At 38.6% G+C, this 86,197-nt stretch carries 82 protein-coding genes and 1 pseudogene (1 of these 83 running past the window's edge); 47 read left to right on the top strand and 36 right to left on the bottom strand.

Annotated features, from left to right (window positions below):
* The 5 genes from G6Q48_RS15865 to G6Q48_RS15845 form a co-directional block, all read left to right on the top strand.
* The coding region (locus G6Q48_RS15865) for an IS4 family transposase (protein ID WP_166267501.1) at positions 1-773 on the top strand (773 nt) is incomplete at its 5' end.
* Positions 748-1,203, top strand: a complete 456-nt coding sequence (locus tag G6Q48_RS15860; RefSeq protein ID WP_166267499.1) for a fimbrial protein — start codon at positions 748-750, stop codon at positions 1,201-1,203. The genes G6Q48_RS15865 and G6Q48_RS15860, both read left to right, overlap by 26 nt.
* A gap of 109 nt (positions 1,204-1,312) precedes the next feature.
* Positions 1,313-2,014 carry a fimbrial biogenesis chaperone gene (locus G6Q48_RS15855; RefSeq protein ID WP_102140365.1) on the top strand — a complete coding sequence of 234 codons (702 nt, stop codon included), beginning with the start codon at positions 1,313-1,315 and terminating at the stop codon, positions 2,012-2,014.
* A gap of 9 nt (positions 2,015-2,023) precedes the next feature.
* The gene (locus tag G6Q48_RS15850; RefSeq protein ID WP_166267497.1) at positions 2,024-4,504 is read left to right on the top strand and encodes a fimbria/pilus outer membrane usher protein; all 2,481 of its coding nucleotides are present in this window, start codon (positions 2,024-2,026) and stop codon (positions 4,502-4,504) included.
* Positions 4,495-5,526, top strand: coding sequence for a fimbrial protein (locus tag G6Q48_RS15845; protein WP_102140366.1), 1,032 nt, complete (start codon positions 4,495-4,497; stop codon positions 5,524-5,526). The genes G6Q48_RS15850 and G6Q48_RS15845 overlap by 10 nt, the downstream gene beginning before the upstream one ends.
* A gap of 101 nt (positions 5,527-5,627) precedes the next feature.
* Here G6Q48_RS15845 and G6Q48_RS15840 read toward each other — a convergent pair whose 3' ends face one another.
* Complete coding sequence (locus tag G6Q48_RS15840; protein WP_102140367.1) at positions 5,628-5,930, bottom strand: helix-turn-helix domain-containing protein; 303 nt, start codon at positions 5,928-5,930, stop codon at positions 5,628-5,630.
* 487 nt (positions 5,931-6,417) lie between these two features.
* Entirely contained in the window at positions 6,418-7,008 is a 591-nt protein-coding gene (locus tag G6Q48_RS15835; RefSeq protein ID WP_166267495.1) for a DJ-1/PfpI family protein, read from the bottom strand.
* Between the two features lie 199 nt (positions 7,009-7,207).
* Between G6Q48_RS15835 and grxB the strand changes: the two are divergent.
* Positions 7,208-7,845 (top strand): annotated as a pseudogene (gene grxB / locus G6Q48_RS15830) (glutaredoxin 2).
* A 70-nt stretch (positions 7,846-7,915) separates the two neighbouring features.
* On the opposite strand, the gene G6Q48_RS15825 reads toward grxB, so the two are convergent.
* Positions 7,916-8,353, bottom strand: a complete 438-nt coding sequence (locus G6Q48_RS15825; protein ID WP_102140370.1) for an META domain-containing protein — start codon at positions 8,351-8,353, stop codon at positions 7,916-7,918.
* Between the two features lie 14 nt (positions 8,354-8,367).
* On the bottom strand, positions 8,368-9,366 hold the full coding sequence (locus G6Q48_RS15820; RefSeq protein WP_166267510.1) for a 2-hydroxyacid dehydrogenase: 999 nt from the start codon (positions 9,364-9,366) through the stop codon (positions 8,368-8,370).
* Between the two features lie 234 nt (positions 9,367-9,600).
* On the opposite strand from G6Q48_RS15820, the gene G6Q48_RS15815 reads away from it, so the two are divergent.
* Genes G6Q48_RS15815 through G6Q48_RS15805 form a run of 3 tightly spaced genes read left to right on the top strand, consistent with a single transcriptional unit; the run spans position 9,601 to position 12,748 of the window.
* On the top strand, positions 9,601-12,198 hold the full coding sequence (locus G6Q48_RS15815; protein WP_239979183.1) for a YdbH family protein: 2,598 nt from the start codon (positions 9,601-9,603) through the stop codon (positions 12,196-12,198).
* A gap of 11 nt (positions 12,199-12,209) precedes the next feature.
* Positions 12,210-12,422, top strand: coding sequence for a YnbE family lipoprotein (locus G6Q48_RS15810; RefSeq protein WP_102140371.1), 213 nt, complete (start codon positions 12,210-12,212; stop codon positions 12,420-12,422).
* Complete coding sequence (locus tag G6Q48_RS15805; RefSeq protein WP_125894796.1) at positions 12,419-12,748, top strand: YdbL family protein; 330 nt, start codon at positions 12,419-12,421, stop codon at positions 12,746-12,748. The genes G6Q48_RS15810 and G6Q48_RS15805 overlap by 4 nt, the downstream gene beginning before the upstream one ends.
* A gap of 80 nt (positions 12,749-12,828) precedes the next feature.
* On the opposite strand, the gene G6Q48_RS15800 is transcribed toward G6Q48_RS15805, so the two are convergent.
* On the bottom strand, positions 12,829-13,428 hold the full coding sequence (locus G6Q48_RS15800; protein ID WP_166267493.1) for an FMN-dependent NADH-azoreductase: 600 nt from the start codon (positions 13,426-13,428) through the stop codon (positions 12,829-12,831).
* Positions 13,429-13,642: 214 nt separating this feature from the next.
* Between G6Q48_RS15800 and hrpA the strand changes: the two genes are divergently transcribed.
* Positions 13,643-17,542 (top strand): ATP-dependent RNA helicase HrpA, encoded by a 3,900-nt coding sequence (gene hrpA, locus G6Q48_RS15795; protein WP_166267491.1) that lies wholly within the window; start codon positions 13,643-13,645, stop codon positions 17,540-17,542.
* Between the two features lie 304 nt (positions 17,543-17,846).
* Here the strand turns inward: hrpA and G6Q48_RS15790 are convergent, their stop codons facing one another.
* Together G6Q48_RS15790 and ydgH are read right to left on the bottom strand one after the other, a co-directional pair.
* On the bottom strand, positions 17,847-19,187 hold the full coding sequence (locus tag G6Q48_RS15790; protein ID WP_432652923.1) for a basic amino acid/polyamine antiporter: 1,341 nt from the start codon (positions 19,185-19,187) through the stop codon (positions 17,847-17,849).
* Positions 19,188-19,539: 352 nt separating this feature from the next.
* The gene (ydgH, locus tag G6Q48_RS15785) at positions 19,540-20,490 is read right to left on the bottom strand and encodes a DUF1471 family protein YdgH (protein ID WP_102140376.1); all 951 of its coding nucleotides are present in this window, start codon (positions 20,488-20,490) and stop codon (positions 19,540-19,542) included.
* A gap of 385 nt (positions 20,491-20,875) precedes the next feature.
* Here ydgH and pntA point away from each other — a divergent pair, with 385 nt between their 5' ends.
* Both pntA and pntB read left to right on the top strand, forming a co-directional pair.
* Positions 20,876-22,405: a Re/Si-specific NAD(P)(+) transhydrogenase subunit alpha gene (pntA, locus tag G6Q48_RS15780; RefSeq protein ID WP_102140377.1), complete on the top strand. Its 1,530-nt coding sequence runs from the start codon at positions 20,876-20,878 to the stop codon at positions 22,403-22,405.
* A 13-nt stretch (positions 22,406-22,418) separates the two neighbouring features.
* Entirely contained in the window at positions 22,419-23,807 is a 1,389-nt protein-coding gene (gene pntB / locus G6Q48_RS15775) for a Re/Si-specific NAD(P)(+) transhydrogenase subunit beta (protein WP_102140391.1), read from the top strand.
* A gap of 93 nt (positions 23,808-23,900) precedes the next feature.
* Here the strand turns inward: pntB and uspE are convergent, their stop codons facing one another.
* Complete coding sequence (gene uspE, locus G6Q48_RS15770) at positions 23,901-24,848, bottom strand: universal stress protein UspE (protein WP_102140378.1); 948 nt, start codon at positions 24,846-24,848, stop codon at positions 23,901-23,903.
* 125 nt (positions 24,849-24,973) lie between these two features.
* Complete coding sequence (locus G6Q48_RS15765; RefSeq protein WP_068443675.1) at positions 24,974-25,729, bottom strand: FNR family transcription factor; 756 nt, start codon at positions 25,727-25,729, stop codon at positions 24,974-24,976.
* Between the two features lie 364 nt (positions 25,730-26,093).
* Here G6Q48_RS15765 and G6Q48_RS15760 point away from each other — a divergent pair, with 364 nt between their 5' ends.
* The 5 genes from G6Q48_RS15760 (at position 26,094) to G6Q48_RS15740 (ending at position 31,701) form a co-directional block, all read left to right on the top strand.
* A complete protein-coding gene (locus G6Q48_RS15760; protein WP_166267487.1) occupies positions 26,094-27,104 on the top strand; it encodes a zinc-binding dehydrogenase in 1,011 nt (336 codons plus the stop codon).
* Between the two features lie 404 nt (positions 27,105-27,508).
* Positions 27,509-29,449 (top strand): pyridoxal phosphate-dependent decarboxylase family protein, encoded by a 1,941-nt coding sequence (locus G6Q48_RS15755; protein WP_166267508.1) that lies wholly within the window; start codon positions 27,509-27,511, stop codon positions 29,447-29,449.
* 20 nt (positions 29,450-29,469) lie between these two features.
* Positions 29,470-30,678 carry a tyrosine transporter TyrP gene (gene tyrP, locus G6Q48_RS15750; RefSeq protein ID WP_102140380.1) on the top strand — a complete coding sequence of 403 codons (1,209 nt, stop codon included), beginning with the start codon at positions 29,470-29,472 and terminating at the stop codon, positions 30,676-30,678.
* 275 nt (positions 30,679-30,953) lie between these two features.
* The gene (locus G6Q48_RS15745; RefSeq protein WP_125894386.1) at positions 30,954-31,496 is read left to right on the top strand and encodes a PadR family transcriptional regulator; all 543 of its coding nucleotides are present in this window, start codon (positions 30,954-30,956) and stop codon (positions 31,494-31,496) included.
* A 1-nt stretch (position 31,497) separates the two neighbouring features.
* Positions 31,498-31,701, top strand: coding sequence for a DEAD/DEAH box helicase (locus tag G6Q48_RS15740; protein ID WP_102140382.1), 204 nt, complete (start codon positions 31,498-31,500; stop codon positions 31,699-31,701).
* A 223-nt stretch (positions 31,702-31,924) separates the two neighbouring features.
* On the opposite strand, the gene G6Q48_RS15735 is transcribed toward G6Q48_RS15740, so the two are convergent.
* Positions 31,925-33,670: an ABC-F family ATP-binding cassette domain-containing protein gene (locus G6Q48_RS15735; protein ID WP_166267485.1), complete on the bottom strand. Its 1,746-nt coding sequence runs from the start codon at positions 33,668-33,670 to the stop codon at positions 31,925-31,927.
* Between the two features lie 412 nt (positions 33,671-34,082).
* Between G6Q48_RS15735 and G6Q48_RS15730 the strand changes: the two genes are divergently transcribed.
* The 9 genes from G6Q48_RS15730 to yajD all read left to right on the top strand — a co-directional run bounded on the left by G6Q48_RS15730 (position 34,083) and on the right by yajD (position 45,383).
* On the top strand, positions 34,083-34,559 hold the full coding sequence (locus G6Q48_RS15730) for a GNAT family N-acetyltransferase (RefSeq protein ID WP_102140384.1): 477 nt from the start codon (positions 34,083-34,085) through the stop codon (positions 34,557-34,559).
* A gap of 366 nt (positions 34,560-34,925) precedes the next feature.
* The gene (locus tag G6Q48_RS15725) at positions 34,926-35,996 is read left to right on the top strand and encodes an HlyD family secretion protein (protein ID WP_166267483.1); all 1,071 of its coding nucleotides are present in this window, start codon (positions 34,926-34,928) and stop codon (positions 35,994-35,996) included.
* Complete coding sequence (rbbA, locus tag G6Q48_RS15720) at positions 35,993-38,749, top strand: ribosome-associated ATPase/putative transporter RbbA (RefSeq protein ID WP_166267481.1); 2,757 nt, start codon at positions 35,993-35,995, stop codon at positions 38,747-38,749. Before G6Q48_RS15725 ends, rbbA begins: the two co-directional genes overlap by 4 nt.
* Positions 38,750-38,754: 5 nt before the next feature.
* A complete protein-coding gene (locus G6Q48_RS15715; protein WP_168222884.1) occupies positions 38,755-39,879 on the top strand; it encodes an ABC transporter permease in 1,125 nt (374 codons plus the stop codon).
* A gap of 188 nt (positions 39,880-40,067) precedes the next feature.
* Positions 40,068-40,631: an alkyl hydroperoxide reductase subunit C gene (gene ahpC, locus G6Q48_RS15710; protein ID WP_166267479.1), complete on the top strand. Its 564-nt coding sequence runs from the start codon at positions 40,068-40,070 to the stop codon at positions 40,629-40,631.
* A 117-nt stretch (positions 40,632-40,748) separates the two neighbouring features.
* A complete protein-coding gene (gene ahpF / locus G6Q48_RS15705) occupies positions 40,749-42,323 on the top strand; it encodes an alkyl hydroperoxide reductase subunit F (protein ID WP_166267477.1) in 1,575 nt (524 codons plus the stop codon).
* A gap of 501 nt (positions 42,324-42,824) precedes the next feature.
* On the top strand, positions 42,825-43,802 hold the full coding sequence (locus G6Q48_RS15700; protein ID WP_166267475.1) for a DUF1852 domain-containing protein: 978 nt from the start codon (positions 42,825-42,827) through the stop codon (positions 43,800-43,802).
* A 29-nt stretch (positions 43,803-43,831) separates the two neighbouring features.
* Positions 43,832-44,863 carry a methionine synthase gene (locus G6Q48_RS15695; protein ID WP_102140677.1) on the top strand — a complete coding sequence of 344 codons (1,032 nt, stop codon included), beginning with the start codon at positions 43,832-43,834 and terminating at the stop codon, positions 44,861-44,863.
* A gap of 172 nt (positions 44,864-45,035) precedes the next feature.
* Complete coding sequence (yajD, locus tag G6Q48_RS15690) at positions 45,036-45,383, top strand: HNH nuclease YajD (protein ID WP_102140678.1); 348 nt, start codon at positions 45,036-45,038, stop codon at positions 45,381-45,383.
* A gap of 82 nt (positions 45,384-45,465) precedes the next feature.
* Here yajD and G6Q48_RS15685 read toward each other — a convergent pair whose 3' ends face one another.
* Positions 45,466-46,047, bottom strand: coding sequence for a YebB family permuted papain-like enzyme (locus G6Q48_RS15685; protein WP_166267473.1), 582 nt, complete (start codon positions 46,045-46,047; stop codon positions 45,466-45,468).
* Between the two features lie 93 nt (positions 46,048-46,140).
* Positions 46,141-47,628: a MocR-like pyridoxine biosynthesis transcription factor PdxR gene (gene pdxR, locus G6Q48_RS15680; protein WP_166267471.1), complete on the bottom strand. Its 1,488-nt coding sequence runs from the start codon at positions 47,626-47,628 to the stop codon at positions 46,141-46,143.
* Positions 47,629-47,731: 103 nt separating this feature from the next.
* Here pdxR and G6Q48_RS15675 point away from each other — a divergent pair, with 103 nt between their 5' ends.
* Entirely contained in the window at positions 47,732-48,190 is a 459-nt protein-coding gene (locus G6Q48_RS15675; RefSeq protein ID WP_166267469.1) for a GNAT family N-acetyltransferase, read from the top strand.
* 98 nt (positions 48,191-48,288) lie between these two features.
* Here the strand turns inward: G6Q48_RS15675 and G6Q48_RS15670 are convergent, their stop codons facing one another.
* The 4 genes from G6Q48_RS15670 to G6Q48_RS15655 form a co-directional block, all read right to left on the bottom strand.
* Entirely contained in the window at positions 48,289-48,837 is a 549-nt protein-coding gene (locus tag G6Q48_RS15670; protein WP_102140356.1) for an NADAR family protein, read from the bottom strand.
* A 99-nt stretch (positions 48,838-48,936) separates the two neighbouring features.
* Positions 48,937-49,659 (bottom strand): amino acid ABC transporter ATP-binding protein, encoded by a 723-nt coding sequence (locus G6Q48_RS15665; RefSeq protein ID WP_102140355.1) that lies wholly within the window; start codon positions 49,657-49,659, stop codon positions 48,937-48,939.
* On the bottom strand, positions 49,646-50,410 hold the full coding sequence (locus tag G6Q48_RS15660; protein WP_102140354.1) for an amino acid ABC transporter permease: 765 nt from the start codon (positions 50,408-50,410) through the stop codon (positions 49,646-49,648). Before G6Q48_RS15660 ends, G6Q48_RS15665 begins: the two co-directional genes overlap by 14 nt.
* 65 nt (positions 50,411-50,475) lie before the next feature.
* Positions 50,476-51,243, bottom strand: a complete 768-nt coding sequence (locus G6Q48_RS15655; RefSeq protein WP_102140353.1) for a basic amino acid ABC transporter substrate-binding protein — start codon at positions 51,241-51,243, stop codon at positions 50,476-50,478.
* Between the two features lie 286 nt (positions 51,244-51,529).
* Here G6Q48_RS15655 and G6Q48_RS15650 point away from each other — a divergent pair, with 286 nt between their 5' ends.
* From G6Q48_RS15650 to G6Q48_RS15625, 6 genes are all read left to right on the top strand, one after another.
* Positions 51,530-52,438 carry an AEC family transporter gene (locus G6Q48_RS15650; protein WP_166267467.1) on the top strand — a complete coding sequence of 303 codons (909 nt, stop codon included), beginning with the start codon at positions 51,530-51,532 and terminating at the stop codon, positions 52,436-52,438.
* Positions 52,439-52,563: 125 nt separating this feature from the next.
* Complete coding sequence (locus tag G6Q48_RS15645; RefSeq protein ID WP_407072557.1) at positions 52,564-54,024, top strand: AMP nucleosidase; 1,461 nt, start codon at positions 52,564-52,566, stop codon at positions 54,022-54,024.
* Entirely contained in the window at positions 54,005-54,568 is a 564-nt protein-coding gene (locus tag G6Q48_RS15640) for a GNAT family N-acetyltransferase (RefSeq protein ID WP_102140350.1), read from the top strand. The genes G6Q48_RS15645 and G6Q48_RS15640 overlap by 20 nt, the downstream gene beginning before the upstream one ends.
* Positions 54,569-54,598: 30 nt before the next feature.
* Positions 54,599-55,021, top strand: a complete 423-nt coding sequence (locus G6Q48_RS15635) for a helix-turn-helix domain-containing protein (RefSeq protein ID WP_102140349.1) — start codon at positions 54,599-54,601, stop codon at positions 55,019-55,021.
* Between the two features lie 104 nt (positions 55,022-55,125).
* Complete coding sequence (gene accA / locus G6Q48_RS15630; protein ID WP_166267463.1) at positions 55,126-56,085, top strand: acetyl-CoA carboxylase carboxyl transferase subunit alpha; 960 nt, start codon at positions 55,126-55,128, stop codon at positions 56,083-56,085.
* 41 nt (positions 56,086-56,126) lie between these two features.
* Positions 56,127-57,017, top strand: coding sequence for a LysR family transcriptional regulator (locus G6Q48_RS15625; RefSeq protein ID WP_102140347.1), 891 nt, complete (start codon positions 56,127-56,129; stop codon positions 57,015-57,017).
* Here G6Q48_RS15625 and G6Q48_RS15620 read toward each other — a convergent pair whose 3' ends face one another.
* The 5 genes from G6Q48_RS15620 to G6Q48_RS15600 form a co-directional block, all read right to left on the bottom strand.
* Complete coding sequence (locus tag G6Q48_RS15620; RefSeq protein ID WP_166267461.1) at positions 57,018-57,476, bottom strand: RES family NAD+ phosphorylase; 459 nt, start codon at positions 57,474-57,476, stop codon at positions 57,018-57,020.
* Entirely contained in the window at positions 57,473-57,934 is a 462-nt protein-coding gene (gene parS, locus G6Q48_RS15615; RefSeq protein WP_166267459.1) for a type II RES/Xre toxin-antitoxin system antitoxin, read from the bottom strand. The genes G6Q48_RS15620 and parS overlap by 4 nt, the downstream gene beginning before the upstream one ends.
* A gap of 86 nt (positions 57,935-58,020) precedes the next feature.
* Positions 58,021-58,488 (bottom strand): DUF1456 family protein, encoded by a 468-nt coding sequence (locus tag G6Q48_RS15610; protein WP_102140344.1) that lies wholly within the window; start codon positions 58,486-58,488, stop codon positions 58,021-58,023.
* 187 nt (positions 58,489-58,675) lie between these two features.
* On the bottom strand, positions 58,676-58,990 hold the full coding sequence (locus G6Q48_RS15605) for an AzlD domain-containing protein (protein ID WP_102140343.1): 315 nt from the start codon (positions 58,988-58,990) through the stop codon (positions 58,676-58,678).
* Complete coding sequence (locus G6Q48_RS15600; RefSeq protein WP_102140342.1) at positions 58,987-59,688, bottom strand: AzlC family ABC transporter permease; 702 nt, start codon at positions 59,686-59,688, stop codon at positions 58,987-58,989. Before G6Q48_RS15600 ends, G6Q48_RS15605 begins: the two co-directional genes overlap by 4 nt.
* A gap of 474 nt (positions 59,689-60,162) precedes the next feature.
* Here G6Q48_RS15600 and leuE point away from each other — a divergent pair, with 474 nt between their 5' ends.
* From leuE to G6Q48_RS15580, 4 genes are all read left to right on the top strand, one after another.
* Positions 60,163-60,804 carry a leucine efflux protein LeuE gene (gene leuE / locus G6Q48_RS15595; protein WP_102140341.1) on the top strand — a complete coding sequence of 214 codons (642 nt, stop codon included), beginning with the start codon at positions 60,163-60,165 and terminating at the stop codon, positions 60,802-60,804.
* A 260-nt stretch (positions 60,805-61,064) separates the two neighbouring features.
* Entirely contained in the window at positions 61,065-61,331 is a 267-nt protein-coding gene (locus G6Q48_RS15590) for a GntR family transcriptional regulator (RefSeq protein ID WP_166267457.1), read from the top strand.
* Positions 61,332-61,363: 32 nt separating this feature from the next.
* Complete coding sequence (locus G6Q48_RS15585) at positions 61,364-61,753, top strand: cytidine deaminase (RefSeq protein WP_166267455.1); 390 nt, start codon at positions 61,364-61,366, stop codon at positions 61,751-61,753.
* Positions 61,754-61,809: 56 nt separating this feature from the next.
* A complete protein-coding gene (locus G6Q48_RS15580) occupies positions 61,810-62,283 on the top strand; it encodes an NUDIX hydrolase (RefSeq protein WP_166267453.1) in 474 nt (157 codons plus the stop codon).
* A gap of 23 nt (positions 62,284-62,306) precedes the next feature.
* On the opposite strand, the gene G6Q48_RS15575 is transcribed toward G6Q48_RS15580, so the two are convergent.
* Positions 62,307-62,921 (bottom strand): LysE family translocator, encoded by a 615-nt coding sequence (locus tag G6Q48_RS15575; RefSeq protein WP_102140337.1) that lies wholly within the window; start codon positions 62,919-62,921, stop codon positions 62,307-62,309.
* 149 nt (positions 62,922-63,070) lie between these two features.
* Here G6Q48_RS15575 and G6Q48_RS15570 point away from each other — a divergent pair, with 149 nt between their 5' ends.
* Both G6Q48_RS15570 and ddlA read left to right on the top strand, forming a co-directional pair.
* The gene (locus tag G6Q48_RS15570) at positions 63,071-63,955 is read left to right on the top strand and encodes a LysR substrate-binding domain-containing protein (protein ID WP_166267451.1); all 885 of its coding nucleotides are present in this window, start codon (positions 63,071-63,073) and stop codon (positions 63,953-63,955) included.
* Between the two features lie 133 nt (positions 63,956-64,088).
* Positions 64,089-65,192: a D-alanine--D-alanine ligase gene (gene ddlA / locus G6Q48_RS15565; protein ID WP_102140335.1), complete on the top strand. Its 1,104-nt coding sequence runs from the start codon at positions 64,089-64,091 to the stop codon at positions 65,190-65,192.
* A gap of 55 nt (positions 65,193-65,247) precedes the next feature.
* On the opposite strand, the gene G6Q48_RS15560 is transcribed toward ddlA, so the two are convergent.
* The 5 genes from G6Q48_RS15560 to hisN all read right to left on the bottom strand — a co-directional run bounded on the left by G6Q48_RS15560 (position 65,248) and on the right by hisN (position 69,969).
* Complete coding sequence (locus tag G6Q48_RS15560; RefSeq protein ID WP_166267449.1) at positions 65,248-65,796, bottom strand: adenylate kinase; 549 nt, start codon at positions 65,794-65,796, stop codon at positions 65,248-65,250.
* Positions 65,797-65,914: 118 nt separating this feature from the next.
* Positions 65,915-66,688, bottom strand: coding sequence for a GNAT family N-acetyltransferase (locus G6Q48_RS22845; RefSeq protein WP_102140333.1), 774 nt, complete (start codon positions 66,686-66,688; stop codon positions 65,915-65,917).
* A gap of 3 nt (positions 66,689-66,691) precedes the next feature.
* Positions 66,692-67,792: an NAD(P)/FAD-dependent oxidoreductase gene (locus G6Q48_RS22840; RefSeq protein ID WP_166267447.1), complete on the bottom strand. Its 1,101-nt coding sequence runs from the start codon at positions 67,790-67,792 to the stop codon at positions 66,692-66,694.
* Positions 67,793-67,981: 189 nt separating this feature from the next.
* Positions 67,982-69,142 carry an MFS transporter gene (locus G6Q48_RS15545; RefSeq protein WP_166267445.1) on the bottom strand — a complete coding sequence of 387 codons (1,161 nt, stop codon included), beginning with the start codon at positions 69,140-69,142 and terminating at the stop codon, positions 67,982-67,984.
* A gap of 26 nt (positions 69,143-69,168) precedes the next feature.
* On the bottom strand, positions 69,169-69,969 hold the full coding sequence (gene hisN / locus G6Q48_RS15540) for a histidinol-phosphatase (protein ID WP_166267443.1): 801 nt from the start codon (positions 69,967-69,969) through the stop codon (positions 69,169-69,171).
* Positions 69,970-70,058: 89 nt separating this feature from the next.
* Between hisN and G6Q48_RS15535 the strand changes: the two genes are divergently transcribed.
* Both G6Q48_RS15535 and G6Q48_RS15530 read left to right on the top strand, forming a co-directional pair.
* Positions 70,059-70,829 carry a DeoR/GlpR family DNA-binding transcription regulator gene (locus tag G6Q48_RS15535; protein WP_166267441.1) on the top strand — a complete coding sequence of 257 codons (771 nt, stop codon included), beginning with the start codon at positions 70,059-70,061 and terminating at the stop codon, positions 70,827-70,829.
* A gap of 110 nt (positions 70,830-70,939) precedes the next feature.
* Complete coding sequence (locus G6Q48_RS15530) at positions 70,940-71,863, top strand: alpha/beta hydrolase family protein (protein ID WP_166267439.1); 924 nt, start codon at positions 70,940-70,942, stop codon at positions 71,861-71,863.
* A gap of 86 nt (positions 71,864-71,949) precedes the next feature.
* Here the strand turns inward: G6Q48_RS15530 and G6Q48_RS15525 are convergent, their stop codons facing one another.
* Positions 71,950-72,732 (bottom strand): GNAT family N-acetyltransferase, encoded by a 783-nt coding sequence (locus G6Q48_RS15525; protein WP_166267437.1) that lies wholly within the window; start codon positions 72,730-72,732, stop codon positions 71,950-71,952.
* A 185-nt stretch (positions 72,733-72,917) separates the two neighbouring features.
* On the opposite strand from G6Q48_RS15525, the gene yqfB reads away from it, so the two are divergent.
* A complete protein-coding gene (gene yqfB, locus G6Q48_RS15520; RefSeq protein WP_166267435.1) occupies positions 72,918-73,247 on the top strand; it encodes a N(4)-acetylcytidine aminohydrolase in 330 nt (109 codons plus the stop codon).
* Here the strand turns inward: yqfB and G6Q48_RS15515 are convergent, their stop codons facing one another.
* Positions 73,248-74,114 (bottom strand): LysR family transcriptional regulator, encoded by an 867-nt coding sequence (locus G6Q48_RS15515; protein ID WP_102140325.1) that lies wholly within the window; start codon positions 74,112-74,114, stop codon positions 73,248-73,250.
* A gap of 96 nt (positions 74,115-74,210) precedes the next feature.
* On the opposite strand from G6Q48_RS15515, the gene G6Q48_RS15510 reads away from it, so the two are divergent.
* Entirely contained in the window at positions 74,211-75,116 is a 906-nt protein-coding gene (locus G6Q48_RS15510) for a DMT family transporter (RefSeq protein WP_242685826.1), read from the top strand.
* A gap of 35 nt (positions 75,117-75,151) precedes the next feature.
* On the opposite strand, the gene G6Q48_RS15505 is transcribed toward G6Q48_RS15510, so the two are convergent.
* From G6Q48_RS15505 to G6Q48_RS15485, 5 genes are all read right to left on the bottom strand, one after another.
* Complete coding sequence (locus G6Q48_RS15505) at positions 75,152-76,018, bottom strand: SDR family oxidoreductase (protein WP_102140324.1); 867 nt, start codon at positions 76,016-76,018, stop codon at positions 75,152-75,154.
* A 28-nt stretch (positions 76,019-76,046) separates the two neighbouring features.
* A complete protein-coding gene (locus tag G6Q48_RS15500; protein ID WP_166267433.1) occupies positions 76,047-76,568 on the bottom strand; it encodes a GNAT family N-acetyltransferase in 522 nt (173 codons plus the stop codon).
* 125 nt (positions 76,569-76,693) lie between these two features.
* Positions 76,694-77,683, bottom strand: a complete 990-nt coding sequence (locus G6Q48_RS15495) for a D-cysteine desulfhydrase (RefSeq protein ID WP_102140322.1) — start codon at positions 77,681-77,683, stop codon at positions 76,694-76,696.
* Between the two features lie 15 nt (positions 77,684-77,698).
* Positions 77,699-79,126 carry a Na+/H+ antiporter NhaC family protein gene (locus G6Q48_RS15490; RefSeq protein ID WP_102140321.1) on the bottom strand — a complete coding sequence of 476 codons (1,428 nt, stop codon included), beginning with the start codon at positions 79,124-79,126 and terminating at the stop codon, positions 77,699-77,701.
* A 175-nt stretch (positions 79,127-79,301) separates the two neighbouring features.
* Positions 79,302-79,844, bottom strand: coding sequence for a GNAT family N-acetyltransferase (locus tag G6Q48_RS15485; RefSeq protein WP_166267431.1), 543 nt, complete (start codon positions 79,842-79,844; stop codon positions 79,302-79,304).
* A 152-nt stretch (positions 79,845-79,996) separates the two neighbouring features.
* On the opposite strand from G6Q48_RS15485, the gene G6Q48_RS15480 reads away from it, so the two are divergent.
* Positions 79,997-80,851 carry a helix-turn-helix domain-containing protein gene (locus G6Q48_RS15480; RefSeq protein WP_102140319.1) on the top strand — a complete coding sequence of 285 codons (855 nt, stop codon included), beginning with the start codon at positions 79,997-79,999 and terminating at the stop codon, positions 80,849-80,851.
* Between the two features lie 2 nt (positions 80,852-80,853).
* Here G6Q48_RS15480 and G6Q48_RS15475 read toward each other — a convergent pair whose 3' ends face one another.
* Complete coding sequence (locus G6Q48_RS15475) at positions 80,854-81,753, bottom strand: LysR family transcriptional regulator (protein ID WP_207393045.1); 900 nt, start codon at positions 81,751-81,753, stop codon at positions 80,854-80,856.
* 117 nt (positions 81,754-81,870) lie between these two features.
* Here G6Q48_RS15475 and G6Q48_RS15470 point away from each other — a divergent pair, with 117 nt between their 5' ends.
* Both G6Q48_RS15470 and ada read left to right on the top strand, forming a co-directional pair.
* The gene (locus G6Q48_RS15470; protein ID WP_102140318.1) at positions 81,871-83,049 is read left to right on the top strand and encodes an MFS transporter; all 1,179 of its coding nucleotides are present in this window, start codon (positions 81,871-81,873) and stop codon (positions 83,047-83,049) included.
* 163 nt (positions 83,050-83,212) lie between these two features.
* Entirely contained in the window at positions 83,213-84,292 is a 1,080-nt protein-coding gene (ada, locus tag G6Q48_RS15465) for a bifunctional DNA-binding transcriptional regulator/O6-methylguanine-DNA methyltransferase Ada (protein WP_375373111.1), read from the top strand.
* A gap of 259 nt (positions 84,293-84,551) precedes the next feature.
* On the opposite strand, the gene G6Q48_RS15460 is transcribed toward ada, so the two are convergent.
* Positions 84,552-84,689, bottom strand: a complete 138-nt coding sequence (locus G6Q48_RS15460) for a hypothetical protein (RefSeq protein WP_166267429.1) — start codon at positions 84,687-84,689, stop codon at positions 84,552-84,554.
* Positions 84,690-84,841: 152 nt separating this feature from the next.
* Between G6Q48_RS15460 and G6Q48_RS15455 the strand changes: the two genes are divergently transcribed.
* A protein-coding gene (locus G6Q48_RS15455; RefSeq protein ID WP_231068302.1) for an aminotransferase-like domain-containing protein crosses the window boundary here: on the top strand, positions 84,842-86,197 show its 5' portion. Its footprint extends 54 nt past the window's final position; only the first 1,356 of its 1,410 coding nucleotides appear in the window; the start codon lies at positions 84,842-84,844; its stop codon lies off the right edge, out of view.

The raw sequence follows: 86,197 nt of genomic DNA, 5'->3' as shown, positions 1-86,197 counted from the left end.
TTGCGAGCATTCTACCGAGTAACACCATACCGCTCATTGTCAGTGATGCTGGCTTTAAAGTGCCATGGTATAAATCCGTTGAGAAGCTGGGTTGGTACTGGTTAAGTCGAGTAAGAGGAAAAGTACAATATGCAGACCTAGGAGCGGAAAACTGGAAACCTATCAGCAACTTACATGATATGTCATCTAGTCACTCAAAGACTTTAGGCTATAAGAGGCTGACTAAAAGCAATCCAATCTCATGCCAAATTCTATTGTATAAATCTCGCTCTAAAGGCCGAAAAAATCAGCGCTCGACACGGACTCATTGTCACCACCCGTCACCTAAAATCTACTCAGCGTCGGCAAAGGAGCCATGGATTCTAGCAACTAACTTACCTGTTGAAATTCGAACACCCAAACAACTTGTTAATATCTATTCGAAGCGAATGCAGATTGAAGAAACCTTCCGAGACTTGAAAAGTCATGCCTACGGACTAGGGTTACGCCATAGCCGAACGAGCAGCTCAGAGCGTTTTGATATCATGCTGCTAATCGCCCTGATGCTTCAACTAACATGTTGGCTTGCGGGCGTTCATGCTCAGAAACAAGGTTGGGACAAGCACTTCCAGGCTAACACAGTCAGAAATCGAAACGTACTCTCAACAGTTCGCTTAGGCATGGAAGTTTTGCGGCATTCTGGCTACACAATAACAAGGGAAGACTTACTCATGGCTGCAACCCTGCTTACTCAAAATCTATTCACACATGGTTACGTTTTGGGGAAATTATGAGGGGATCTCTCAGTACTTAGCACCAATTTCATTAGAAGAAGTTCAAGCAGGTGGTAAAGGTACATTATTAAAACCAAAAACATTTGCAATTGATGTGACTAACTGTTCAGCAACTTCAGCAGATGCTAAGACGATCGGTGTAGTGTGGACTGGCGGTAATTTATTAAGTGGTAGTGAAAAATCAGGTTATTTAGCAAATACTGATATTAATGGTGCAAAAAACATTCAATTCGTTCTATCTGCTGATGATGCGAAGAAATTCATCGTTCCAGGTGCTGCGGCCGGTGAACAACAGCCATCCATGCTAACAAGCAAAATTACTGATGGTTCGCGTTTCCAATATTACGTAGGTTACATCACTGACAAGCCAACAGAAGTTACTGCGGGTGAAGTAAAAAGCTACGCAACTTACGAAATCACTTACCAATAAGAATAGGTTGGTTGTTTTAAATTAGTGTTATTAACGTTGTAGTGAAACACTAATCGATATTATTGCAATAAGCGGTAGAACACTGCCGCTTTTATGTTTTGAGGTTTAAATGAAAGCTATCGTATTAGCATGTTGTTTTATCTTCAGTATTAATTCGTTTGCTAACAATATAATTGTTAATGGTACGAGGTTTATTTACCCTGGAGATGAGAAAGAGATCACAGTACAACTTTCAAATACGGCAGAACGTCCAGCGGTTGCTCAAGCTTGGCTTGATACAGGTAATGCATCAGAAACACCTGATACGATAAAAACCCCATTTCAAATTACCCCTCCTGTTTCTCGAGTAGAAGCAAAGGGTGGTCAAAATTTACGCATAAAGTTGATGGATAAAGGGCAAATTCCTCAAGATAGGGAAAGCTTATGGTGGCTCAATATTCTCGATATTCCGCCTACCGTAAAAGGCAAAGATGGAGAAATGCAGAATGTTTTACAACTAGCAATTCGCTCTCGTTTTAAGTTCTTTTACCGACCTGTTGGGCTAGGTAGCCGAGAATTAGCACCTGAACAGTTAGTTATCAAAACAAATGGTAAGAATATTGTTATTGAAAATCCAACACCTTTTTATATTACGGTTACAAAAATATCCACCGATGGGAAAGTAGGCCTCACAGATAAGACTGTTTTGATAGAACCCAAAAATCAGACATTAGTTGAATTAAAGCAGGCAATTAAGTCAGGTAGTAAGGTTGTTGTTAACAATATTAATGACTATGGTTCAGATGTTGCGGTGACTCTAACTGCAAAATAGGAATATATAATGAAACAGCGAGAGTTAAACAATAAATATAGCAATACACTCTCTGTAGTCTGCTTTATTACGTCATGGATTGTTCCCATATTCTATGCATCAGCGGAAGAAGAAACCTATGAATTCAACAGTGGCTTTATCATGGGAAGTAAAGACAATGTTGACTTAGATCGCTTTAATGCCACAGGGATTAGCCCAGGAAAGTATTCAGTTGATGTATACACGAATAATGATTGGAAAGGGCGTTACGAACTTAATTTTGAAGAACAAAAAAATAAACAATTAGGGGTTTGTTACACCCCAGAGTTACTTTCAAACTTAGGTATTGATACTGAAAAATTTAATTCATCAATTGATAAAAATAGTGACACTTGCCTGCCATTGGATGAGTGGAACAGTGACAAAGAAGTTAAAGATATATTTCATACGTCGACACTTCGTTTAGATATTTCTGTACCGCAAATATATGAACAAAAAATTTCTCGTGGTTATGTCTCTCCCCAATTTTGGGAAACAGGAATTCCTGCGTTAAATATTGGTTATATGGCTAATTACTATGATAGCCATATCAGTGGAAACCAAGGCTCAGACAGCTCTAGCGCTTATTTAGGCGTTAATGCTGGCTTGAGCTATGATGGTTGGCTACTGAAACATATAGGAAATTTGAGTTGGCAGCGCTCTGCGGGGTCGGACTGGAACAGTAATCAAACCTATCTTCAGCGACCCATTGCTGCATTAAAATCAAAAGCGACGGTTGGGCAGTTTTATACGGATGGTAACCTATTTGATAGTTTTGGCTTGAGAGGTGTAAAGCTAACAACTGATGACAATATGTATCCAGATGGGATGACAACTTATGCGCCCGAAATTCGAGGGATCGCTCAAAGTAATGCCTTAGTGACGATTCGGCAAAATGGCAATATTATTTATCAAACAACCGTGTCTCCTGGGCCATTTAGTTTGAATGATGTTTATCCATCCGGCTATGGTAATGATTTGAATGTTACAGTAAAAGAGGCTGATGGTAGTGAGACTAATTTTAGTGTGCCATATTCTTCGTTAGCACAATTATTACGTCCAGGGTTTACGCGTTACCAAATAGCGGGTGGTAAATCTGATTCTGAAAATTTAAGAAATCGTCCTTTTGTTATGCAAGCGACTCTTCAGCATGGGATTAATAATACATTTACTCTTTATGGTGGGGTCACTGCTTTTGATGATTACCAAGCTTATTTGTTAGGAAGCGGTATTAATACTGGGATTGGTGCGGTTGCAATTGATGTAACGCAATCTCGTATTGTATTTAATCATCGTACAGATTATGGGCAAAGTTATCGTTTTACATTTAATAAGTTATTCACTGAAACAGACACAAACCTTGTGTTAGCAGCATATCGATATTCTACGAAAGATTATTACAATATTAATAATGCACTTTATGCCATTGATAACGATAAACGTGGCGTTGTCGATACATTAGGGCGTGAAAAGAATGGTTTCAGTTACACTATTAACCAAAATTTACCTGAAGGTTATGGTGGAATTTATTTCATGGGGCGTATTTCAAGTTATTGGGATAAGTCAGGAACAGAAAAACAATATCAACTAAGTTACAACAATAGCATCAATCGCCTTTCATATGGTTTGTCATTTATGAGGGTGTATACACAAAATAGTCATGATAAAAAAGATGACAGGATCGGTGTGAACTTGAGTATTCCTCTTTATTGGGGAGAGAATCAGGTATCTACCTTAACGTCAAATACTACATTTAATAATGAAAAGTTCGGAAGTAGCCAAATAGGAACCAGTGGTACGTTTGACCGTGATAACAATTGGACATACGGTATCAATACTTCAGTTGCAAATGGTGGTGCGAAAAATATCGGTCTTAATACTAGTTACCGTACATCGTCAGCCAATACAAATGCGAATTACAGCCAAGGTGAAGGTTATCGCCAATATGGTGTAGGCGCAAATGGGTCATTAGTTTTGCACTCTGGTGGAATAACGCTAACGCCGAATAATGCAACCACAATTGCATTGATTGAGGCGAAAGGCGCAGAAGGTGCATCAGTGGTAGGGGCGATGGGGACGACAATTGATAGTCATGGTTACGCTATTGCGCCTTATGTAAGGGCTTATCGCACTAATAAAATCGAAATTGACCCGAAAGGCAGTTCCGAAGATATTATTTTTGAAAATATGTCATCACAAATAGTTCCTTATGAAGGTAGTGTTGTTAAGGTTAAATTTGGTACTAAGATTGAAAAAAATGTGATTTATAACGTTAAAAGGCCTAATAACAAACCTCTACCATTTGGCGCTAATGTGACAGACCAAAAAGGTGAGTCAATCGGTATTGTTGGGCAAGGTGGTATGGTGTTCATTAGCAGTGAAATTGCAACTAATGCCATTATTACGTGGGATAAAGGTCAATGTACATTCTCATTAGCTGCAGGAAATAGTAAGGAAGTTCTATGTCAATAAAAAATCAATGGTTTTGGTATATTGGGGTAGGGTTACTATTTACCGCAAATGGAGTATCTGCAAACAATTGGTGGACAGAACGTATCAATAGGAATAGTTGCGAAAGAACGAACCAGCCTGCATATAGAGTAGATATGAGGCTAGGAAAAATAGTTGTTGATCCTAACCTCCCGGTTGGTAGTGTAATTAAAACGCAAGATTATACAATGAATACCAATCAAACTTACCTCTGGTGCCGTGGAAAGGTGAATATTGAGGCTGAAGTCGTGATGCCTGACCTACGTGATATTGGTGGAAAAGTGTATCAAACGAATGTTGAAGGTATTGGTTTAAAATTCCACCGCTCATCGGGTCGGCAGCATTCTATGACTTACCCAAGTACTTTTCCTATAGATGTGGGATATTATACTACCCCAATGTCATTAAATGATTCTACTTTTACGTTAAGTATAATAAAAACGGCTAAATATACAGGAACCGGAACACTCGCAAGTGGTATCTATACTACTTATGGATATAAACCTAATAACAGTCCAATCTTAGTTAGTTATTTAGATGCAAATGCTATTACTATCGTTTCGCCATCCTGCCAAGTGACAAGTGGTGAAAATCAAAATGTAATGTTAGACCCTATAAAACGAGTTCAATTAACAGCGCGAGACCAACCTGCAGGTGAAAAAGATTTTACAATAAAATTGAAATGTAGTGGTGGTACTAGTTTTACAGGAAAAACTAATATTGATGTGACTTTTAGCGGAATTAAAGCAACGGGTACTCAAGTCAATGGTGTTTTAGCAAACCAAAGCACATATAGCCCAGCAAAAGGAATTGGTGTTCAAGTTATACAGCGAAAAGATAAAAGCCCAATCAATTTTGGCCGCCCATATCATGTAGCATCATTAAATAATAATGATACTAAAGATATCGATATAGAACTTACTGCTCGTTATTTTCAATATGAAGATAGAACTACACCGGGAGAGGTTTATGCTCAAATGCGCTTTGATATTACATATGATTAATTATTAAAAATATCTTATTCAATAATAAAGGTTGATTTCATATTTAGACTCAACCTTTATTCTGTCATTCAAAATGATAATACGTAATTATTATAGGAAAATCATTTTAAATCAACGATTATGCTTTCTGCAGTATACTGTCGCTCTTTATTTGATTGTTCAAATTCATCATTTTTTTCAATTTTTAGTCCGCTTGTATAACCTTGAAAAAACCATTCAATCGGGCAATTTAATGCTTCAGCGATATCAACTAAATGATTAATTGGAATTTTGTTAATACCATTTTCATAACGTGATATTTGTTGTTGGCTTAAATTTAATTTCTCAGCTAAATTAGCGCCTGATAGACCGAGTTCTTTTCTCCGGTTTTTTATTTTAATACCAATTATAGTATGAATGTCCATATGACATCCTCAATTTATAGGAAAGATTATTATTCAATGCACTTAATTTAAATTACGCTCGATAGTATATTAAAAAACAAATGAATTTAAAAGTTTTTATGAACATAATTATGATGAGAATCTCTATTTATAACTTGTTCATTTGCAGTATAATAACATTATTTATGATGTGGTTATTATAATTACATAAGTAAAAATATCTATATTTATTATTCCCCACGGTGAGGTCTTTAAATTTAATTTTTAATATCTTATTTCCGCCTCTCAATTTTGTTAAATTTTTGATTTAAAATCAGCTAGTTATAATTTCTATTATAACACTGGTGTTATAGTGGTAAAGTTAATGGATCGTTTTAAAATGTTAATTTTTTGTTTTGGCTGATTTAATCTAAATAATCGTTTTTTAAAAATAAAGGTACAGATCAATAATATTAATCATATACCAATTTAATTGATATTAAATACAATCTTAAATCATCTTAAATGATTACTTAGAGAATGGATCATGTTTAGCATTTTGATTCCATATGTATTCCATTTTAAGTGCGATATTACTTGCAATACTTTGGTCATAAAAATCGCAAATAATCTGTAATGACATATCAATACCTGCACTAATGCCTGATGAAGTATAAAACTTATTATCATGAACCCATCTAGCTTTCGGTTGCCATAACACTTGGTTATTAAGAGAAGTTACCCACTGATAAGATAGCTTATTTGTCGTAGCTTTAAAGCCATTTAAAAGAGACGTTTGAGCAAGAAGTGCGGAGCCAGTACAAACGGAAATGACAGTCTCTGCAAACTCGGCTTGTTTTTTTAGCCACTGAATATACTGATCATTTTTCGATAATGAGCGAGTACCTTGCCCTCCAGGTATCAAAATACATTGATAGCAAGGGGTCTGAATAGGTAAGGTATTAAGTGTAACTCCCTGAGAACTGCGCATGGGCTCTCCTGAAGGTGAGATAAATACAATTTGGCAATCTTTTAAGCTACCAAATACTTCAACAGGCCCCATGACATCAAGGGTTTCAAAATTATCAAAAAGGATAATTGCGATAGAGTTTAGCGACATATTTTTCTCAGATGTTGTCATTGTTGAGTATATTGTGCCACGTTATATATTTTATGATTGGGATTTTGTGCACTCTAATATACTTATATTACTTAGTGATAAACAAAATTTCATAAGCGTGATAAAGCATAAATATGGGCACTGAAGTATACTGTATAAAACCTATTGGGCTTTTAATACCAAACTAGCGAGGTTAACAATGAAATTATATATTTATGATCACTGCCCATTTTGTGTCAGAGCAAGAATGATTTTTGGTTTAAAAAAGTTAGCGGTAGAGCAAATTGTGTTATTCGATGATGACATCGAAACACCGACAAAAATGATTGGTCGGAAAATGTTGCCTATTCTACAAAAGATGATGGGAGTTATTTACCTGAAAGCTTAGATATTGTGCATTATGTAGATAGCATTAATGAACCTAAATATGCAGGAGGAAACATAACCCCTGAAATAGAGGCTTGGTCTAAAGCGGTTTCTGTTGTGGTATATAAGCTTGTGACACCACGTTTTACACAAACTGATTTCCCTGAAATTAGTACAGCAGAAGCCAGAGCTGCATATATCGCTAGAACATCAAAATCTTATGGTGATTTAAACGAGCTTAAAAAAGAAACGCATACGCTGCTAGTTGAATTAGAGCCCCAACTGTCGTTATTAGATGCGTGGCTAGAAACACGGGGGGAGGTCATTGATATTAATGATTTTATTATTTTTCCAACTTTACGTAGTTTGAGCATAGTTGAGCACTTAGCATTTAGCACAAACATTCGCAACTATATGGAACGAATTGCAAAATCTTCGAATATTAATTTGTTATTTGATAAGGCTAAATAGTCTATCTAGCTGCCAGTTTAGTGTTTTTTGGCAAACGTTTACCGCCTCTAAAAGAGGCGGGTTATATTCGTTAATTGACGTAGTCACGTAGTGTATATACTAACTTGTAATGGCCTTGAGTTAACACTAGTTTGTTGTTTTTCAATGAAATTATCGCACCTTCAGACAGTGCTCGATTTATCATTGAATCCCATTTGGATAAATCTTCATCAACGCATTCGAGTTCAGTCCTACTTAAATTTTTTACGGTAATTTTTGCGTTTTTGATATTGCCAAATCCGTTGAAATCATTACACATTGATGCAGAAACAAACATTTTTTCGCCAAAAGCAAGGAAAGGGGCGGTCTGTTTACTGTTAATCGTCTTACCATTTACTTCAGTTAAAATAAAACGGTGGTGCATCAATTTATTTTCAAGTGCTTGGTCATCATTACGCGCATTGACTTGATGAGTTTGGCATGCTGCTAGCAATAAACCCAAAATAGTAAGTGGAATTAGGCGTTTCATAATCCCAGATCCAACTATGCGTTAACAATATTAGGGCAAGTTTCCCCACAACTAATTTGACGGATATTATTTAGCGTAGTTTGACTGATACTTGTTAATGCTTCTTCTGTTAAAAACGCCTGATGCCCAGTAAATAACACATTATGACAAGAAGAAAGTCGACGAAAAACATCATCTTGTATTACGTCATTAGATTTATCTTCGAAGAATAAATCACGTTCATTTTCATATACATCCATACCTAATGCGCCAATTTTTTGTGATTTTAGTGCATTAATGGCGGCAACAGAATCGACTAACGCACCTCGACTTGTATTGATGATCATGACCCCATTTTTCATCTTCTTGAATGCATTTTCATCGAGTAGGTGATGATTTTCAGGTGTTAATGGGCAATGAAGAGAAATAATATCTGATTGTTCATATAGAGTATCTAAGTCAACATATTCAGCACCCAAATCTAAAACAGCTTGGTTTGGGTATGGGTCATGTGCGAGTAAACGCATTCCAAAGCCCTTTAAAATATGTAGTGTCGCTTGGCCAATTTTCCCGGTACCGATAATGCCAGCGGTGCGGTTATGCATATTAAAACCTGTTAATCCCTCGAGAGAGAAATTTGCATCTCGCGTGCGCTGGTACGCCCGGTGGATCCGGCGATTAAGGCATAGCATCATCCCAACTGCGTGTTCTGCAACGGCTTCAGGAGAATAAGCAGGGACTCGAACAACTTGGATACCTAATTCTTTAGCTGCTTGTAAATCAACATTGTTAAAGCCAGCACAACGTAAAGCTAAAATTCGAATATTGAGTGCGGCAAGTTCTTCTAAAACAGCACGATTAGCTTCGTCGTTAACGAAAATACAGATAGCGTCGGCACCAACAGCATTTTTCGCTGTCTGAACCGTCAATGGAAAATCAAAATATTCAATACTAAAATTAAATCCAGAATTTTGATTAACTTGTTCCATGTGCTTGCGGTCATACTGTTTGGTACTATAAGAAACAATTTTCATCATAAAGACTCCAATTTTTAGGAACCAATTAGAAAAGAGTAGGTAAAAAGGTGTACCTACAAAATATAAACTCAGAATAAGACAATTAAGTTTGTAAATCACCTATAAATTAAGAAAATAGGTATCTGTTTACGATTGAATGTGGTTTATCTTTGCTAGTATCGCGTTTAGTGAGACGATTTTGTTGAAATTTATCATTTGCGCTACAGAACAATTCAAACAAGGGACGTAGTAATGCAGTTAATGAAAAGAGCATTCAGAATATTACTCTGCTTTTTGGGTGGAAGCATTGCTCTCTTAATACTTTTATGGATAACGATATCCCATTGGGCTCCTGTTGTTGCATCATACTATCTTCCTAAGCCATTTAAACTGTCGTTTTCAGAACCAAGAATCAGTCATGGCCAATTGGGTATAGCAAATATCAGTATAACAGCAAATGATTGCACATTAGTTCAGTTGAATAGCACAAGGCTTTCAATCTTTCCCTTGCATGCTATTGTGGATGCCCTTGATGTTAAAACTGAATGTTTGAGTGCTCTTGAGCCAACGAATGAAACAGATAATGATCCGATTAATATTGCAGATATTATTGATAATATTCCTGTTTTTTCATTAGTCATAAATAATGCCAATATACAGCCATGGAGTGATTACCAAGGCAGTATCTGGTTACGTAAAAATCAGGTTACCCCTCTAGAATTTGATTTTAGCGGCGACAATTTAAGGTTGTCATCTTTAATAAACAGGGAACACCAATTAGTCATTCAAAATTTTTTAGCATTTCTACCAGAACAAAAGCAAACAATAGAATTATTTGGTGATGTGCAACTCCCCTTAATGGCAAATCAGCTTCCAGAAAAAGGCGAGCTGAATGCTTATTTTAAGTTAATCAACCCAGAAAAATTCTTACAAGCTAAATTCAGTTGGTTGAATGACCAAGGCGTCCTTAGTGTCATGGATACAGACACAAAGGAAGAATTGCTTTATTTACCATGGTTACTATCGCCTTCTAGAATACAAATAGCGCAAGGGAAGTGGCAATGGAAAGAAGCAGATATTCCTTTACAAGGCGGTATCAGCCTTCAAGTTGATAACTGGAATAATACATTAAGTGAAATGGTATTTTCTGGGCGTATTAATATGCTCACACAAGCAAAGAAAGGGAAAGCCAATATTGTCTTAGCGGTGCCATCTACCCAGATAAATTTACTCGATGCTGATATTAACTTTAGGTTACATGGCCAAGTTAAATATGATGATATGGTGCTGGATATTAATTTACCAGCCAAGGTTTCAGGCCAGTTAGCCACGCCAAAAGTTTCTTTTTTATCCAGTTCATTATTAAGAGCTTATGGCCGTCTCTCTGAAACACTGGTTCTTAACGAAGTTAGATTACCACTCGCGGGGACATCGTTAGGTGAAGATGGCATTTCAGGGCGTTTGCAAGCTATTCTAAAAATTAAAGAGCAATATTGGGGGGATTTTGATATTCATTTGGATGGTAAAGCTGATAAATTCAACTTGGATAAAGGAAAATGGTTTTGGAATTATTGGGGAAATGCCAACTTACCGTCATTATCGGCTAATTGGGATATTAAGGGTAATGGGAGTTGGCAGGACACTTTAATCACATTAAATAGCTTAAATACAGGGTTTGACCAAATACAATATGGGCTCTTATCGATGAGGGCTCCGCGTTTACAACTAAGTAAGCCATTAGTTTGGCAACGAGATCAGAATAAAGCCAATTTTAATGGACAATTACAGCTTACCAGTGAACGAATGCAATTTGGTACTGAAAGTTATCTACCAAAAATTACATTAGATGCGGATCTTAGTGGAAAATCTCCCGCTGAATTTCAACTTAAAGGTGATTTAAGCACTAAAGATGTCGGGCCAATCGTCATATTTGGGCGCTGGGACGGTGAAAGATTAAGAGGGGAAGCGCGTTGGCCTGAACAGTCAGTCACGGCTTTTCAAACATTAATTCCTGCTGATCTTGGAATTGAATTAAAACAAGGAAAATTATTTTCTCAAGCTGCATTCTCAATAACACCAGAAGATGGTTTTATTGCAGGAGGACACTGGCGTGTAGAAAATACTAGCCTTTGGTTAAAAGATGGTGAGTTATCAGGATTAGACTTTGTTTTACCATGGCGTTTAAAACAAAGTACTTGGACTTTAGGGGGGAAGGCGCCCGTTGAGTTACGTATTAAACAGCTCAATAATTTATTTGAATTGACGGATATTAAAGCCGATCTTTCTGGCTCATATCCACCAACGGAAAATATGCCGTTAAAACTGACTAATGTGGGCTTTAAAACCTTAGGGGGTGAGGTATCGATGGATTTACTGCGCTGGCCACAAACCCATGCCTCCTCGATAAAATTAAAACAGATTGAACTTAGTCAGTTATTTACCATATTAAAAGTGTCACAATTTGCTGTTTCAGGTAAAGTTAATGGTGAGTTACCTTTTTATTTAAATAATCCAGAGTGGATAGTTAAAGATGGGTGGTTAGAAAATAGTGGGCCATTAACGTTACGGTTAGATACTCAATTTGTTGATTCCATCCGAGAGGATAATATATCTGCGGGTTCCGCTATGGGGTGGCTACAATATTTGGAAATAAAACGCAGCCGTACAGACGTTAATGTTACAAACTTAGGGTTGTTAAATATGAAAACAATCCTTGAAGGGTATAACACGCAAGAAAAGAAAAAACGTGAAGTTCATTTGCATTATCAACATGAAGAAAATATCTTTCAATTATGGCGTAGTTTACGATTTGGTAGCTCTTTAGAAGAGTGGTTGGAAAAAAATTTATAATGAGCATAAGAATGAACGTGAAAATATTAAAATTTACTACAGCTATATCGATTGCGTTATTGTTATCAGCTTGCTTACGAGTTGAGGTCGCAACACCGGATAAGCCCATCAATATTAATATGAACGTAAAAATTGAACATGAAATCCAAATAAAAGCGGATAGGCAAGTAGAAGAATTATTAAAAGAAAATAGTGATTTGTTCGGAGAGGTAAATCCCAAATGAGTCGAATTATCAAAGTACTAGCGCTATGTTCATTATTGACTACTTTTCAGGCTGTAGCAATTACAGTGGATGAAGCCAAAGAAACAGGCCTATTGGGGGAAACATTGTCAGGGTATTTAGCTCCAATTAATACAAATAATCAGGAGGCCACCAAGCTAGCAGCGCAAATAAACCAAGAACGGGAAAAAAGATATAGCGAAATTGCTGCAAAAAATAACCTAAAAACTAATGACGTTGCAAGGATAGCAGGACAGAAGCTCGTAGAAAGGGCGAACTCTGGGGAATTTGTACGTGGAATTAATGGTCAATGGCTACAAAAGAAATAAAAAGCGCACTCAGAAAGTGCGCAAAATATAACAATGGTAGTTTTGGGTCTTAATAATATATTACTTAGAAAGTCTAGATCTTAAGCGATAATCGTATTGATATGGCTTTGTGCTTGTTGATGCGCTCGTTCGACTGACTCTTGGCCTAACGACGTGCCTTCAGCAAAAATAAACTCAACGTCGGTAATACCAATGAAATTTAGAAATAGTGTTAAATAAGGCACCATGGTGTCTGTTGGTGTGTCTTTGTAGATACCGCCTCGGCTCGTTAATATATAGGCGCGTTTGTCTTTTAATAAGCCGACAGAACCTTGTTCTGTATATTTAAACGTGTGGCCTGAGCGAGCGATAAAGTCGAAGTAATGTTTTAAGTGGGAAGAAATCGTAAAGTTATACATTGGGGCTGCAATAACAATTATATCGTGAGCTTTAATTTCCTCAATTAACGTATTTGACAGGTCCAAATGTGCTTGTTGTTGTTCTGTTTTCGTGTCACTTGGGCCAAAAGCTGCTAAAATTTCACCGTCAATCGCTGGAATTGGTTCTTTGACTAAATCTCGTACAGTTACTGTATCTGCTGAGTGTTTTTCCTGCCATTGTTGAATAAAGTAATCTGCCATTTTATTGCTTTGTGAATAGTCAGCCAGAATACTTGATTTCAATAGTAATACTTTACTCATGTGTTCCTCTATGTTTAGGTGAAATTTTATTGGTAATGATACGTGAGGTGTAACTGATTGATAGGAAAAAAATTAGATAGCCTTCTTCAAAAAAATTGATGGTATTTTCATGTGATAACAACAATTAAAAATAAAAACAAAATTTAGCCCTCACAAATTGCGAAGTGGATTGGCTAGCGTGCATTGAAATTTATTAAAGATAAGGATTTAACAGGTGAAATCCATACTGACAGCATTAACCGCTGATATTGGACAAACTTCATTACGTGACCAATGGTTACTGAAAAAAAGAGTGCAAGGTATTGCAAAGATCCAGAACGAAAAATCGCGCTCTGCGGTACTTGACGCTATTAAAATAGATATTGAGAAAGCCAAACAAAGAGTTGAACTTAAACGATTAAACTCACCTAAAATTGTGTATCCAGATAATTTACCGGTTAGCCAGAAAAAAGACGTTATTTTAGATGCCATTAAAAAGCATCAAGTTGTTATTATTGCAGGTGAAACTGGGTCAGGTAAAACAACGCAGATCCCAAAAATCTGCCTTGAACTTGGCAGAGGGGTTCTAGGGTTTATTGGGCATACACAACCAAGACGGTTAGCTGCACGCTCAGTCGCAACACGTCTTGCTCAAGAGCTTGAATGTGAATTAGGTTCAAATGTTGGTTATAAAGTCCGTTTTAGTGACCAAGTGAGTGAAACGACTCAAGTCAAATTGATGACTGATGGTATCTTGCTTGCAGAATTACAAAATGACAAATTGCTGTTGCAATATGACACTATTATTATCGATGAGGCTCACGAAAGAAGCCTTAATATCGACTTTATTTTAGGTTACTTACGTCAATTATTACCGAGACGTCCTGATTTAAAAGTGATTATTACATCGGCAACCATTGACCCTGAGCGTTTTTCGAAGCACTTTAGTCACGCTCCGATTGTTGAAGTATCTGGGCGAACTTATCCCGTTGAAGTTCGTTATCGCCCTATTATTGGAGAGCAAAACGATAGTGACCGTGACCAAATTGATGGGATCATAGATGCGGTAAATGAACTGTCGGTTGAAGGTAATGGCGATATATTGATTTTTATGAGTGGTGAGCGGGAGATCCGTGATACTGCTGATGCGTTATCAAAACTTTCTTTACGTCACACTGAAATTTTACCTCTTTTCGCAAGGCTCTCTAATAGTGAGCAAAATCGCATCTTCCATCCTCATGGGGGGCGGCGGATCATTCTTGCAACAAACGTAGCAGAAACATCATTAACTGTACCGGGTATCAAATATGTCATTGATACCGGTTATGCGCGAATTAGTCGTTATAGTTACCGAACAAAAGTGCAACGCCTTCCTGTTGAAGCTATCTCTCAGGCTTCAGCTAACCAACGTAAAGGGCGCTGTGGCCGTGTTTCTGATGGAATTTGTATTCGTTTATACTCAGAAGATGACTTTCTATCACGTCCAGAATTCACGGATCCTGAAATTTTACGGACGAATTTGGCATCAGTTATATTACAAATGACTTCTATTGGTCTTGGTGATATCTCTGCATTTCCATTTGTGGAGGCTCCAGATAAACGTAACATCCAAGATGGTGTGAAATTACTGGAAGAGCTAGGTGCAATTAAGTCCCACAAACAGGCGGATAAAGGCTATCAATTAACGGATACAGGTAGGCAACTAGCCCAGCTTCCTGTTGACCCAAGGCTCGCTCGGATGGTGATTGAAGCTCGTAAACATGGTGCAGTACGTGAAACAATGGTGATTGTTTCTGCATTATCAATTCAAGACCCGAGAGAGAGACCGTTAGAAAAACAGCAAGCTGCTGATGAAAAACATCGGCGTTTCCATGATAAACAATCAGACTTCTTAGCCTTTTTAAACCTTTGGGATTATTTAAAAGAACAACAAACGCAGCTTTCTAACGCCCAATTTAGAAAAATGTGTCGCCAAGATTTTCTAAATTACTTACGTATTCGAGAATGGCAAGATTTGTATACCCAATTGAGGCAAGTGGTGAAAGAACAAGGTTTTGCCATTAATAGCTCTGAGGCTGATTTTCGGAGTATTCACGTTTCGCTATTGGCTGGTTTGCTTTCACATATTGGCCAAAAAGACGCGGATAAACACGAGTTCACTGGGGCTAGGAATGCACGTTTTACTATTTTTCCAGGGTCGGGTCTATTTAAAAAACCACCCAAATGGGCAATGGTAGCGGAACTTGTTGAGACATCGAAATTATGGGGAAGAATTGCCGCATCCATCGATGTTGAGTGGGTTGAACCCTTAGCTGAACATTTAACTAAACATAGTTATAGTGAACCTCATTGGTCAAAATCTGAAGGTGCGGTAATGGCATCAGAAAAAGTGACGCTATATGGGCTACCTATTGTTGCATCAAGGCAGGTTAATTATGGGAATGTTGACCCATTACTGTGCCGTGAATTGTTTATTCGTCATGCATTAGTTGAAGGGGATTGGGCTACTCGTCACGCATTCTTTAAAGAAAATCTGAAGTTATTATCTGAAGTTGAAGATTTGGAGCATAAATCACGTCGGCGTGACATTTTAGTTGATGATGAAACATTATTTGCATTTTATGACCAACGGATCCCGAATGATGTGATTTCCTCCCGTCATTTTGATAATTGGTGGAAAACGGCATCTAAGCAACAATCTGACTTGTTAAGCTTTGAAAAGAGCATGCTGATTAAGGAGGACGCCAGTAATGTTTCGGCACTTGATTATCCTAACTATTGGCATCAAGGGGATTTAAAATTTCGGTTGAGTTACCAATTTGAACCTGGAACTGATGCTGATGGTGTGACGGTACATATACCTCTTGCTGTATTAAATCAGGTTCAGAATATTGGCTTTGATTGGCAAGTTCCTGGGCTGCGTCATGAGCTAATCGTTGCTTTAATTAAATCATTACCTAAACCAATTAGACGAAATTTTGTCCCTGCACCTAATTATGCTTCTGCATTTTTAGAGCGAGTGCCAGAGCCTGAAGGCAGTGTACTGGATAAACTTGAACGTGAATTACGCCGTATGACGGGGGTTACTGTTGAACGCGGATCATGGCAACTAGCGCAGCTTCCAGCCCATTTAAAAATGACGTATCGTGTTGTAGGCGACAAAAATAAAACCGTTGCTGAAGGGCAAAATCTTGATGAGCTAAAAAATAGCTTAAAAGAAAAAGTGCAAGAAACGTTATCTGAAGTTGTGGATGACGGTATTGAGCAACACGGGTTACATATTTGGAGTTTTGGCGAATTACCTCAACGTTATGAACAAAAAAGAGGCGGATATTCCGTTAAAGCTTATCCTGCATTAGTTGATGAGAGAAATAGCGTAGGTATCAAGGTATTTGAAACAGAGCTGGAACAACAGCAAGCAATGTGGGCCGGCGTGCGTCGATTGTTGCTGTTAAATATTCCATCGCCAATTAAATATTTGCATGAAAAACTACCAAACAAATCAAAATTAGGTTTGTATTTTAACCCTTATGGCAAGGTGTTAGAGTTAATTGATGACTGTATTGCTTGTGGTGTTGACCAATTAATTGCTAATTTTGGTGGTGCAGTTTGGAATGAAGTGCAGTTTGAAAAATTGAAAGAGTTTGCACGAGCAGAATTAAATGATGTGGTTGTTAATATTGCTAAGCAAGTTGAACAAATATTAACAGCGGTGTTTGCTATCAATAAACGTCTAAAAGGGCGGGTCGATTTTTCGATGGCAATAGCATTATCGGATATAAAAACACAAATGTCGAATCTCGTGTTTAAAGGCTTTGTGACCACTCATGGTTGGAAACGCTTGCCTGATATCCTTCGTTATTTAAATGGGGTAGAGCGGCGATTAGAAAAACTGGCTATTGATCCTAGCCGAGATCGTGCACAACTGAGTAAGGTAGAGCATGTTCAGAATATGTGGCAACAATGGTTAGCTAAATTATCTCCAGTTCAGCGAAATATGCCAGAAGTGCAAGAAATTCGTTGGATGATTGAAGAACTGCGTGTCAGCTTGTTTGCCCAACAATTGGGAACTCCGTACCCAATATCGGATAAGCGGATCATACAGACGATGGAGCACTTGTCTCAACAACTGTAAGAATGATTATTTTACTCGTTGACGCTTCACATATTATTTATGTGAAGCGCTTTTCCTTTTTTAGTCAGTTTAGGCTTTTTAGTTACAACATACAAATAGATTGTAAAAATATAAGCATCTGAGATCGTACAACAGTAATTTTCACTAGTATAAGGGAAGTGAAATGGTAATAGGGGATTAATACTAGAAGATTATTGAAGTATTGAAGTATTGAGATCTTGAGGTTTTGAGTGTGTGGAAAATAGGAAATTACAGTAAATAGGGCTTAAATTTACTCATCAAAATTAAGCCCTTTGGTACAAAGCTAAACAACTAAATAATAGAGTGCTGGAATAGCAGCGATAGCAATAGCATATGCCATGATTTTTTCAATCATCTTTAATGGTACTTGGTTGGTTTGTTGCTGACGAGCATAGAAAAATACCAAAATACCAGGGGCATACAAAACAACGGATAATAGTAAATTAATTAACCCTGAAGCATAAATCAGCCATAGACCATAAAGGCTAGCAATAGCCCCAACCACAAATAATGCTTTATTATGACGCTCAAAAGCCACTTTGACTAAAAATGCACCGACAAGGAAATAGGGGACTAAAATCATTTCGGAAGCTATAGTAAGTAATGTATTGTAATTACTTCCACTAAGCCAAATAAGAACCAAAGAGAGTTGCACAGCACCATTAGTGAGCCATAAAGAAGAGGATGGCGCATCATTTTTATTTAGTTTGTTGAATATTTTAGGAAATGATTGATACTGCGCGGCGATATAAGGCACTTCAGCGGCCATAATGGTCCAACTTAGATAAGCTCCACAAACAGAGATAATGAGGCCAGCTGCAATAATAATATCACCACTCGAACCAATTAAATCTATCATGAGAGGAGCCATGGATGGATTTTTTATTTCTGCAAGTTCAGCTCTAGGCATGATACCAAGAGAAAGTAAGGTAACGAGTATATAGATAATTAAGGCGGAACTGACAGCAAAAATTGTTGCTAAGCCAACATCACGGCGGTTTTTAGCTCTAGCTGAAACGACAACAGCCCCTTCAATACCAATAAATACCCACAGGGTAATCAACATAGTATCTTTGACTTGCTCCCAAACAGGAACGCCAAATTCGATACCACTGAAATCTGCATTGAAAATATCAAGTCTAAATGCCAAAAAAGCTAATACAATAAATAAGCCAAGGGGAACTAATTTTGCCATTGTAGCGAGTTTATTAATTCCAGCGGCTGTTTGTACTCCACGAAGCACTAAATAGTGAACAAACCAGAGAAGTATTGATTCTCCGATTAGGGCTTGCCATGTGTTCCCATCACCAAAAATGATGTTATCAGGGGTATCAGTAAAAAAACTGATTGCTGCGAATACGATAACAAGATAAGACACATTGGCAACTACCGCACATAGCCAATAACCCCACGCAGAGCAAAAACCAATTAATTCCCCAAAGCCGACTTTGGCGTAAGTAAATATCCCACCATCAAGGTCAGGTCGTATACGAGAAAGCAACAATAAGGCAAATGCTAAAAAAAGGATGCCCACACCAGTAATTGACCAGCCGATTATTAATGCGAGAGGGCTAGCCACTTCAGCCATATTTTGAGGGAGACTAAAAACACCGGCACCAACCATCGAGCTAAGAACTAGCGCCGTTAGAGCGGTAAGACTCAAAGTATTTTTCAAAGTAAATCCTGAACGTTCAGAAATCAAAAGTTAAAATGACGTTAAAATGCCATTACAATAATTAGTTTAACTAGAAGCCATAAAAAAAGTAGACAGAATGACTGCATGTTTTCAGTGTGTGGATTCTACGAACGAAATGAGAGATATGCAATGGTAATGTATGCATTTTTTAAGGTGTTTTATGCACTTTCTTAAAAGAATGAAGGTGGATAGTGTGTGAGATGTGATTTAACGGAAACGAAGTGAATAAAAACAAAAAAACCAGCCGAGAAGGCTGGTTTTAGTATCACAGAATATTGAACTATTTAAACAAGTCAGCACTGATGGTGACACTTCCACCATTAGATTGCCATTCTCTTGTAATATGGAAATATTTAGCCCCTTTTGCTTCCGCACGTTTTGCTATTTGGTAACGTACTTCAGGCGTATTGGTGTAATATCCAGAGAATGTTATAGAGTCAAATGGAACCATTTGAGCCGCGGCTGTTTTGTTGACTTCTTCGATAACATAACCACTTGGCAGGGTCACACTAGTACGACCCGGTTGACTGCTAGAGGTTTCAAAGAAGCGTCCGACTGCGGTTGTTGGTTCTTCAGAAGATGCAACACCAGGAATGCGAACTTTTTTAGCAGCTTCACCACCTTCAGCTAATAGAGCACGGCCAGCGTCTGAATCAGCAGGAACCACTGCGTCTTCATTCAGTACTTGTCGCTTCGGCGCATCTTTCTTATAGATATAAGCTGTCGCTAATGTGTTTCCACCATCATTCATTGCGATATTACGAACCACATAGAACGAAGCTGCATTTTTCTCAAGGGCTTTTTTTGCAATAGCCTCATACAGGTCTGGTTGAGAAGGGTAAAAACCACTTACCGTAACAGTATCAAAAGGTTCATATTCGGTTGCATCCGCTTTTGACATTTCCTCAACACCACCGAATACACGACGCTTCGGTGAATCAACTTCTGGTGCATCTTTTGCGTAGACGTCTGCAACAACACGCATGTTGCCACTATCACCTACATCATCAAGGCTTTGAATGTAAAAGGCATACGCCCCCATTTTATCAGCCCTACGGGAAACTGCATCAGATGCTTCATAAATAGCATTAAAGCGCCCGGTAACTGTTATACGCTCATAAGGTTTTAATTCAGTAGCCTGTTTTGGCGTCAATTCAACAGCCGCCTGAGTAGCAGTTATACTAGTTAATGACAGCACCGCGGCTGCGATGACCGTAGTTTTCAGCTTCATACAAAATCCTTCCGCCTTGCGCAATTTATTATAAACATGCTGAATCTTAGTTGTATCACATGTACGTGATTATTACACGTAACAGAACCTGTTGTCTCATGATTTTATTTTTATGAGAAATAAATAATTATTGACTAGTTAAATTTACCAGATTTTTTAAAGTATCCAGTATTTTATTGACCTAAAACTAAGATTTTCACTGCGAATTCCATTTACTGTCTAAGAATCGAGATCAATTATGGATCAAGACGCTTATTTTCAGTAGGTTATTAGAACATTAAAAATCTGTTTATGCACAAAATAAGACTTTTCTCTGTGATGATGGTCATTATTTTAGCAAACACCCTATTAACAACATTACTTCAGGCATTAAAAAGGGAACATTATGCGTATTGGTATACCAAGAGAACGACTTGCCAATGAAGCGCGTGTTGCAGCTACGCCATCAACAGTGACTCAACTACTTAAATTGGGTTTTTCTGTGTGTGTAGAGCAAAATGCGGGTCATTTAGCTAGTTTTGATGATGTAGCATATGAGCAAGTGGGTGCCGAAATCGTTGATCGTGATACTGCATTTGCTGCGGATATTGTTTTTAAAGTCAACGCACCTCTGGATGATGAAATTCCTTTGTTAAAAGAAGGGGCAACATTGGTGAGTTTCATTTGGCCAGCACAGAATGCTGAGCTAATGGAAGCTTTAAAGGCTAGAAATATTAACGTGATGGCGATGGATGCAGTACCACGTATTTCACGTGCTCAGTCACTTGATGCGCTTAGCTCAATGGCAAATATTGCAGGTTACCGTGCAATTGTTGAAGCTGCTCATGAATTTGGCCGTTTCTTTACGGGGCAAATCACCGCGGCAGGTAAGGTGCCACCAGCGAAAGTCATGATCATTGGTGCTGGGGTTGCTGGCCTTGCTGCAATTGGTGCTGCGGGTAGCTTGGGTGCCATTGTACGTGCCTTTGACACTCGCCCTGAGGTAAAAGAGCAAGTTCAGAGTATGGGTGCTGAATTCCTTGAGCTAGATTTCAAAGAAGAGGCTGGCAGTGGCGATGGTTACGCCAAAGTGATGTCAGAAGCATTTATAAAAGCGGAGATGGAACTGTTCGCTGCACAGGCGAAAGAAGTCGACATTATAGTGACCACGGCACTTATTCCAGGCAAACCAGCGCCTAAATTGATTACCAAGGAAATGGTTGAATCAATGAAGCCGGGAAGTGTGGTTGTCGACTTAGCGGCTCAAACGGGTGGTAACTGCGAATTAACCCAAGCTGACAAATTAGTCGTGACCGACAATGGTGTGAAAATTATTGGTTACACAGATTTGCCAAGCCGTTTGCCAACACAATCATCCCAGTTATACGGCACCAACCTTGTTAACTTGATGAAACTACTGTGTAAAGAAAAAGATGGCGAAATTAATATTGATTTCGACGATTTGGTTATTCGCGGTGTAACGGTGATTAAACAAGGTGAAATCACGTGGCCAGCGCCCCCAATTCAGGTATCTGCTCAGCCGCAGGCGAAACCGCAAGCGGTGGAAAAAGTTAAAGCACCTGAGAAAAAGATGTCACCAACGGTAAAATATGGCTTGATGGCATTAGCTATCATCTTGTTTGGTTGGTTCGCTAATTCAGCGCCAAAAGAGTTTTTATCGCACTTTACTGTATTTGCATTAGCTTGTGTGGTTGGTTATTACGTGGTGTGGAATGTGACTCATGCATTGCATACACCGCTAATGTCAGTCACTAATGCTATTTCAGGGATCATCGTCGTGGGCGCCTTGCTTCAGATTGGAAGCGGTGGCTGGGTAAGCTTCTTATCCTTTATCGCCATATTGATCGCGAGTATCAATATTTTCGGTGGGTTTACTGTAACTCAACGCATGTTAAAAATGTTTCGTAAAGGATAAGGGGTAACTTATGTTGTCGAGTGGAATTGTGACAGCAGCTTACATAGTTGCTGCTATCCTGTTTATTTTCAGCCTTGCGGGGCTATCACGTCATGAAAGCTCTCAACGAGGGAATACTTACGGCATCATCGGGATGGCTATTGCATTGATAGCCACCATTTTAGGTCCTCACAGTGCAAATGTGGGCTGGATGATCGTTGCGATGGTCATTGGTGCTGTCATTGGTATTCGCTTAGCGAAAAAAGTTGAAATGACAGAAATGCCTGAGCTGGTGGCTATTTTACATAGCTTTGTCGGTTTAGCTGCAGTTCTGGTTGGTTTTAACAGCTTTATTGCAAGTGAAGGGCACGCTGATGTTGTGATGGAAAACATTCATTTAACTGAAGTTTTCTTAGGTATTTTCATTGGTGCGGTGACCTTCACCGGTTCAGTAGTCGCTTATGGTAAATTATCAGGGAAAATGTCATCAAAACCGATGATGTTACCTAATCGCCATAAACTGAATTTAGCAGCGTTAGTTGTTTCATTTATTCTGTTAGTCATTTTCGTTAAAACAGAAAGTGTCGGCTTACAAGTCTTCTTGATGCTAGTCATGACCGCGATAGCTTTAGCTTTTGGCTGGCATTTAGTGGCATCAATTGGTGGAGCGGACATGCCAGTGGTTGTTTCAATGCTGAACTCGTATTCAGGTTGGGCTGCTGCAGCGGCAGGTTTCATGTTAAGTAATGACTTGCTGATCGTTACAGGGGCATTGGTCGGTTCTTCAGGTGCGATTCTGTCTTATATTATGTGTAAGGCGATGAACCGTTCATTCATCAGTGTTATTGCAGGAGGCTTCGGTACAGATGGCTCTTCAACAGGCACAGAAGAAGAAATGGGCGAATACCGTGAAAGCACTGCAGAAGAAGTCGCTGAAATGTTGAGAAATTCAACATCAGTGATTATCACTCCAGGCTATGGTATGGCAGTGGCACAAGCACAATACCCTGTTGCAGATATCACGACTAAATTACGTGAACGTGGCGTCAAAGTGCGTTTTGGTATTCACCCTGTCGCTGGTCGTTTGCCAGGGCATATGAACGTATTACTCGCAGAAGCTAAAGTGCCTTACGATGTCGTATTGGAAATGGATGAAATTAACGATGATTTCTCTGATACCGATACCGTTCTTGTCATTGGTGCTAACGATACGGTTAACCCAGCAGCTCAAGAAGATCCAAACAGCCCAATAGCGGGGATGCCAGTTCTTGAAGTTTGGAAAGCAAGCAATGTCATTGTATTTAAACGTTCAATGAATACAGGCTATGCAGGGGTGCAAAACCCGTTATTCTTCAAAGAGAATACACAGATGTTGTTTGGTGATGCGAAAGATAGCGTTGATGCGATCTTACGTGCATTGTAATTTAATGAATCACTAATTCATGTCAAAATGATATAAATAAGAATGGGTTACTGGTTAATATCAGTAACCCATTCTTGATTTTTAAGTCACTAGTTAATCATCATCAGCAGGAGTGATAGGGCAGACAAAACCGTCAGGTTTAATTGCTAATAAATCACATTTTAGTTTATCGATGACATGTTCCGCAGTATTCCCTAAAAAGGCGGCTGAAATGCCTGTACGGCCTAAAATACCGAGTACGACAACCCCCGCATGTAACTCTTCACACATATCAGGAATAATTTTCTCAGGTAGGCCCTCTCGGACATGGGTGTACTTTTCATCAATACTAAACTTTTGCCGTAACTCTTTCATGGCAATTAAATGTTGGCCGCGTAGTGCGTTGTTATATAGGCTCGGGTCGAAATCAGGTAACTCTATGGCAATATTCATAGGGGCAACAGGATACGCACTTACTAAATGGATTTCCTGCTCTTTAATAATACGTGTTGCTAAATCTTTTGTTTTTTCAACCAATTTGATATTGAGGTCATCATGATAAGATTCCTCATTCGATAGGTTAACAGCAACAACAACTGAACCATGGTCAGGCCATACTTTATCTTTTACCATCCAAACGGGAGCGGGGCATTTTCGGAGTAAGTGCCAGTCAAGTGGGGTAAAAATAATAGATTCAAAATTATCTGTTTGATGTGCCATTTTGAGTAATAAGTCATGTTCACCACTTATCACTTCTTGAATAATGGCTTCATATGGCTTGTTATGCCAAATAACTTTAATTTCAATATCAATGCCCGCTTCAAGATAGAAATGAGCTTGTTGTTTGATCCAAGCCGCTTTTTGGCTTATTACACCTTTGCGCATGGCATTACGTTCTTCAGGCGAAAGTAATGTTGTCATGTCATAGGAAAGGTCGTAAATAGGTAAAAACGCTTTTATCCGTCCACCATTACGCTGCACGATGTAGACAGCACGTCTTAATGCAGGTTGATCATCCTGATTTGGGTCAATTGCAACTAGCAGGTTTTTATAGTTTGCCATATTGAAATCCTCTTGATACACGGATGTTTCCATATAGATAAACTATGATATTGGGATTAAATAGGCAAGAAATCTGGGAAAAAAAATGAAAACGGATCACCGATAACGTGATCCGTTTAGGGATATTAACATGTAATAGCTGAAACTTTACCTGCAATATCAGTCAGTTTTGTCATATCTTCGATAGTGATATACTTACCTTTAACACTCAGCATGCCACTTTTCTGGAAACGGCCTAAAAGGCGGCTAATGGTTTCAACGGTTAATCCAAGATAGTTACCGATATCTCCACGCGTCATTGTTAATCTAAATTCTCTTGGTGAAAAACCACGCTCTGCAAAGCGATGAGATAGGTTAAGAATAAATGCAGCTAAACGTTCTTCAGCGTTTTTCTTGGATAATAAAAGGATCATTTCTTGATCGCCTTTAATTTCACCGCTCATTAAACGCATAATTTGCTGACGTAAATTAGGCATTTTGCCTGACAAATCATCTAAGGTCTCAAATGGTATTTCACAAACCATTGATGTTTCAAGGGCTTGTGCAAAACTCGGGTGCTGTGTATGAATGATAGCGTCAAAACCAACAAGGTCTCCGGCTAAGTGAAAACCGGTAATTTGCTCATCGCCTTCTTCGGTTATTGTATAGCTTTTTATTGTACCTGAGCGGATGGCATACAATGAACGCAATTCATCACCAGCTTTAAATAAAGCTTGGCCTTTTTGAATGGGTTTTTTGCGCTCGATGATATTATCAAGTTGATCCAGTTCATGTTCATTCAGCGTAAAAGGAATGCAAAGTTGGCTAATACTGCAGTCCTGGCAATGAATAGCACAACCACCAGACTGGATGCGACGAACAACTCTTTTTTCTGGGATCATATTTAAGGCTCAATCAAGTTAAAATTATTGATATGAGTCAATTTTAACATAAGATAATGCAACTGGTAAGTAGTAAAGTATGACAGAATCGACTTAATAAACAAAAAAGCCAATCAGAGAAACTGCAAGAGATTAGTGAATTTAGATGTTCATGCTAATTTAAAGAACATTACTAAATATAAAATTTGATATAGGTTAAATTTTGGTCTTTAAACGATAAAAAGCGATATGTACGACCCATTGTAATTAATACTTAAAATTATGCTAATTAAGCACGAAACATTAAACTAATTAGCATTAATTTAACACGAAAATAAATTTATGAATATCAATTTTTCAAATTAACCTCAAAAAGGAGAATATAATGACACTTACTCAACAGTCTTTACCCACTTCGATGACGGTTGTTGACATTATAGAACCTGGTGGACCAGAAAAACTGCGATTAATTGATAAACCACTACCTAGAGTTTCTGCAGGATATTTGCTTGTTAAAGTGGAAGCCGCTGGAGTTAATCGTCCTGATATTTTTCAACGTAAGGGGTCTTACCCTCCACCGGCAGATGCATCACCGATTATGGGACTTGAAATCGCAGGAACGATTGTTGCCAAAGCGGATGATGTAGATGAATGGCAGATAGGCGACAAAATTTGTGGGCTGGTGGCTGGGGGAGGTTATGCAGAATATTGTTTAGTACATAAAAATATCGCATTACCATTAGGGAGCCTTTCTTTTATCGAAGGGGCTGCGATACCTGAAAACTTTTTTACTGTTTGGGCAAATGTTTTTCAAATAGGTAAGCTTAAGAAAGATGAAACGGTACTTATTCATGGTGGGACATCGGGTATTGGCAGTGTGGCGATTATGTTAGCGAAAGCCTTTGGTGCAAAAGTATTAACAACCGTTGGTTCTGAAGAAAAAGTGGATGCAGCAAAACGACTCGGTGCGGATTGTATTATTAACTATAAAAAAGATGATTTTGTTGAGGCGACGCTCAACTACACCTCTTCACTAGGTGTTGATATGGTTGTCGATATTATTGGTGGAGATTATGTCGCGAAAAATTATCAAGTTGCCGCTAAATTTGGGCGGATCATCCAAATTGGGATGATGAAAGGTAACCCTAAAGAGTTAAATATGATGCCTTTAATGGTAAAGAGATTGACTCATACAGGCTCAACCATGCGCTCTCGTACTATTGAAGAAAAAGCATTGATCGCTCAAGAACTGAAAGAACAAGTTTGGGATTTGTTACTAAACGGTAAAATGAAACCTATTATTAACAAAGTGTATCGTTTATCACAGGTAAAAGAAGCTCATGAGCATATGGAATCTGGAGACCTTATCGGTAAAATTGTTTTGTTAAAAAATTGATTAACTGTTATTTCTGTGATTTTTACTATTCTGCTTTAGTCATTTTTGAATAGTAAAAATCGCATTCAATATAACAATTTTTTCACATATTCAAGCTTTTTTAGCGTAAAAATCTCTTTACAGTTGACTAAATTTTGATTTTTTGTGTTTGTCCACAAATCAGAACGAAATTAGACGGAGTTTGTTAATAATTTAATAGAGATCGATTATACCTATGAATAAGTTGGCCATTAACGGTTTGTTTATCAATAAATAATGTTTAAATGATATTTTTAAATGCATATCATTAATATATTGATATCTCTTATATAAACATAGCCCGTTATGCACTTTCCAATGATATTAAGTTAAGTGACTTAAGTGCAATTAGCACGCGTTAATTGTAGTTTGAAGGTGTAGTAATGATAAATAATTTTAAAAATTCAAAAATAAATGTTGATGCATTATTTTTAGGCCCTAAATCTGAAAATGCTGTCTTTTTCAAAGAAATGATGGAGTATTCAGTTAGTGAACATATGCATTGGCGCTCTAGCTACCATCCTGAAGATCCTGATCTTATCTCTACTGTTGACCGTTATGCTCCCGAGTACCGAGATACGCTTTATCGTACTGAAGGCATTCTTAATCAACTCTCTTCAAAATTAAAAACAACGTCGGTCCCCTGGTTCTCTCCCCGTTATATGGGGCATATGAATGCAGATACACTGATGATTTCTAATTTGGCTTATGTCATGGCAATGATGTACAACCCCAATAATTGTGCACAAGAATCTTCACCAACGACAACCGTTTTAGAAATAGAGGCTGGGTTAGATTTATGTGCCATGTTTGGTTATGACGTACAACATGCATGGGGGCATATTACATCTGGTGGAACGGTAGCTAACTACGAAGGATTATGGGTAGCTAGAAATATTAAAACACTACCGTTGGCGATTATGCAGCATCCACAATCCAAATATCTACTGCAGGGCAAAACCGAAAAAGAGTTACTCAATCTCTCTGTTTCTAAGGTGTTAGATTTAATTGATGAATTAAAGAAAATGCATATTTTCGAAGAAATTCGTGATTTGACCTGCCGTGGTGTTGGAATAAAGCAAGGAAAACTCGGTAAGTTATTGGTACCGCAGTCTAAACACTATTCATGGATGAAAGCGATGGATATTCTTGGTTTAGGCCAACAGAATATTGTGCAACTCCCCGTTGATGCAAGTTATCGAACGGATGTGCATAAAATGAGGGAAACTGTATTTGCATTGATTGAGCAAGGGGAGCCAATTTTAGCCGTAGTTGCTGTTGTTGGAACTACAGAAACTGGCGCGATAGACAATGTAAAAGAAGTCATTGAGCTACGACGTGAATGTGAGCAGCGTTTTGGGGTTTCCTTCTATGTGCATATTGATGCCGCTTATGCGGGATACGCTTGCGCGATGTTTCGTGATGAAGAAAATCAATTTATGGAGTATGAGAATTTACTCCAACGTTATCATAGTGAAGGCATTTTTCCTGAAAATATGGTGTGGCCAAAGCGCGATGTTTATGAAAGCTTTAAAGCATTAAGCCAAGCTGACTCTATTACTGTTGATCCTCATAAAGTGGGGTTTATTCCGTATGCCGCAGGTGCAATCTGTATGAAGGATAAGCGGATTGTGGATTTAGTTTCTTATCATGCCGCATATGTATTTGAAGAAGTACAAGAAAAACAGCGTACAACAGAAAAAGCGCAGAATGTGTTACTTGGCTCTTCTATTATGGAAGGATCAAAAGCAGGGGCAACTGCAGCAGCGGTATGGGCTGCACATCGTTTAGTCCCGTTAAATATTTTAGGGTATGGAAAAGTGATTGCGGCAGGGGTCACCACAGCGAATTGGATGATCGACAAGATAAATCAATGTGAGCCCTTTATTATTGAAGATCGCCAGTTTTCAATTATTGCGATGCCTACACCGGACTTTCACATGATTAATTTTATGTTTCGTGAAATCGGTAACACATCTTTAGAAAAACAAAATCAATTAAATAAACGGTTATATGAATTATGTTCTTATGCCGCAGGGCGAAGTTATTCTAATGATTTTCTCACCTCATCAACCTCACTAACACATGAAGAGTATGGCGATAACCCATTGAGCTTATGTCGAGATGCACAATTTTCTGATAATGAATGGCATAAAGTACGGTCAATTTATGTGCTACGGGCAGCGATAATGACGCATTGCTTGCGTGATAGGGCTCATTTTGAAACCTATTGGATGGAATTAAAAAATATCTTTGAAGACAAACTGCAACATCTCATTAATGAAGAAAATAAGTTAAATCATTCCAATTATAAAATTAAAATTTAATTACTTGTTAGGATCTCAATATGAAAAATCGCACACTTGGTAGTGTATTTATTGTTGCAGGTACTACGATTGGCGCAGGTATGTTAGCTATGCCTATCGCTGCCGCTGGTAATGGCTTTTTAGTTAGTTTGGCTATGTTATTAGTATTGTGGGCATTGATGTGTTACACAGCATTGCTTTTGGTTGAAGTTTATCAACATGAATCTCACGAAACTGGGATCGGTAGTGTTGCTCAACGGTATTTAGGGCCTAGCGGTAAATTTATTACGGGCTTTAGCATGATGTTCCTTATGTATGCATTGACAGCGGCTTATGTGAGTGGCGCAGGGGAAATTATTACTTCAAATTTAAAAAGTAGTTTTGCCATTGATATGGCTGATTGGATGGGAATTGTTGTATTTACCATCATTGGTGGGGGAGTTGTATGTTTTGGGACTTCATCAGTAGATTTCATCAACCGTATTTTATTTGCTGCAAAAATTGTTTTCTTAGTCATTATATTGGCGTTAATGATACCTCATGTTGAGCAACAGAATTTATTAGCAGCACCAACTGAAAAAGTCCTCATTTTATCGGCTATTCCCGTATTTTTTACCTCCTTTGGTTTTCATGGCAGCGTCCCTAGTATCGTCAAATACATGGGGGGAGATGTCAAAAAACTTCGTGTTATCTTTATCATCGGTAGTGCTATCCCGTTAGTTGCTTATATTTTATGGCAAATTGCAACATTAGGGAGTATTGGCACAACAACATTTGTTGGTATTCTGGCTGAAAACGCAGGGCTTAACGGGTTGCTCGATGCAATTAAGGATGTAGCTCAATCAGGAAAAACAGAGTTAATAGCACAGATGTTCATGAGTTTGGCATTAGCAACCTCTTTCCTTGGGGTCGCTTTGGGGTTATTTGATTTTTTAGCCGATTTATTTAAACGCCAAGATAATGCTTCAGGGCGCATACAAACGGGTTTACTTACCTTTGGACCACCACTAGTTTTTGCTTTATTTTATCCTAAAGGGTTTGTAATGGCGTTAGGGTATGCCGCGATTGCACTTTCAATACTCGCCTTATTATTACCTAGCGCAATGGCATTCAAATCAAGAACATTGAATCAACGGAAATATCAAGTCCTAGGTGGTGGGTTAGGCCTATCATTGGTATTTATTTGTGGAATTATTGTTATTGGTGTTCAGTTAGGGATTGTCTTCAATATATTACCTAATATTGGTTAATAAAATACGTGTATACAAGCCAGCCGTATCTTGATGGCTGGCTTGCTCAATTCCTAAAAGCCTTTCCTAAATTTACTGCATAATTTACTCAGCTAGACAATTCACCGCACATTTTTACTGTTGTATCGACAGTTAGTCGGTATAATCCATATAAGAATGATTATCATTAGCACGTTATGCACAAAAACAGATATATCTAAAGCTAGCATTTTCTGTAAAAGTAACTATTATATTAGATATATCGGTTTTAGTACGAATAACCACTGAGAATTTTAATGGCAAGTGAACAACAACTAGACCCGTGTTTGTGTAACGGTAAAAGTGTTAGCCGTATGTTTAACCCTAAACAGTTAAGGATTTATATCCTGCATTTACTGACAGGGGGAATTAATTACGGTTATGAGCTAATAAAAAAAATTGCAGAAGAGACAGCGGGTTTTTATTGCCCGAGCCCTGGGGTGATATATCCGACTCTAACGTTGTTAGAGGAGCTAGGGTTTATTTCAGCGGGTAAAGATAATGGAAAAGGGCGAAAGTGTTATGTCATTACCCCCGAAGGTCGCTGTTTTTTATTACTCAAAGCTGAAATATTGGCAGAAGTTCAACTAAAATTAAAATATGCACAGGAATTAAAAGCAGGTAATCAATTTGCTAATGAAATTGAATGTGCCGTAGACAAATTTAAGTCATTGTTGAGACACCAAATAGTGATACAACAGTTGACGAAAGAAGAGACAACAAGAGTCGTTGAGATCATTAACCGAGCAGTAGAACGAATTGAGCAAGTCAATGCCGTGTTAGTGGCAGAGGAAAAATAAAATGGCTAAAACGAATGATATTATACAAGCAAAAGAGCGTTTATATATGAAAGAAACAAGCAAAATACCACAAACCGACGCCCCGGTTTCATCTGAAAATGAACCGCCTATAAATACGAATAAAGAGGTTAAGTTTAAAGAAGTTGTATGCCCAAGTGTCCCAACTTCATATTTTAAGCGGGCTAAGAAACAGAAAATAAAATAACAATTTGGATAGTTTACAAAATCTTTATTCACATAAAATGCATAAAGAATAAACTTTATTTATTTTCATTATTGATGAACAACGGTACTCATTTCTATTATGTCGTCAATAAGGTAAATTTTAGGGTGCATATAATTATTTTGTAAACTGTAACTATCATCCTATATTAATATACAGCTTCTTAAGAAAATCCCCTGATCACTAACGTTACCAGGGGTATCGGTTACAAGCCCAATTTAGCGTGTATTTGGGCTATTTCGTTGCTCCACTGTTGTTGTAACTGTGGTTTTTGGTGGCTTAGTTTGCGTTTTTGGTCCGCAAGTAATTTTTGCTCCAATATAAGCAATGTTTCTAACAACTCATCTTCATGAGTAGTTTCCTTACTGGGAATTTTAACCATCGATTTAACAGGGGCATTTCCCCCAATTGTAGACGCTAATAATGGTTGTGTTTGCTGTTCAATTTTATGATAGATATCATCAAGATTAAGGTATTCCTCTAACCGATTATCATCGATAAACCAGAATCGTTGGCAACTATTTTCAATGAGCCACCTATCATGGCTGACGACCAACAATGCTCCAGAAAATAAGCTAATTTGCTCGCAAAGTGCTTCCTTACCTTCTAGATCAAGGTGATTGGTTGGTTCATCCAACAAAATCAACTCGTACTGGGCCAAACTTAAACCAATAAACAATAATCTAGCGCGTTCGCCACCGCTCAGCGTAGCGACTTTTTGTTGATGACGAGTGTAGGTAAAACCCGCACCAATCAATGCCATTTTTCGTTGTTCATCGGTTAAAGGTGCAAAATGACGTAGTGCATCCAATAGACTATCATTATCATTTAGCTGCTCTAATTGTTGGTCATAATATCCAACACTAATTGCAGGATGAAACTTCAACTGTGCGCTATAGCGTAAGTCTTGCTGATAATGTTGCCAAAGTAGGCGCAGAAGTGTTGATTTACCACAGCCATTGGCCCCCATGATAGCGATACGCTCACCACTTTTCACTTGATGAAATGCCGTTTTAAATAACGAATTTCCATTCGGTGTTGAGACAACGGCGCCTTCCAATTCCAAAACTCTATCTGCAGGAATGGCTTTACCATTTAAGGCAAGCCGCCATTGATAGCCTTCAGTTAACTCTGTTTGGGCATCTTTAAGGCGGTCAATCTGTTTTTCCATTTGCTTAGCTTTGCGTGATAAGGCTTCATTGTCATACACATGCCCCCAAATGGCTAAGCGTTTGGCACTTGATGCAATACGGTCAATTTCTTTTTGCTCTGCTTGGTTACGGCGTGCGTCGGTGACGTCTTTTTCACTCAATGCTTGTCGTGCTGCACTGCAAGGTAACCGATAAAAATGCAGTGATTTATCTCGTAAGATCCAAGTGCAGTTACTGACTTTATCTAATAACGATTGGTCATGAGAAACTAGCACAAAACTGCCTTTCCATGATTGTAAGAAGTTACCTAACCAAATAAGTGTGGGTAAATCTAAATGATTACTAGGTTCATCGAGTAACAGTAAATCGGGTTGTTCAATTAAAGCACGGCCCAGAAGCAAACGTGTATGTTGTCCACCACTGATTGCATTCGCTTTTTGTTCCCATTGCTCAGGTGTAAAACCTAATTCTGATAATATAACCTCAGCTCGCCAACGTTCAGTGACTTTATCTTGTTCAGGTAACTTTTGAACAAGTGCATCAAGCAGTGTCAAACTGGCAACATCATCGGGTAAGTGTTGTTCAATATAAGCAGTTACACAATGATTCGAATAAGTGATACTGCCACTATTGGGGGAGAGTTGTTGGGTTATTAGCTTCAACAATGTACTTTTGCCACTTCCGTTATGGCCAATTAAACCAATACGGTCACCTTGTTGAACAGTAAAAGAGATGTCATTCAATAAGGTAGAGGTTGAAGTATCGTAATTTAATGATTTTACAGTTAATAAAGTGCTCATAGCTTACTCAAATTTTAGGCATAAAAATACCAGGGATAGCCGTAACGACAACCCAGTAAGCTGAGGGAAGGTTTTCTTTAGTGGCTTCGCTCAGGCAGGGTTATCGCAGTATAAAACTGTGAAAGCCTGAGCTCTGGCGATTACCAAAGAAGTGTGAATATTCAATAAGATCACACAACAACATAAATTAGCCTCCTTAATATTCATCTAGTTAATCGATGAGACAATTATAGCTAATATGTTATTTAACCGACAAGGTCCGAAAATGCGCTCTCCGATTATTATGGGAAAAAGCATATATAGGTATCAATAATACTTATATCACGCGCAAAGAGATGAATAATATTGCTGCGAATTGGGTTCTTGTTATGTAACGTTTAAAATCATGATTCAAATAACAAGAGAGCCCCAAATGAATGTAGAAATAAAACCCGCAACCCGTGATGACGCTGCTTTGATATTAGATATGATCATTGAATTAGCAGATTATGAAAAAGCACGTCACGAAGTTAAAGCCTCGGTGGCTGATATAGAAAATTCCCTATTTGGAGCGAACTCAAGCACAGAAGCTTTAATCTGTTATGTGGATGGGAAGCCAGCAGGATATGCCGTATTCTTTACTAGCTATTCAACATGGTTAGGCAACAATGGTATTTATTTAGAAGATTTATATGTTTCCCCCGATTTTCGTGGCGCGGGAGCAGGAAAAAAATTATTAAAGCATATTGCCGTGTTAGCCGTAGAACGAAAATGCCAACGGTTGGAATGGAGCGTTTTAGATTGGAATCAGCCTGCAATTGATTTTTATAAAAGTATTGGTGCAGAGCCTCAGGATGAATGGGTTCGCTATCGAATGGATGAAAAAATAATTGCCGAATTCGCAAGCTAATATTTAGTCACTGTTCAAATATTGCTGAATAAAGCCAGTAAGTTAATTTGCTGGCTTTATTTTTTGAATTAAATATATACAAATGATGCCTTATCCTGATTTTTGTAAGTTTATTCTGTTTTTTTGTGACATAAGGCAACTAAACTTAAGCCAAACGTTGATAAACTATCATTAAATTAAATAGATAGCCAATTTAATGATAGTGGTAACACTTACTTGGCCGAGTTTATAATAAATAATATTATTTTTAGTTTTAATGGTATTTATTTCGTATAGAGACAGTTATGTCATTTTATTAATAATCACCAGGTTAATAATCAAAATAATTGTTGTTCCTTGTTTTCTCATTTAATGGAAAGGGATGGTATGAAAATAAATAAGCAAAAAATATCTTTTTACATCATTTTAATATTAATTATTGTTGCGGGTGGTCTTTATTACTGGAATGTTAATTCAGGTGGGCTACCTGCTGGGTTCGCGCAAAGTAATGGTCGTATAGAAGCAACAGAAATTGATATTGCCACTAAGACGGCAGGGCGTATTGAAACGATTAATGTAAAAGAAGGCGATTTTGTTAAAGAAGGGCAAGAACTTGCTCGTATGGATACGCGAGCACTCCAAGAGCAGCTACATGAAGTACAGGCTCAATTACGCCAAGCTATTAGTGCAGTGACGACGGCTGAATCAGCTTTAGCACAGCGTAAAAGCGAAAAAGTTGCAGCTCAAGCTGTCGTTCGTCAACGTGAAGCTGAGTTAGATGCTGCACAAAAACGACTAAATCGCTCTAGAGCTTTGGTAAGAACAAACGCCGTTTCTCAACAACAAGTGGATGACGATACCGCCCAGATGCAAGGTTCTCGCGCAGCCCTGGAAGCGTCGAAAGCCCAAGTGGCTGCAGCGACATCAGCGATTGATTCTGCCAGCGCTGGTATTGTTCAAGCTAAAAACCGTGTTGACGCAGCGACAGCAACGGAACGTCGTATTATAGCGGACTTAGATGACAGTATTCTAAAAGCGCCAAGAAATGGGCGTATTCAATATCGTGTAGCTGAGCCCGGTGAGGTACTTGGGGCAGGTGGACGGGTCTTGAATATGGTCGATTTAAGTGATGTATATATGACCTTTTTCTTACCAACTGAAGACGCAGGTAAAGTTGCCTTAGGTAGTGATGTTCACATTATACTCGATGCTGCACCAAACATCGTGATCCCAGCGAAAGCCACTTTTGTAGCAAGTGTCGCACAATTCACACCGAAAACCGTAGAAACACAAAATGAACGCTTAAAATTAATGTTCAGAGTACGTGCGCGTATTTCTCCAGAATTATTAGAGCAACACCTTGAATATGTGAAAACAGGGTTACCTGGAAAAGCATATGTGCGTTTAGACCCTAACGGATCTTGGCCTGCTGAACTTGAGGTGAGATTACCACAATGACCAATAAACTGATGGATGATGTGATTATTGATATACAGCATGTCAGCCAGCATTATGGTGATAATTGTGCGTTGGATGACATTGTGCTTTCCATCCCAGCGAGAAAAATGGTTGGGTTGATTGGCCCCGATGGCGTAGGGAAATCAAGCCTGATCTCCCTGATTGCAGGAGCAAGAGTGATTCAACAAGGCCAAATAACGGTACTTGATGGTGACATGAATGATATTGAACACCGTAGAGCAGTTTGTCCTCGCATCGCTTACATGCCTCAAGGGTTAGGAAAGAACCTTTACCATACGTTATCTGTTTATGAAAACGTTGATTTTTTTGGTCGGTTATTTGGCCAATCAAAAGCTGAGCGTGAATATCGCATTCAAGATTTGCTTGAAAGTACCGGGCTTGCGCCATTTAAAGACCGTCCGGCTGGCAAATTATCAGGCGGTATGAAACAAAAACTTGGGTTATGTTGTGCGCTAATTCATGACCCTGACTTATTGATTTTAGATGAACCTACCACTGGGGTTGACCCGTTATCTCGCGCACAGTTTTGGGATTTGATTGATCGCATTCGTTTGCGACAAACCAATATGAGTGTTTTGGTCGCAACTGCGTATATGGAAGAGGCGGAGCGCTTTGATTGGCTAGTGGCAATGGATGATGGCAAGGTGCTCGCTACAGGCCATGCATCTGAATTAAAAGCCCAAACGCAATGTGATGACCTTGAAGCTGCATTTATTGAATTACTACCTGAAGAAAAACGCAGTGGGCACAAAAAAGTCGTGATCCCTCCGCGTGATACCTCGAAAGACAATATTATTGCCATTGAAGCCCAAGACCTCACCATGCGTTTCGGTAACTTTGTAGCAGTTGGCCATGTGAATTTTAAGATCCCAAAAGGGGAGATTTTTGGTTTCTTAGGCTCCAATGGTTGTGGCAAGTCAACCACGATGAAAATGTTGACGGGTTTGTTACAAGCCAGTGAAGGGCAGGCATGGCTATTTGGCCAAGAAATAGACCCGAAGGATATTGAAACACGCAAGCGTGTCGGTTATATGTCACAAGCATTCTCATTATATAGTGAATTGAGTGTTGAGCAGAACCTTGTGCTTCATGCCAAGCTTTTTCATATATCTGAGGATAAAATCCCTCAGCGAGTTGACGAAATGTGCCAGCGTTTTGAACTTGATGATGTGCGAGACGTCATGCCAGACGACTTGCCTTTGGGGATCCGTCAAAGGCTATCTTTAGCTGTCGCGGTTATTCATGAACCTGAAATGTTAATCCTTGATGAACCCACTTCAGGTGTAGACCCCGTTGCCAGAGATATGTTTTGGAATTTAATGGTTGACTTATCAAGACGTGACGGTGTCACTATTTTTATTTCTACCCACTTTATGAATGAAGCAGAGCGCTGTGACCGCATTTCACTCATGCATGCAGGTAAAGTCTTAGATTGTGATACCCCTGTTAACTTGACCAAGAAAAGAGGGCTTGGCACGCTTGAAGAAACCTTTATCGCCTATTTACAGGATGCCGTGGGGGATGCAGGACAAGGACAAGAGACCGCGCCAGAGTTCCACGTTGACCCTGAACTAAAAGAACAAGCGACTGAAGCATTGAAAAAACGTTTTAGTTTGCGTCGGCTATTTAGCTATTCCATACGGGAAGGCATGGAGTTACGTCGTGACCCTGTACGTTCAACACTGGCATTATTAGGAACGGTAATTCTTATGTTTATCATGGGTTACGGCATTAGCATGGATGTGGAAAATTTACGCTTTTCAGTGCTAGATCGCGACCAAACAGGGCTAAGTCAAGGATATACACTGAACTTAGCTGGTTCACGTTACTTTATCGAACAACCCCCAATCAAAGATTATGATGATTTAGAGGCTGGTATGCGTAGCGGAAATATTACCGTTGCGATTGAGATCCCACCTAACTTTGCAAGAGATGTTGCTCGAGGGAGTAACGTTAAAATTGGTGTGTGGATTGATGGTGCGATGCCAAACCGCGCTGAAACTGTGCGTGGTTATGTACAAGCGATGCATTTAGCATGGCTGAGCACGATGGCTGCGCGCCAACCGGCTGGCGTTGCAGGGATACCGGCTATCGACATTGAGACTCGATATCGTTATAACCCAGATGTTCGTAGCTTGCCGGCAATTGTTCCCGCGGTTATTCCATTATTATTAATGATGATCCCAGCCATGCTGAGCGCGTTGAGTGTTGTTCGGGAAAAAGAGCTCGGTTCGATTATCAATCTTTATGTTACTCCGATCACCAAATTAGAGTTTTTACTTGGAAAACAGCTCCCTTATATTCTATTGGGTATGTTTAACTTTGTGCTACTTTGTATATTATCGGTATATATATTTGGTGTTGAATTTAAAGGCAGTTTTCTGACGTTAACGTTGGCTGCATTTTTGTATATCAGTATTGCAACAGGCATGGGGTTATTAATTTCATGCTTTATGAAAAGCCAAATTGCGGCAATTTTTGGTACTTCTATCATTACATTGATACCCGCAACTCAATTTTCAGGAATGATTGACCCTGTCTCATCATTGGAAGGTATTGGCCGCTGGGTTGGGATGGTCTATCCAACATCACATTTTTTGACTATCACACGAGGAACTTTCTCTAAGGGATTAAATTTATTCGATTTACAGTCATCATTTATCCCATTACTGATCACCATACCTTTGGTTATTGGGCTAAGTGTTCTATTCCTGAAAAAGCAGGAGGCATAGCGATGATCCGTAAAATTCAGAATATTTTTAACCTAGGAGTCAAAGAATTACGCAGTTTAGGCCGCGATAAAGCGATGTTAGCTTTGATTGTTTTTGCTTTTACCGTGTCGATTTATTCGTCAGCAACCGTGACGCCTGGATCTTTACATAATGCGCCTATTGCGATTGCGGACCAAGATAAATCACAGTTATCAAACCGAATAATCAATAGTTTTTATGCACCTTATTTCTTATCTCCTGTAGATATTACGCCAGACCAAATTGATGGTTTGTTAAACCGTGGTTCATATACGTTTGCATTAGATATTCCACCTAATTTTCAACGTGATGTGCTTGCAGGGCGGCACCCAGAAATTCAAGTCAATATTGATGCAACAAGGATGAGCCAAGCCTTCTTAGGAAATAGTTATATTCAAAATATTACCTTAGGGGAAGTGAATGAATTTTTAGCAAAATACCGTAGTAATGCGAGTTTGCCTGTCGACTTGGAAGTACGCATGCGCTTTAACCCCAATTTGACACAGTCATGGTTCGGTTCTGTCATGGCAATCATTAATAATATTACGATGTTATCGATTGTTTTAACGGGGGCGGCGCTGATCCGCGAGCGTGAACACGGTACAGTCGAGCATTTGATGGTTATGCCTTTAACACCATTTGAAATTATGATGTCGAAAATATGGTCAATGGGGCTGGTGGTACTGATCGCATCCGGTGTTTCCTTAATTTTGGTCGTAAAAACATTGCTACAAGTACCAATCGAAGGGTCTATCTTATTGTTTATGTGTGGGGTGGCCTTGAGTTTATTTGCGACAACGTCGATTGGTATTTTTATGGGGACGATTGCACGCTCCATGCCCCAGTTTGGTTTGTTGATGATCTTAGTGCTATTGCCATTAAATATGCTTTCTGGCGGGATGACTGCGCGAGAAAGTATGCCTCAGCTTGTTCAAGATATTATGTTAACCATGCCGACAACACACTTTGTTAGCCTTGCTCAAGCGATTTTATATCGCGGTGCTGGCTTCCAAATTGTTTGGCCTCAATTTGCGGTTCTTGTTGTGATTGGTGCTGTGTTCTTTTCTCTCGCACTCATTCGTTTTCGTAAAACGATTGCCACCATGGCATAACCTACTGTACATAAAACATCCATTAAAAATAAAACGCTTGCTGAATTGTTCAGTAAGCGTTCTAATACTTTGCCTATTAATTATATGAACATGATTAGGTTGTGCCTATCAAATCGATAGTAGGTAATGATTGGATTAAGCTGCTGTAAAACAGTAACTTAATAGGCAACCAAACAGGAGAACATCATATGTCATTAATTAATACTCAAATCAAACCATTTACTAACCAAGCATTTAAAGATGGCCAATTCATCGAAGTTTCTGAAAAAGATGTTGCAGGTAAATGGAGTGTTTTCTTCTTCTATCCAGCTGACTTTACCTTTGTTTGCCCAACTGAACTGGGTGACATTGCTGACCATTATGAAGAATTCCAAAAATTAGGTGTTGAAATTTTCTCTGTTTCTACTGACACGCATTTCACCCATAAAGCATGGCATGCAAGCTCAGACACTATCGGTAAAATCAAATATGCCATGATCGGTGACCCAACTGGCGCATTAACACGTAACTTTGAAAACATGCGTGAAAACGAAGGTTTAGCAGACCGCGGTACTTTCGTTGTTGACCCACAAGGTATCATTCAGGCAATCGAAATTACTGCTGAAGGTATTGGTCGTGATGCAGCTGACCTGTTACGTAAAGTTAAAGCAGCACAATATGTTGCTAGCCACCCAGGTGAAGTTTGCCCAGCTAAATGGAAAGAAGGTGATGCAACGCTGTCTCCATCTTTGGACTTAGTCGGCAAAATCTAATTAATCTATCTTAATTGATTAATACTGAATAATTCAGGTTGCAGGTGTTTAGGCCTGCAACTTGGATCATGACGGGTATATGTACCCGATTTTATGATAAAAATTAAAGGGGATTACATGCTCGACAATAATTTACAGGCACAGTTGAAAGCCTACTTAGAACGTTTAACTAAACCCGTTGAATTAGTTGCTAATATAGATGACAGCCAAAAATCAAATGAAATCAAACAGCTGTTAGAACAAATTGCATCACTGTCAGATAAAGTCACTGTACGTGAAGAGCGCAATAGCGCACTAAGAACACCGTCTTTTTTAATTACTAACCCAGGTACAGATAGTGGTTTGCGTTTTGCAGGTTCACCTCTGGGACATGAATTTACCTCTCTTGTGCTAGCATTATTGCAAATCGGTGGTCATCCATCGAAAGAAGCGCAAGAGTTATTAGAGCAAGTCAAAGGCCTTGAAGGCGAATTCCACTTTGAAACTTATTACTCTTTATCTTGCCATAACTGCCCAGATGTTGTTCAAGCTCTGAACTTAATGGCAGTTTTAAATCCAAATGTTAGTCATACCGCCATTGATGGCGCGCTTTTCCAAAACGAGATTGATGAACGTAATGTCATGGGCGTTCCTGCGGTTTACCTGAATGGAAAAGAGTTTGGTCAAGGGCGTATGACACTCAGTGAGATTGTGAGCAAAGTTGACACGAATGCCGATGCGCGTGCGGCGAAATCACTGACAGAGCGCGAGCCTTTTGAAGTCCTCGTGATTGGTAGTGGGCCAGCAGGAGCTTCAGCAGCAATCTATACTGCACGTAAAGGGATCCGCACAGGTGTGATAGGCGAGCGTTTTGGTGGCCAAGTCATGGATACGGTTGATATTGAAAACTATATTTCAGTTATCAAAACGGAAGGCGCCATTTTTGCAGGTGCGTTGAAGAACCATGTGGACAGCTATGATGTTGATGTTATTGATGGACAGTCAGTGACAAAATTGATCCCTGCTGCGCAAGAAGGTGGTTTACACCAAATCGAAACAGCATCAGGCGGGATCTTAAAATCACGCAGTATTATTATTTCAACGGGTGCTCGCTGGAGAAATATGGGCGTTCCAGGGGAACAAGAATACCGGACGAAAGGTGTTACATTCTGCCCACACTGCGATGGCCCATTATTTAAAGGCAAGCGTGTTGCCGTGATTGGCGGTGGTAACTCAGGTATTGAAGCGGCTATTGACCTAGCGGGTGTCGTTGACCATGTGACTGTACTGGAGTTTGCGCCAGAACTGAAAGCGGACTCAGTATTACAGCAAAAAGCACGTAGCATGAAAAATGTGGATATTATCGTTAATGCGCAAACCTTAGAAGTAAAAGGTGATGGCAGTAAAATGACCGGCCTTGAGTATAAAGACCGCACTGATGATAGCGTACATTTATTGGAAGTGGCGGGGGCATTCGTACAAATCGGTTTATTGCCTAATACCAATTGGTTAGGCGACACCGTTGCCAGAAACCGTATGGGCGAAATTGAAATTGACGCTCGTAACGAAACCAGTATTAAAGGTATTTTTGCTGCTGGTGACTGTACTACAGTACCTTATAAGCAAATTATTATTTCAGCCGGAGAAGGGGCCAAAGCCGCACTTAGCGCATTTGACTACCTGATCCGCACAAGTACCAGAACCGCTGAATAGGTGTAATTTACTTTATATTCAGTGAGTTGTAGTCAAAAGGCACTCGGGGGCGAGTGCCTTTTTTTTGTGCATAATACTGGCCATCTTTTATTATTGCCGTTAACTTTAGTTAATGATTTTGACTGTATCACCTAAATATTTTTCATTGTATTAAATAAATTTATTTCATTAACCAATGTTTAAGTCTTCGTGTCGAATATTCACTCCCTCTAGGAAATTGGCTATATAATACACTTAACATCATGAATTATAATGTAAAATAATATTTCTTAGTTCTCTGTCACATAATTAAAATAAGTGAAATAAATGATCATGAAAATCATTCACGTTCGAAATGAAATTAAGTCGCTTTCACTCAGTCAACAGCTCTGGCATAAATTAGATAACGCGAGCAAGTTAACGTATTTACAACATAAATATTGATGAATGAAAAACGAAAACTTCTAGAAAATCAAGAAGTAAATTTATTTTCTATCTTAGAATTTAGGGTGTGGCGAGACGATGAACAAAAAATTTACATTTACGATTAAAAGTAGTCTTTTTGATGAAAATTATAATCCTTCTGAAAATACACGTATAACAACTAACTTTGCTAATTTAGCCAGAGGGAAAAATCGCCAAGAAAATTTGCGTAATACGCTTGTCATGATGAACAACCGTTTCAATACATTGGCCTATTGGGATAACCCTAAAAGTGACCGTTATTCAGTCGAGTTGGAAATTATTTCTGTCGAGATGAGTGTTGAAGGGAATGGTCATACTTTCCCCGTGATTGAAATATTAAAAACCAATATTGTTGATCATAAATCGGGCGAGCGAACTGAGGGCATTGTTGGAAATAATTTTTCATCTTATGTACGTGATTATGATTTCAGTGTTTTATTGCTAGATCACAATAAAGACCAAGCCAACTTTAGTATCCCAGAAAACTTTGGTGACTTGCATGGGAATATCTTTAAATATTTTGTGAATTCGGACGAATACAAAGCGCATTTTAGTAAGGCGCCAGTGATATGTTTAAGTGTATCAAATAAAGATATTTACCACCAAACTGGAAATACCCATCCTATATTGGGTATTGAATATCAGCAAAATGGAGCTTCATTAACGGATCAATATTTTAAAAAAATGGGGTTACAGGTTCGTTATTTCATGCCTAAAAATAGTGTTGCACCGTTGGCATTTTATTTTACGGGAGACTTGCTGAGCGATTACAGCAATATTGAATTGATTAGCACAATCAGCACGATGGAAACATTCCAGAAGATTTATCGGCCAGAGATTTACAATGCAAACTCTGTGGCGGGGCCATGTTACCAACCGAGTTTGACGAACCAAGACTATTCATTAACAAAAATTGTTTATGACCGCGAAGAACGTAGCCGATTGGCTATTGAGCAGGGGAAATATACAGAAGAACACTTTATTGAACCCTATAAGCATATTCTAGAGCAATGGTCTGCTAACTACGCGCTTTGATTAATTATAAAAATTTAAGGTCAATTATTATGAAAACATTATTACCAACATCTACCGCTGGCAGTTTACCCAAACCTTCTTGGCTTGCTCAGCCTGAGACGCTTTGGTCTCCTTGGAAGTTGGAAAACGAAGAACTTGTAGAGGGAAAACAAGACGCACTGCGTTTATCCTTAGAAGATCAACTGCGCGCAGGAATTGATATTGTTAGCGATGGTGAACAAACGCGTCAGCACTTTGTGACGACATTTATTGAGCATCTCAGTGGCGTTGATTTTGAAAAGCGAGAAGTGGTTAAAATTCGCGATCGCTATGATGCGAGCGTGCCGACAGTGGTTGGAGCGGTTGAACGTCAAAAACCTGTTTTTGTGGAAGATGCTAAATTTTTACGTAAGTTAACGAACCAGCCGATAAAATGGGCGCTTCCTGGCCCGATGACAATGATTGATACACTGTATGATAACCATTACAAAAGTCGTGAAAAACTGGCATGGGAATTTGCTAAGATTTTGAATCAAGAGGCAAAAGAGCTTGAAGCTGCAGGGGTTGATATTATTCAATTTGACGAGCCTGCTTTTAATGTGTTTTTTGATGAAGTGAACGATTGGGGTGTAGCTGCATTAGAAAGAGCCATTGAAGGGCTAAAATGTGAAACCGCAGTTCATATTTGTTATGGATACGGCATCAAAGCCAATACTGATTGGAAGAAGACACTGGGTTCTGAGTGGCGGCAATATGAAGAGGCTTTCCCAAAACTGCAAACCTCGAGCATCGATATTATCTCTTTAGAATGTCATAATTCTCATGTTCCTATGGACTTAATTGAGCTTATTCGCGGTAAAAAAGTAATGGTGGGGGCGATTGACGTAGCGAGCAATATCATCGAAACACCAGAGGAAGTCGCTAATACATTACGTAAAGCGCTCCAATTTGTCGACGCCGACAATCTTTATCCATCCACTAACTGTGGTATGGCACCGTTATCTCGTCGTGTTGCAACTGGTAAGCTTAATGCATTAAGTGCCGGTGCTGAGATTATCCGCAGAGAATTGTTGAATAAGTAATTTAAGTATAAATTAACGAATAAAAGGACCCAGAGTTGATGGAGTGCCCTATAAAGTTGGGACTTCATGGTATCTGGGTTTTTTTGTTGTTTTGAGTTTCTTTTTTTGCTCTAAACTGAGGTATATTAGGCGTATTATCTCAAAATTACTATTTTCAACAGGAATATCGGCAATGGCTTTGATCCCTAAAAACTATGCGCGATTAGAAAGTGGCTATCGTGAAAAAGCACTTAAAATTTACCCATGGGTTTGTGGACGCTGTACCCGCGAGTTTGTGTATTCAAATTTGCGTGAATTAACCGTGCATCATATCGACCATGATCATACCAATAACCCAGAAGATGGCAGCAATTGGGAGCTGTTATGTCTATTTTGTCATGATCATGAACATTCTAAGTACACCGAAGCTGAAATGTATGGCACGAATGTCGTGGCAGGGGAAGATGCGCAAAATGACGTTGAGGCAGCAACTTATAACCCGTTTGCTGACTTGAAATCGATGTTAAATAAGAAAAAATAAGTCTCATTGTAAATTCAGTCGATTATATCAAAAAGCACTCTATTGAGTGCTTTCTTGTGCGAGTTTAAATCCGTATTGGTTGTTAATGTATATCCTCATGACTGCGGTATATGAGCGATAATTCAGGGTGATGCCATAGACTTGCAGGAGTCACTGTTTTACGTTCCCACGGAATTTGTCCAATAAACCATAATTTCCAAAAATTTAATTTTGCATTCGGGTTTTTAGTTAATAATTCTTTGAAGGTTTCTAATTCCCCTATTTGAACTGATAACGCAGATTGATAAATATCGAAAACAAACTTTGAACAAAACTGCCTAGAAGACTCATAATTAAATCCAGTGTGATAAAACTTATTTAAACGAGCAGGAACTTCGGAAACTAATGCAGATTTTTGTTCATTGGTTAATGTATGTGTAAATCGACGTACGCTGTAACGTTTATCAGATGAACGGGCAATAAAGCGAGATAAGGTCGTGGTTGTTGAAAGCGGAACGCGACTTTCTGCAATCAAGTAGTCTTCGCCATTATGGCCGACAATCATACCAACATGGTTACTCCAACATAAAGAAGCCGAGGCTATTTGCCTAAACAGCTCGGTTCCAATACTGGTAAAGACAACATCGCCAACTTCGTACTCATGGGGATAATTTATTTTTGTCATAAAAGTATCTCAATATAAACAATGCTATTAAGGTACAGTTATAAAGACTAGAAGAATTCTCGCTATCGGATAAACGCTGAAAATCATTCTTGTTTAACTAGGGTATATATTAGTCAATTGTTCACTAAGTAATTTTATATTGCTAATTATCTCGTCTTCGCAATGAGCAGCATAGCCAAATAGAATTGCATTTTGGTGAGAACTTTGAATACAGTAGCGCGATAACGGTTGTGCACCAAAGCCTAACAGACGGCATTGGTTAAGGATCACGTTAGTATCATAACCGTCTTTAACCCAACAGACAGTATGAATGCCTGAATCCGTCATTTGTACATTAAATAGGTGAGGGAGATAGTGATTAATGGCATTGATAAACGTATTTTGCCTATCGTAGCATATCTTCCGTATTTTTCTGACATGGCGTGCATAGTGGCCTTCTTGGATAAACTGGGCTAAAGCGGCCTGTTCTAAATAACCACAATGGCTATCGCTATAATATTTCATCATGGTGAATGCTTCACTCAGAATTTCTGGCACAATTAAGAAACCTAAACGAAAGCCAGGATACATCATTTTAGAAAACGTCCCTGCATAAATAACACGTTGATGATTATCTAAGCCTTGTAGCGCTTGAATTGGCTTTGATAAAAAGCGAAATTCACTGTTGTAGTCATCTTCAAAAATCCATGCGTTGTTTTGTTGTGCCCAATCCAATAATGCTAAACGCCGCGGTAAGCTGAGGGTTGTGCCTAGCGGAAACTGGTGAGAAGGCGTGGTATAAATTAATTTTGCTGTTTCATGGTGTTTTGCACCGTAGGCAATATCCATTCCTTCCCTGTCAGATGAAATAGCAGCAATATCAGCACCTGCAGCGGTGAAAATAGCTCTGGCGCTATCATAACCAGGGTCATCTAACCATACTTTGTCCCCTTGCTGTAATAAGATTTTTGCTACTAAATTAATGGCTTGTTGCGTCCCATTAACAATAATAATTTGTTGTGGTTTGCAGTGAACCCCGCGAGTCGAACGGACGTAATCTACCAATAAGTTTTTTAGCGGTGTATATCCATCAGGATGATTAAAATGTGCAATAGTCTGTTTGGATTTACGCCAAACACGGCCTAGTAGTCTTCCCCATAATTCATGTGGAAATTGGTCAACACAGCCAATACCAAGATTAAACATTTGGTACTTGTTGGTGTCCGGGCGCGATTTTTCCCATAAGTTCGTTAAAGTAGAAACTTTAGGATTCAGATTTAATGCAGGATATCTAGATTGGTCATTCTGCTTAGTACTATCTATGGTACCAACTAATTCATCAGGAATGTGGGGAGAAACATAAGTTCCCGAGCCTTTTTTTGAATAAATATATCCTTCATCAATTAATCGTTCAAACCCAGCAATGACCGAGTTTCGTGAGATCGACATCATTTCGGCTAATGCTCTAGAGGAGGGGAGTTTAATGCCGACAGCAATACGACCATCTAAAATAGCGTTACGTATTGTGTGATAAACATTTTCCTTAATATAGCCTTCTTCAAGTAAAAGTAATGGAAACTGTGCATGCTGTTGGCGTCGCATAAAGTGGATCCTAAATAAATAACAAAAGTGTCTCTTATACAGAGCCAGATTGCTATGTACTATAGCGCCATTATGTAATATGTCTATAAATGGAAGGGTTATTATGAATAAAACGGCATTACCAGTGACAGTCGAATTTGTTACTCCTGATCATTACTCAGCATGGTTAGTATATTGGTTGGAATACCAAAAATTTTATAAAGTCGATTTAAGTGAAGAAATTACCTTAAAAGCATGGGCACGTTTTTTTGATGAGAATGAACCGATGTATTGTGCTGTTGCACTTGAAAATGGCAAAGTTGTTGGCTTTGTGAATTATTTATTTCACCGGTCAACATGGGCTGAAAATGATTTTTGCTACCTTGAAGATTTATATGTGACGCCAGAAATGAGAGGGCGGCATGTCGGGAAGCAATTAATTGAATTTGTGCATGCACAAGCACAAGAAAAACAATGTGGCCGCTTATATTGGCATACACAAGAAACCAATCTACGTGGGCAAAAACTGTATAACTGGGTGGCAGAAAAACCTGGTGTGATTGAATATAGGATGCCTTTGTAATAGAGCTCAGTAGTATATTCTATATTTTGATAAAATATTGGCAGGCCCGCGGTTTAACAACAACGGGCTTTTCTGTTTTATCAGAAAATAAGCAAAAATTAGAGTGTTAAATTGGCTAGTTGACTTCTAACGTCCATTAATGCGAAACCGAGCAGATTTAACCCTTTCCATGTTAATGGGTTTTCAATATTTTCAGCATCCTCAGCAAGGCCTATTCCCCATATTTTATCGACAGGGCTAGCTTCAACGAGCACGCGCTCATTTGTGGAGAGTAAAAATTGTCCCAATTCTTTATTCTGAGAAAATTTTGCCATATTAGCCGCAACGACAATAGCGAAACGATTTTCATCCCAAACATCTTGCTTAAACCCACGAACTTCACGGCCAAATGCTTTAGCCGCTCCAGGATTTGGTGCATAAATAATTTTATCCAGCGTTTCTAAATCGCCAAATAAGCGTGCTTTCTCGGCCATCATAAAATGTTCTGCACTGGCAAAGCGGTGGTTATTGACAATAAATGGGGAAGGGTACCATTGGCTGAAACAGCTTTTTGTTATTTGATTTTGTTTGGCTTGGTGGCCCCAGAAGAAAACATATTTAAATTTTTTCCCTGAGCGATATTGTTTGCAGAGGCTTGTGATATCCATAAATTAAACTTTATTAAGTAATAATATTCTTAGCTTATCGATAATAAAAAGATTTGGATATCAGAAAAACCTGCTTAGCATGCTAAGCAGGTAATAAAACTAAAGTACTTTACTTAAAAATTCCGCAGTTCGTGGGTTTTTAGGTGCAGTAAAGAGTTGTTCTGGTGTGCCTTCTTCTTGAATGATACCTTGGTCAATGAACATGACTCGGTCAGCAACTTCACGCGCAAATCCCATTTCATGGGTGACGATGACCATCGTCATACCTTCATTTGCAAGGGTTTTCATCACGGAAAGTACTTCACCAACTAATTCGGGGTCAAGTGCAGATGTCGGCTCATCAAATAACAGAATAGATGGCTGCATGGCTAACGCTCTGGCAATCGCAACTCGTTGCTGCTGCCCTCCAGATAAACTGGCTGGCCATGCATCAATTTTATCTAACAGTCCTACTTTGATCAGGAGTTGCTCAGCTTGCTTAAGCGCCACTTCCTTTTTTATACCTTTCACTAAGGTAGGGGCCATCATCAAGTTTTCTAACACAGTCATATGAGGGAATAGGTTAAAACGCTGAAACACCATCCCCACATTTTCCCTCATCTTATTTAAATCAGTTTTAGGATCATGAACGTCAAAGCCATTGACTTTAATCTCACCGCCATCTGGACGTTCTAGTGCATTTAAACAGCGTAGAAAGGTGCTTTTTCCTGAACCAGAAGGGCCAATGACACAAATCACTTCTTGAGGTTTAACTTCGCAAGAAATGCCTCTGAGTACATGGGCATCACCAAATTTCTTTTGTAAATTATTAACGTAAATCACTTCTGCCCAACCTTCTTTCCATATATTGCACCAACTGAGCAAGTATAAATGTCAGCATCCAATAAATCACAGATATCGTTAAGTAGGGTTCCCAGTAGGTTGCATAAGCACCGGATACAGTTCTCGCTGCATAGGCGAGATCTGCCAAGCCGATAGCGGAAGCGAGGGAGGAATCTTTAACAATCGCGATGGCATTATTTCCCAGTGGGGGAAGAATGCGCCGGAAAGCTTGCGGAAGAATAACCTTACGCATTGTTTTTGCCCAACTCATGCCAAGAGCACGAGAAGCCTCCATTTGCCCTTTATCAATGGACTGAATACCCGCACGGAAAATTTCAGAGACATAAGCTCCTGAGTTTAAAGTAATTGCAATGACACAAGATAGAAATGCACCGTAATCTGAGCGGAGCATTTTAGCGGTGTCAACGGACATTATCCCAGATGTAACAAATAACCCATCACGAGGGTTAATAAACAGTGGCACTAAGGCAAAGTGAACAACCATTATTTGAACGAATAATGGAGTACCACGGAAGGCACTGACATAGAAGCGAACCGGCCACTGTACAAAATAATGTAAAATAGGTTTCCAAATTCCTTGTTCAGCTTTGGCCGTTCTTCCTAAGCCGAGGGTTAACCCCCATAGTGAGCCTAAAATAACGCAGATGATGGTCGCTTTTATCGTCATCATTGCGCCTTCAGCAAATAATGGAGCGTATTCTTCAATTATTTCCCAACGAAACGCAGACATCTTAATTTTCACCCTGATTTATAACGTGAAAAAGCCATCCAAGGATGGCCTTAAGTTAGATTAAATTATTGTTTTGGTAATTGAGGAACGTTTTCATCAAACCATTTTTGGTAAATTTTATTGTACGTGCCATCTTCGATGATCTTATTTAAGCCGTTATTTATCTTTTGCTGTAATTCACTATTTCCTTTAGCGACAGCAATACCAAAATATTGTTTTTCGAAATGGTTATCGTAGATCAGTTTAAATTTTTTCTCAGGGTGGGTTTTTATGTAGTATTTAATGACACCGACATCACCAACCGCAGCGTCAATGCCATCTTCGAACAGTTCTTGTAATAAAAGCGGAGTATTGTCAAAACGTTTGATTGCTGTGCTGTTTTTACCTATTACATCAGAAACAACAATATCACCAGTGCTGGAGTTCACGACGCCCACATTCAGGTCTTTTAAGCTATTTAAGTCTTTTACATCAGAGGTTTCGCTGATGACGATCGCTTGCTCAGCAGGGAAATAAGGGTTAGAGAAATCAACCATGTTTTTGCGTTTATCTGTAATCGTGATCCCTGAAATTAAGATGTCTCGATCACCAGACGACAAGGTTGCAAAAATCCCTTCCCAAGGTGTATTGACAAGCTTAACGTCAAAACCTTCTGCTTCTGCAACCGCTTTAATGATGTCAATATCAAAGCCTTCAAGCTGTTTCTGGCTATTTTCATATTCGAATGGGCGGTAAGTCCCGCCAGCACCAACGGTATAGCTTTCTTTTGCGTAAACATTCCCGGCGAAGGCTGCTAATGACATACAGCCAGCAAAAACTAATTTCTTAAACATACCAACCTCTTTAATTATGCATTTATAGTGAATAAAAATACATAATATTTCTGTTGCAGGCAAATGATTTTTATATAGCGAAGTGAGATAATTTTGGGGTTTAATTTTTTATGGGTGGAAAAATATTCATTTAAAGATAAATAAGTGAAAGTTGATTAAATCGAAAATAAATTGAGAAAAGTAAAATATAGGAATAGCGCTTTTTTTACCTATCAGTTACAAAAATTTAACGATAGACTGATTAACAAACTTACTCAATACTCGAATAAAAACAGATTACGCTCTCATGGATAAGATTCTATTAGTTTTGTGGCCATTATTTGCTCTCATTGCAATGGGATTTGTATTACGACGTTCGACAATATTCGCGACTGATTTTTGGCCGAGTGCGGAAAAATTAAACTACTTTATTTTGTTTCCCGCACTGTTAATTAACAGTTTAGCCACCGCGCCTTTGGATAATCCTAAATTACCCTATCTAGCGAGTGCTATCCTTTGTGTTTTAGCGATTAGCTCTGCACTAACTCTAGGTTGTAAATATTTATTCAAAATACCTATCCCGAGGTTTGGTGCGTATATCCAAGGAATTACGCGGTTTAATACTTATTTAGGGTTGGCTATTGTTGCTGATTTATTTGGCAAAGAAGGGATCGCTATTGCTGCGGTAATTATGGCTGTTTTGGTGCCAAGCTGTAATGTCATTGCGGTACTTTCGTTATCTTCGGGGCAAAAGGTTTCAGTTAAGCAAATTTTATTGCCGATCATAAAAAATCCATTAATCATTTCCTGTGTCGTTGGTGTGTTATTAAATATATCACCTATCGGATTGCCATTTGGCTCTGACCAATTTTTAAAATTACTCGCAGCCGCCAGCTTGCCACTGGGGTTAATATGTATTGGAGCCGCATTACAAACAGCAACGCTAAGAAATGAATTTAAACCTATTATGGCATCGACATTGCTACGTTTATTTCTTATGCCTATTTTAGCGGTAACAGTGGCGGGGCTATTTTCGTTGCCAAATCTTGAAACCATCCTATTAGTACTATTTTTTGCTATCCCTACGGCGCCAACAGCCTATATTTTAACGCGTCAGTTAAATGGGGACAGCCAACTAATGGCAGGTATAATTACATTACAAACCGTGGCAGCGGTGTTCACATTACCAATTATTCTATCCTTTGTAGTGCATTGATCATGATAATAAATGCATTGCTGAAGATATAAGTACATTAATCGCAATATATTTTGCAACTGTCACATTGATACTCTATGTTATCGGAGATGATTTTATCTGATGATGAGGAGTTGTGTGTGTCTTTGGAAAAATGCCAGAAATATGAAAACTTATCTATTGACGATGTTTTAGATAAACTTTCGTTGTTATATAGCAATGCAATTGATTCATTAAGAGATGCTATCGCTATTTATGTAGAAGAAGGCCGCATACCAGATATTACTGAAAGGGATAATGGGTTATTTGCTTACCCTGAGCTGTGTGTTACATGGGAAGGGAAAGTCGACCACTGCGAAAAAACACGTGCTTATGCACGCTTTGTTAAACGCGGTAATTACACCATTACGGTGACTCAGCCAGAGCTATTTCGTGCTTATTTAGCTGAGCAACTGTCTATTTTGCAGCAAGATTATGATGTCACTTTTGCTGTTCGCCCTTCAAAAATTGAAATTCCTTATCCTTTTGTCATTGATGGTTCAGATTTAGTGTTGGATAGGAGTATAAGCAGTCATTTAGCTGCACATTTTCCGATAACCGATTTATCTCATATCAGCGATGATATTACAGATGGTTTGTACTCTGCTACGGATGAAATGCCGTTGTCTCATTTTGATGCATTGCGTGTGGATTTTTCATTAGCGCGTTTGAAACACTATACAGGAACCCCTCCTGAACATGTCCAACCGTACATTTTATTCACCAATTATAATCGCTATGTCGATGAATTTGTGAATTGGGCATGTGAACAGGTCCGTGATCCTGAAAGTCGTTATATTGCATTATCTTGTGTAGGACATAATTATTTAACTGCTGAGAATGCAGACCCACAAATTGCCACTTCTGATTTAACCTGGAAAAAATTTCAAATGCCTGCATATCATCTAATCGCTAGAGATGGTGCAGGAATTACTTTAGTGAATATTGGTGTTGGGCCTTCAAATGCAAAGAATATTTGCGATCATTTAGCCGTTTTACGACCACATGCTTGGTTGATGATTGGCCATTGTGGCGGGTTAAGAGAAAGCCAAAACATTGGCGATTATGTTTTGGCCCATGCTTATTTGCGTGATGACCATATTCTTGATGATGTATTACCGCCAGATATTCCTATTCCAAGTATAGCGGAAGTCCAGCGCGCCTTATATGATGCAACAAAACAAGTTAGTAATATGCCTGGGGAATTGGTAAAACAACGTCTCAGAACAGGAACCGTTGTTACAACCGATGACAGAAATTGGGAATTACGTTTTTTTGCAACAGCTCGCCGTTTTAACTTAAGCCGCGCGGTCGCAGTGGATATGGAAAGTGCCACAATTGCAGCTCAGGGTTATCGTTTCAGGGTTCCCTATGGCACGCTGTTATGTGTTTCTGATAAACCATTGCATGGCGAGATTAAATTACCCGGTCAAGCCAACAGTTTTTATGAAGGTGCAATCTCAGAACACTTGCAAATAGGTATTCGTGCTATTGATTTATTAAGGCAAGAAGGGGATAAATTACACTCAAGGAAATTGAGAACATTTGATGAACCCCCATTTAGATAGCAAGGAGATGCAATCAATGGCTGTAATACCTGTGCTTGAAACAGAAAGATTGATATTAAATAAACATCAAGTGAGTGATTTTCCTGCACTTGCGAAATTATGGGCAACTGAGTCGATGGTTCGCTACATTGGTGGTATGCCATCTAGCGACCGCGAATCATGGATGCGCATGCTAGCTTACGGTGGTTTATGGCCGTTATTAGGATTTGGTTATTGGGCTGTCCGTGAAAAAGCAAGTGGCCAGTATATTGGTGATTTAGGGTTTGCTGATTTCCATCGCATGGTTGAACCCCAAGTTAAAGGTATTCCAGAAGCGGGTTGGGTCATTGCACCTGAATTTCAAGGAAAAGGTTACGCAACAGAAGCAATGCAGGCTGCATTGTCTTGGCTAGTAAAAGAAAATAAGTTCCGGCAATCTATTTGTTTTATTGAGCCGAGGAACTTAGCCTCTTTACGGGTGGCTGAAAAGTTGGGTTACGTAGTTGACCGTGAAATTTTTATGAATGGCGCAATCACGGTATTATTACGACAACAATTAGCTTAAGTTGTGAATGTTAGAGCGGGTTATAATTTCATGCATGATGAACTGGATATTTCTCAAGTTAGCCAATTATCAGGTCTAGCGGCATCAACCTTACGTTATTATGAAGAAAAAGGGTTGATTAAACCGATTGGGCGCAAGGGGTTAAAACGGGTTTATCATGGGAAAGATGTTATTACCCGCTTATCTTTAATTGCATTAGGGCAAGAAGCTAAATTTACACTCGACGAAATTGCTATCATGCTCAATCATAAGGATGGCCCTAATATTGAACGTGCGAGCTTACTTGAAAAAGCTGAAGAAATTGAGCAAACCATACAGGGGTTATTAGCCTTAAAAAAGGGTATTTTGCATATTGCGAACTGCCCTGAAGAAAATCACTTTTTATGCCCTAATTTTCAAAAAATTATGGAAAACAGCTTAAAATTAAACTCACTAAAGAAAAGTCAGCGTTAAACATTATCCCACCATTGATAATAATCAATCCTATTTTAAAGCATAGAATGGGATTTATTCTCTGATTACACTCCTAAGATTACCGTCACCATTTTAGGAAAGTTATGACTAACCATTTTCTTGCATTTGAGAAACCCATCGTTGAACTCAATGACAAAATTGAAGCGCTTATTGCTTTCAAACAAAAAGGGCATCCTTCAGAAATAAAGTTAGAAGAAGAGATCATGCTCTTGAAAAAAAAGAGTCATTCGCTGACGAAAACGATATTTGCATCTCTTGGGGCATGGGAAATTGTCCAGTTAGCTAGACATCCACTAAGGCCTTATCCCCTTGATTATATTTCATTGATATTTACTGAATTTCAAGAGCTAGCAGGTGACCGCGCTTTTGCTGATGATAAGGCGCTGGTGGGAGGGCTTGCTCGTTTGGATGGTAGGTCTGTTATGGTGCTGGGGCAACAGAAAGGGCGTACAACAAAAGAGAAAGTTATGCGTAATTTTGGTATGCCGTCGCCAGAAGGTTACCGTAAAGCACTCCGTTTAATGAAAATGGCAGAACGTTTCCATTTACCTGTTTTGGTATTTATTGATTCTGCTGGGGCTTACCCCGGTGTTGGTGCTGAGGAGCGAGGGCAAGCAGAAGCAATTGCACGCAATATCATGGAAATGTCACATTTAAAAACCCCCATTATTTGTGTTATTACAGGTGAAGGTTGTTCTGGCGGTGCGTTAGGAATTGGTGTTGGCGATCGTATTAATATGTTGGAATACAGCACGTATGCAGCGATATCCCCGGAAGGTTGCGCTTCTATTTTGTGGAAAGATCCTCAAAAGGCACAAATTGCAGCAGAAGCAATGGGTATGACCGCGCCACGGTTAAAAGAGCTTGGTATTATCGATACTATTATTTCTGAGCCCTTGGGGGGAGCACACCGCGACTATCAATTAGCTGCACAACAATTAAAACAACAGTTACTGACTGATTTAAATGAACTAACTCAATTAGATATGGAAGTATTGTTGGCGGAACGGTATCAAAAAATAATGGATTTTGGTTACTGCTAATGCTATTAGTTCAGGTTAATAGAAAACTGTAGGGGTTAAATATGGCTGTTGACCTGAATTTATTGAAAGTGTTTATTGCTGTTGTGACACAAGGGAGTTTTGCCAATGCAGCAAAGTTACTTTCAATGCCGACATCGAATGTGAGTCGTTATATTAAACAGCTGGAGCAACAACTTAATAGCCAATTAATTGAACGCACAACCCGGCAAATGCGGTTGACCGAGACGGGAAACATTTTATTTGAGCAAAGTCAAAAGCTAGTCAGTGAATTAGAACAGGTTGTGGTGCAAATTTGTTATCCACAGCAAATTACGGGAACGTTACGGCTAACTATTCCGAGTGAATCTGGTAGTTTATTGTTAGCTGATTTATTAGCAAAATTTGCATTGTCCCACCCACAATTGAATATTCATTGTGATACTCAATTAATCCCCCAAGATGTCATTAGCGATGATATAGATCTATTACTCACTTTTCATCGTGGTCATCTTGAAGACAGTAGTTATCATTCACGCCTGGTTAAATCATGGCAAAGCGTTGTGGTAGCAGCTCCTCAGTTAATTGAAAAAGTGGGAAAACCACGTTCATATACTGATTTAGCCAGTATGCCGTGCATTTCGAGTTTGAGTGCGTTACAGGGGCAACCGTGGATATTTATTGATTCATCTGGCTTGCAGAAAAAAGTGATAATTAACAGTAACTACCGAGTGAATAGTGGCGCACTGGCTTATGCTGCTGCAATGAATGGGATCGGTTATGCCATTCTGGCATTAGAAGCATGCGCAGAGCAGATTAAACAGAAGAAATTAGTGCGCATAGAATTCGATGAAGTATCGCCAGCGCCAATAGAACTTCGTGCAGTTTATGCGAGTCGTAGTGCATTATCGCCGAAGATAGACGCTTTTTTACAGTATTTGTTAGCAAATATTTAGTTATGCTAAGCGTGGATCAACGCTAAAATCCAGTGGTTTAACCGTCCGTATGGCTTTTTGAAATTGCGGATGCAACGGGTTGATTATTGCGTTGTATTCATAGGGAATAATACAAGAGGGAATTAACAATACTAAGCTATCTTGGTTATTAAGCCATGTAGTGTCAATATCCATTGTAGAGGTTGGCGCTGGGTCTTGTTGCCAATCCGTTGGAAGGTGGTCTAACGACAATTTCATTACGTACTTATCATTGATATCTATGGATAGTAAACTGAACTGGTTTAATAGTATGTCTTGATTGATGTGTACGAGTATTTCAAGGGTTGCTAATGAAATACTCGTCGATGTATAAACAGCGGGAGTCCCTTTATGATTCCAACGCCCACCATAGAGCATAGCCCCTTGGCCCGACCATGCATCGTGAGCAAAACTGGATTTAACCAACCGATATAGGATCATGAAAATACACCATGTTCAATACGGCCAATTAAATCAATCACTTCAATGGCTCCGCTTTCTGTTGCGATAAGCTCAATAGGGCGTAAATGACCCAAGCCTTTCACTGGGTGATTGAGCCAATCACTTGCTGCGTGTTTATCACCATTAAATAAACGCACTGCGGCATCAAATACCCTTACTAGACGTGCAATTCGTTCACTTTCATCAGCATTTAGGGGCTGGCCAGCATTTTTGCGACGAGCGATATTGCGTTCATTGATACCAGATATCCGCAATAGTTCTGTTTTGCTCACCCCTGACCACTCTTGGATATTGTCTAAGACAGAGACAGATAGGCCTTGACGTAAATAATGGGTTAATTCAATACCCCTTTCAGCGGGTAACCCGACATGGCGCCATAGCGGCTTAAAAGCAGAAGCTGCGGGTTGAAGCGGCGTTGTGGGGATATAGTTTCTCATTTGAACCTCCTGACATTTGTCACCTTCATTATAGACAAATGTCAGGGGGATGTAAAATAAACGAATAAAAAACGAGCAGGATACGGTTACTTATCACCACGTAGGCGAATTGTCAGGCCTTTTAGGAAGTAACGCAGTAATTGGTCTCCACATTCGCGGTAGTTTTTATGACCTGGTTTGCGAAATACAGCGTTAAGTTCAGGCTTAGATACGCGAAAGTCAACAAGCTGATAAATTTCAATCATATCTGTATCTTTTAATTCAAAAGCCACGCGTAATTTTTTGAGCATAATATTGTTATTAAGGCGGCTATCAACTTCAGGTGCGGGATGATTTTCATCTTTTCCACGACGGTGATAAATTAAACCGTTTAGAAAATGCCCCATGACATTGTCGTTACATTCAACATATTCAGGCTCATTATCTTTTTTTAACCAAGCCACCATTTCTTCTTTTGTAACATCCAAATCTGCAAGTTTTACGATTTTAACCATTTGGGCGTCGCTTAAGTCCAACATATAGCGAACGCTGCGTAAAACATAATTATTAAGCATGGTATTGTATTATCCATTATCTATAAAAGTTAATTGGCTATTTATTGAGTAAGGCCAATAAAGTATACACTATGACAATCAATGACAGGGTGAAATTGAAAAGGAATGTATTTTGAGAGGGGCATATTATGAGGGATTAACCAAGATAAAGCAAAGTGCTAAACGATGCTTTATCCTGAATAATAAGTTAACCGATGAAATAAATAAGGGAATAGAAAAATATTAAGGTAAGACCGACAGTTAACAGCATATTTTTCAATACTGAGGCAACAACGACACAGAATAACGCCCCCCATAAATAAGGATTATCTGGGAAGGAACGTAGCTCATGGTTTTCCAATAAGATAACAGGAGCACAAATTGCGGTTAATAAGCAAGGTGCTGAGTACCCTAACGCTTGACGAACCACAAGTGGGAGGCGTATTGGCAACTGTGGTATTAGAAAAATATAACGTAGAGTAAAAACAACCGCTGTTAAGGTAATAATTAAAAGCCAAATCATTTTTCTTCCTTCAATATACGTGAAACAGCCACTGATACAAACATCCCACCCACACCTGCGATAACAATAGCACTGCTAAAGGAGTACATTGAAAGTACGATAGCGACAACGAGCGAAAAGATAACGCCACAAAGTGTGCTTATTTTTCTGGTTAATGGAACGACGATTGCGAGCAAAGTTGCAACCACAGAAAAGTCGAGATGTAAGCGGCTCAAATCGCCCACAATATTGGCCATGGCAATCCCACAAAGGCTAGTAATTAACCAAACAAGATAAAAACTAAACCCAGCACCAAAGAGATAGGGAAAACTTAAACTCTGGCGTTTAGCAGCGCTAATCGCAAATAGTTCATCAGTCAGCAAAAAGCCGATGCTAAGGCGCTGAGGTGTTGTAAAGTCTTTAACTTGGGGGCGCAAAGTCAGCCCATAGAGTAAGTGCTGGGAAGTAATAAAAAAAACAGAAATGACAATTGTGATATAGCCTGCACCCGAGTTAAGCAACCCAAGAGTGACTAACTGTGCTGCGCCTGCAAATACCATTGCAGACATCGCTACGCTTTGCCAGAAATCGAGACCAGTTTCGACTGCCATTGAACCCGCTAAAACTCCCCAAGGAATAACAGCGAGATTGAGAGGAGCGGTATGAACCGCGCCTGCCATCATCGCTTTTTGCCATTGATTATTTTGTTGTGACGCCATTTAAGCTAACCTTATTGTAGTTATGAGTACTTATATAATTTGATTGATTTTAAAGAGATAAAATATTAGTGGTGGGATATTTTAGTTTCATACAGGCTTTATCCGACTTTACTTCTAAATAGCACCGACTTTTATGTTATAACGCGAAACCTTAATCAAATCACTACTGCTATTTTTATTTATTCTATGGCATTAAATACCATTTCAACTTTAAATTTTGGTGTTTATTGCTATTTGGCTGGCTGTTTATAGCTAGCTTCTGATTAAGAGGTTTGTTTTGGATTATTATTTCAATTTAATCCCCCTGTTTAATGTTGTTTATCTATCATTTTGCATTTAATTGGTTTTATATGTCGTAATGCAATTATCAGGCAGTGATATCTTTTACAAGTCATATAAAGCCTGTATCATAATAACCATAAAGAAACAATGTGAATTTTTTGTTATAACTTTTATTGAGTTAGCGGGTTTCCTATGCTTGAAAATCTCGGTATTACAAATTTATGGACTTATCTCATCGGTGTTATTTTTATTACACTGGTACCAGGCCCTAATTCTTTATTTGTTTTAACTAGCAGTGCAAAATATGGTGTGAAAAATGGTTATAAAGCCGCATTAGGTGTCTTTACAGGAGATGCTATACTCATTTTTCTCTCATTTTTAGGCGTTGCATCTTTAGTAAAAACATCACCTATCTTTTTTAGTGTTATAAAATACGCAGGGGCAGCTTATTTATTTTATTTAGGGATGAAAACCCTGTATAGCGTATTATATAAAAAAGAAAATACAGGTGATGTTGATTCAATTATCTTAGAAACCAAGGGTACCTATAAAAAAGCTGTTTTTTTAAGTTTATTAAATCCTAAGATGATCATTTTTTATGTTTCATTTTTTATCCAATTTATTGACCCAGCTTACCCAAGTGCAGGTGTGCCATTTTTCATTCTTGGCCTAATTTTAGAAACCTGCAGCATGATTTACTTATCACTGCTGATCTTTGGTGCGGTTGCTGTAACGAATATGGTCAAACATAATAAAAAACTGTCTAAGTTCTCTAATAGCTGTATTGGTGCCGTATTCTTGATGTTTGGAGCAAAACTTGCACTAACCGCATAATGGTTTTATCAGAAATTGAATATCCTTTGGCGTAGGTTTTCCGTTAACCCATGGGGTTTCATTTGGAGCCCCGTCCTCAGAATACATAACTTGTTGCTTATAATAATCAAATGAGTTTTCCAATTTAGTCCCCTAAAAGTTTACAGCTAGCCGTATCAACTAAGCATACGACAATTTATTTTGAAAGACCGCGCTTTGAATGCCCCATATTTTCAATAATTAACTCATCCTGCAAATCTTTTGGGCGCAGCAACAATCACATGGCTCAGGCTCGTTACCAAAAAAACGTTGATAAAATAGCAGAGCAGATTTCTCGTGGAGAATTGAAGCCCAGAGCTCGATTTACGATCCATAGAGCTTTTGCTAAGCAAGAGGGTATTTCATTAGTGACAGTGTCACAGGTGTATCGTGAGCTTACTGAAAAAGGCTTAGTGAGTGGTGAAAACAATAAAATCAGTCATTCTCTATATGGTGGACTTAGAATAAAGCACAAAAAATTTGATGTTTTTTATCGGATTAACGTCTAATAAGATGTATCAATAGAATAGTTAATGGAAAAATGATGTTAAAACACTTAATTGAAGTAGCAAAGCAATATGCTAAACCCGCCACCTTTAATGGTTATATAGAAACTGGCTATGTGGCTTCGGCATTAGAAACAGAAGATGGTGAGATCTATAGTGGTATCAGTATTGATTCTGCATGTTCACTTGGCTTTTGTGCGGAACATGCCGCTATTGCAGATATGCTTAAAAATGGCAAATCAGTCATTAAAGCCATTGTTGCCGTTGATGCTTCAGGTTGTATCGTGCCGCCTTGTGGGCGCTGCAGGGAGTTGCTAAGTCAGTTGTCGGATAAAAACCAGTCAACTGTCGTTGCTGTCAATGAATACACGCAAGTGACATTAGCAGAGCTAATGCCATATGACTGGAAGGCAACAAGGTGTTAGGCTCGACACCAGAAATACAAGGTAAGAATGGCACAATAAAAAAGAGAAGTGGTGAGATGAGAAAGGAAATTAAACATTTTACGGCAACAGCAATGATCCGTAATGAGCATGGTGAGTTTTTATTACACGAACATCAAAAACTTGGTTTTTGGTTACCCCCAGGTGGCCACATTGAAGAGAATGAAGAACCACAACATGCTGTTTTTCGAGAAGTTCTTGAGGAAACAGGGCTAGAGTGCCGAGTGATTAGTTGCGGTTTGCCATTTGCCTCACAAGTGCATGATTCATCTCATACACAAGTACTACCGTTGCCCATTGCTATTTTGAAAGAATTTATTGCGGATAAAAAGAGAGGAAACCATTGGCATATTGATATGATTTACTTATGTGAGCTATTACCCTCATCACAACCGCCTTTTGCTCCATTTGAATGGGTGCCATTTGAGAAACTCACCAAACTCAATATTCCTGAAGATGTTATTGAGTTGGCGAAAGTGGTTAATGAATACTATCGGTTGCAGGGCAAATAGCGATCATTTGTGTGAATATAAGATTAATTTACATTAAAGAATAATAAAGATAATCCCAATAGAATGAGTAGAGTACCAATTGTTCTATCCATAACGAATTGGTAGTTAAGAATTTTGTTTCGTACTACAGGTGTTGCAAAGAAAATAGCAATTAGACTAAACCAAAGCCAATGAGCGAAAGAAATAAATAGGCCATAACTCAAATTTAACCAAATTGAGTTCTGTGTACTGATAACTTGGCTATACACAGAGACCACAAAAAACATGGTTTTTGGGTTTAACGCATTCGTTAAAAAACCATTTTTAAATGCATTTAAGGCCGATAATGGCTTTGAGGTGGTCTTGTCTGAGGATATTTTGACTTTATTAGTCAATGATTTAAACCCGATGTACACCAAATAAAATACACCAATAAGTTTAACGATTAAGAATAATGTTGGTGAACTCAAAATGACTAAAGTGATGCCGAAAACGGTATAAAACACATGAACTTGCACACCTATAGCGATACCTAGCGCACACAGTAAGCCTGTTTTAATTCCATAGGTATAACTATTACGAGTTACCATAGCAAAGTCCGGTCCCGGACTAATAACAGCTAAAATGGTTATAGTCGCTACTGCAATAATTTCATTCATATTAATTTCCTAAAAGGTAATAAAAACAGACCAAAAATGTATTTTTTTTGAAATCGCTTGTTTATTTATTGTTTTTATTATCAATAGATTGAATAAAACTAAAAAGCGATTTATCCTGACGCAAATCTGTCAGTTTTAGTTACCTATATATGAAACTACCACCATTAACGTCATTACGTTTTTTTGATACTGCTGCAAAAGCAGGCAGTTTTGTGCAAGCGGCACATGAGTTGAATGTGACTCATAGTGCGATTAGCCGACAAATTCGTTTATTAGAAGAATACCTTGGTGTTGAGTTATTCGAACGAAGGAACCGTGCTGTTTTTTTAACAGCGAACGGCCAAATATTGTTACAAACCACTAGTTCGATATTTGAACAGCTCAAAGATGGTATTGAAAAGATAAAAAACAGCACATTTCCTGATGTTGTTAGCTTGTCTTGTGAACCAACAATTGCAATGAAATGGTTAATACCTCGACTTACGCATTTTTATCAGCAATATCCTCATATTACAGTACATTTAGTCGCAGCTGGTGGTGTAATTGATTTCACAAAAACGAACGTTGATTTAGCATTGAGGCGTAATGATTTTAAATGGAATGACAATCTTTGCGCGGTAAAAGTGTGTTCAGAACGAATGGGAGTCGTGGTTCGGCCTGAACTTGATTTTAAGAAAAACGCTAGTCATATAGCACTGCTATCAACCACATCTAGACCCAATGCATGGGAAACTTGGCAAAATATAAAAGAAATAGCGCTTCAAAATAGTAAAACTATTACATACGAGCACTTTTACTTGTGTATTCAAGCGGCCTTAGCTGGGCAAGGGGCGGCTCTCGCGTCATTTTTGATGGTTGCCGACGAAATACAATCGAAACAATTAGCCGCGCCATATGGTTTTATTGAAGATAATTCAGCGTACTATTTATTGTCATTGAAACCTGTTGAGCAAGGTAGTGCAGCGGCTATTTTTACGCAGTGGCTAATTGAACAGGTGAATATCAGTATTGAAACTCTGATAGATAAAAGATAATTAGCTATCAAAAAAAGAAGGTTTGGTTATAAAGCCAGCGAGTCTTAATGAAAAATAAATAATTTATGCCATAACCTTTTCTTTGCATGCTATATTTCTCGGCTAGGTCTAGTGTTTTATGTCGGAGCAAATAATGAGCAAAATACGAGTCGGTGTTATTTTTGGTGGTCGATCAACAGAACATGAAGTTTCACTACAGTCCGCTAAAAATATTATCAATGGGTTAGATCGCAATAAATTTGATGTATGCCTTTTGGGGATTAATAAAGAAGGGCAATGGCATGAATATAACGAATCTGATTATTTATTGCATGGTGATGATCCCTCTCGTATTGCGTTAAATACGCCTAAGCGAGCCATCGCACTTGTTCCAGGTAAAACGAGCGAGCAATTTATTTCGTTAGAAGATGCCAAGCCATTGCCACAAATCGATGTTATTTTTCCTATTGTTCACGGTAACTTAGGCGAAGACGGCTCGCTACAAGGGTTATTGCGCATGGCGAATTTGCCGTTTGTAGGCCCAGGTGTTTTAGGCTCCTCTGCCTGCATGGATAAAGACGTTACCAAAAGATTACTTAGAGACGCAGGCTTAAATATTGCTCCATTTATAACAGTGCTCAAAAATGAACGTGCAACAACTGAATATGAAGCAACCGTGGCGCAATTAGGCTTACCACTTTTTATTAAACCAGCAAATCAAGGTTCATCTGTCGGGATCAGTAAAGTCAGCACTGAATCGGAATTTAACGCGGCACTGGATTTTGCCTTCTTATTTGATATGAAAGTCCTTATTGAAAGCGCAGTAAAAGGGCGTGAAATTGAGTGCGCCGTATTGGGTAATGAAGAACCTCTTGCCAGCCCTTGTGGTGAAATCGTATTACACGACAGTTTCTATGCGTACCACACTAAATATATTGATGAAAATGGTGCTTCTGTCGTGGCTCCTGCACAATTAGATGATGCAGTGAGTGATAAAATACGTGAGATTGCCTTATCTGCGTACCGCGCACTAAATTGCAGTGGAATGTCCCGTGTGGATGTTTTCTTAACGGAAAACAATGATGTAGTCATCAATGAAATCAACACATTGCCTGGCTTTACAAATATCAGTATGTATCCAAAATTGTGGCAGCAAGGTGGTATGACATACCCACAATTAATCAGCCGACTGATTGAGTTAGGAATTGAAAAATTCCAACAAACTGCGATGTTAAAAACGGCATGTGATGAGCTTTAATCGCTGAGTAAAATACTAACTATCTCGGTGGTTTTTATGACTACCGAGATGTTTCTTAACCCTGAACTTGAGCTTTCATCTGCTGTAAAAATAAATTTGTTTCTTTTGGAGAAGTGAGCCGAACAAACTGAATATGGCGTAAATTGAGATTTGCCATATGACTTAGGTTTCTTTTCTTATTTGGATAGTAGGTCTTTAGCAGCCACAAAATTATCGAATCGCGGCTGAAAAATGCATTTTTCCAACGTTCTTTATTGCCTGTATCTTCCCACAGCTCTTGCCCAGAACAAATGCGCGCTAATGTACGCGTAATCGACTGATAAAGGGTTCGAGGCAAGGAGTAATCCAACCAAACCACCATATCAACCTCTTTCCATTTAATGGGTTGAGTCCGTGTATAGTTTCCATCAAGAACCCATCCAGATCCCGCTTTATTTAATGCCGCGGTGAGTTTCTGGTTAAGCGCATCATCCGAAGAACCTTGCCAATTTGCTAGCCAATATAAGCTATCTAACTCAATAGAAGGGACATTTAATAACACAGAAAGTTGCTGGCAAAGGGTACTTTTACCGCTGCCACTCGTGCCAATAATATTAATTTTCATATGTAAACATCAGACGGGTTTTGTTATTAGGATTGATTTGGAATGGCTGAATGTGGAACCATTGCCTGAGCAATGATCCCAGATTAGATGCCTCTACAAATAACACAATTGCTGTAAATTATTTACACCAGACATAATTGATATAGCGAAATAGTGGCTCAAAACCGAATTTTTTATATAGGTCAAAACCTGCTTCAGACGCATCTAGGAAGCAGTGTTCTACGCCTTGCTGGCGGCAAAATGCAAGTGCGTAATCAATGAGTTGTGAAGCGTAGCCATTACCTTGGTAGCTTGGCTCAGTACCAATATCATCAAAACGGGCTAACGTTCCTTCAATCGTCACAGTCATTGAGGTCGCAGGCTCGCCATTGACGAGTAATACAAGGTGAAACTGTGGAGCGCCTTGCTGTAGTGCATCTTCATGATAACGCACATATTCCTGAATAACCTGGTCGTGCTCTTCTGACAGATAAAATGCAGAAACCAGAGGCTTTGCCCACAAGGACAAATCGTGATTCGCTAAGACGATATCGACTTGGTTATCAGGCAGTTCAACTTCATTTTGCTTCGCTAAGGTTAATGCCATCGCAGTAGTGACGCTGTCACGTTTATACCCTAAAGATTCGGCTTCATTAACCACCTGCGGGAGCATCTCTTCGGGGATCACTAAGGTATGGTTTTTCTTCTGTGAAACAAACAGGTTGTGAGCCTGCATAAAGGCGTGACTGGTCGAGTCAGGCTGCAAATAAATGAAGTTAAACGCCGGCGAATTAAGGGGCGTTAAATAGCATATTGTGTGTTGTGCAATCTGGATACTATGTTCACAAATAGATGTCCAAAACGTTTTTTCAATCGATTGATAATGTCTTAAATAGTACAACGGAATATTCATTTGTCAGTTACCTGATACAAAACGAGTTAATCGATATGGGCCAAGGGCAGCTTGTTCTATTCCATGCAAGATTTCATCTTGAGCCAATTGGCATATCAAAGGCGCTAGCGTGATCGCAGCGTGCATACTGATAATATATAAACCTTCGAAATCAGCAACTTTTCCGACAATTGGCATCTCATCTTTAGGCATAGGTCGCATTCCTATGAAAGCGTTTTCAAGATTTAACGTATGACTACCTATAAATGAATTTTTAATCGTTGTAAGGGCGTTTTGTGCGATAGCCACCGCATTGTGCTCAGGTTTTTCACTAATATAGTCTTCAGCACAGAGTATTTTACCTGAACCTGCTGGCCGTAGCTCCATTTGTGGTGTCGAAATGATATGTTGAACCAATGTTTGCTCGGTGGAGCCATTGATATGCACAATGATAGAGGGAGAGGCTATAACAGGTAATTCAACATGTAGCGATTGCATAAGTGCAGTCGCGTCTGTACCCGCAGTCACGATAACCTGTTCAGCCAAAAAAGTATCTGTTTGAGTCTTTACGCCAATGATGCGTCCACCTTCCTGCAAGATAGCTTGAACTTCCTGCTCAGGTAAGTAAATAACGCCTTGTTCAATAGCAAAGGATAATAGCGTTTTTGTTGCATGAATGGGGTCAACACTACCTTCATCTGGGCAAAATGCAGCGAGTTCAGGTAAAACAGATAAGCAAGGTTCCATCTTGTGAACGGTTGACTTGTCCAATAATTCGACATTAAATCCACTCTGTTGGTGGTGGTAGACATATTCTGCAGTTGCTGAATCTGTTTCTTGCCAGCTGAGAGCACCTGTCCACTGGATATTTAACTTTCCATCAGTGTGTTCATCGAGTTCATGCCATGCAACAAGCGCCTGTTGGCGCAGTTGACTATAGGCATCAGGCCTTCCATATGACACATTCAACCAAGCGAAAGCGTGCTGTGTGACACCTTGGCCTGCGTGTGCTTTATCAAGCAAAATGACCTGCTTATCAGATTGTTTTGATAAATACCAAGCTAATGTTGTACCAACAAAACCAGCTCCAATAATAATAATATTTTTTTTATGAGTCGGGTCCATTAAGCCTCAGTGTTTACAAGGAAATCGATAGCAGGAAAATTAGAAAGGATTTTAATAGTTTAATGAATAATTATATAGATGAAACCTATAAATAAAGCACGATTACACCCATTTTTATCAGATACGAACAATTGATGACAGAAAACGTAGAATAGGGCTACAACCTAGTAGCCCAATGAGACTAAAAAATTAAACACGGATAAAACGAGTCACAAAAGCAATAATAACTAATAGTGCAGAGATTAATAATAATGCAGTCGCCAACGATAGTTGGAAGGCAACAAAACCAATAGCAGCTGGTCCCGCCAAAATACCTAAATAGCCTAAAGTAGAAATTGCGGGTACGGCAAGAGCCTCTGGCATCGTTTTTTGCTTCCCTACAGCAGAAAACATCACTGGTACTATATTAGATGAACCCGCACCGACTAATGCAAAACCCATGATGGCCAATATGAGATGAGGAGATAAAACAGCAATAACAAAACCGAGGCAAGCAAGTAAAGCACCTAAAAATACGACACGTGCGGAACCGACTCGCATAACAATTTTGTCGCCCAGTAATCGGCCAATAGTCATGGTTGTAGCAAAAGCAGCAAACCCTAAACCGCCTAAAGTCTCTTTTAATCCATGGTGTTCAATTAAGAATACAGCGCCCCAGTCAAGTACTGCGCCTTCAGCAAGAAAAACGGCAAAACAGACGATGCCAATCACCAAAACAACGCCTTTTGGGATAGCGATAAGCGGGCCAGTTGGGGCATTAGCGTAAGGGATTAAACCGTTATAGCAAATAGCTAACAAAACCACTGCAACAACTGAAATGATGATTGATGACATTGTTGCGGAAGCACCAAGTAGCAAAACTAAACTCATGGTACCTGCACCCGCGATGCCACCGACACTATAAAAACCATGAAAACCAGACATGATTGGTTTATCAGATGATTTTTCAACAATCACTGCTTGAATATTCATCGCGCAATCCGTTAAACCAATGAAAATCCCAAATAATAATAAGGCAATAATGATAAAGTTAACTTGCGATAAAGAGGATAAAACGGGGAATAACAAACTAAAGGCGATGGTGGAAAAAACCATTAAGCGGCGGCAGCCAAACTTGGCAGCTAATGCTCCAGTCACTGGCATCGCAATAAGTGCCCCTCCACCAAAACATAATAGCAGCATGCCAAGGGTAGCATCATTTGCCCCTGTGTTAAGTTTGACATAAGGAACAATGGCTGCCCAAGCAGCGGTAACAAAACCAGCAATAAAAAAAATAATTCGAGTAGAAATTTGCTCCCTTTTAGCGGGTATTAAAGATCTATGGCTATTAACTTGTTGAGTAGATTGCATTTTATAGTACTTCTTAAAAAATAAAATTAACTACCTGTATTTAAGATGGTCAGAATTTGTTCATGAAGATATGGGCAGCCCGTTGCAACAACGGCACCGCCAGCTTCGGCTCGGTTGCCATCCAATGTAGTCACTATGCCACCCGCACGTTCTATAATAGGGATTAGTGGAACAATATCATAAGGTTCCAGTGCGAATTCGACACAAATATCGATTCTACCCGCTGCTAACATTGCCATTGCATAGCATTCTCCTCCATAGCGAGTCATAAGTACCTGTTTCTCCAGCGCCATAAAATGAATGTCTGGCCGTGCTGCAATAGGTTCTGGTGATGTGGTATGCAAAATGGCTTGCTCGAGTTTGACTTGCTTGCGAGTAGATAAGCGATATTGCCCGTGAGAGCTACTGGTCCAGCTTCCGTGTTGGTCTGCCCAAAAGCGTTCGCCAATATAGGGTTGGCTCATCATCCCCATAACCGCTTTGCCATGCTCAGTTAGACCTATCAGGTTTGCCCATAAAGGAAGACCACAAAGGAAAGGGCGGGTTCCATCAATGGGGTCAAGCACCCATTGAATGGGACCAGTTCCCGTTATTCCATACTCTTCACCCATGATAGAATGCGTTGGGTAATGTTTGGATATCAGTTCTCGCATGGCTTTTTCTGCTAGCTTATCTGCTTGAGTGACCGGGTCGAAGCGATAGTTCTCTTTGGGTTTGTTTGCAATAACGCTGAGTTCATGTGTTCGATAGTATTCAAGGGAAATTTTACCGGCAGTATTTGCAAGCTCATGTAAGAAAAAGCTATCTGGTAACGGAGAGTGCGCCATTTAGTTGTCCTCGAGTGCTTGAACAAGATAGTGTTTGACATCTTTTCTTGCTCGATTATGATTGATAAAAATAGTTAATGAGGAATTCCATGCTCGATTATGTCGCTTTTCCAGAACAAAGGCAAAATAAAATTCGCCAGCTACTGCAAGATGAAGGGCGAGTGGTTTGCACGATTTTAGCCCGTGAAATGCAAGTTTCAGAGCATACCATTCGTAGGGATTTAAATGAATTAGCACAAGAAGGCGTTTGCAGCCGAGTCCATGGTGGCGCGGTCAGTATGCTTGAGGAAAAGGGCACATTCGAGCAGAGAACGACACAAAACCAAGATGAAAAAATCAAAATAGCGAAGGCTTGCAATAAACTAGTCAAACAAAATACCTGTATTTTTATTGATTCAGGTTCAACTAACTTAGAAATCGCTCGTTATTTACCTTCAGAACTATCGTTAACGGTTGTGACTCACTCTCCATCAATAGCATTGGAATTAATGAAAAAACCACTATATGAAGTGATTTTAATTGGTGGGAAATTAAACCGCCAAGTTGGCGCGAGCATTGATATTTCTGCAGTAAATCAAATAAACCAAATTCATTTTGACCAATGCTTTATTGGTGGCTGTGCTTTAGATCCACAAATGGGGGTCTCGATATTCGATTATGAAGAATCTAAATTTAAGAAAATCCTTTTTGAGCGCAGTAATCAAGTTATTATGGGAGTGACCGCGGACAAGTTACCCGGGGTCGCGAGGTATAAGATTGCCAATTGTGATCAAATTTCAATCTTAGTTATGACAACAGAATTGAATAAACAAACGGCTGACTTGTTTACTAATATGGCAATAAAGATCGCACAAGCATAGGCCATTATATCTAACGTTTATCTTATATCGTGAGGGCATTTTAGGTGCTATTTGTTATAAAAAACTCAATATAATATCGTCGAAAGACCCTTACAAAACATGATGAGTGTATGATGAAATTAAAAATTGCTGCTTTGTTATTTTCGACTTATTCGTTAAGTATATTTGCTCAGGATTTACCTGTGAGTATGCAAACTCTTCACTTAGCAGGCGAAGAAATAAACTATTACTTAATCCAAAAGCAAGCAGAAAAATCAAAGGATTTATTAGTTTTATTACAAGGCTCAGATTGTAAAAGCGTCATTAATAACCCAAACATGCTGAAAAATTTCGGTGTTGTATTTCCTGATAATGACATTTTATTAGTTGAAAAAACAGGGCTAAACAGTCAGGTGGGGACTAATGATGAAGAAGCTTCGGAAGAAGAATGTCCTGTTGACTATATGTCAAAAGACTCGCCATTAGAACGTGCCAATAATTATATAGCGGTATTAAAAAAATTGAAAAATGATTACCAACACATCGTACTATTAGGCGGAAGTGAAGGTGCGTTGGTGACTAATTTAATTGTTTCTCAAGAAAACTTTATTACCGCATCCGTTGCATTGAATGTTGGTGGTCAATATTTTATCAATGACGTATTGTACAGTATTGAAAATAATACACCTAAAGAAGAGGTTGCAAACTCAAAAGAAGGTTTTGAACAATTTGCAGAAGCGATAAAACAAAAGCAATTAAATAACGACCAATTTGTCAGTGGACATGGTTCAAAATGGTGGTATGAGATGCTTACCATTGATAATTCAAAACTTATCCAGTCAGTCAAAACTCCACATTTAGTGATACAAACAATGGCAGATACCAATGTGGATGCTCATGGTACAGATAATATGATGCAACAAATCCGTAATCCCCATGTTAGTTATCGAGCATATCAAGATTTAGACCATTTTTTCAAAGATAAAAATGGGCAATTGCAGACAGAACAAATTGTGACAGATATTCAACATTGGTACCAAACGGTGACAAAATAAAGTGGATATATTAGTGGAATTACTCCCATTATTATGTCACCCCCGAACAATTAGGCACCTCGGTTATTAAGATGCATTTAATAAAATCACTCTGCAATATAGCTGTAGTAATTAAATATAGGTTCAAACCCCAGTCTTTTGTAGATAGATAACCCTTCACTGGATGACTCCAATACACACTGTTTAACCCCTTGCTGATGGCAAAGGTATAGCGCATGTTTAATAAGTAAAGTCGCTAGCCCTTTACCTTGGTATTGAATATCAGTACCAATATCATCAAGTCGAGCTGTTTGATTATTAAATGTCATAGTTAAGGTTGAGACTGGTTGCTGATCTGCAAATAAGACTAAATGCACCATATTAGTTTGTTTATCAAGCGCTCTCTGGTGATAACGAATATACTCGTCGGTAACAGTTGAGTCACTTTCATCTGTATCAGAATCGACAGGGAATGCTGTAATTAAAGGCTGAGCCCAATCTTTCAGTTGATCATTGCTCAGTGCTACCTGAAAACCAGAATTAAGCTGTGGTGGTGAATTGTATTGTGATAAAGCCTCTTGCGGCAAAATCATTGCGGTTGATTCACCATCTGCGATTAATCCACGTGTCGCTATTTCCGTCTCAAATGCTGAAAGTACCTGTTCATGAACAACCAATACATAAGGTTTAGCTTGCTGTTTGAATAACGCTTCGGCCTTTTCGTAATCTGAAATGAGAGCCCCTTGGTGGAGATAAATATAATTAAATATAGGTAATGGCAGCTCAGAAAAATAAGCACTAGTTTGGTTGCTGATTTTCACCGCATTTGCACATATTGCAGCCCAAAAATAGTGTTCTTGTTGATAGAACAAATTTTCATTGTTATTCATTATGTGTACTCAATTTATTGTAGTAGATAATATTTTTATAGTTTGATTGTATATAAAACTGAGTGTTCACTATAGTGTTCGTAAAATTGGAAGCACAAAAAGAACCATTTTATTGCAATTTATTAGGTTTATAAGAAAATAGGGGCTCCTAACAAAGGCATTGCATAAGAAATAAGAGAGATATTATGAATAACGCCCCTGACACGATAACCTTTTTTGAGCGTTTACTTCCATTGGTGGTTTCCGGTAAAAAAATTATCACTATCCGTGATAAAAGCGAAAGCCATTATATTCCTGGGACTATTGTGAAGGTATACGCGCTGGAAACAGGTGAATATTATACTGATATTAAAATATTGTCGGTAGAGCCAATTTCTTATGATGACATTTCTGAATACCATGCTAAGCAAGAAGCCATGAGTCTAGAGACGTTGAAAGCGCTTATCAAAGAGATTTACCCAACCGAGCAATATTTATACGTAATCACTTACCAGTTGCTAAATAGCATTGACTGATCACGAATATAGTTTTTTGGCAATTTGTAAAAATGCCTTCGTTGCGGGTGATGCTTGGTTTTCGTTATTAACAGCAAAAGCAATACTACGCTTAACCGGTGGGTTAAGGGGTTTAATCACGATGTCTTGAAGATGAGCAGGAATTGCTAATTGTGCAACAATAGAAATTGCTTCTCCCCGAGCTACGAGTGTAAAAGTACTTAGCAATTGCTTTGTCTTAAATTGAATTTTTGGCGTTAATTTTTGTGAATGAAATAAATCTAGAACGATTTTTCCAGAACCTGCTTGGGTTAAATTAAATGGGTAATCACAAAGCTGTTTCAAAGAAATAGAAGGTTCATTTGCCAGAGGATGGCCTAATGGCAGTATAGCAACCATTTGGTCATCTTTGACTTTAAACGTATCAAAGCGTTCATCGGGTAGAACGACAACACCAACGTCAATTCGTTTTTCTTGTAACCACTGCGTAACGGTTTCATCATCACCTTCATCAACCATAATATTTATCAATGGATATTTTTGGCGAAACTTATCGAGTAATGGCGGTAGGAGCCCTAAAGATGACCCGGGACCAAAAGAACCAATTCGCAAAATACCCGCCTTCAGACCATTTGCAGCAAATGCTTCTTGCTTCATCGCCTCCTGAATGTTGAGCATATTATGAGCTCTTAATAAGAGTTTTTTTCCTATCTCAGTTAACGTGGTTTGATTTTGCTCTCGAGTAAATAACACGACACCAAGATCTTTTTCAAGGGATTTTACTGCGTGTGAAATGGCCGATTGAGAGATGTTTAATTTCATTGCTGCAAGCGTAAAACTTTTGAGTTCGGCAACAATTGTGAATATTTCAAGCTGGCTTAATGTCATGAGTAAATGCTCATTAGGATATGACTTAGCATTAAGGTTAGCTTATCCATCATGTAAAGAGAAGCGAAATATGAGTTGATAACAGGGAATACACGGATGAGCAATATAACAGTAATGAAAAGACGACCAAGTAATTTTATATTTTTCCAAATGGTATGTGTATCTGTCATTTGGGGAGGAACATTCATTGCAGGTAGGGTTATTCAACCTGAAATTCCACCGTTATTATCCGCGACGGTGCGTTTTCTTTTTGCCAGTATTTCGTTGGTTCTTGTCATTATACTCGGTCGATTAGGTTGGAAACGAATAAATAAAAGGCAGCTATGGCAGATTATGTTATTAGGGGCCAGTGGCGTGTTTATTTATCAAATTTTATTTTTTTATGGTTTACAAATTATTCCTGCGTCAAGAGCCGCATTATTAGTCGCCATTAACCCTGCCATGATAGCGTTCATTTCTTTTCTTCTTTGGCAAGAAAAGGTTTCATTGAAAAAAGGTGCTGGGATTACGTTATGTGTTGTTGGGGCAATAATCTTGTTATCAGATAAAGCGCCGAGCAGTGATGTTTTTATGGTTAGTAAAGGAGATCTAGCTATTCTAGGATGTGTAGTTAGTTGGGGGATTTATACTGTAACAGGTAAAAACGTTATTAAAGAAATAGGAGCATTACATACGGTAACTTACGCTGTGTTATTTGGGACTTTGTTATTGATAGTAACGTCGTTGTGTCTCGATATCACATTAGATACGGTATCATTATTTTCTCTAAAAGATTTAGTGAGTTTGGGCTATTTGGGTATTTTGGGATCAGCAATAGCTTACGTCTGGTATTATCAGGGGGTCTCACAATTAGGGGCTGCGGGTGCAGGGGCATTTATTGCACTAAATCCGCTGAGTGCGGTTATTGTGGGAACTCTATTTCTTAATGAGCAAATCAGCACAGTGATTTTTATTGGCGGAATATTAATTGTTTTCGGAATACTTATTGCGAATAAAAAATAATATAAAAATAGGCCAAGTAGAGGCCTATTTTACGTTTATTTAAATTGTTCTTGGTGCTTTAAAATAAATTCTTTAAGTGATCTCGGTGCTTTGCCTGTTATTGTTTGAAAATTATCGAAAACCATTCCTGAGCGGTCTAATTTTCCATTAGTAAAATCTACATAATGGTCATAGATACTTTTCATATAGGCGAGCTCTAAATTATTTTTAAGGGCATGTTGCCAAAATTCATCGGGATTTTCTGCCTGATAGCTGAAAGGGATCCCCAACTCTTCTGTTAATAACTCAGCTATTTGTGTGTAATTTCTATTTTCATAACCAAGGCGATAAATTTGGCCTGCGTGCTGTTGCGGGTTAAGTAAGCAATAAGCCGCAAGTTCAGCAACATCGGCGCAGTCTACCCAACTGAGTACCGCATTGCCAAAATAAGAGCGCAAGACGCCTTTTTGCAAGTTATCATCTCCTTGATAACCCAGTAAGTTTTGCATATAAGATTCGGGGCGAAGGTGAGTAAATTGTATTCCTGACCATTCAATATAGCGTTCAATAAGTTGGTGCCATGCCCAATGTGCCACTTGCGCGTCATCGTCCCCACAGGCACCTAAATGCACGATATATTTCACGGCTGATTTTTTTGCGATATCAACAAAAACCTTACTTTGTACAAGCATATCAATGGTATAGCCTGTCATCATGAAAACAGAGTCGATATCTTGTAAAGCGGTTTCAATAGTATCTGGCTTATCGTAATCCATAACAACAGTTCGATAAGGTGTGTTCTTCAATTTAGCAGGATCTCTAACCGCTAAAACAATATCATGATAGCCTTTTTCCTGTAATGATTGAACGAGGTAGTGACCAACCTGGCCTGTTGCACCAGTGATAAGAATTGTATTTTTCATGAATATCCTATAGTGACAATATATTCAGTTAAAGTGTTTTGCTCATAATATATTCAAGAGATTGCTGAGTTTCGCTTGTAAATAAAATTTCTTTCATAATATGCATATCGTTTAACTGATAAAATGTCATTGCTCGAGTGTTACTTGCGAGAACATCTAGCCATAGCAAAGAGTCACCTTGCTGTTTTGCGAGCGCTTCAATTAATTTAAATACGATTTTTCCATAACCTTTACCTGTAGCGCCAGGAGAAAAGTAAAGTTTATTTAATAAAGTACCAGCTAAATCGGTTTCAGGTATACAGGAGTGATAGGTTAGTTTTACTAAACCGATTGGGCTAGTATTTTCAATAATATACCAATCAATATGCTGTTGATTAAGGTCTGCAGTGATTTTAGCTGTGCTGTATTCTTGACTTAAATATGTGTTAAGTTCATTTTGGTTATTCCATAATGTAGCAAAATGATGCAAATAACTTTCCGTACCTATTTTATGTAGCAATAATGCATCATGTTTCGTGGCTTTTCTTAGTATATGGGGAACTTGGTTCATAAATGTTTTCTCCTGTGCTTTATCAGTGTATAGCAATCAATTGATAAACGTCATAGAAGAGGAAAAGTAGAGCATTTTTGGTACTAAAGAAGAAAAAAGGGCAATTTAGCCCTTTTAACTGATAATTATTTAATTGTTTGGCTAATATCTGAGTAAGCAAATAATGCTTGAGCTCCACCTGTATGAATAAACAGAACGGGAGTTTTTTCTTCCGAGTTTTCTAAGTAGTCAATTAATCCAGCCATGGCTTTACCGGTATAAACTGGGTCTAATAAAATACCTTCTTGCCTCGCTAATAAATTGATTGCAGCGAGGCCTTTTTGGTTTGGCATTCCATACATCGGGGCAAAGAAATTATCCCATAATTGTACTTTTGGGGTTTTCGTTAGAGCCAGACATTGAGCCAACTCGGTTTGTAACTTCTCGACTTTAGGGGCTTGGTCTTGCTGCTTTCTTGAAACGGTTACGCCAATCACTTGGCTTTGTGGTAATAGTTCTTGCAAACCAATGGCAAGCCCTGCGTGTGTCCCAGCACTCCCAGATGCAACAATAACTTTATCAAATTCTATATGTTCTGGCTTCTGTTGAGCTATCTCAATAGCACATTGAATATAGCCTAAAGCACCTAATACATTTGACCCACCCACAGGAACAATATAGGCATCTTTAAGAGAAAGAGTTTCAATTAGTGCTTCCATTTGAGATTGTGGGTCAGTTAATTCATCACACATGACACAACGAGTAGCAAATAAGTCGGTTAATAATTTATTACCATTATGCAGAAAGTTAGGGTTATCACTTTGAATTGGATTTTCTAACAAAGCGACGCATTCAAGCCCATACATGGCAGCAACAGCCGCGGTTTGGCGAACATGGTTTGATTGAATTGCCCCCGCAGTAACAATAATCTTTGCTTTTTTGGCTAATGCATCGGCCATTAAAAATTCGAGTTTACGTAATTTATTCCCCCCCATGGCAAGAGGGGTCATATCATCACGTTTTATATAGATCTCACGGCCAAACTTATGCGATAAATTATTTAATCGATTAAGAGGAGTCGATGCGTTAAGTAAATCTATTTTTGCGAACTGTACTAATTGTTGTTGAAGAGACATCTAAACTCCCAATAATTAATAAGAGAAACCAAGGTAAAGGTAAATAGCAAGTACAACACTGGCCGTTACAAGTGCATAAGGCATTTGTGTTCGGATATGTTCAATATGTTCGCAGTCTGTCGCCATTGAGGCAACAATAGCATCCGCAGAGATTGGAGAGGTCATATCACCAAATATTGAGCCAGAAATTGCTGCACCTATCATATATTCAACAGGCATTCCTACAGACAGGCCTAATTGAACTCCGATAGGGATCATTATAGCGAAAGTTCCCCAAGAGGTACCTGTTGCTAAAGACATAATGGCGCTAATTATAAAGATAAAGCCAATAGAAAACCCTGGCGCCATAACGCCCTGAGTAACTTCAGCAATATAAGCACCTGTATTTAACTCAGCAGAAACATTTCCCATTAAGAATGCTAAAATCATAATTGAACTAATTTTTAGCATGTTGGCATAACCGATAAACAACTCTTTGAAGAACGCATCAATATTTAATAGGCGTCGGCCGACAAACCAACAGAAAGAAACCACTGTACCAAACATGACACCCCAATATACGGAAGTCGATCCACTTCCTTTGCTAAAGTCACCGTCGCCTGTAATATACAGAGCAATAGGTACCATTAACACCGTCGATAAAATAGGAATAAAAAAGTTTAATGAGGAATGAGCATTAGGATGGTCAATAATCTCTTCTTCGCTATCTTGGCTTTGTAATTGGGAAATATTCCCTGCAATGAAATTCTGTTGATATTTTTCTTCCGCTTTTTTCATGGGGCCCCATGAAACGTTAGTAAATACATAGAATAGAATAGTTATAATGGATAGCCATGCCATCAAGTTGTATCCAATCGAAGTAATTAAAATATCAAAAGGTTCACCTTGAATCAGCCCTTGGGATATTTGTACCCCGATTAACCCCATTATTACCGCTCCCCAGCCATTAATAATGGCGGAGGAACAAACAGAAACACACGCCGTTTGGATAATATAGGACATTTTTTCAGGGGCAACGCCATATTGTCGTGCGAGATTCTTAGTTGAAGCTCCGGCTACTAGCTGGTTAATAGAGCTTTCAATAAAAATAAGAGAGGTAATGATAATGGCGAGCAATTGAGTAGATTTACGGTTTTTAATCAGTTTTGTTTTATTTGTGAGTAACTGAACTAGAGCGCGAACTCCGCCTGTAACGACAACAAGTCTCATGATCCCACCAATCATGACCATAAAGACAATTGTTCGCGTATTCCCCGCCGATGAAAACGTATCAATAATACCATCAACGGTACCTTGCACACCTAATAGTAGATTGTGGTCATGAATAACAGTAAAACCAACGAGTATTCCTAACATTAATGAAAGCATGACTTGGCGAGTTAATATCGCCAAAATTATCGTCACAATGGGGGTAATAACGGTCCAAATACCATAGTCCTGCATGTGTTTACCTGTGATCCTAGTGAAAGTATGAATTTTATAATTATCGAAAAATCATAGCATTAATAGGAACACGGTAGAATAATTTTATTCAGCTTGAAATGAGTTGTGACAATAAATTAATAAGAAAAAGGCCAAACAGATAAATGCTGGCCATATGTATAGATGGAATCAAATATTACTGTCGAGCTTGCCACTCTTTAGCGGTTATTTTACTGACATCTTCTGTCTTAGTTTCACCAATTAATTCAATAAATTGAGGTTCAAGAGTTGCATAGTATTTGAAGCCACATTTTTCTTGGGCAATTTTAGATTGTTCGTTACCTTGAAAGTAACCGCACCATAAATTATCTAATTTTAAATTAGTGAATGCATGGTGCATGATGGCGTTAATTGATTCTGGTATAAGGCCTTTACCCCAGAAGGGTACACCAATCCAATAACTAACTTCTGCATCATTTTCCCCAATGGGGAAATTACTTTCATGGCTAAATGATAATCCAATCAGACCAATAGCTTGGTTTTCATTTTTTAACGTTACAGCGTAAATTTCATCACGCATAAAAATATTCTTGATGATAGAAAGACTCTCTTCTTCACTTTTATGAGCTGGCCAACCTGCGATTGGGCCAACTCTTTCATCTCTTGCATAGAAATATAAATCAGCGGCATCTGTTTCTTGCCAAGGACGCAATACTAACCTATTTGTTGTAAGTACCATTTTCTAGTCTCTTCGTAAGGTGTTTTTAAACTTGGAGACCATTTTAGGTATTTATGGAAATAAAATAAGGGCGTAACTTGTTCATTTTGGGTACTTATGGCAACTTTTTTGTTATGCTTGCGTCATATGAAGCAAATTAAAGCACAATAATCATGCAGCATTTAAAAAATTATCAGATTGATTTGCCTGAAGCCATTCGGATTGGTGAAAGCAATATGGATGAAATGCAATGTAAACCAATTAAGACATCTTATGTGACGGTTTGTATATGCAAGCAAGGACATGCAGTATTCAATATTAATTTTAAACGGCACCCGGTACGTAAAAACGATATTATCGTTTTATATGATGACTCCTTTGCAATGCTGCAAGCCAAATCACGTAATTTTCGTTTGGAATATTGGTTGATTGATAAAAAGTTAGCAACAGAAATTGCTTATGCATTACCACGTCAACTGTTTGCTTTTTTTAATGATTTTCCTGTTATTTCAACGCCATTAGGAAAAGTGGAGCTACTTGAAAACTGGAGGTATATTCTGCTAGCTATAGTACATAACTGGGGCGAACATGGGTTATTACAGTTAAAAAATCATTTGCAAAATTTATTTTTAGAAATTAATCATCATACTCAACACACATTTAGTAAACCAGAAAATAAAAGCCGCCAAGAGCAACTATGCTGGCGTTTTTGGGACTTAATTACAATTTACTGTAAACAATATAAAGAAGTAAAATTCTATGCTGAAAAATTGTCTATTACGCCATTTTACTTATCTAAGATTAGTCAAAGTTTCTTTAATGACCCGCCAAAAGTATTAATTGATAGGCAAGTTATTCTAGAAATAAAAGCATTATTAGAAGTTGGTAATCTGTCCATTAAGCAAATTGCTGATGAATTAAATTTTGAAGATACATCCTATTTATGCCGCTATTTTAAACGGCATACAGGAATGACATTAACGGGATTTAAAAAACGAGTTGCACAAAGAGAGCAGGGAAATAAATAACATTAGTATGGTTCAATTTTTGTTGAGTACTTTTTTATAAACTCAATAAAACAGCGCAGCCGTGGCGAAACAGCTTGGTTACGGTAATAAACTGCATTTATGGGCTGACGGATCTCAATGGTTTCTTTTGTTAACACTTGTACTAACTCCCCACTTGCGAAAGCGTCTTGCGTGACGAAATCAGCAGAACATAAAATTCCAGCACCTTGAATGGCAAGGTGAAATAAAACTTCACCGCTGGCGCCTGCAATATCGGGGGTAATTTTTAATAACTGTCCATCATGCGACGTAATAGGCCATGTATTTAAGGACTCTGGATGAGTAAAACCTAATAGGCAATGTTTTTTCAATTCATCAACGCTCTGTGGTACGCCATATTTTTCTAAATAGGAAGGACTAGCAACTAAACGTTTCTGGCTAAAGCCCAGTAAAGTAGCATTGAGTGATGAATCCTTGAGTGTGCCAATACGAAATGCAACATCAATTCGTTTTTCTAATAGATTAGTAATCCCTTCATAGTTATGGATTTCAAGTTCGATTTGCGGATAAAGTGCATAAAATTGTGGGATCAACGTGGCAATAACATGTGTAAGGAAGGGGGTTGATGCATCTATACGTAATTTACCTGAAGGAATAGCTTGCCGTATTGATAGCATATCTTCAGCTTCTTGAGCTAGTTCAACTATTTTTCGCGATTTCTGCAAAAATGCAGCACCTTCATCACTGAGTTTAATCGAACGAGTTGTTCGGTAGATTAACGTCGTATTTATTTTTTCTTCAAGCCTGAGTAATAAACGACTTACTGTCGATATCGTCATGTTTAATTGTTCTGCAGATGCGGTGATAGAACCACAATCTACAACGCTAATAAAGGCTTGAAGCTCTTCAAAAGTTATTTTCATTATTGCATATCCGGCAAAAGTTATTTTCACCTTAACGCCTTTTTCATTGAGTATCAATGTGAAAAAATTCTGCTCATTAATAAAAATGTTAATAAATTATTTCAATAAGGTTTTTATATGAGAATTAACACGGCATTACTAGCATTAGCAATAGGGGCTTTTGCTATTGGAGCAACAGAGTTTTCGCCAATGGGAATGCTTCCTTATATTGCTGATAATATACAAGAAAGTATTCCATCTGTGGGTGTGATAGTGGTTATTTATGCCCTTGGCGTTATGGTTGGCGCTCCTATTATGACACTATTATTGGTAAAAAAGCGGCCTAAAGTAGCACTAGTATTTTTGATGTCGATCTTCACTGTTGGGAATGTATTATCGGCAATGTCACCTGATTTAGTGACACTGTCACTTTCACGATTCGTGACGAGTTTGAATCATGGCGCATTTTTTGGATTAGGTGCAATTGTTGCGGCAAGTGTGGTTCCTCCGGGGAAACAAGCAAGTGCAATAGCGGCTATGTTTATGGGGCTAACAATAGCCAATATCGGAGGAGTACCTCTGATGACGAAATTAACACAAGTTGTGGGATGGAGGCAGGCATTTTATTTAATTTCAATTTTAGGCATTCTGACGATTATTAGTTTAATTTGGGCTTTACCAAGTAACCTAATGGGGACAAAAGTAAATGTAAAAAGTGAATTGCGTATTTTACGTCGCCCTCAAGTCCTGTTAGGCATGTTATCTACTGTCTTAGGTGCAAGTGCAATGTTTACGCTGTATACCTATATTACACCAATGTTAATGAGTTTTATTCAGGCTTCAGACCAAATGATCACGATGATGTTAGTGATTATTGGTGTAGGTTTTACTATTGGTAACTATATTGGTGGATTATTTGCAGATAAGTCGCTCTTTGGCACTTTAATAATATTTTTCATTATGTTGGCATTAAGTATGGCTATATTCCCATTTATTGCGATAAATGCTTTTGGTGCGGGTGTCGGCCTAATGATATGGAGTATTTTTAGTTTTGGTATTGTACCACCAATTCAAATGTTAGTTATGAATGCAGCTACAGGGGCTCAAGCCTTAGCTTCTTCCGTTAATATTGGGGCATTTAATTTAGGAAATGCTATAGGTGCAGCAATTGGAGGGGTAGTTTTATCCTACGGGTATAGCTATTCAATGATTAGTTTTATGGGAGCACTCGTTGCTGTTTTAGGTATTTTGGTTATTCTGGTTTCTTTTCGCAAAAAATCCGATATTAAAGTAGAAGCTGAAATTGCATATGACTAATTTAATTACATTTATTCAACTGATGATTATCATAAAGTTACAGTTCAATAAATTAAAAGGATTATCGCACTGGATAAATACAATCTGAATTAAAAAGCAATGTTCGGAGTTTTTTGGTACTGAAATTTGCCATAATTAATGTAATTATCTAGCGGAGGGTGGCATGATGACAGCTAAAAATTTGTGGAAAACACCGGAACAGAGATGGCAAGCGGTAATTGAACGAAATAAAGCCGCAGATGGTCATTTTATTTACGGTGTAAAAACATCAGCTATTTATTGCCATCCTTCTGCGGCTGGGCGTTTACCAAATAGAAATAACGTTGAATTTTTCGATAGTGAACAGCAAGCGATTAAACAAGGCTATCGTGCTGGAAAACGTTTTCGAGCAGAAAATTCACGATTAGCCCAATTTTACCAAGAACAAATTGAAAAAGCTTGCCGTTATATTGAACTGCAGGAGCAAGCGGTGAGTCTGGCAAGTTTAGCTGATTATATTGGTATGAGCCGTTACCATTTACATCGTTTATTTAAAGCACAAACCGGGTTAACCCCAAAGGCATACGGGGATGCTTTTCGCCACAAAGCATTGCAACGACAGCTCCAAGAAAAAAAACGAATAACTGACGCTATTTATGATGCGGGTTATCAATCAAATAGTCGCTTTTATGAAGCTTCATCTAAACGATTAGGTATGACACCAAGTGAATGGAAATCAGGTGGCGGTGGTAATAAAATTTATTTTGCTCTTGCAGTTTGCTCATTGGGGACACTACTCGTTGCACAAAGTCCGATAGGTGTTTGTGCTATTTTATTAGGGGATGACCCTGAGCAGTTATTGAATAATTTACAGGATAAATTCCCAAAAGCAGAGCTGATTGGAGGAGATGACGGTTTTGAACAACTGGTAGCTCAGATAGTGGGTTTTATCGAGGCACCTGAAATTGGTTTAAATTTACCATTAGACATTCAAGGTACTGCATTTCAACAGCGCGTCTGGCAAGCTTTACGAAATATTCCATTAGGAGAAACGGTAAGCTACAGAGATATTGCAGAGAAAATTGGCAAGCCTAGTGCAGTCAGAGCGGTAGCTAATGCCTGTGGTGCAAATATGTTAGCTGTCGCTATTCCGTGTCATCGAGTGGTTAGAAGTAATGGTGATCTTTCAGGCTATCGTTGGGGCATTGATCGAAAACAAGCGCTATTGCTAAAAGAAGCCCAGTATAAGGCAGATAATAGTTAATGATAGCTAAGAAAATCATGGGTGGCCATAGTTTTCATATCATTATGTCTAATAAATTACTTTAGCTAGAATATTTAAGATTAACAGCACCTATATTAATATATAATGGGTGCTGTATTAGTAAATACAATATGATATCTAAAACTAAAATATTATTTTTAGAAGTAGCTATTTTCATTTATTGATATGTGAAAAACCCATTACAAACCCATTAAAAACTATCCAGGTAATATGTTTTTTTATACGGTTGATAATAATGCTATATTTTTTGTCCTTTATATTTTTCACGTCTTTTTTCTCGAATAAAAGTATTTGCTTTCTTAAATATCCAAACAATAGGTTGTAATAAGATGAATTTAGGGTATGGCTTTCCTCTTGTGTTTTTTTCATATTCCATAAATATTCCTAATAAAGTACGAATTTATATTTAGAATTGCATGGCGAACATTTTTAAAAAAGTGACAGATTTGTTTTTTTGCAAAATACAGATCAAATTCAGTCATTTTTGTATTACATTATCCCTATGGGAAAATGAGAAGGGTTTATAATGTGTTACTGTACAAACAAATAGCACAAGAACTACAGGAAAAAATTAAACAAGGTGAGTTTCTTAGCGGTGAAAAGATGCCGTCAGTGAGGGATATTGGGCGCACTCATCAAGTCAGCATCACTACTGCACAACTCGCGTACCGTGAGCTGGAACGTTTACAACTGATTTATGCAGTACCTAAATCAGGGTATTTTGTGATACCAGAAAAAACAGAAGCTCTTTTGCCTAAAGTGGCAAATTATATTCAAAAACCTGTCCAAGTTGCTCAATGGAATCCAACAATGGATTTTCTGCGTGTATCTGAGCGGCATGGTGTGACATCATTATCTTGTGCCGTCCCTAATATAGAAGATAAAAGTTTAGAGCCACTATGGCAAGAAATGACCATGGTTGCACGTCGTAAACTTTCCCTAACTCTGGAATATGATAGCTTGCAAGGGCTAGCGTCCTTAAGAGAACAAATTCATTTAATTTCCGATGATAGTCATCTGTTTACGCCTGATGATATTGTGACCACGACGAGTGGTCATCAATCATTATCAATCGCTTTGCAAGCGTGTACACAAGGTAATGATGTTATTGCAGTTGAATCGCCAACATTTCCAGGATTGTTACAAACGTTGTATGGCTTAGGTCGGAAAATTATTGAAATTCCTATTGACCCTGAAACTGGAATAGACCTCGATAGGCTAGAGGAAGCATTCGAACGCTGGGAAGTAAAAGCAGTTGTTGTGACGCCGAGTTGCAATAACCCAATGGGCTGTATCATGCCTGATAATAACAAACAACGTTTATTGAATATTGTTGAAAAATATCATGGAACAGTAATTGAAAATGATTGCCTCGCAGGGTTGGCGTATCAGTATCCAAGGCCTTCGACAATACAATCGCTAGATAACAATGGACATGTAATTTTATGTAGTTCTTTTTCAAAAACGGTTGCACCAGGTACTCGTACGGGGTGGATAATCCCCGGGAGATATAAAGAGAAAGTTCTGCATTTAAAATATTTATCTCACTGCTCTGGTGAGATTTTTATGCAGCAAGTTATGGCGAACTTCTTAAAGGAAGGGCATTATTTTTTGCATTTGCGCCGAATGAGACAGCATTATAGTGAACTACAATGCCAATATAAAGAGTTAGTTGAAACCCATTTTCCTGTTAATACTCGTATTTCGCGGCCACAAGGAGGATTTTCATTGTGGGTTGAACATCTACCGGTTGATAATCGTAAATTACTCGATATTCTACATCGTAATAAAGTCACTGTTCTAACCGGGGAACATTTCTCGACTGGTGGATGTTTCCTTAATCATTTACGAATAAATTACGCGCTTCCATTAATCGCAAGGCGA

This window comes from Providencia sp. M-27, assembly GCF_011077905.1.
GTDB classification, from domain to species: Bacteria; Pseudomonadota; Gammaproteobacteria; order Enterobacterales; family Enterobacteriaceae; genus Providencia; species Providencia huaxiensis.
This window is presented reverse-complemented; position numbering and strand designations above follow the sequence as displayed.

Bases quoted from the DNA above. Each gene is read 5' to 3' on its own strand.
- G6Q48_RS15490 (WP_102140321.1), bottom strand. From the start codon at position 79,126: ATGCAGGACTATGGTATTTGGACCGTTATTACCCCCATTGTGACGATA.
- pntA (WP_102140377.1), top strand. From the start codon at position 20,876: ATGCGTATTGGTATACCAAGAGAACGACTTGCCAATGAAGCGCGTGTT.
- G6Q48_RS15505 (WP_102140324.1), bottom strand. From the start codon at position 76,018: ATGAAAAATACAATTCTTATCACTGGTGCAACAGGCCAGGTTGGTCAC.
- G6Q48_RS15575 (WP_102140337.1), bottom strand. From the start codon at position 62,921: ATGAATGAAATTATTGCAGTAGCGACTATAACCATTTTAGCTGTTATT.
- uspE (WP_102140378.1), bottom strand. From the start codon at position 24,848: ATGGCAAACTATAAAAACCTGCTAGTTGCAATTGACCCAAATCAGGAT.
- ydgH (WP_102140376.1), bottom strand. From the start codon at position 20,490: ATGAAGCTGAAAACTACGGTCATCGCAGCCGCGGTGCTGTCATTAACT.
- G6Q48_RS15580 (WP_166267453.1), top strand. From the start codon at position 61,810: ATGAGAAAGGAAATTAAACATTTTACGGCAACAGCAATGATCCGTAAT.
- G6Q48_RS15730 (WP_102140384.1), top strand. From the start codon at position 34,083: ATGAATGTAGAAATAAAACCCGCAACCCGTGATGACGCTGCTTTGATA.
- leuE (WP_102140341.1), top strand. From the start codon at position 60,163: ATGCTTGAAAATCTCGGTATTACAAATTTATGGACTTATCTCATCGGT.
- tyrP (WP_102140380.1), top strand. From the start codon at position 29,470: ATGAAAAATCGCACACTTGGTAGTGTATTTATTGTTGCAGGTACTACG.
- G6Q48_RS15470 (WP_102140318.1), top strand. From the start codon at position 81,871: ATGAGAATTAACACGGCATTACTAGCATTAGCAATAGGGGCTTTTGCT.
- G6Q48_RS15740 (WP_102140382.1), top strand. From the start codon at position 31,498: ATGGCTAAAACGAATGATATTATACAAGCAAAAGAGCGTTTATATATG.
- G6Q48_RS15675 (WP_166267469.1), top strand. From the start codon at position 47,732: ATGAATAAAACGGCATTACCAGTGACAGTCGAATTTGTTACTCCTGAT.
- ahpC (WP_166267479.1), top strand. From the start codon at position 40,068: ATGTCATTAATTAATACTCAAATCAAACCATTTACTAACCAAGCATTT.
- G6Q48_RS15820 (WP_166267510.1), bottom strand. From the start codon at position 9,366: ATGAAAATTGTTTCTTATAGTACCAAACAGTATGACCGCAAGCACATG.
- G6Q48_RS15800 (WP_166267493.1), bottom strand. From the start codon at position 13,428: ATGAGTAAAGTATTACTATTGAAATCAAGTATTCTGGCTGACTATTCA.
- G6Q48_RS15810 (WP_102140371.1), top strand. From the start codon at position 12,210: ATGAACGTGAAAATATTAAAATTTACTACAGCTATATCGATTGCGTTA.
- G6Q48_RS15460 (WP_166267429.1), bottom strand. From the start codon at position 84,689: ATGGAATATGAAAAAAACACAAGAGGAAAGCCATACCCTAAATTCATC.
- G6Q48_RS15530 (WP_166267439.1), top strand. From the start codon at position 70,940: ATGATGAAATTAAAAATTGCTGCTTTGTTATTTTCGACTTATTCGTTA.
- G6Q48_RS15725 (WP_166267483.1), top strand. From the start codon at position 34,926: ATGAAAATAAATAAGCAAAAAATATCTTTTTACATCATTTTAATATTA.
- yajD (WP_102140678.1), top strand. From the start codon at position 45,036: ATGGCTTTGATCCCTAAAAACTATGCGCGATTAGAAAGTGGCTATCGT.
- G6Q48_RS15600 (WP_102140342.1), bottom strand. From the start codon at position 59,688: ATGGCGTCACAACAAAATAATCAATGGCAAAAAGCGATGATGGCAGGC.
- G6Q48_RS15700 (WP_166267475.1), top strand. From the start codon at position 42,825: ATGAACAAAAAATTTACATTTACGATTAAAAGTAGTCTTTTTGATGAA.
- G6Q48_RS22840 (WP_166267447.1), bottom strand. From the start codon at position 67,792: ATGGACCCGACTCATAAAAAAAATATTATTATTATTGGAGCTGGTTTT.
- hisN (WP_166267443.1), bottom strand. From the start codon at position 69,969: ATGGCGCACTCTCCGTTACCAGATAGCTTTTTCTTACATGAGCTTGCA.
- G6Q48_RS22845 (WP_102140333.1), bottom strand. From the start codon at position 66,688: ATGAATATTCCGTTGTACTATTTAAGACATTATCAATCGATTGAAAAA.
- G6Q48_RS15860 (WP_166267499.1), top strand. From the start codon at position 748: ATGGTTACGTTTTGGGGAAATTATGAGGGGATCTCTCAGTACTTAGCA.
- G6Q48_RS15825 (WP_102140370.1), bottom strand. From the start codon at position 8,353: ATGAAACGCCTAATTCCACTTACTATTTTGGGTTTATTGCTAGCAGCA.
- ahpF (WP_166267477.1), top strand. From the start codon at position 40,749: ATGCTCGACAATAATTTACAGGCACAGTTGAAAGCCTACTTAGAACGT.
- G6Q48_RS15535 (WP_166267441.1), top strand. From the start codon at position 70,059: ATGCTCGATTATGTCGCTTTTCCAGAACAAAGGCAAAATAAAATTCGC.
- G6Q48_RS15625 (WP_102140347.1), top strand. From the start codon at position 56,127: ATGGCTGTTGACCTGAATTTATTGAAAGTGTTTATTGCTGTTGTGACA.
- rbbA (WP_166267481.1), top strand. From the start codon at position 35,993: ATGACCAATAAACTGATGGATGATGTGATTATTGATATACAGCATGTC.
- G6Q48_RS15560 (WP_166267449.1), bottom strand. From the start codon at position 65,796: ATGAAAATTAATATTATTGGCACGAGTGGCAGCGGTAAAAGTACCCTT.
- G6Q48_RS15635 (WP_102140349.1), top strand. From the start codon at position 54,599: ATGCATGATGAACTGGATATTTCTCAAGTTAGCCAATTATCAGGTCTA.
- G6Q48_RS15640 (WP_102140350.1), top strand. From the start codon at position 54,005: ATGAACCCCCATTTAGATAGCAAGGAGATGCAATCAATGGCTGTAATA.
- G6Q48_RS15500 (WP_166267433.1), bottom strand. From the start codon at position 76,568: ATGAACCAAGTTCCCCATATACTAAGAAAAGCCACGAAACATGATGCA.
- ddlA (WP_102140335.1), top strand. From the start codon at position 64,089: ATGAGCAAAATACGAGTCGGTGTTATTTTTGGTGGTCGATCAACAGAA.
- G6Q48_RS15850 (WP_166267497.1), top strand. From the start codon at position 2,024: ATGAAACAGCGAGAGTTAAACAATAAATATAGCAATACACTCTCTGTA.
- G6Q48_RS15685 (WP_166267473.1), bottom strand. From the start codon at position 46,047: ATGACAAAAATAAATTATCCCCATGAGTACGAAGTTGGCGATGTTGTC.
- G6Q48_RS15670 (WP_102140356.1), bottom strand. From the start codon at position 48,837: ATGGATATCACAAGCCTCTGCAAACAATATCGCTCAGGGAAAAAATTT.
- G6Q48_RS15655 (WP_102140353.1), bottom strand. From the start codon at position 51,243: ATGTTTAAGAAATTAGTTTTTGCTGGCTGTATGTCATTAGCAGCCTTC.
- G6Q48_RS15485 (WP_166267431.1), bottom strand. From the start codon at position 79,844: ATGGTACTTACAACAAATAGGTTAGTATTGCGTCCTTGGCAAGAAACA.
- G6Q48_RS15515 (WP_102140325.1), bottom strand. From the start codon at position 74,114: ATGACATTAAGCCAGCTTGAAATATTCACAATTGTTGCCGAACTCAAA.
- G6Q48_RS15745 (WP_125894386.1), top strand. From the start codon at position 30,954: ATGGCAAGTGAACAACAACTAGACCCGTGTTTGTGTAACGGTAAAAGT.
- G6Q48_RS15605 (WP_102140343.1), bottom strand. From the start codon at position 58,990: ATGATTTGGCTTTTAATTATTACCTTAACAGCGGTTGTTTTTACTCTA.
- G6Q48_RS15620 (WP_166267461.1), bottom strand. From the start codon at position 57,476: ATGATCCTATATCGGTTGGTTAAATCCAGTTTTGCTCACGATGCATGG.
- G6Q48_RS15570 (WP_166267451.1), top strand. From the start codon at position 63,071: ATGAAACTACCACCATTAACGTCATTACGTTTTTTTGATACTGCTGCA.
- ada (WP_375373111.1), top strand. From the start codon at position 83,213: ATGATGACAGCTAAAAATTTGTGGAAAACACCGGAACAGAGATGGCAA.
- yqfB (WP_166267435.1), top strand. From the start codon at position 72,918: ATGAATAACGCCCCTGACACGATAACCTTTTTTGAGCGTTTACTTCCA.
- G6Q48_RS15845 (WP_102140366.1), top strand. From the start codon at position 4,495: ATGTCAATAAAAAATCAATGGTTTTGGTATATTGGGGTAGGGTTACTA.
- G6Q48_RS15590 (WP_166267457.1), top strand. From the start codon at position 61,065: ATGGCTCAGGCTCGTTACCAAAAAAACGTTGATAAAATAGCAGAGCAG.
- parS (WP_166267459.1), bottom strand. From the start codon at position 57,934: ATGAGAAACTATATCCCCACAACGCCGCTTCAACCCGCAGCTTCTGCT.
- G6Q48_RS15790 (WP_432652923.1), bottom strand. From the start codon at position 19,187: ATGGTTGGTGCCGGTGTTTTTAGTCTCCCTCAAAATATGGCTGAAGTG.
- G6Q48_RS15480 (WP_102140319.1), top strand. From the start codon at position 79,997: ATGCAGCATTTAAAAAATTATCAGATTGATTTGCCTGAAGCCATTCGG.
- G6Q48_RS15760 (WP_166267487.1), top strand. From the start codon at position 26,094: ATGACACTTACTCAACAGTCTTTACCCACTTCGATGACGGTTGTTGAC.
- G6Q48_RS15660 (WP_102140354.1), bottom strand. From the start codon at position 50,410: ATGTCTGCGTTTCGTTGGGAAATAATTGAAGAATACGCTCCATTATTT.
- G6Q48_RS15815 (WP_239979183.1), top strand. From the start codon at position 9,601: ATGCAGTTAATGAAAAGAGCATTCAGAATATTACTCTGCTTTTTGGGT.
- G6Q48_RS15695 (WP_102140677.1), top strand. From the start codon at position 43,832: ATGAAAACATTATTACCAACATCTACCGCTGGCAGTTTACCCAAACCT.
- G6Q48_RS15855 (WP_102140365.1), top strand. From the start codon at position 1,313: ATGAAAGCTATCGTATTAGCATGTTGTTTTATCTTCAGTATTAATTCG.
- G6Q48_RS15545 (WP_166267445.1), bottom strand. From the start codon at position 69,142: ATGCAATCTACTCAACAAGTTAATAGCCATAGATCTTTAATACCCGCT.
- G6Q48_RS15585 (WP_166267455.1), top strand. From the start codon at position 61,364: ATGATGTTAAAACACTTAATTGAAGTAGCAAAGCAATATGCTAAACCC.
- G6Q48_RS15735 (WP_166267485.1), bottom strand. From the start codon at position 33,670: ATGAGCACTTTATTAACTGTAAAATCATTAAATTACGATACTTCAACC.
- G6Q48_RS15765 (WP_068443675.1), bottom strand. From the start codon at position 25,729: ATGATCCCAGAAAAAAGAGTTGTTCGTCGCATCCAGTCTGGTGGTTGT.
- G6Q48_RS15475 (WP_207393045.1), bottom strand. From the start codon at position 81,753: ATGAAAATAACTTTTGAAGAGCTTCAAGCCTTTATTAGCGTTGTAGAT.
- G6Q48_RS15610 (WP_102140344.1), bottom strand. From the start codon at position 58,488: ATGCTTAATAATTATGTTTTACGCAGCGTTCGCTATATGTTGGACTTA.
- accA (WP_166267463.1), top strand. From the start codon at position 55,126: ATGACTAACCATTTTCTTGCATTTGAGAAACCCATCGTTGAACTCAAT.
- G6Q48_RS15650 (WP_166267467.1), top strand. From the start codon at position 51,530: ATGGATAAGATTCTATTAGTTTTGTGGCCATTATTTGCTCTCATTGCA.
- G6Q48_RS15840 (WP_102140367.1), bottom strand. From the start codon at position 5,930: ATGGACATTCATACTATAATTGGTATTAAAATAAAAAACCGGAGAAAA.
- G6Q48_RS15510 (WP_242685826.1), top strand. From the start codon at position 74,211: ATGAGCAATATAACAGTAATGAAAAGACGACCAAGTAATTTTATATTT.
- G6Q48_RS15495 (WP_102140322.1), bottom strand. From the start codon at position 77,683: ATGTCTCTTCAACAACAATTAGTACAGTTCGCAAAAATAGATTTACTT.
- G6Q48_RS15805 (WP_125894796.1), top strand. From the start codon at position 12,419: ATGAGTCGAATTATCAAAGTACTAGCGCTATGTTCATTATTGACTACT.
- G6Q48_RS15525 (WP_166267437.1), bottom strand. From the start codon at position 72,732: ATGAATAACAATGAAAATTTGTTCTATCAACAAGAACACTATTTTTGG.
- G6Q48_RS15835 (WP_166267495.1), bottom strand. From the start codon at position 7,008: ATGTCGCTAAACTCTATCGCAATTATCCTTTTTGATAATTTTGAAACC.
- pdxR (WP_166267471.1), bottom strand. From the start codon at position 47,628: ATGCGACGCCAACAGCATGCACAGTTTCCATTACTTTTACTTGAAGAA.